We start from the raw sequence: 115,343 nt of genomic DNA on the forward strand, positions 1-115,343 counted from the left end.
AAGCCAGCGATTTCAGGACACGCTATAGCCGCCGTCCACCGTCAGATGATGGCCGGTGATGTAGCTGGCCGCATCGCTGGCGAGGAACAGAATGGCACGGGCCTGCTCGATCGGATCGGAAATCCGGCCCAGGGGGATGCGACCCGGCGCCGTCATGGGACCGCGCATCCGGATTTCGCTTCCCATCCTCTTCGCGCCGCCGCTCGCCGTGCCGCCGGGCTGGATCGAGTTGACGCGGATCTTATGCTCAGCAAACTCGACGGCGGCGGCACGGGTCATAGCGTCGACGCCCGCTTTGGCTGAATCATAATGGATGTTGTTGAAGATCGTCGGATGGTCGGCGCTCACCGACGACACGTTGACGATGGAACCGCCGCTGCCCTGATCGCGCATGATCCTGATCGCCTCCCGCATCATCAGGAAGGTGCCGCGCGTGGTGACGGCGTGCATGATGTCCCATTCCGACGCGGGCATCGTCATGGTATCCGCCTTGCGCCGGTAAGCCGCGACATTGGCCAGCACGTCCAGGCTCCCGAACAGCGCCCCCGCCTTGTCGAAGGTGGCCATGACCGACGCCTCATCCGAAATGTCGCAGACAGCGTAAGGGGACTGGCACATGTCCGCCGCCTCGCGAACGGCGCCTTCGTCCATATCGACGAAAAGAACGCGCGCGCCCACCTGCGTGAACAGCGTGGCGGTCGCCCTGCCTATCCCCGAGCCCGCGCCGGTGACGATGGCGGACTTGTTCTCAAGGCCGAAGACGGAAAGTGGTGGAAGATCGGACATGACGGCTCCCAGATGAAATGCGATGGATGGAAGAGGTGAAGGATCAGTGCTGCCGTGCGGGTTCCCAGACGAGCGGCAGACGCAAAACGGCGTTCACCATGCCTGCGCCAAAGGTCGGCCGGTCGGCGGGATCAAGCGCGAAGTCTGGAATGCGGGCCAGCCATTCCTCCAGGAAAATCCGCATTTCGCTGCGCGCCAGGGTCGCGCCGGGGCAGCGGTGCGGCCCATTGCCGAATGCGGCGTAGCTGCGCTCCAGCGCGGGCCGTTCCCAATCGGCTTCCATCGGATCGGGGAATTTGCGCTCATCCATGCCATGCAACAAAGGACGAATGTAGATGCGGTCACCGGCGCGGAAGGTCACGCCGCCATATTCGATGTCGCGGGTGACGACGCGCGCGGTCGATGAGGGCGCGAACATGCGCAAAAGTTCGTCGACCGCGTTGGCGATCAGTTCGGGCCGGTCGACAAGTTCGCGGCGCTTCGCCGGATTTTCGGCAAGGAACCTGGCGGCAAAGCCGAGCGACGATGCAACCGTGTCGAGACCGCCGAACATGAGGTTGCTGGTGATGCTGAGCAAATCCTCCTTTGGTATGGCGTTGCCGCCCACCTGCGCCACGACGACGGCGCTCAGCAGATCTTCTCCCGGCTTGACCTTGCGCGCCTCGATCACATCTTCAAGGTAAGCATTCATGGCGAGAGCGGCGGCGGTCCGGTCTTCCGGTTTCTTCGGGCGGACCGACATTTCGGTCCATTCAAGGAGCCGATCGAGATGATCCAGCGGCTGGTCGACCATCTTCATGAAAATGGTGATAGGCAGCTTCATCGAGAAATCGCTGATGAACTCGCAGCGTCCGTCAGCCTTGAAGCCGTCGATCAACGCGATGGCCAGCAGCCGCGCCTCCTCCTGCAACGCCTTGATCGCGCGCGGCGTGAAGAATTGGTTCAGGATCGAGCGGTAACGCGCATGTTCCGGCGGGTCCATTTCGATCGGCAGCAGCCGGGGCCGGTCCGGATGTTCGGGCAATACGATCCTCTGCATGGAGAAGGGGTCGTGATGCTTTTGCATATGTTCGATGTCGGCTGCGCGCGTGACGATCCAATGGCCGCCATTATGTGGGGTCCATATGATGTCAGGTCCATCGTGCAATTGTTTCCAGGCAGTATTCACATCCTCTTCGCCGCCTGGCGGGGACGTGAAATCCCAATGGACGACCAGATCATCGGGTACATGATCGGGCTTGGGCGCAAGCTGCATCTCGAACATCTTGATCTCTCCAATCATAAACTTGCGCGATGGCGTATCAAATGGCGTGTCGATCCCGGTCGGTAGGTCGACCCCTCAAACATCCCAGACGAGATGCAGCGAGTCCACTCCGTTGACCGACCCGGAATGAGTGACGGGCGGCCGTTCCGGATCCAGCCGGAAATCGGGAAGGGCCTTCAGCCATTCCTCCAGGAACACCTGGATTTCAGCCCGCGCCAGCGGACTGCCGACACATTTGTGCGGACCGTTGCCGAACGTGTTGTGCACGGGATCGCGATCGAAATCGATCTCCATCGGCCGGTCGTAGAGCCGGTCATCCATGCTGGACATCGAAATCGGCACCATGACCATTTCGTCCTTCTTGAAGACAGCATCCTTATATTCGAAATCCCGCAGGATCAGACGCCCTGTGTTCGAAAGTCCGAAGCGGCGCAGAAACTCTTCCGTGGCTCTGGGGATGATTCCCGGTTCATCGACCAGGCGACGGCGCTGTTGCGGATTTTGTGCCAGATAGCGGGTGATGAAGGACAGCATGTTGGCGACGGTGTCGAGACCGCCGAAGAAGACCAGAACGGCCATGCCGATGACTTCATAGTCGCCCTGGAAACGGGCATTGTTCCGCCATCCCGCGATCTTGCTGAGCAGATCATCGCCAGGATTGCCGGCGCGTTCATCGAGAACTTGTTGGAGATAGGCGACAACCTTTTCCTGAGCGCCCAGCTTCACCTTCGAATCCGTCGCAGTCATGAAGGTGACGCCCCAGTCGACGAACTGCTCCCGCTGGTCGAGCGGCAGATCGACGATGCCGAGGAACATTGTGACCGGCATGATTCGGGCGAAATCATTGACGAACTCGCATCGTCCCTTCGACTTGATCCCTTCGATCAGGCTGCGCGTAAGGGCTACGGCATCCTCGCGCATCCGAGCGACGCGGCTGGGGGTGAAGAAGGGGTTGAGAATGGCGCGATACCGGGCGTGAAGCGGCGGATCGACGGTCAGCGGCGGCATGCGGATGGGCGACGACCCGCGCGGTATCGTGAACACCTCATGGCTGAAAATCTCGAAATGCTCCTGCACGGACCTGATGTCTTCGCCACGCGTGAGAATCCAATGCCCGCCATTGCAGGGCGTCCAGACAATGTCGGGTCCGTCATGCAGCCTCTTCCACGCAGTATAGACGTCGCCTTCCTCAATGCCCGGCGGGTGGAGATAATCGAAATCCACCACCAATTCAGGCGGCACATGGTCCGGCACAGGCACGCGATTATAGAGCGCCTGGTGCTGCGCATAGATGTCGACCATATCGGCGTCGGCCATCCCGATTTTCCCCTTCAATTATGGGGCACGTCGTCATAGATCGACGTCGCGGCCCCGGTCAGATAGACATATTCGCTGTAAACCCCGGTATCCGCCCGGGTGTCGGCATAGATGTAGTTGAGCTGGCCATCCATGACGGCTCCCTTCATCGGGGTCGCCAGGCCAGCCCCCTCGATGCGCCGGTTGATCTCCTCCCACGCGACGGCATCGGCCACGCGGAAGCCGTGATGATGCAGGCGGACCGCCGACGGCGCATCAGGCAAATAGGCTTCATAGATGACGGGCGCGCCGGGACCGATCTGGATGAGTTCCAGCATGGTGGCGCCCACCCAGGCATGGGCCGCGTCCATGAAAGGCGAAGAACGCTTCCGGCGGAAGCTGGCTATGCCAAAACGCTTCCCGAGCGCTGCCATGGCCTGGTCGAGATCGCGGGCGACAAAGCCCATTTGATAGAAGCCGTCGAAGAGGGTGGTCATGCAACCTTCCTCACGCGATCTGGAAGCCGCCATCGACGACGATCGTCTGGCCGTTGATGTAGCGACCGGCGGCCGAGGCCAGGAGCAGCGCGACCGGAGCGACGTCCTCCGGCGCACCATGGCCCATGGGAAAGCGCTCCGGCCGCATGCCGGGCCCCTGGGAAGGCATGGGACAGCCTTCGGGAAAGGGGTCCGAGGGAATGGCGCCGACCAGGATCGCGTTCGACGCTATGCCGTCCGCCGCGCAATCGAGCGCGAACTGCCGGCTAAGGGCGTTCGTGCCCGCGCGCGACGATCCATAGGCATAATTGCCATGCAGCACCGGATGGACCGATCCAATGGTCGACAGGTTGACAAGGCGGCCACCCCGGCCATGCGCCCGCATCGTCCGGACGGCCTGCCGCATGAGCAGAAACGCCCCGCGGACATTGGTCGCGTGCACGCGATCCCATTCCTCCATGGTGAGGTCATCAAGCGGCCAGGGGCCCGTCACGATGGCGCCGTTCACCAATATGTCGAGTTCGGGCACGCCGCCGAACAGCGTCTTGACACCCTCCTCCGTCAGTTCCGGTTCCCGCGCATGGGTAACCGCCGCGCCCGCTGTTTCGAACAGCGACGCAATGGCGTGGGGGACTTTGCCTCCACCGACCACCAGGGCGGTTTTGCCCGACAATCCGAACAGGGAATCCAGCATCAGGGCCTTCCTCTCAACATTATTTTCAGGCTTTTTGCAGCTTCGTCGTGCAATATAAGAAACATGTCTTATTGCAAGCCGCTCAACCTCCAAAGCGGGTGACAAGCCGCTTCCATCGCCTATGTGATGGACGTCATGGGATCGACGCCACAACGAGCGGCTCTCCGCGCCGTTGCAATATGGCGGCGTTGGGCTGATAGCGGTGCGGTCCACGGCAATAGTGAGAGAGCGGTTTCCCATCATGAATGATCTTCCTGCCCAACCGTTCAAGGGCACGGCCCTGGCCTTGGTAGAGGCGGCGGAACGGCTGTTCGGGGAATATGGGATCGAAAATGTGTCGCTGCGCCAGATTCGGCTGGAAGCCAATGCTGCCAATAATTCCGCCGTCAGCTATCATTTCAACGATCGGGAAAAGCTGGTTCGCGCGATCTGGGCGCACCGCCTGCCCGCGCTTGACGCGCGACGGCGGGAGATGGTGGACCTGATCCGCGCCGAAGGGCGGGAGAAGGATGCGGCAGCAGTGCTGGGCGCGCTGGTCCTGCCCAATTACGAACTGCGCGACGCGCAGGGGGTGCATCGCTACGCCGCGTTTTTCCGCCATGCGCTACGTTGGCGGGAGGGGGCCGAGATTCGCAATTCGCAGCTTTATTCGACGCCCGCCAGCGGCGAGGCCATGGCATTATACTTCGCCCTGCGGCCTGACATGTCGCCGGACCTGCTGAGTTACCGCCTGCGGCATGGCGCGTGCACCTTTTTCGACATGATCTTCGAACGCGACAAGAATGTGGCCGAAGGGCTCGCGGTCATGCCCGAAGCGGGATTCCTGGCGGAAGGTCTCAGCATGCTCGAAGCCATTTGCCTTCGTCCCGCACCCTCGGCTTAGGCCGCGTGGACGAATTGGGAATGTCGGGAAATGGCCAGGAGCGGACGTTAGTTCTCCGTCACCCCGGACTTGATCCGGGGTCCCGCTTTCTTCTCCTATCCGCGCCCAGCCCAAGGCAGCGGGACCCCGGGTCAAGCCCGGGGTGACGAATAAGGGAGTGGCGGGAATCCACCCAAATCACTCAGTCCGGCGAGTCTTGAATTTGTCCACGCCGCCTAAAGCATCGTGCAGAAAAGTGGGCACCGCTTTTCTACTCAACAGATGCGACAATAAAAGTTGGAGCGCGCGACCCGCGTCAGATTGAATGCAGCACGCTCCAAGGCAAGCCGATCCTTCCCGCATAGCCGTCCTTGCGCGCCATGGATCGCATAGGCGATCATTTCCGTATGGATTGGCGCTGCCGCCTTCTCCTCTTTAAGAGATGCGTCTCACCTTAAGTCACATGTCTTACAAGTGACGAGTGCGAGATGGGAGAAGATATGCTGAGAGGGAAATTATATCTGGCCGGGATTTCGCTGCCCGGTCTTCTGACGGGTCTTGCCGCCCCGGCGCTGGCGCAGGATGGCGTCGCGGAAATCATCGTCACCGCCCAGAAGCGCGCCGAAAATCTTCAGGACGTGCCTATTGCCGTCAGCGCCTATTCGAGCGAGGCGCTCGAAGCCCGTGGCGCGACCGGCTTGACCGCCCTGTTTCAGTCGCCGCCGCCGGGCGTGGTGATGCAGCCTTTCGCGGGCAGCCAGAGCCTGTTGATCGTCGACATGCGCGGCGTCACCAACAGCGATCCGGGACAGGGCACGGTGGAGCTTGGCACCGCCGTCTATATTGACGACGTGTATCTGGGCCGCGCCCAGGGCATGGGCGCCGAGCTGGTGGACCCCGAACGGATCGAAGTGCTGCGCGGCCCGCAGGGGACGTTGTTCGGCCGCAATGCCGAAGGCGGCGCGATCCGCATCGTCACCAAGAAACCCACCGGCATATTCGGCGGCGACGGCAAGGTGACGATCGGCAATTTCGACCAGCGCCGCTACGAAGCGCATCTCAACCTGCCGGAAATTGCGGGTTTCTCGATCAAGCTGGATTATCTCAATTCCAGCCATGGCGGATGGACCAAAAACGGTCCCCGCGTGGCCCGGATCGCTCGTCAGGACGATTTCGGCGCGTTCGACGGCGAAGGCTATCGCGCCAGCGTCAGGTGGCAGCCGACATCCGCGATCACCGTCGATTACGCCTACGACCATAGCGTGACCAAGGACACGCGCGACTATAAGGTGCTGGTCCGGCCGCCGCTGATCGACCCGAACGGCCGGACGATCCTGCCGCTCGCCACGCTGACTGGCGCGCGTCCCCTGACCGACCGGATCGACCGCCGCACCGACACGGCGTGGACATCGCTCTATAATGCGCCTTTCCGCACCGAAGCGTCGGGCCACACGATTCAGGCCGGCTGGGAACTGAACGATGCGCTGACGCTGCGGTCGATCACGGCCTTCCGCAAGACGGACGAAGAGGGCGCCAATCAGCTTGGCGGAGCGTTCAGCCTGAGCAAATTCCCCGCGGCCCGCTCCGCCAGCATCCTGTTTCCCCGGCTTGGCGGAACCAGCCTGGGGATCGATCCCGCCACGCCCATCTGGGGCATTTCCGGCGTGACTTCCTACAACAAGGTCAAGCAGAAGCAGGAGAGCCAGGAATTCCAGCTCGTCGGCAGCCTGCCCGAAGTCGAATTCGTGCTGGGCGCCTATTATTTTCATGAGAAGGTGCAGGACACCCGCCAGACGCTGCTCAGCATCGTCTATACGAATCCCACCTTCACCCAGGCGCTGGGGGTCAATCCCTTCGCAGTCGGCAGCGCGGCTGCCGGGCTCAATTCCCAGAGCGCGGAATCCACCTCATATGCGGGTTTCGCGCAAGCCACCTGGTCGCCCGGTTTCGCGGACAACCGGCTGCATCTGACGGCGGGCCTGCGCTATACGGATGACAAGAAGACCTTTGACCGCACCATGTTCAACGGCGCTCCCACAGCCATAACCGGCGCGCCGTTCCGCGAGCGGCGCTGGGACCCGGCCTTCACCATCGCCTATGACGTCACGGACGATGTGAATATCTATGGCCGCTATGCCCAGGCCTATCGGGCTGGCGGCGTGTCGGTACGATCGCCCCTGTTCAAGCTCTTTGGCGCCGAGGTGAACAAGTCCTTCGAAATCGGCGTGAAAAGCGACCTGATCGAACGCCGCCGGCGCGTCAACGTGGCGCTGTTCGAAAACCGTATCCACAACCGACAGATCACCAGCCAGCTCGATCCGACGGGCGATCCGGCGATCACCGACACGCTGAACGCTTCGGGCGTCACCCGCATCCGCGGCGGGGAACTGGAAATCGTCGCGGCGCCCACCCGTGGGCTACAGGTGTCCGCGACCTACGCCTATCTGCATGGCAAGCGCCCCGGCAGCTATTTCATCATCGATCCCCATGCCGAACTGCGCATCCAGAGCCTACCCGAACATGCGGTCACGCTGGCGATCGATTACAGCCTGCCGGTCGGCATTGGCGATCTGGCCTTCCACGGCGACTATGCCATGGCCAGCGACACGCCGGGGACGGGTCGCGTAGCGTTCGGCGCCTTCGCCTATGACATCCGCCGCGACGTGGCCAATGCGCGCATCGCATTGCAGAATGTCGAGGTCGGGCCGGCGAAGTGGCGGCTCGCGCTATTCGCCAAGAACATTTTCGACACCGCCTATCCCGTCTTCACGGCACCGGGGGCCAATGCGATCCTTTCGCCCCCCAGAACTTACGGGATCGAACTGGGCGCCAGCTTCTGACGTGATCCATCCGGCGCGCGGCATCTCTTTCCAGGATGCCGCGCGCCCTCTTTCGCGGGATAATGCCATGACCACTGCCACTCAGGAATGGAAAAGACATTGGCCGGCCCTGGCCGCCTCCTCCCTGGGGGTCGCGACCGGCTTTTCCATGCTGCAATTCAATGCCAGCATCTTCATTCAACCCTGGCAGGAAAGTTTCGGATGGTCGCGAGGGGAAATCGCCGCCGCCCATAACGGGATGATCCTGACCGCGCTGCTCTCGCCCTTCGCGGGTGCGCTGCTGGATCGCCATGGCGTGCGCCGCCCGCTGCTGGCGGCGATGGCGCTGACCGGTCTCGCCTATCTGGCGATGACGCAGCTTGGCGGATCGCTGGTCCAATATTATGCGACCTATCTCGCCTTGCAGGTCATCGGCATCTTCACCACTGGCCTTGCCTTCACCCGCGTCGTCGCTGCGCGCTTCGTCCAGTCGCGAGGACTGGCGTTGGCGTGCACGCGGGTCGGCATATCGATCCTGGGCATATTCCTGCCCGCCACGCTGCACGCCCTTGTCGAGCGGGAAGGATGGCAGGCGGGTTTCTTTCTGCTCGCGGGCATCGTGTTACTGGTGGGCCTGCCAGTCTGCTGGATCGGCATCCGCGACACGCCCCCATCGACCGAGACGGACCGGCCGCATCCGCGCTCGGGGGACGGGGGCAGCTATCTGGCGCTGTTGCGGCGCGAACCGCGCGTCCTGCTCCTCTGCCTGTGCGCGGGCTTCGGCTATGCGCCGCTGTCGACCCTGCTCAGCCAGTTCCAGCCACTGCTGACCGCGCTCGACATCGCGCCGGCCGACGCGGCCATGCTGACCGGCGTGCTGGCGGGGTCCGTATTGATCGGCACCCTGATTTCGGGAACGCTGATCGACCGGGTCTGGGCGCCTGCGGTCGCGTGTCTCTTCAGCCTGGGGCCGATATTGGGCTGCATCCTGATGCTGCAAGGGTCCCTGACATTTCCCGTGGCACTGGTCGCGGCGATGCTGATCGGCGCGGCGCAAGGCGCGGAGATCGACATCGTCGCCTATATGACTGCGCGCTATTTCGGCATGCGGCATTATTCGGCCATTTACGGCAGCACCATCACCGTGATGACGCTGATGGCCGTGGCGGGGCAGGTCGGCATTGGCTTCCTCTACGACCATTTCGGCAACTATCGCGTTGCGCTGATCACGGTGATCGGCGGGCTGGTTGCGTCGATAATGCTCTATTTGCTGATGGGTCGTTACCCGCAGCAGGCGGAGGTTGAGCCGGAATGGTCCGCAAGGCCGGTCGCCGGAGAAGCCGCCGCCTGATCGTCCGCCCCATTCGATCCACGAATGGGACGGAAGAGCCATGCCTAGTCCCAGGCGACAGGCAGTTCGCGCTGGCCCCAATAGATCCAGCTATTGATCCGCTCTGGGCTTCCGGTCAGGCGAAGATTGGGCAGGCGTTCCACCAGTTTGCGCAGACCGACCTGCGCTTCCAGCCTGGCGATCGGCGCGCCCAGGCAGAAATGCACGCCATAGCCGAAAGACAAATGCCGCTTCACCTGGTTGAGCGGCCGATCCATGACGAAGCTGTCGGCATCGGGAAAAATGTCCGGATCGCGATTGGCCCCCATCATGGAGAACATGAGCTTGCTGCGTTCGGGCAGCTCCGCGCCGTGCATCCGCACCGGGCACAGGCTGGTGCGGAAGTGGGAATTGATCGGCGGGTCGAAGCGCAGGCTTTCCTCGATCACATTCTCCACCAGATGCGGCTCGGCCTTCAGCCGTTCCCACCGTTCGGGCACTTCCAGCAGTCGCCAGACGATATTGGTCAGCAGGCTGGTGGTCGTCTCCTGCCCGCCGGTCAGCAACGCGGTGCAGATCTGGAACAATTCCATGTCGTTGAAGCGCCGCCCCTCCACGCGGCTGACAAGGCCGAGCGAGATATAGTCGAACGGCAGCACCGTTCCCCAATGTTCATGGGTCGGTTCATCGATACCCGCATCGCGCAACATTTGCTTGCGCGCTTCGATGAGGCCCATGAAATGCGGCTGGATTTCCGCAATCAGCGTCTGTTCGGCGCTTGGGTTCTTGTCGTTGAACAGCAGCGACTGCAATTCGTCCGCCCAACGCTTGTAATCCGCGTAGAGCGCCTGGTCCGCTCCCAGCATGAAGCACATGGTCCGGGCAGGCAGCGGCAGGCAGAAAAGGTCGTGGAAATTGCCCCGCTTGTCCGCCCGATTGTCCAGTCCGGAGACGATTATGAGCGACAACGAGTTTCAGCGCGACATCGACTATAGCGAGTTCGATTTCTTCAAGGTCGAAATCGGGGAAGACGGCGTCGCCGTCGTGACGATGAACGCGCCCGACAAGCTGAACGCGGTGGGGCCACACAATCACTGGCAGTTGGAGGACATCTGGCTGAAGCTGGCACGTGACGAGCGAATCAAGGTCATCGTGCTGACCGGCGCGGGCAAGGCCTTCTCCGCCGGGGGCGACATCAAGCTGATGGCCGAGCGCGCCCAGACCGAATATGGCCTGAAATATGCGTTGCGCGTGCCGATCAACACGCTGCGCATCTGGGATCAGATATTGATGACGCCCCAGCCGATCATCGCGGCGGTCAATGGCGACGCCATCGGCCTTGGCACGTCGCTGTTCGCCTTCTGCGACATGAGCATCGTCGCGGAGGATGCGAAACTGGGCGATACCCATGTGCGCGTCGGCCTGGTGACGGGCGACGGCGGTTCGGTGATGTGGCCGCTGCTGGTCGGGCCGCAAAAGGCCAAGGAATATCTGATGCGCGGCAAGTTGCTGAACGGCAAGAAGGCCGAGGAGATCGGCTTGGTCAACTATGCCTTCCCCAAGGAGCAGGTGCTGGAGGAAGCGCTGAAGATCGCGCGCGAGATCGCCGGACAGCCGATGTGGGCGGTCCGCTGGTCCAAGGCGGCGGTCAACAAGTGCATCCGCGATCAGGTGAACCTGACGGGCGAATTGTCCATCGCCTATGAAGCGATGACGATGCTGACGCAGGATTACAAGGAAGCGACCACCGCCTTCGCCAACAAGGAAAAGCCGGTCTTCAAGGGATATTGATCGCCATGGCCGCCTATCGCGACGCGGACAGCATAAGCACCGTCGCCGCGATCGGCGGCGGCGTGATCGGCAATGGCTGGGTCGCTGCCTTTCTGGGCAGCGGCCGGGCCGTGCGCCTTTACGATCCGATGCCCGGCGCGGGCGAGCGCACCCGCGCCCATGTTGCGGGTGCCTGGGACCAGATGGTCGAACTTGGGTTGGCCCAGGCCGACGACGACTGGTCTTCGCGCTTTTCGGTCCACGACACGGTGGCCGACGCGCTTGCGGGCGCGGATTTCGTGCAGGAAAGCACGCCCGAACGCACCGAGGTCAAGCAGGCGTTGTTCGCTGATCTCGACCGGCTGGCGCCTACGGATGTGCTGATCGCCAGCAGCACGTCGAGCCTGCCCGTCACCGAGTTACAGGCCGGGCTTGCGACCGCTGATCGCTTCGTGCTGGGCCATCCCTTCAATCCCGTGCACCTGATCCCGCTGGTCGAAGTGGGCGGCGGCGAACGGACCGCCGAGCAGGCGGTCGACACCGCCTTCGCGCTCTATGCCGCCATGGGCAAACAGCCGATCCGGCTGAAGCGCGAGATTTTCGGCCATATCGGCAACCGGCTGACCGCCGCCATGTTCCGGGAAGCGGTGCGGCTGGTGGCGGAGGGTTATGCCAGCGTCGGTGACATCGACAAGGCGATGAAACACAGCTTCGCGCTCAAATGGGCGATCCAGGGACAGTTCACCACCTTCCACACATCTGGCGGCGCGGGCGGTCTGGCCGAATTCCTGCCGAAATTCGGGCCTGGCATCGTCAGACGCTGGGAAAGCATGACCGACCCGCCGCTGGCCGATCCGGCCTTGCAGGCGATGCTGGTCGAGCAGATGGAGGAAGCGGCGGCCGGGCGAAGCGTAGCGGAAATAGCCGCCTGGCAGGATGAGAAGCTGATGCAGATGCTGAAGCTTCTGGCGCCGGACAATGAGCAATAATAGCCGAAAGTAGTTCGGCACCAGCCTTTGGCTGACCCCCTTAACTGAAACTGGTCGGGCTGCGCTCCGCGCGATATTATGTCGACGTCGTCAGCACGGAGGTTGCTTTTTGCTATGGTGCTGGAGAGCCCGTAAAGTAGTTTGGACCCGGGGCGCCTCGATCACCCCCATTGGCGCCAGGGAGCAGCCATGTTCCTGGAGCGCGTTCCTTAGAGTTCTTTTCGGTGAGGTCCCCACGCTGGCGGCACTGGTGAGAGGAGAGTCTCGATGGAGATCATGCACGAACGTGTCGCTGGTCTGGATGTACACAAAGCGATGATCGTGGGCTGTGTACGCCTGGCGTCGGAGGGCAAGACAAGCCGGGAATGCCAGTCCTTCGAGACCACGACGGCGGGCCTGTCGTCCTTGCTGGCGTGGCTGACGGACTCAGGCTGTAGCCATGTCGCGATGGAGGCGACCGGGGTCTACTGGAAGCCGGTGTGGAATATCCTGAGCGAGGGCCCCTTCGATCTGATCCTGGCCAATGCCGCGCACATCAAGAATGTTCCGGGCCGCAAGACCGACGTCAATGACGCGACCTGGATTGCCGATCTGGTCGCCTGTGGCCTGATCCGGGCGAGCTTCGTTCCCGACCAGGCGACGCAGGAGCTGCGTTCGCTGATGCGCATGCGCAAGCAGCTGATCCAGGAGCAGACCCGCCACACCCAGCGGATCCAGAAGACGTTGGAAGAGGCCAATATCAAACTGGATTCGGTAATCAGCGACATCATGGGCGTGTCGGGCCGCCGGATGATCGAAGCGATGATCGCCGGGATCCGCAATCCGGCCAGGCTGGCGGCCCTGGCCGATGGACGGGTCAAGGCCACTCCCAAACATCTGTATGATGCGCTGCATGGGCGGCTGACCGATCATCACTGTTTCATGCTCAGGCTCTACCTCGAGCAGTATGACGCGCTGGACAAGGCGATCATCGAGATCGATCGGGCAGTTGATGCCGCAATCGCTGCCATGGACCAGCAGGTGGCGCCCGGGCGAGCCACCTTTCGATCCCTGATCCATCTTCTCAACACGATGCCGGGCATCAGCACCCTGTCGGCCACCAGCATCCTGGCGGAAACCGGCACCGACATGAGCCGCTTTGCCACCGCCGGGCATTTTGTCGCCTGGGCCGGGCTGTGTCCGGGGCAGAATGAGAGCGCCGGCAAGCGCAAATCCTCGCACCTGCGCAAGGGCGGGCGCTGGCTCAAGACCGTGCTGGTCCAATGCGCCTGGTCTGCCGTGAAAAAGAAAGACAGCTATTACAAGGCGCAGTTCAACCGCTTGCGCAGCCGGCGGGGTCCCAAGAAAGCGATCTGTGCGGTCGCCGCCGCCATGCTCACCGCGATCTGGCACATGCTCACAAACGGCGTCGTACATCAGGATCTTGGCATCGACCAATTCGACCGTCGCTCCGCCGAATGCAAAGCCAGGCGTCTGGTCGCCCAGCTCACCAAGCTTGGCTTCCAGGTCGAGCTTCAACCAATCGCAGAGGCCCCATGATCCACAGACAATCGGTTTTGTTTCTCCTTAGACGAAAACCATCCCACCCTCCCGATCCCGGCCATGATAATATGGTCCCGTCCCGGCGCCTCCAAAGGTTGGCCGGTCCGAGTGGAGAGGAAGGAAGAGATGACCGTCGATGTGATCAATCGCCCGGAAGCCGAAGACCTGCATGTGCAGGATGTCGTCGCGGCGGGCGAGCTGGAAAGCTGCAACCATCTGCTGGACGATCCGGAAGCGCTCAACCGCTTCTACGAGGAGAAGGGCTATATTCTGCTGCGCGGCGTGTTCGATGCGGATACGGTGGCGCGGGCACGGGATGAAATGCTCGCGGTCGCCGCCCAGATGGGGCTCGTCGAGCCGGGCGATCCCACTGGCAAGTGGACGGGCAAGCCCTCGGTCGGCGGCATGGAGGAAAGCGATCTCTACGCCGGCATCGCCAGGCGGCTGATCGAGGACCCGGCCAATCAGGCGGTGATGGAAAAGGTGCTGGGTGAACCGGCCTGCTCCGTCCCGATCGTGCAATATCGGACTTATCCGCCGCACAGCAAGCTTGGCACCGTGCATCAGGACGGCTTCTACAGCCCCGGCATTCAGGACTATCGCCCGGTCTGGGTGTCGCTGACCCCCTGCACCCGCGACATGGGCGGGCTGGCGCTGGCGGTGGGCCAGAACAAGCGCGGCTATTTCCACAATGTCGGCAAGCCCAATCCTTTCCCGATCCCGCGCGACGCGATCCCGGCGGAAAGCTGGGCGACGACCGACTATATGCCGGGGGACGTGCTGGTCGTGCATCCGTGCACGCCGCATTGCGGCCTTGCCAACAGCAGCGACCGGCTGCGCGTTTCCTTCGACTCGCGCGTGCAGTCCGCCGCCAATCCCAGCGCCGTCGCGGCCACGGTCAAGTCCTTCACGCCCACGACCGTCACCGTGGACGCGGACCGGGTCGGGGAGATCACGCTGAATGTCGACAAGGACAGCTATTTGCGGCCGATCGATCCGGGCGTGCGCGAGAGCTTCGACGACTTCGTCACCTATATGAAGCCCGGCATGCGACTGGTCGTGGTGCGGGACGGCGACCGCGCCGTCATGCTGCGCAAGGCGGCGGAAGGATAAGGGCAAGGCGATGAACGATGCCGTGAAGCTGTTGACGCGGATGTTCGGCTTCACGGAAGGGGGCCGGCACCATCCCGACGTCTTTCCCGTCGTAGAGGAAGGCCGACCGTCGCCAGCGGACTATTTCCATCCCGATGTCATGCACAGCCTGTTCGGGCCCAGCGGCACGAAGGAGACGCTGGTCGGGCGTGACGCCTTTCTCACCTTCGCGGCTTCCTGCGCGGAAGCGCTGGCGGACAGGCGGGACGAGATCATCGCCATAACCGGCGTCGACCGGGAATGCGCCTTCGTCCACGCCCGCGCCTACCGCAAAAGCGCGGCGAATGGCGAGGACATCCATTATGAATGGGCCATGCTCTACCGGGTAGAGCAGGGCCTGATCACCTATGGCGCCGACATGCTGGATGCCGCGGCGCAGACCTTCTGGGGGCGAGTCCGTTCCGCTCCAGCCGGATGAGGATTTGCGCACCACTTCCGTTTGTCCTGAGCGACCATTGAGCTTGTCGAAATGGCGTATCGAAGGACAGGTTTCGTGCAGAGGCCTAACCCCGGTTCGACGTTCTAGGCGGCGTGGACAAATTCAAGACTCGCTGAGCTGAGTAATTTGGGTGGATTCAGGACATTCCCCGACATTCCCAATTTGTCCACGCGGACTAGGTTCAGGAGACCGATCCTCCAACCCTCTCGCCGCAAGTGCGGCGGGAGGGTTTTCTTTTGAGGATTGGACGCACCTTTACTGGATGGGCCGCAGCCAGGCTCAGGCCGGATCGACCAGCAGGATCAACCTGTCGCGCCCCCGGATCAGATTGTGCATAACCATCTCCTCCTCGACCAGATGGAAACGCTTCACGCGCCGGACCAGCACCTCCAACATGGTCCGGATTTCCAGCTTGGCGAGATGCATGCCGGCGCACAAATGCATGCCATAGCCGAACGCGACATGATCCCGCGCATCGCGGGCGATGTCAAATTTCTCCGGCTCCTCGTACCGCCGTTCATCCCGATTGCCGCTGGCATAGACCATCAGCGCCCAATCGCCCTTACGCAAATGGGCGCCACCCAAGTCATGGTCCCGCGTCAGTTGGCGGCCGAATGCCCGCACCGGAGATTCCAGCCGCAAAGCCTCCTCGATCGCCCGGTTAATCCGTTCCGGATCGCTGCGCAGCCGGTCCCATTGCTCGGGATGCCGGGCAAAAAGCGACAGCGCATTGCCCAGCCCGTTGATCGTCGTGTCGAGCGCCGGACCGGTATAGTCCATCATCATCTTACGCGCTTCGTCATGCGACAGATCGCCCGCATCGGCGGCGCGGAACAATCCCGCAGCCCACCCCTCCGGATCGAGCGCCTCGCGCGGCAGGCCGTGCAGATAGGTGAAGGCCTCCACCGCTATCTCGATGCCCGACAACGTCCGGGGGTGCCCCTCCGGACCGAGCGCGTCGAAAAGGCCCCCCGCCCACCGCAGCATGCTGGTCTTGCCCTCTTCCGTCAGGCCGACAAGGTCCGTGACCACCGTCAGCGGCAGGAACTGCGCAAGGTCGGGGATCGCATCGAACTCCCCCCTGGCGACGAGCTGATCGATCCGCTGCTCCGCGAGCGAGGCCAGACGGTCCTTCAGCGCGTTCAGCGCGCCGGGCAGCAGCGGCCGGTTGAACACGCGGCGCAGTCGGGCATGATCGGGATCGTCGGAGAAGATCATCACGCCTTCGCTGTTCCTCTTGGCTTCGGCGTTCATGCCGATCCCGGCGGTGGACGTGAATGTTGCGGAATCGAGGAGCGCCTCCCGCAATTCCCTGTGCCGGACGACCGCCCAACAGTCATGGCGGGTGAGCCAGACCGCAGGCCCGAGATCGCGCAATTGCTTGTAGTAAGGATAGGGGTTCGAAACGACTTCGTCCGACCAGAAGTCGATGTCCGAAGATGGAGTTTTGTTTTCGGCAAGCTGCGGCGCTTCCATGACGTCATTCTCCTGTTTACAAACGGCAATGTCGATCAGGACTGATCGTCCTGATCGACATCGATGAAGGTTTTACCGCCCTTCCCCGCTCCATTTCAAAGCGGAAGGAAAGACATTCAGAACGTCCGGGTCACGCTCAGGCCGAAGGTGCGGGGCGCGCCATAAGCCACCGTTCTGGAAAAGCCGAGCAACCCCAAATTGGTGTTCGCTCCGGCGAAATAAGTGTCGTCGGTCACATTCTTGACGAAGGCCGTGGCCGACCATCGATCGTCGCGCGAAGTCCAGCCCAAGTAGAAATTCACCATCGTCCGCGACGGCTGGGACATTTCGATCGTATTGAAGTGATTGAAATAGACCGTGTCGAACCAGGTCACGTTGACGCGGGGCGTAATGTCCCCAAAACCGGTCGCGATCCTGTATCCGATTTCGCCACCGACCTGATATTTCGGCGCGTCGGGCAATTGATTGCCTTTGAGGTTCTGCGAACCCAGGTCGGCAAAGGCCGGATCGATGTCCCTGAATTCCTTGAACTTGCCGTCGAGATAGGCTGCATTGAGTTGCAGGGTCAGGGCGTCGGAGGGCTTCGCCGTGATTTCCGTCTCGATACCGCGGACGCGCGCCTTGGTGGCGTTCTTGGTGACGATATTGATCCCGTCGATGATGCTTTCCTGCAAATCCTTATAGTCATAGTTGAACGCCGACAGATTGACGCGCAGCCTGCGGTCGAACAGATCAGCCTTGATCCCGGCTTCGTAATTGGTCAGCTTTTCCGGGCGGAATGCAGGCTGTATACCGCCGACATTATAGCCCCCCGCCTTGAAGCCGCGCGAATAGGTGGCATAGAGATAGATGCCGGGCGTCGCCTTGTAGCTGAGCGTGACCTTGGGATCGAACGAGTCCCAGCTTGCCGACTGCGATCCCGCGCCGTTTCCGAACAGGCCGTTGGCGGGGTCGAATCCGGGACGAAGTGCATTGTCGAGCACGAAGGGGCTGAGCACGTCCACCTGATGCTGCTCGAAAATCGTCTTCTTTTCATCGCTGTAGCGCGCGCCGACGTCCAGTTCAAGCTTTTCGGTCAGGCGGATATTGGCTTGCGCGAACACCGCCTTGGCATTGGTCTTCACCCGGCCGTAGGAACCGTAAAATTCGTAGAGCGCATCGGGATCGACTAGTCCGTCGACGTGGAATGCGGCGCCGAACACGCTGCCCTTGAACGGAACCTGGTTGGTGGCGCTGTTCTTTTCATGAAAATAATAAGCGCCGATGATAAGATCTGCGAAATCGCCAATCTTCTGGGCCAGGCGAAGCTCGGTCGAGAAGACGTTCGATGCTTCGTCGATATACATTTGCGACAGTTCGGCGGCGGACCCGTCGATATTGGTCTTCTGCGAAGCCGTGAAGTGACGATAGGCCGTCAGCAAGGTCACGGTCGTGCTGTCCGACAGCTCCAGGTCCGCCTGACCCGAAAAGCCGTAGGTCTCGATGCGCCGGCGCGGGCCGAAACCGGCAGCATCCTGCGGATCGTCCGGAACCTCCGCGCCCAGCAGTTCGACGGACGTCGGAATGGCCGAATTGCCCCGCCCGGCATAGCGATAGCCGCCGTCATTCTCACGCGAAATGCTGTAATCGCCGGTCAGCCTGACCGTCAGCGCTGAACTGGGGTCGAACTTCAGCTTTGCCCGGACGCTGCGCGAATTCTCGTCATTCACGTCGGCGCCGGTCGTGATGTTCCTGCCATAGCCATTGCGGTCGACGGTCCGGAAGGAAATCCGCGCCTGGATCGTCGGGGACAGCGGGCCGCCCACCGCGCCTTCCGTGCCGATCAGGCCATAATTGCCGACGCTGCCGGTGAAATAGCCGTTCAGGCTGTCGCCCGGATCACGGCTGAGCACATTGATCGTCCCGGCGATGGCGTTGCGTCCGTAAAGCGTTCCTTGCGGTCCGCGCAGCACCTCCACGCGGTCGATGTCATAGAAGCCAAGCAATGCCGCTTGGTTCCGCGCCAGATAGACGCCGTCCTGATAGAGCGCGACGCGCGGTTCGCCGCCGGGGGAAATGGCATTATAGCCGATGCCGCGAATGGAGATCTTCGCATCGCTGCTGACGCGATTGAAGTTCAGGTTCGGAATATTGGAACTGAGGCTTTCGATATTGGTGATGTTCTTCTCGCGCAGCGCTTCCCCGCCCACGGCCGAAATCGCGATCGGCGTCGTCTGCACCGAAGACAATCGCCGCTCCGCCGTGACGACGATGTCGACGATTCCGCCCTGGGCATCCGTGGTCTGCGCTGCGGCGGATCGTTCCTGCGCGATGGCCGTGCCGTGCATGGCCACCGATGCCAGCGCGACGGTCGAAAGCAAAATCCCTTTCATCATCTTCCCTCTCCCCTTTCTAGGGTTCGTTTTCATTATCGTTCGATTATGGATTGGACCTATTGGGCGCGGACCACCCGGTTTCTGAGAATGCCGATATTCTCGACCTCCAGCTCGACGGTGTCGCCAGCGGACAAGGATCGCCCCAGTTCGAACCCGCAGCCGCCCAGCACTGTGCCCGAGCCGATTATCTCGCCCGGCCAGATCGTCTTTTCGCGGCTGAACTGCGCGATGGCGTCCTCGAACCTGTGATACATGGAGCCGGTATTGCCCCGGGTCCATCGCTCGCCGTTGATCGTGGCGGTCATGACCAGATCATAGGGGTCTTCCATCTCGTCGGGCGTGGCGATGCACGGCCCCAGTCCCCAGCTTCCCGGAAAATCCTTGCCCTCGCCCGGCCCGTTCATCGTGTACATCAGCGGCATCTGGACATCGCGCGCCGACCAGTCGTTGAGGATGGTGTAGCCGAAGATATGCTCCTCCGCTCTCTCCCGCGGGATGTCCCTGGCCGGGCGGCCGATGATGCAGGCCCATTCCAGTTCGAAGTCGATATAATCCGAATAGCTTGGCCAGACGATGTCCACGCCCGTCCCGCTCACCGAAGTGTGATCGGCGTTATAATAGACGCATTGCTTCTTGAAAGTCGGATTGAGATGATATTTGCCGGACGCGATCAGCCGGTCATAGGCGGCTTCGGGGTCGCTCTCCTCGGCGGCTGCCCGCCGCGCCATCTGTTCCAGCACGATTTCCATATGTTCGAGCATGAGGCTGCAATCGCGCAGGCGGACGGGCCGTGGCAGCGGCGCCAGGATCGACACGTCCGCCAAGGCGCGCATGGCGCCGGCATCCGCCTTACCGATTGTCGCGCGCGCGGCGTCCCACGCCTCCGGACCTGCGTCGATCAGGGCCTGCATCGACGCGAAGGCCGGAACCGGGTTCGCGGCGGCCAGATCGAGCACCTGGTCCTCCACCAGCGCGCCGAGCCGCTGCCCATCCAGATTGGCGAACGTTACCAGCTTCATGACAACTCCATGGCATAGGGTTTCCGAACCCGCCCCGGCGGGATCGAATGACATCTTGTCCGTCTGTGCGCCGGTGCGGCGCGCTGCGGCTATGGGCGGAACGGGGGCGGCATGACCTTCGCGATGTCGCTGCGCCACTGCCCGATCGACTTGAAGCCGGGGCTGGCCCGGCACATGTCCTCGGTTTCCCGGACGATCTCCTCGTCGCTCTTGTTCAGATCGAGCGGCACGTAAAAGGGCTGGTTGGCATACCAGTCGGTATCGACGAAGAACTCGATATAATTGCCCTCCGGATCATGCGCGTAGACGCTCCACGCATTGCCGTGCGCCGCAGAGGTGATCCCCGTCGCGCCGCCCTCCTCCAGCCGGACTTTCATGTCCCGCAAGTCGGCAAGCGACGGCATCTTGAAGGAGATTTGCTGGATGACCGGCCCGAATTCGGGGTTGATCGTATTTTTGGGCAAATGGGGCGGGCGGCCGTTGGTCAGCACGATCTGATGATGATCCTCCGGATCGCGCGACATGAAAACGACCTTGAGATCCCCGAAATCGCCCCGGTCGGTAATCGCGAAGCCAAGAACGTCGACATAGAAGCGCGCCATCACGTCCACATCCATCGCGACCAGCCCGATGTGAGAGAATTTCAGCATCGGGGGGGATTTTACCGTCGTGCTGGCTTCCTGTGTCATACCTCTCCTCCCGGCTGCTCGTCACATGCCGCTTTTCTCCTCCTTTTCTATGCACAGGGCGTCAGGCCGTCAGATGAGAAGTGCCGAACCCCGATACCCAAAATGGCGGCATTACCCTGCCAATCCGCGATTTTCGGCCCGAAACAGACTCGCGCCAGGTCGCGGACGTATCGCCGCCGCGGCTTGCTAAGGCCCTGCGCCCATATGCCGGGTATCGGACGACCGCTTTTCTGATCGCCCGACCGTCGCCTGCCTGTCCTAATGAACGGCCCGTTGCAGTCCTGCAAAGCAGGATGCCTGGGAAAAGGTTATAGGAACATGGTCATAGAAAATGCCGTCATCACCATCGCGCCCGCCAACGCCGCCGCTTTCGAGCGCGCGGTTGGCGAATGCGTGGAGATTTTCCGCGCGGCCAAGGGCTGTCTCGGCATGGCGCTCGACCGCATTGTCGATCAGCCGGGCCGATACCGGCTGCTGATCAAATGGGAGAGCAAGGCTCATCATGCGCCCCAATTCTGGGAATCGCCCGGCTTTCAGCAATGGCGGGCGCAGGTGGCGCATTTCTTCGTCGAAACCCCGATGCTCGAATATGACGAGCCGGTCGAGACCTACTTCTGATGCCGCCTGTCACGATCGGCAAGCCCATGCAGGGACATGACGAACAGCCGCTCTACCCCGACCTGCCTGTGATCGACAGCGCCCATCATCTGGTCGACCGGGTCAGCGACGCCATCGCGCCGGTTCTGGGGCTGCGACGTTTCCTTATCGACGATTATCTCGATTATCTGAGCAGCGGCCACAATGTCATCGCTTCCGTCGCAACCGAAGGCCTGTCCATGTATCGCGCGACCGGGCCGGAGGAACTGCGCTGCGTAGGCGAGACGGAATTTCTCAACGGTCAGGCGGCCATGGCGGCCAGCGGGCTTTACGGACCGTGCCTGGTCGGGGCCGGGATCATCGCCGCCATCGATTGCCGAAGGGGCGATTGGGTGCCCCGGATAGTGGAGCATCAGATCGCGGCGGCCCCGCAGCGGCTGAAAGGCTTTCGCCAGTCCGCCCTGTGGGACGCCGATCCGTCGATCCTCGGCGGCATCTTCGATTGCGGGGAAAGCCTCTATCGCCAGGAGGAATTTCTTCGCGGCTTTGTCCATATTGCGCGGTCGGGATATGCTTTCGATGCCTTCGTCCTTGCTCCCAAGCTGTCCGACGTCCTTTTCCTCGCCTCGCGCTTTCCCGATACGCCGATCGTCCTCAACCATGTCGGGCAGCCGATCGGCATAGGGGCGCATGACGGGCGCATGGAGGAAGAATTTCCACAATGGCGGCGCGACATGGCAAAGATCGCGGCCTGCGAGAATGTTTCGGTCAAGCTGGGTGGGCTGGGGTCCTATCTGCTGGGATCGAGCCTGTTCAGGGCGCAGCCGCCCGCAACCTCGGAGCAACTGGCCGCGCAATGGCGGCCCTATGTGGAAACCGTCATCGACCTGTTCGGGGCGAGCCGCTGCATGTTCGAAAGCAACCGGCCCACCGACGACGTCGGCAGCTTCGGCACGCTCTGCAACGCCTATAAGCGCATCACGGCGGGCTGCTCCGCAGACGAGCGGCGCCAGATTTTCGCCGGGACCGCACAACGCATCTATCATCTTGAAATCGAGGAGCTTTCCCGGCCATGAAATATAAGCAGATGGGATCGACAGGCCTGTTCGTGTCCGAAATTTGCCTTGGCGCCATGACCTTTGGCGGCGATCCGAATGCGCAGGCATTTCGCGGCATGGGCCATATGACGCAGGAACAGGTCGACGCCGTGGTCGAACGCGCGCTGGACGCCGGGGTGAACTTCATCGACACGGCGGACACCTATTTTCAGGGCCAGTCCGAACGCATGCTGGGCCAGGCGCTCAAGAATCTGGGCGTTGCGCGAAAGGATGTGATCATCTCCACCAAGACGTCCGGGATCGTGGGGAACGGTCCGAACGACCGGGGCGCATCGCGAGGGCACATCATGGACGCGGTCCAGTTCAGCCTGGAGCGGCTCCAGACCGACCATATCGATCTTTATCAGATTCACCAGACCGATACCGTCACTCCGCTGGACGAGACCCTGCGGGCGCTGGACGATCTGCGCAGCCAGGGGCTGATCCGCTATTTCGGAGCGTCGAACTGGCATGGCTGGCGGATCGCCCGGGCGATCGGCATCAGCGAGGCCAGAAATTACGGCCGGCTGGAAACGATACAGGCCTATTATTCGATAGCCGGGCGCGACGTGGAAAGGGAAATCGTGCCGTTGATCAAGGCCGAGGGACTGGGCCTGATGGTCTGGTCGCCGCTGGCGGGCGGGCTGCTGTCGGGCAAGTTCGGGCCGGGCGCCCCGGCGCCGGAGGACTCGCGGCGCGCTACGTTCGACTTCCCGCCGGTCGATACGGAGCGCGCATGGCCCATCGTCGCGGTCATGCGCGAGATCGGGGATGCGCATAGCGTATCGGTGGCGCGGGTGGCGCTGGCCTGGACGCTGGCGAAGCCTCATGTGATGTCGGTCATCATCGGCGCGAAGAATAGCGGGCAGCTTGACGACAATCTCGCCGCGGCCGAGTTGACCCTGTCGCCGGAGGAGATGAAACGGCTGGACGATGTCAGCGCCCTGAAGCCGGAATATCCGGGCTGGATGCTTAGCTTTTTGGGCGATAGCCGGGTTCCCAAGCCGTTCGAGCGCAAGCGGCAATGACTGGAGCCGGCCCTTTCCACAGGGCCGATTCCACCTATCGAATGCAGGGCGTGCACCAGTTTCAGGTATCGCGAGACCGGAATTTTCATCTGACGAGCGCGCTTTTCCTGCCTTAGTCGCTGGGCCGACCGATTGCCGCCCCGCCATGCCCATTCGCCTGCATGAAGGGGGCCATAGCCATAATCCGGCCGGGACGAGGAACGAAGAGGAAGAATGACGAACAAGGTCTACAGGGATTCAGCCTCGGCGCTGACCGGCCTGCTGCGGGACGGCATGACGATCATATCCGGCGGATTCGGCATATGCGGCATTCCGGACTCGCTGCTCGCCGCCATCGAGGATTCCGGCGTCAGGGATCTGACGATCGTCACGAACAATCCGGGGCTGGACGGCATGGGCGTCGGCCGGCTGGTGAATTCCCGCCAGGTCAGGAAGCTCATCGCCTCCTATGCCGGGGAGAATGCGACCTTTGCGAAACAATATCTCGCGGGGGAAGTCGAGCTGGAATATTGCCCGCAGGGTTCGCTGGTCGAGCGCATCCGGGCAGGCGGTTCGGGCATTCCCGCCTTCTACACGCCGACCGGCGTCGGCACGCAGGTGGCCGAAGGCAAGGAAACGCGCATCTTCGAAGGGCGCGAATATCTGCTGGAGCGCGGGATATTCGGTGATCTGGCCGTGATCCATGCCTGGAAGGGCGATAGCGAGGGCAATCTGGTCTACCGGATGACCGCGCGGAACTTCAATCCCGTGATGGCCACGGCGGCGAAGGTGACGGTCGCGGAAGTCGAACATCTCGTGGAGCCGGGAGAGATCGACCCCGATCACATCGTCACCCCCGGAATCTTCGTCAAGCGCATGGTGCAAGTGCCCGATCCCTTCAAGCACATCGAAAAGCGCACCGTCCGCCAACGCGCCTGAGAGGAAGAACATGCCCTGGAATCGCGAACAAATAGCAGCCCGAGCCGCCCAGGAACTGAAAGACGGATTTTACGTCAATCTGGGCATCGGCATTCCCACGCTGGTCGCCAACATGATCCCGGAAGGCGTGTCGATCCAGCTTCATTCGGAAAACGGCATGCTCGGCATGGGGCCCTTTCCCTATGCGGGCGAGGAGGATGCCGACCTTATCAATGCGGGCAAGGAGACGGTCACGAAGATTCCGACCACGTCCTTTTTCGACAGCGCGATGAGCTTTGGCATGATGCGCGGCGGCCATATCGACATCTCGATCCTGGGCGGCCTGCAAGTGTCGGAGAAGGGCGACCTCGCCAACTGGACGATCCCCGGCAAGATGGTGAAGGGCATGGGCGGCGCGATGGACCTGGTTGCCGGCGTGCCGCGCATCGTCGTCGTGATGGAGCATGAGGCGAAGGGCCAGTCCCGGATCGTCAGCGAATGCACATTGCCGCTGACGGGCAGGCAGGTGGTGGACCTGGTCATCACCGATCTCGCCGTGTTCGAGGTCGATCCCGCGCAGACGCCGTCGCTGAAGTTGATCGAACTGGCGCCCGGCGTTTCCGCCGGAGAGGTCAGGCAGAAGACCGGCGCGGCTTATGTCGAGGCCCTGAACTGAACGCCACGCCGGACCGGCGCCGATCCGCCATGTCGCGGAACTGAAAAGACAAGGATGAGGAACGATGGAAGCTGTAATCGTTGGATGGGGACATTCGAAATTCGGCCGCTTCGACGCGCTCGGCCTGGAGGATCTCATCCATTCGGTCGCCAGAGAGGCGATGGAATCGGCGGGAATTGAAGGCAAGCATGTCGACGCCGTATGGCTGGGGCATTTCAACTCCGGTCTTGTGCCCGACACATTCTGCTCGTCCATGGTGCTGAGCGCGGACCCCGGCCTGCGGTTCAAGCCCGCCAATCGCTGCGAAAATGCCTGCGCGACGGGTTCGGCCGCCGTCTATGCCGCCATCGACGCGATCCGCAGCGGCCGCGTGCGGGTGGCGCTGGTCGTCGGCGCGGAGAAGATGACCCATCAGAGCACCGCCGGGGTCACGCGCGCGCTGGCTGGCGCCAGCTATCAGAAGGACGAGGCGCATGTCAGCTTTCCGGAAGTGTTCGCCCGCTATGCGCATGCCTATGCCCAACATCATGGCGACCCTGTCGAGGCGATGGCGCATATCGCGGTGAAGAACCATGAAAACGCGCTGCGCAACCCCCTTGCCCAGATGCACCGTCCGCTGGCGCTGGACTATTGCCTCGCTCCGTCAGAGAAGAATCCGATAATCGCGCCGCCGCTCAAGGTCACGGACTGTTCGCTGATCTCGGACGGCGCGGCGGCGCTGATCATCGTGTCCGACGACATGCTGTCCGATTTTCCGAAGGCCGCCCGCTTCCGCGCCTGGCAACAGGTCAACGACTATCTGCCGATGGCGGCGAAGAACCCCATCGCCTTCGCCGGGCCCAGCCGGGCGATCGCGCAGGCCTATCGGCAGGCGGGGGTCACGGTGGACGACATCAGCCTTGCCGAAGTGCATGACTGCTTCACCATTGCCGAGTTGATGATGGTCGAGGCGCTTGGCCTCACCCAGCCCGGCAAGGCGCGCGAAGCGGTGATCGAAGGGCAGACGCGGCGGGACGGCAAGCTGCCGGTCAATCTTTCCGGCGGGCTGAAGGCGAAGGGGCATCCGGTGGGCGCGACCGGCGTGTCGATGCTCGTCACGGCGGCGCGGCAGGTGCTGGGCGAAGCGGGCGACATGCAACTGCCCGGCGCATCGCTGGCGTTGACCGCCAATATGGGGGGAGACGCGGTCGCCAGCTATGTCTCCATCGTGGAAGCGGTCAAGAACTGACGCCGTCCGGGCATGATGACGAAAGCGATAACCTGCATCGAAGACCTGCGGCTTCTCGCGAAACGGCGCGTGCCGCGCATGTTCTATGACTATGCCGATTCCGGTTCCTGGACCGAAAGCACCTACCGGGCGAACAGCCGCGATTTCGAGGCGGTCAAGCTGCGGCAGCGCGTCGCGGTCGACATGACCGATCGCTCGCTCGCGACCACGCTTGCCGGGCATGACGCCGCCATGCCGGTGGCGGTCGCGCCGGTGGGCATGCTGGGCATGCAACATCCCGACGGCGAGATACTCGCGGCGCGGGCGGCGGCGAAGGCGGGCGTGCCCTTCACCCTCTCCACCATGAGCAACTGTTCGATAGAGGATGTCGCCCGGCGGAGCGAGCGGCCCTTCTGGTTCCAGATCTATGTGATGCGCGACCGGGCGTTCAGCGACCGGTTGATCGACCGGGCGAAGGCGGCAGGCTGCTCGGCGCTGGTGCTGACCCTGGACTTGCAGATTCTGGGGCAGCGCCACAAGGATATTCGCAACGGCCTCAGCACGCCGCCCAGGCCGACATTGGCCAACCTGCTCAATCTTGCGGGCAAGCCGCGCTGGTGCTGGAACATGGCGCGCACGCCGCGCCGATCGTTCGGGAATATTGCAGGCCATGTCGAGGGTGTCGCGAATATGGGTTCCCTGTCCTCCTGGACCGCATCGCAATTTGATCCCCGCCTGAGCTGGGACGATGTGAAGCGGTTCCAGGACAGGTGGCAGGGCAAGCTGATATTGAAGGGCATCCTCGACCCGGAAGATGCGGACAATGCCGCAAGGACCGGAGCGGAGGCGATCGTCGTCTCCAACCATGGCGGCAGGCAATTGGATGGCGCGCCTTCGTCGATTTCCGCCCTGCCCGCCATCGTGGACGCCGTGGGGGACAGGATCGAGGTGCTGATGGACGGCGGCATCCGGTCCGGACAGGACATCATCAAGGCCATTGCCCTTGGCGCCAGGGGTGTCCTGCTCGGCCGCTCCATCGCCTATGGGCTGGGCGCGCTGGGCGAAAAGGGAGTGACGCTCGCGCTCGACATTCTCCGCAAGGAACTGGACACGACCATGGCGCTCTGCGGGCTGCGCGACATCAAGGACGTCGACGCGCGCATCCTTGCCGCTTCCCGGCTTCAGCCCGAGTTTGCAAGGCGGTGACCGGGACTCGTCCGAAAGGCATTTCAAGGGGTTCGATCCATGGCGCCGGACGTCCGGGCGATGCCGCTGCGGCGACGCCCAGCCCTTTCCTGTTCGTCATGGTGGGCGTCAGCATCGCACTGTTCGCATCCAATCTCTATTATGCGCAGCCGCTGCTCACGACGATCGCCAGCGACCTGAAACTCGCGCCCGGATGGGCGGGCAGCGTCGTCAGCGCCAGCCAGATCGGCTATGGATTGGGGCTGTTGATGCTGGCGCCGATGGCCGACGCGGTGGAGAACAAGCGCCTTGTCCTCACATGCTGGCTCTTCACCCTCATCGGCATCGTCGGCATCGCGACCGCCCGCTCGGCGGCTGCCTTCCTGTTCTTCGCGCTGGTCGTCGGGATCTTTTCCAGCGGGGCGCAGATATTGGTGCCCTATCTTTCGCACCTGATCCCCGAAGCCCGCCGGGGGCGCGTCGTCGGCGCGATCATGGCGGGCGTCCTGCTGGCCGTCATGCTCGCCCGGCCGTTCGCCCTCTTCGTGGCTGCCGCGTTCGGCTGGCGCGCGGTATATTGCTTCTCGGCGCTGGCGATGCTGGGTGTCGGCCTGGGCCTGTGGCGGACGATGCCCGTCAGGAGGCCGGAGCGCATCCCTTATCACCAAACCTTCCTCTCCCTGCGCAGCCTTTTCGCCAATGAGAGGAAGGTGCGGCGCAGGACCGCATATCAGGCGTTGCTATTTGCCTCTTTCACGATGTTCTGGGCGGTGGTCCCCATGGTCCTTGCCGATCTTTTCGCTTTCAGCCAAACGCGGATCGGACTGTTCGCCCTTGTCGGCGCGGGGGGCGTATTGGCCGCGCCGCTCGCCGGGCGCGTTTCCGACAATGGATCGACAAGGGCGGGAACCGCGACCGCCAGCCTGCTCATCGTCGCGGCGTTCGCCTTGTCGATCCAGGCGGTGGAGATGCGGATAATGCTGGCGTTGATCGCGGCGGCGGTCGTCATCGACGCGTCGATACAAATGGCGCAGGTGCTGAGCCGCATGGTGGTGCTGGAGGTCAACTCGCATATCAGGGGCCGCGTCAACGCGGTCTATATGACGATCGTCTATCTGTCCGGAGCGGCTGGCTCCATGCTGGGCGTGTCGCTCTATGGCAGCTTCGGCTGGAACGTCGTCGCGGCCCTGGGCGCCATCGCCGGATTATGCGTTCTGACCGGCACGATGAAGGAGAAAGCAGATGCCGACGACCGGCGCAGCCTGTAGCGAAAACCCCCTTTCCCCGCATGTTCCACTTGTCGACACGCACCATCATTTCTGGGGAGAAGGGCATTTCGGCGCGGCCCGCTTCGGTTCGTTCCTTCCCGAAGATTTCATCGCCACCGTCAGCGGCAGCGGCCACAGCCTTGCCGCCACCATCTATGTCGATTGCGGCTGGGCCTTCCGCGACAGCGGGCCGGAGCATCTGCGCTGCGTGGGCGAAACGGATTATGTCGAGGCGGTCGCCAAGGCATTCGCCGCGACGGATGGCCCGGTCGGCCAACTATGCGCGGGCATTGTCGGGCGAGCCGACCTCATGCGGGGCGACGCCGTCGCAGACGTGCTGGAAGCGCATCTGGAGGCGTCGCCAAGCCGGTTCCGGGGCATAAGAGAGCTGGTCGCCTATGATCCCGATGCCTATCAGGCGCTCGGCATTCCGCCCGGAAAACTGCTGGATAGCCGCTTCCGCGCCGGTTTCGGGCGGCTTGCGCCCTTGGGTTTGAGCTGCGACCTGCTGTGCGCCCATGGCATGCTGGACGATGTCGTCGATCTGGCCCGCGCCTTTCCGGACACATCGATCATCCTCGATCATCTCGCCGGGCCGATCGGCATAGGCCGGTTCAGCGGCAAGCGGCAGGAGGTGCTGGCGGACTGGCGGACCAAGATCGAAGCCCTGGCCCGCTTTCCCAACATCTCCATCAAACTCAGCGGATTGGGAGCGGACGTCATGGGCTTCGGCTGGCACCATGGCGGCAGCGCCCCGGATAGCGCGACCATTGCCGACGCCATAGCCCCCTACGTCCATGCCGCGGTGGACGCTTTCTCCCCGGCGCGCTGCATGTTTGGCAGCAATTTCCCGGTCGACCGCCAATCCTTCGGCTATGGCGTGATGTGGAACGCCTTCAAGCGCGCAGCGGCCCGCTATTCCACCGAGGAGCAGGGGCAGCTCTTCCTCGGCGCGGCGGCGCGCATTTATCGCCTGGCGCTTTAAGGGCAAGGAAAGAGCCTGGAGTTGAATACACTCCAGGCTCCTGCTGATCGCGACTTTGTTTGCTACGGCATCCTTTTTGCGCACGATGCTCTAGGGTATGTGGGGATTCAGTCCACGGCGGGCTGCAAATGGCGGCTTTCTGCGCTTCCAGTGCTCACGTACTTTGAGTACGCTGCGCGCCGGTTCTCGAAATCCACCATTTTCGCTCCACCCTGAACTGAATCCCCACACATCCTAATAGCTCAGCTTCGTCTCGCTGTGCTGAAGCCGCGGCGACTCCGCGAAATATTCACCGACATTGCTCCGCCATGCGGCAAATGCGGGTGAATTCCGGAAAATCTCCATATGATGGGCCAGCGTCTCCCATTTTATCAACAGCACGAAGACCAGCGGATCTTCGATCTGATGATGAAGCTCAAGGCTGATGAATCCCGGAGCAGTCTTGAACACCTCTTCCGACGCCTTGACTCCTTTCATGAAATCATCGGCGGTTCCCGGTTTGACCTTGAATTCCACAATCTCTGTAATCATCCGTTCAACCTTTCCCGGCGACTATGCCGCTCCCTTTTCCTGCATCATAATGGAGGAAGCCGGGCCGTCACTCCAGCTCGAAATTCCGCCCGAAATCTTGCGGCGGTTCCCCGCCCCAAAGCGTAAATCTGTCGCCCCGGCCATAATCCTTCGCCTGCCAATCGCAATCCGCGGGGATATAGTCCATGTCGGCGGAATATTCGCTATGGCTGCCCCAAGGATCGGTGGCGTAGTAGAAATAATTCGACCCCACCACATGCCGACCCAGACCCCAGCCCTTGTCATATCCGCTGTCCTGCATCTGCTCCGCGCCCAGGCCGACATCGTTGATCGATCCCACATCCCAGCTACAATGGTGAAAGCCGGAGCCGCCGGACTTCACAAAGGCGAACATATGATGCTCGCTGCCGTGCGGACCATGCAGGAAAGCGCAAAAGTCGCCCGATCGATCGGAAAGCCGCATGCCGAGCACCCTGGTATAGAAATCGATCTTGTTCCCGACATCGGTCGTGTAGATCGCCACATGGCTGAGCCGCCGCGGCTTCACGCGCGCGACATCCCTGCGCGACGGACAGACAGCCACGCCCGCCGGACCCGAAATATCGTCCTTGCCGAATAGCGACTTTCCCGTGGGGGCCGATCTTGGCCGGACGGCGACCTCCACCCTATTGCCATCCTCATCATGAAACCAGACGCCATGGCTTTCGCCGCCGGGCGGCGGCGCGATGAGCGGGATGTTCAACTGCTTGAGCCGGTTTCGGAATCCGTCCAGATCATCCTCATAAATCCCGAAGGACAGATGGTCGAACTTCTTCCGCCTGCCTTCGCGCAGCAAACCCCAGCGATGCGGATTCCCGAAAGTATAAAGGCCCAGCGCATCGCCCTCGGCACGGACATCCAGGCCGAAAGCCTCATAAAATGCCGCCGCCTCGGCAAGATCGGGAACGGTGAGGGCGAAATGGTCCATGGAATGGACACCCAGGACGTTGGACCGGCGCTGCTCCACCGTGATGGATGACTGCTCATTCATATGTCTGCCCTCATCCTGTTCGTCTCAGCGCCGCGCCCATCCCCGGGGTCGCATCGTCTCGCTCCGTCACGCTGATTTTCGCCAACTGGTTTGGGCTGTCTATAATTGGCGGGGCATGAAGGTCAGATGATGATTTGTCGTTGGCGATACCCAAAACTGGCCGTTGCTCTTATGCCATGCGTCCTGGAGTAGCGCTGACGCCAGCGCGACACCCGACGATCGCTGCGCCCCATGACGCGCCGGGGTCGAAATTCGGGGAGGCGATCGGACAGCCTCCCCCACTGACATTCCGGCTCAGGCGACGGCGAAACCGCCGATTATGTGGTTCCCTTCCTTCGGCACGATCGATGACTGGATCGCCGTACCGCAGCCGGGGCACACATGCTGGAGGAACACGACCTCCTCATCCACGAAATGCTTCGGGTCCGACCGGACGATGGGACCAGCCAGACTCGACGGCCCTTCCACGATACCCAGATGGAGGATCTGGTCCGGCCCGCTCAGCGCCTGACCGCAATGCCGGCAGCAGATGTGAACCGCCGCATCGCTGCCCACGAGCGTGAGATTGTCGTCGATGGGCCGCCCTTCTTCTTCGGCGCGTCCGTCTAGCACCGTGCCCAGCTTCATGTCGCGCAGGCGGGCCGTCTTCATCTCGGCGCGCAGAACGGCGCTCGCGGCACGGTCGACGGAACCGCCATCGTCCGTGACGACGCCATAGACCTCCCGCGCCGCCCTCGAACTGATCAGGCCGTCTTGCAAATCCTGCTCCACCAGCCCGACATCGCGCAGGACCGGATCGCCATAGCCTCCACCGCCCTGGCAGTTCATGTAGAGTACGTCGCCCGGCGCCAGCACGCTGGTGGCGAAGCATTGGGTCGCCTCCGCCTCGCCCGGCAATTCGGTGAAATCGCCGGGGATGACACCGCGCGCCAGCATCGCGTCGACGCCTGCCCCCTGCACGATCACGTCATGGCCCAGGCTGCCGGGATAGCCGCCCGCCAGACCGGGATTTTGCGACACCGCCTTCCCCGACGTCGACATGACCACATGCGCCGGCAGGGACGTGCCGTGGGGAGTCATGGCGACGGCGCAACTGGTGCCGCCGCGATGCCGCCCCGCACCGCCGGAATCGCGCTCCTCCCGCCGCCAGAGGACCAACAGCGGATAGAGCAGCTCTGTCACCTCCGCATCGGGCACGCGGCCCATGGGTATGCAGAAGCTGCCGCCGGTATTGATGCCGTCATGGGTCGGGCGCGCGCCATAGCCGCCCGCCACCGTTTCCATCACGACGTTGAGGAACGGCACAGGCTGTTCCGGCCGCTCATCCACCCCCGCGACGCATGCGAAGTCGAACGTGCCGCAACAGCTTGCCTGCACATTGTCGCGAAACTCGATCTGGCGATCCAGCATCTGCGACAGGCATTGCGCCACCAGATTGCCGATCATCCAGCCCGTGCCCAGCGGAGCCCGGTTGATCGCGGCCGGGAATTTGGCGTTGACCAGCGTACCCTCCGGCGCGACGATGTCGAAGCAGCGCATCAGGCCGCTCGCGGACCAGGGAATGTCCCCGCACAATATCGGCAGGAAGGCAAGCATGATCCCGCCGCGGCAGCCGCCCAAGGTGCAACTGATCACGCCTGCCTGCGGATCGGTGCCGGTGAAGTCGAACAGCAGCCCGTCGCCGGTCTTCGTCATGGAAAGCACGACCTTGTGCGTCGCGCGGTCGCCCGCAAAGGCCTGGTCCTGATAGCCGGTCGCGGTCCATGTGCCGTCCGGCAGCGACAGCAGCTTGTGGCGCAGGCGATGCTCGGCGTCGTTCATCATCTTCTTCATGACGGCCTTGACGACATCGGGGCCATATTCCTCGATCACCGCCTTCAGCCGCTGCCGCCCGATCGTGTTGGCGCCGACCTTGGCGCGCAGGTCGAGGCCCACCACCATCGGCACGCGGGAACGGCGCACCCAGGCGTCGACGATGTCATGCTGCAGTTCGCCGCCGCGCATGACCTTGATCGGCGGCGTCGGCAGCGCTTCGGAGAAGACGTCCACGTCCCCGATCGGGGAGGAGCCGATCGCCGCGCCGCCCAGGTCCGGCTCATGGCAGACCGCGCTGGTCCAGCCGAAAAGCTGGCCGTCATGGAAGATCGGCTGGAAGACGACCGTGTCGTTCTGGTGCAGCCCGCCGCCGACCCAGGGATCGTTGGAAAGGAACATGTCGCCTTCCTCTATCCCCGGATTGACCGCCCGGTTCTGGAGCGTCCATGTCAGCGCCAGGTCGATCGCGCCGACCAGCATGGTGTTGTAGAGGCCGACCTGGACGAGCTGCCCGGCCTCGTCATTGATGGTGAAATCGAAATCATTGGCGTCGGTCACGATGGGCGAGCCCGACATGCGTTTCAGCGTCTCTCCCATTTCGTCCGTGACCGACCAGAGCCGGTGGCGCACGACCTCATAGGTCAGGGGATCGAGATTATCGATCACCTCCTGACTGACGGTGTGGACCTTGAGCTTGCTCGGCAGGGAGCGGATCAGGGTTTCCGGGTCGACCGGACGGGTGGCGAAGGCTTCGGAACCGGGAATCATCCTGCGATGCTCCTCTTGGGCTGGAACTGGGTGACGTTGCTGCTGGTCTGGATGTTGAGCACGCCGATCTCGTCAATGTCGCCAACCATGCCGTCGGGCACGACGACGGAGGTGGTCGGCACCTGGATGACGGCCGGGCCGCTGATCCGATGCCCGGCGAGCAGCGCGTGATAATCGTAGATCGGCGTATCGACGAAGCCCTTGCTGCTGCTGAGGCAGACCGGACGCCGCTCCAGGATCGCGGGCGACGGATCGGACGACGCGGCGCGCGGAAGCGGTTCGAAGACCGGATTGGTCTCCAGCACGCCGCGCCCCCTGATGCGGAAGGTGATGGCGTGGATGCCAGCGCCCGCAAAGCCCGATCCTTCCCCGAACAGGCGCGCATAGCGCCGCTCGAAATCCTCGACGCTGGTCTCCAGCGCTTCGGTCGTGACCGATCCGGATGCCAGCGGCGTCGTGACCTCCTCCAGTTGCAGGCCGTAACGGATGTCGATCTCCCGGTGAAGGACGACGCGGCTCAATTCTATGCCCTGCCGCCCCATGGCCTGCATCACCTCCTCCTCCAGCAGCGCGAAATTCGCCTGGACGCGCCGCGGATCGAAAGGCGCGGTCATCGGGTCGGAATGCTCGCGGATCAGCACGATGTCGGACGACGCCAGCCCGAAGGCGGAAAAGGCCGAGGCGACCGGGCCGAGCGGCACGACGACGTTCGAAACGCCGATATGGGCGGAATAGGCGGCGCAATGGGCCGGTCCCGCGCCGCCAAAGGCATAGACGGTGAAGTTGCGGGGATCATAGCCGCTCTCCACGACGATCTTGCGCAGCAGGTCGCCGGTCTGCGCATTCTGCACGGCATGGATGGCGGCCGCCGCTTCCTCCACGCTCATGCCCAGCGGTTCGGCTATCCGGCGGCGTATGGCTTCGGCGGCCAGATCCTTGCGGATGGGCCGCAACCCGCCCAGCAGCCCGGTCTCGGGCAATATGCCGAGGATGAGGTTCGCGTCCGTGTTGGTCGGTTCCGTGCCGCCCGCGCCGTAGCAGGCGGGTCCGGGCACCGCCTGCGCGGACAGCGGGCCGACGCGCAGATTGCCGCCCCTGTCCAGCCAGGCGATGGCGCCGCCGCCCGATCCGATGGCGTCGACGCGCAGGGTCGGGACGTTGATGGGATATTGGTTGACGATGGTCTGCGCCGCCCGCACCGGCTCCCCGTCCGCGATGATGCCCGCCAGGAAGGTGGTGCCGCCGACGTCGGTGGCGATGACATTGCCATGGCCCAGCTTCTTCGCCAGTTGCGCGCAGCCCACGACGCCGCCGGTCAGCACGCCGCCGATGGTGGTGATGGCGGACGCCGCCGCCTCCGACGCGGCGATGGCGCCGCCCGCGCTCTGCATCACCAGCAGCGCGCCGCGCAGCCCCTTGTCGCGCAGCCTGCCTTCCAGATCGTCCAGATAGAGCTTCAGGCCCGGCCCGATCTGCGTGCTCATCACCGTGGTCGAATGGCGCGCGAATTCGCGGATGCGCGGACTGACCTCCGATGAAAGGGCGACGAACACGGACGGGTCCTGCTCATGCACCAGTTCGCGCAGGCGCCGTTCATGCGCGGGATTGCGGAACGACCAGAGCAGGGAGATCGCGATCGCCCCGACGCCCTCCGCCAATATCTCGCTGATGACGGTCCGTGCCTCTTCCTCGTCAAGCGGCACGATGGCGGTGCCCGCCCGGTCGACGCGCTCCGTCACTTCGCGCGCCAGCTTGCGCTCCACCAGCCCACGCGGCTTCGACTGGCCCATAATGTCCTGCAACTCATGCTGCGGCCGGCCGAGATAGCGGCCCTCCACATTCATGATGAAAATGGAGTCGCGATGCCCCTTGGTGGTGATGAAGCCGATGCTGGGCACCTTGCCCATGACCAGTGCATTCAACGAAGAGGTGGTGCCGTGCGCGATGTGATCGGTCTGCGCCAGCAGGTCGGGCACCGGCATGTCCAGCTCCGCCGCAAGCAGATCGATCGCGCTCAGCACCCCCTCGCTATAATCCGGCGGCGTCGAGGGCGTCTTGGCGGACACCATCGTTCCATCGGGTCGCAAGGCGACGGCGTCGGTGAACGTACCGCCGACGTCGATCCCAATAACATATCCCATTTCCTGCTCCTAGGTTGCGAACGGTCCGATCCGGTTGCCCGTTCGCGTTTGATTTCATTCCAGTGGTTCACGTCCGGCGCGCCGTCGGGCCGCCCCATGCCGGATGCGGGGCCTGTCGCCAGCATCCATGTCCCATCCTCCCGCCTCGGGCCTCCCTTCAGAACTGCGCGGCAACATGGCCCAGACCCTGGAAAGAGGCTGAAAAGCGCGATCCGGGCGCGGCGGCATGGGCCTTGGTAAGACCCCCGGACATGATGATCTGGCCCGCCTCAATGGACGATCCGGACGCGGCCAATGCATTGGCGAGCCACGCGACCGCGAGCACCGGATCGCCCAGCGCGTCCCGTCCCGCTCCGGCGTCGATGGCGCGGCCGTCGCATTCAAGCGTGACGACGACATCCCGGAGATCCCCGACCTCCTCCCGCGCCACGGCATCGCCCAACACGAAGCGGGCCGCCGAACTGTTGTCGGCTATGTTGTCGGCCGCCTTGAACCGGTAGCTGAGATAGCGCGTGTCGACGACCTCCAGCGAAGCGATAACCGCCGCCACGGCATCCCAGGCCTGATTGCGATCCACGCCGGGCCCGGCGAGATTCCGTCCCATCAGGAAGCTGATTTCGGGTTCGACAAGCGGATGGATCAGCGCGTCCGCGGCGACGATGGTCTCCCCATAACCGCCGCTGCCTTCGAGCAGGACGCCATGATTGGGTTCTTCGACCCCCATCTGGGCGCGCATGGCTGCGCTGGTATAGCCCAGCTTGTATCCGACGGTCGCCCGCCCCAGCGCCGCCGTCCGCATGGCCGCGATCCGATAGGCTTCCGCCGTGGAAAGATCGGGCATCGCGTCAGTCAGCGGCGCTATGGGGCGGCCGTTCCTTTCGGCGGCGGCGAGGGCGTCGGCCGCCTGCCGCAGCAACGCGTCCCGCTCCGTCGCGAAGCTAGCGGTCCGCCTATCCATCGCGCCTTGCATATCCTGATCCTTCATGTGAATTGGGCGACGCAGGAGCCGAGGGTCCGGCCGTCCGAACTCAAGACCATTTCGAAACGGTCGCCCTGCTGCGCCGGCGCGAGCGGCACCAGCGAGCCGGAGAGGATGACGTCCCCCGCATCCAGCGTCACGCCATAACCGCCCAGCGTGTTCGCCAGCCACGCAACCGCCTGCGCGGGATCGCCCTGGACGGCATGGCCATAGCCTTCGGACAGATATTCGCCATTTTTGGTGACGGTGACGAAAAGACCGGGCAGGTCCAACCCGGCGGGATCGATCCGCTCCTCCCCCAGCAGGTAGACGCCGCAGGAGGCATTGTCGGCCACCGTGTCGATGATCGAAATCCGCCAATCGTCTATCCGGCTGTCGACGATCTCGAAACAGGGGGCCACGCTTCCAGTCGCGGCGACGACATCCGCCGCCGTCACGCCCGGCCCCTTGAGGCCGGTCTTCAGGATGAAGGCGATCTCAGCTTCGGCGCGAGGCGCGATCAGTTTCCTGCCGTCCATGTCGATCGCGCCCTCCACCAGCATCCCGTCGGTCAGAAAGCCGAAATCGGGCTGATGCACGCCCAGCATGTCCTGAACGGCCTTGCTGGTCACGCCGATCTTCTTGCCGACGACCTTTTCGCCGTCGGCCAGCCGCCGCGCCAGGAAATCCAGGCTGATCGCATAGGCGTCGTCGATGGAAAGGGCGGGCGAACGGTCGATCAGCGGGGAAATAGTGCGGCGCCCGCGCAACGCCTCGAACAGCAGCCTGCCATGTTCGGCCAGTTCGGCGCGGTCGGCGCCTGTGGATGCTCTATCGTTCATGATTGCTCTCATGCACTGGAGTTGTCGGAGGACCGATTTTCCTCCGCGGCGATTTTTTCGTCCAACGCGGACAGCAGCACCATCAACTGCCGGAACACCTTGCGCAGATCGGGACCGTCCCCGAATTCCCACGCAAAGAAGGCGCCGTCGATCAGCGAGCGTCCGAATTCGGCATATTCCTCAGCGACCAGTCGGGCGACGGTCGAACCTCTGCTGGCAAACTGGCGCTGGAGCATCGCCTGCCACCACAGCCGCGCCGAATTGCGGACGTCGATGATGACCTTGCGCACCTCTTCGGGCATGTCCTTGCGCTCCAGCCCGAGCAAAAGGATGAAACGCATCATCAGCGGATCGTCCTGCAACGCGTTGCCGACCTGCTCCGCAATCTCGTCGATCGTGCCTTCCGACCAGTCGTTATTCCGCTGCCCCTGGGCGAATTTCCCGAAGAAACGGTCCGCCTTCCAGTGGACCACCTCCGCGAAGAGATTTTCCTTGCTGTCGAAATGCCAGTAGAGCGAGCTGGCCGGGCATCCCGCCGCCTTGCAGATCATGGAGATGGAGGTGCCGGAAAAGCCCTTGGTGGCCATGATCCGCGCCGCCGCTTCCAGGATCGCCTGGCGCGAATCCATATCCCCTGCCGCACCGGCGTCCGATGTTCTTTTCCTGGCCTTGTTCATGCGCCTCACTCCCTTGCGATACTGGGTCTTGAGGGGGACGACCTTCTGCCCGTCATGATCAGCCATGCCGATCATTCCGGAAGAAGGTGCCCCACCCGATGGCGGGATATTGCCGCATGGCGGCGGCGAAACCAATGGCGCGCGCCAGCCCGCGACAATGCCGGTCCGCCTGCGCATGGCGCGCAATCAGCATGAGCCCCGCCATCTTTCCACCGTCATTCCGTTTCCTTTCATTCAATAATCGAAGGCCAGAGTCAGGCCGTAGGTGCGCGGCGGCTTGACGAAGCCGACGACCGGCGAGCCCAGCAGCGTCGTCGCCACCTGCCCCGACGACCGGATCGTCTTGTTGCCGATGTTGCGGATGAAGCCGGTCAGCCGGAACCCGTTTTCGGCGCGGTAGGTCACATAGGCATTTTGCTGGTTATAGGGCGCCTGGGAAACCACATCGCGGTTGAACGGGCTGAAATAGATCCGGTCCGACCAATAGCTTTCCCCCCGCACCGTCAGCGAACCGGACGGCAGGTCGAAACTATATTGGGCCGACAGGTCGATCGTGTAATTGGGCGCCTGCGGCAAGGAATTGCCCGACAGGTCGAAGGCGGGAACGCCATTGTCGTCGACCGTCACGCCATCCCCGGCGGGCCGCGCCTGATCGGCGGTGACATAGCGGGTGAAGCGGGCATGCAGGTAGCTCGCATTCAACTGAAGCTGAAGGTTGCGGACAGGCTCCAACGTGAATTCGCCCTCCACGCCATAGATTTCGGCGGCGGCGGCATTTTCCAGCACGACGAGCTGCCCCTGGACCTTGCCCACCTGCAAGTCCGAATAGTCATAATAAAAGGCCGAGAGATTGGCCCGGAGGCGCCCGTCCAGCAGCGTCGACTTGATGCCGGCCTCATAGGCATCGACCTTTTCGGGATCGAGCGCGGGGCCGCCCGAACCGAGATTGAACGTGCCCGCCTTGAACCCCTTCGAGAAAGACGCGTAGACCAGCGTCTGGGGCGCAAGGTCGAAATCGATCCCGATCTTGGGCGTGAAGGATTTGAAGGTCTTGCTGTCGTGATGCACCGGGACGCGCGGCTGGTTCGCGGGGTCGTAGAGGCGATCGAAGTCGAAATCCGACTGATCGGCAACCCGCTTGCGTTCCCAGCTATAGCGGGCGCCCAGCGTGATGCGCAGCGCGTCCGTCACTGAATAGCTGTCCTGCGCGAAGGCGGCGGCGGCCTTCGTCTTCAGCCGCCCACCGGCGTAGAAGCCCTGCACGAACAGGTCCGGACCGCCCACCGTCAGCAGGCTGAGTGGCGCGGCCAACACGCCGTCGATGGTCTCGTCCATATAGAATGCGCCGACGACCAGCTTGTTGCGATCAGTGTCCCAGTTGAGCTGCAATTCCTGCGAATATTGATCGGACTTCTCCGCCAAGTCGAGCGGGAAGAGGTCGACGCCGAGCGGGTTGATGTCAGTCTTCAGATCGAATTTGCTGCTGCGATAGGCGGTCAGCGAACGCAGCGTCACCTCGTCGCTCAGCTCATAGGAAATGTCGGCGCGGCCGCCCCAGAATTCGGCCTTGGTCGACGGGTCGCGCACGCTCGCCACGTCGCGTTCGCTCTGCGGCGTCACCCCGCCCAGCAGGATGGCGGTCGGCGTCACCGGATCGCCGCTCGCCGTGAGACCGGCGGGTCCGAAATAATGATAAGTGTTCGACCGGTCGTCCGAATGATAATAATCCGCGCCCAGCAAGATGGTCAGCCGCTCATTGGGCTGGAACAGCAATTGCCCGCGCAGCGCCTGCGAATGTTTGGAATCGATGTCCGTGCCGGTCGTGATGTTGGTGCCGTACCCGGAATGATTCTGGATCTGGCCGGAAAGCCGCACGGCGACGGTGTCGGTCAACCCGCCGGACACATAGGCATCGGCGTTGATCGTGTCGTAGTTGCCGACCGTGATGCTGACGCCGCCCTTATGGTCGAAGGTCGGACGCTTCGTGATGATATTGACCGAACCGCCCGTCGCGTTGCGGCCATAGAGCGTGCCCTGCGGCCCGCGCAGCACCTCCACCCGCTCGACATCGTAGAAAGAGGCGAGCGCCGCCGCCGAGCGCGAGAAGAAGACGCCGTCCTGGTTGAAGGCGACGCTGCTTTCCGAACCCGTGGAGATATTGTCGACGCCGATGCCGCGCAGGGTCAGCCGGGCCTGCCCGATCTGTTCCGAAACGTTGAAGCCCGGCACGCTAGACACGATAGCGGTCAGGTCGGTCACGGCGCGCTGGGCAAGGGCGTCGCCGCTCACCGCAGACACGGCGATTGGGGCCTTTTGAAGAGACTCCGCCCGGCGCTGAGCCGTGACGACGATTTCGGCAAGGCCCGTCTGCTGGGCCGCCTGATCGGGCGCATCGGTCGAGGCGTCCTGCGCCACGGCCATCGAAGGCGCCATGGCGATGCTCATGGCCATCGCGGCGGCAGAGCAGATATTGGGAATCCTGGTCTTCATGCTATTCTCTCCCCAGTTTTTCATTATATTCGGCTTGTTCACGCCGGATCGCTTTCCCCGATCGGCTGCGTTGCTTTCGGGCCGGTCGCGGCTTCCTCCCGGCACATTTTCTCCAGCCTGCGCCGCACGCGGATGGCCGCCTTGTCATTGGGCAGGATCGCCGGCCGCATCGACCAGAAGTCCGCCCCGTCCATCCGCTCGTCCACCGCCTCGATCATGGGATTGTCTTCCGTGAGGAAGGCCCTGAACTGCGCGTCGCGGATGAACGCCATCTTCGCTTCCTCATCCTTGGCAAAGCTGCCGGACGACCCGAAGAAATAATGCGTCGTCCGGTCCGTTTCGGGCGTCACGATATGGAAGGCGATGCCATAGGGGTCCTGCACCGGCTCTGTCCCCTGCGGCACGGCGCCGAACTCCAGCATCATGCTCGTGGGCGCCATCCAGACCATGTTCAGCCACTGATCGCAGGGCTGACCCGTCATCGGCCCGAAGCCGCCGGTCGTGCCGGGCATCCAGAGGTCGGCCCTGACCGCCCCGCCCGCTTCCGTCACCTTCACCTCGGCGGAGCGCATGCTGTCATTGCCCAGCGTGCCGTCATGGATGAAGTTCACATGGGACAGGTCCATGAGATTGTCGATTTCGAGCAGGCAATTGGCCTTCACATGCAGATAATTGCCGATATTCGCATAGGCGCCGCCATTCGGCATGATGCCGAAATCGGGGATCAGCCCATCGTCGGCGCGATCCGGATCGCCCATCCATATCCACAATATCCGGTGCCGCTCCACAATCGGGAAGGTCCGCACCTGCGTCCCCGCCGGGATATGGCCGTTTCCCGTCGGATTATGATCGCACCGGCCCGTCCGGTCGAAATGCAGGCCATGATAGCCGCACCGGATGCCCGTGGCGGTCTTCCGCCCTTTGCTGAGAGGCGCGAAGCGGTGTGGGCACATATCCTCGCAGGCGACGACATCGCCATCGTCCAGCCGATAGACGAGCACCGGCCTGCCGAGCAGGCGGCGGGACAGCAGCCCCTCGCCCAACTCGTCGGACCAGGCGGCCATGTACCACGCGTTGAGCGGGAACTGGCCGGGGCGAAGGCCGGTCTCACGCGAGGACACGATGACCCCACATCGAAAAATAGTCATAATGACCGCTTTCCCAGGCGCCCGGCGTCACCTTTATGCAGCGCGACGCCAATTCCAGCCGGAACCCCGAGGGCGTCGAGCAATAGAAGGACACGGCATGGTCGTTGGGATGCTCGCCCAGCGAGATCGTGATCGGGATGTCCGCCTCTATGACCCGCGCCTGCGCCTTGAGAACATCGGTCAGTTCGGCGGCTTCGATCATGATATGGTCGATGTTGCGGGAGGTTTCGAACGGAAACTGCGCATAGGCGATCGAATGATGCCGCGGATTGACGTGGAGGAAGGTGGCCTTGACCTGGGACTGGCCGAAATCGGAAAAGATATGGTCGCTGAGCCCCGCGCCTATGGCCTTCGTCATATAGTCTTCGCAGGCCTGATAATCCTTGCAGTTGATCGCGACATGGCCCAGCCCCTCTTCGCCGGTCACGAAGCCGTTGGTGCTGATCTTCGGATCAAAGGGGGTGTCGGCATCCTTGCAGCCCAGCGCGACTTCATGCTGCAGCCCTTCCGGATCGTGGAAGGTGACGTAGCGGTCCACGCTCCGTAGCGCGGCGCCGGAACTGTCGCCTTCGCTATAGGCAATGCCGAACCGGGCGAAGCGGGCCAGCGTCTCCTCAAATTCGCCGGCATTCTCCGCCTCGAACCCGGCAAAGGCGAAGTCGTCCTTCGCGCCTTCCGTGACGATGAAGCGGCGCGCCTTTTCATCCATGCGCAGGAACAGGGCATCGGCGGCGGGAACGGCCTGCAGGCCGACAAGCTCGCCAAATTCCTGCCACTTGTCGAGCCGTGACGCCTCTACGCCCACATAAGCCAGTTTCAGGGCCATCATGATCTCCCAGGACAATATGTTTAGATTTGGACCGGCGCCGCGCCGCGTATCCGGGCGATGACCGCCGCCGGATCGGCCGGAGCCTCGTTCGCGCGCCAGGCGATGCGGTCGTCGGGGCGCACCAGCACCAGCTTGTGATCGTAGAGCTTCCGCGCCTTGGGCTCGTGGGCGATGTCGATCACCTGGAACGGCAGGCCGACAGCCGCCGCCGCATCCGCCAGGCCGGACGTGTCGATGCCGTCGTCGGAGACCAGCAGCGTGAAACCCTTGCCCAGCAGATCGAGTAGCGGCGTGCCGGTCTCCACGAATGCGAAATGCGGCACGCGGCAGCCCGGCACGGTCGAAGGCGTGTAATCGGCCACGCCGAAAGGCGGCGCGACTCCCTCGTCATAGGCGATGATCGGGGACTGGTCGTAATGCAGCCCGAAATTGAGGCCCTCGGCCGAGAATTGCTGGCTGTCTACGTCGAGCAGGCGGTTGCGCAGGTACCGGCGCGCAGCCGCCCCGGTCTCGCCCGGCTCTTCAACGAGACCGCGATATTCCTGCTTTTGCGTGATTTCGTGCTGATTGGCCGCCATGCCGGCGGCTGCGTTGGAAGTCTGGTTGCCGATGCCCCGACGCTCTGCATCATAGGCATCCAGGATGGATTCCGGCGCCCAGCCCTGCACGACCCCGGCCAGCATCCAGCTCAGCGTGATCCCATCCTCGATGCCGGTGTTCATGCCATGGCCCGCATAGGGCGGCCAGGCATGGGCGGCATCGCCCGCCAGGAACACATTGCCGGACCGGTAGCGTTCGGCCACGACCCGGTTGAATTGCCAGGTTTCGATGCTGATCACCTCATAATCGATGTCGCAGCCCATGGTCTGGCGGATTTGCCGGTCATATTCCTCTTCGGTGACGCCCTCGGCGCCCTCGGGGATCATGCAATGGGTCAGCCACAGATCCTTCCCGTCGATCGGGATGATGTTGCCGAAGCAATCCTTGTTGATGACCCAGTTCATCCAACCCGGCTGCACCGAGAAATTCTTCATCACGTCAGCCGACCGGAAGAAGATCGACTGGGTGCGGCCCAGGCCGGTGGCGCCGCCCTCCATCCGGATGCCCAGTTGGCGGCGCAGCGTCGAGCGCCCGCCATCGCAGGCCATGACATATTTAGCGGCGATGCGGCCAGCCTCGCCCGACCGCGTATCCGTGAAATCCAGCGCCACGCGGCCGTCCGACTGGACCACGTCGGTGACCTGGTGGAAATAGCGCAGGTCAACGCCCATGACGTTCACCGCATGATCGCGCAGCACGCGTTCCAGGAACATCTGGCTGCTGCGGTGCGGACGCTCGGCCGAACGCCAGCCCGCATCATGGGAAAAGCGATCCTCCTCGAAGCGGGAGCCGGAAGATGGAAGCTTGTACCGCGTGATCTCCACGCCGTTGATGCGGGTCATGTAGAGCACGTCGGTCGGATAATCCGCGGGCAGCCCAGTCTTCCTGTATTCTCCGCTACAGCCCAGGCGGCGAAGGAACTCCATCGTCCGCGCGCTGGTGGTGTTGCAACGGGAATGCATCGGCTCTTCATCGGAACGGGCTTCAAGCACCACGGCGGAAACGCCGCGATAAGCGAGATCCATGGCCGCGATCAAACCGACTGGCCCCGCGCCGACAATGACGACTTCGTGATTTTCCATGGCTTCCTCAACTATGCCTTATGACCGGCTTTACATTATCGTGTATCGATCACTACAGTGATGTCAATCCGCATTCCATTGCCGCAGGGGCGGAGATCGCTTGCGGCCCGCTTGTTCAGGAACCGAAGAAGAAATTCTGGATCAGCGCCATGAACTCGCGCGGCCGCTCGATCTGGACCCAATGGCCGCAGCGCCCGAAAACATGAACCTCGGCGCGCGGCACGATCATCGCCGCCCTGATGCTGACATCCACCGGCACCATCCGGTCTTCCCGGCCGTGGATCATCAGCATCTCGCATTCCAGCCGGGATAGCTGGTCGGCCGTGGGCGCCAGCGCGTCGATCCAGCGCTGCCTGGGCGCGGGGAACATGGACCGGAAAGCCGCCTGGTATTCCGGCCGCATCGTCGCTTCGTAGCGCGCCTGAACCAGCTCTTCCGTAATGATGCTCTTGTCGTAGGGAAAGACCTCCAGCAATTCCCGCATCATCTCGAGCGACGGTTCATATCCCCAGCCCAAACGGTCCAGATCCGGCAGAATATCGTGGGAGAGCAGATTGGCGCCCATCATCGCCAGGCGGTGCGCGCGTTCCGGATAGCGGCTGGCGAATTGCGTGGAGAGCGTGCCGCCGAATGAATTGCCGACGAAGGAAACCTTGTCCAGATTCAACGCGTCGAGAAAGGCGACGAGATGATCCAGCCAATAATCGATCGTGTAATGGGCGGATGGATCGAGTTCCGTGAAGCCGAATCCGGGAACATCATAGGCAATCACGCGTGCGCGCTTCGCAAGCTGGGGTATGGTCAGACGCCAATTGGCCCATGCGCTGACACCGGCTCCGGAACCGTGGATGAGAACGATCGGCTCCCCTTCGCCATGATCATGATAATTGGTCTTGAGCCCCATCGCTTCGATCGACGATCCGATTTCAGCGATTTCTATCCCCTCCTGCTCCATTTCCGCTCCTCTGGCTATTGAGAGACATCGCCGCCCGCCACCGGCGCCGCGAGCGCCATGGTCTTCGAACGGCATCATGTCTCAAATTATCTGTAACGATCCATACATTCATCGTGAAGCCATGTCAACGATGCCGCTGGCCGCATGCCAACCATCGGGAAATGCCGCCGCAGCACCGCCATCGATCAACGGCAGTATATATTTAACTTACTGATATATATGTATTTAATATTGGTGTTTTAAGGGTATTTCCTGTAGGGTGGGACGAACCATATATCCAACCGCGATTGGCTTGCATGCCGAATCGCCAGGAAATTTCTGGATCGAACATTTCAGTAGTTCCAGTAGCGCTGGCAGCCCCAGGAAATCGGGGCGGCCAATCCATCGTGCAGCCGCGCCTGCCGCTAAGGTCTTCGCCTCATCCATTGTCGGAAGAAGCGGCCCATGCATGCATGAAATCGGCAACACCGCGATGAAGGCGCTGCTTTTAAGAGGATGAGGTTGGCCGCCAAAGTTGCGGGTTCCCAGACCGTCGCAGGGCCTTCATGGCCCAGCCGCTAGGCGTCAAGAAAGAGAGAGCGCTCGCTCTGAGGGGCGCTTCCCGCGCCGAGGGGCTTCGTCATGACGTTCTTGGATGCGGTCCGCATCCTGCCTTTTTCGAATGGCAGGATGCGGGCCGTCGCCCCATTCAATGATCGTGCCCGCTTTCCTCAATGCCGGTGATATAGCGGAAATTCCACGACGGCTCCCGCATCAGGAAGGGCGGCAGGTCGTGAACGAAATGGGCATAGGCGAATAACGGATTGGTCCATTCGCGCGGTACCCAATTGTCGTCGACATAATCGGAGTCCGCACCGAATTCCGCTTCGCCGCCGGCAGGACAGGGGAAATAATAGAAGAGGGCGGAATCGACGCGGTGCCGGCCAAGGCCCTGATCCGACGGTTCCCAACCCTTGCGGGCCATGTTGTTGACCGCGATCATGATCTCATCCAGATCCTCCAGCGCGAAATTGGCGTGATGGAAGCGGAGATTGCCGTCGACCCCCGGAAAGGGCGCATTGGCGTTCAACAACAGGATATTATGGTGATTGTTCGTGCCATCGGCGCGCAGATAATTGCCGAAACCCACCTGGCGGTCCGTCAGCCGGAAATTCAATATGTCGACCATGAACTGATATACGGAATCATAGTCAGGCACAGCAAAGACGACATGGGTGATGAGCCGGGGAACAGCCTGGAACCGCCAGCGGCGCGGCCGGTTGAGCCGTTCCACGCGGCCGGGAGCGTTGGCCAGGTCGGGCGCGCAGACCACGGCACGCGGCGTCCAGGCCCGAAGCGCCATCGGAACGCCGAACGGCGTCACGAAACGTGCAAACTCGCCATCGCGCCGGACAGGGACGACCTGCTCCACCCGCGCACAGAGGCGGTCGAGCGCCGCCGGACTGTCGACGCCCCACACGACCTCCTGCACGCCCTGGTCCACCACTCGTCCCCCTTGCGGAAGGGCGGGATGGCCGAGCGGGAGGAGGACGACGCGCGCGCCGTTCGCCAGCTCGAAATGGACGGCATCGCCCTCCACCCCCAACTCGCGAAGCCCGAAATCCCGGAAGAAACGCGCCGACTTCTCAATGTCGTCCACGCCATAGACCAGGCGTTCAATGCCGATGATCGCCATATTATACCTCTCCAGCCTTGTCGTTTCGGTGCCCTTGTCGGGATAGACTTGGGGATGGCGCCGGAGAAATTATTTGGATTGATACCGCCAATAGCCGGGGAGGATATTCCCCGTCATGCGGTCGCCACGTCTCCCGGCCCGCCATAAGCGAGCCATCCGCCGTCGACCGGCAGGTTCACGCCCGTGATATAGCCGCTCAGATCCGACAGCAGATAAGCGGCCGCGAACGCCACATCCTGCACGCTGCCGATGCGGCCCATGGGCGTCCGCCTCTCCAGCCTATCGATGTCGATCTTTCCTTCCCGCGACAGGCGCTCGATCATCGGGGTGTTGATGTAGGTCGGCGCGATGGCGTTAACGCGCACATCATGGATCGCCCATTCGCAGGTCAGCGTGCGGGCAAGCTGCGCGATGGCGGCCTTTGCGGGACCATAGGCATGGCGGCGCGGTATGCCGTTCACGCCATTGACCGACGACACGAGCACGATCGATCCGGAACCCTGCGCGACCATGACCCGGCCCGCCGCCCGCGCCACCAGAAAACTGCCGCGCACATGCACATCGACGGTGCGCTGCCATGCATCGACATCCACCTCCAGCGCGGGCTGGACCGGATCGGCAATGCCCGCGCTGTTGAATGCGCCGTCCAGGCCGCCAAGGACATCCACGGTCTGGTCGACGCAGGCGGTGCACTGCGCCTCCTCCATCACGTCCAGGGCGATGCGCCGTTCGGCGGGCAGGTCGGGCCACGCTTCGGCCAGCGCGGCGGCGTTGAGGTCGGAAACGACCACCTGCGCCCCGAAGGCTTCGAAGGTCTTCGCCGCGCCAAAGCCGATGCCGCTGCCCGCCCCGGTGACGAGGATGCGCTTACCGGCCAGCAGCGGCAGGGTCGCCACGCCCGCGCTCACCAATGCACCATGGGCAGGCCGGCGACCGGGCTGGCAAAGGCGGGGATGTTGGTGCTGCGCAGGCCGCCCAGATAGACCGTCATCAAATCCTCCCCGCCAAAGGTGATGCTGGCAAGCCAGGGGCAGATGGCGCCGCCCGATTGCATCAAAATATCGAACGGCACGGGATCGCCGGTGGCGAAGGCCGCCTCCAGCGCCTGCGTGCCCTGCGGATCGCCGTCGTCCAGCAGTTCCAGCGCCTCCCCCTCCGGCGTGATCGCGACCAGTCGATCGGCAAAGATCATCGTCGCCCAGAGATTGCCGTAAGCATCGAAGGCGATGCCGTCGATCAGCCCGTTGCCAAGCGAAGACGGCCCATAGACCTCCCGCCCCGTCAGCGATCCGTCGGGCTGCACGCGGAAACGCGTCACGCGCTTGGCCGTCGTCTCCGCGACATAGAGCCACTCCTCCTTCGCATCGAAGCGGATTTCATTGGTGAAATGCAGGCCGTCCGCCACGATCCGCGCGCCCCTGTCGTCGAGCAGGATGATGCATCCGTCGTCCAGCCCCGTGCGGATGGCGGCGCTCCACGGATTGATCATCGTGGAGATGGTGATCCAGATGCGTCCTTTGCTGTCGCGCAGCACGAAATTGACCTTGCCGAGCGGCCTGCCGTCAATCTCTTCCAGCAGGATGCGGGTCTCCCCGCTCCGCGTCATGCGCTCCAGCCGGTCGGTGCCGAAATTGGAGATGAGGATGTCGCCATTGGCCGCAAAGGCGAGGCCGTTGGGCAGGGTTCCCGTCAACAGGCTGTCGGCAGCCGAAGCCGACAGGTCGAAATGCGGATCGGCGGTCTGGGCGATCAGCCTTTGCGAACCGTCGGGCGCGATGCGCATGACGCCGCCCCGCGCATCGGCGCTCCAGAGCGTGCCGTCGCGCTCCGCCAATATGCATTCGGGCCGCTGCAAATCCTGGCCGATGAAGCGGATCGACGCGGGATCGACGCGAAAGCCCTTCAGCGGATTGGGGCCGGGGGCCTGCCTGATGAGGGTCATGCCGCCTCCATTTTCGCGAAACGGTCGGCAAGCCAGTCACCGATATAATTTTGCACCGGCTCCATATTGTCGGCGCCGCAATGTTCGATGCCGCCTTCCCGCTCGGTGAAGATCTTCAACTCGCGGTCGGGGCTGTTGATGGCCTGATCATAACTCATATGGGCATATTTGACGGGTATCTGCCGGTCGTTGCCGCCATGCGTCACCAGGAAGGGGACGCGGATATTCTGAAGATGACCGTTCAGGTTCACCTTCTCCATCAGCGTCATGAAGCTGTCCATGTCGGGCTGACCCCAGACCCACATGACATGGTCCCAATAATGCGGCACCGGCATGTCGCCCTCGCGGGCCAGCCGCGCTTTCTGATGCCCGCCCCAGTCATGATTGCCGCCCCATACCGCCCCGATCGCGAAGCGCGGTTCATAGGCCAGAGCGCGCGGTGCATAATAGCCGCCCATCGACCAGCCCATCATACCGATCCGCTTGGGATCGACATCGGCGCGGGTCTCCAGATAGTCCACCGCCGCCCGCGCCCAGCGTTCGGTGTCGTGAACGGCGGGCAGGCCGTTCAGCCGCAGCGCCTCGCCCACGCCAGGCTGGTCGATCACCAGGGTCGAAATGCCCCGCTTCGCGAACCGGTCGCGCAGGGTGAGCATCACCATCTCCTTGGTGCTGTCGAGACCGTTGCAAAAGATCATGCATGGGCGCGGTCCTTCGCCGCGGCCCGGCACGAAAATGGCGGAAAGGCTGGACCCCTCATAGGGAAATTCGACGCGGCCCGCGCCCAGGTCGCTGGTCGCGTAGAAACGCTCCATCGTCTCCAGCAGCCGCGCATACATCGCCTTGCGGGGCGCGAAATCCCGGCTCTGCATGCGCTCCGCCGTTATGTAATAGGCGGCGGCGCGGGCATATTTCTCCGCCGCGCTGAACGGATGGCCCGCAGCCTCGCTCTCCGCCGCCAGCGTGCGGACGCGGTCGGCAAGCTCCCCCCAGGCTTCGAAAAAGGCTTCCGTCCCCTGGTCCGCATCCGTGCTTGCGACCGCCCGGACCCGGTCGTTCGCCGGGTCGATCTCTCCCATCACGCCGCCCATGTTCAGGCAGATGTTGACGGACAGATTCCAGACATAATTGCCGGGAAACGCTTCATACATCCCTTGATGCTCCTTCTTGCGGCGATCAGAATTCGACGCGGTCGCCGCCCTTCAGGCCCAGCATCTCGCGCGCTGCCGCAGGCGTGGCGGGGTCATGCCCCATTTCCTTCAGGATGCGGACGATCTTCCCCACCTGCTGCGCGTTCGACGCCGCCAGCACGCCGCGCTCGATGAACAAACTGTCCTCCAGGCCGACCCGCACATGGCCGCCCATCAGCGCCGCTTGCGTCAGAAACGGCATCTGGTGCCTGCCCGCCGCCAGCACCGACCATTGATAGGTGCCGCGCCCGAACAGCCGGTCCGCCGTTTCCTTCATGACGAAGAGATTTTCGAGATCGGCGCCGACCCCGCCCAATATGCCGAAGATCATCTGGATGAAGAACGGCGCCTTCACCAGTCCCCGGTCGACGAAATGCGCCAGATTGTAGAGATGGCCAAGATCGTAGCATTCATGCTCGAACTTCGTGCCCGCCTCCGACATGGTGCAAAGTATCTTCTCGATGTCGCGGAAGGTGTTTCGGAAGATATAGTCGTCCGAATGGACGACATAATCCTTCTCCCAACCATGTTTCCAGCTTTCGATCCGCTTGGCGGCGGGGAAGAAGGCGAAATTCATCGACCCCATGTTGAGCGAACACAGCTCCGGCTTGAACCGGATGGCGGCGGCGAGCCGCTCCTCCACCGGCATCGTCGCCGCGCCGCCGGTGGTGATGTTGATGATGGCGTCGGTGCGCTGGCGAATGACCGGCAGGAAGCGGCCATAGACATCGGGATCGCCGGTAGGGCGGCCATCCTCCGGAATGCGGGCGTGGAGATGCAGGATCGCCGCTCCTGCCTCGGCCGCCTCGATCGACTGGGCCGCGATCTCCTCCGGCGTGACCGGCAGCGCATCCGACATGGTGGGCGTATGGGCCGACCCCGTTACCGCGCAACTGATGATGATCTTGCTCATTGTCATTTGTCCTTTTCGATGCGCGGAAGGATCTGGCTCAGCATCTGCTGCACCAGCGCGGCCGCGGGCAGCGCCACGTCGACCTGATGCCCCAGCGCGAGCGCCGCCTTGAGATCCTTGTGGAAAATCGGGGTAGCGCGGGGATGAAGATCGAGTTCGGGCCACATTTCGGCCGCCCTGCTCTGGGCGAAACCGCCGTGAAAGACCTCCAGCAGCACATCGCGGGAAACACCCGCGGCCTGACCGAGACGAAGGCCCTCCGCGACCGCCATCATGTTGACGCAGCATATGAGCTGATGCGCGATCTTGGCCGATGTCGCCGTGCCGACGCCGCCGGTCAGGGTGATGGTGGAGCCGGAAACCCGGAAGACCGGCAGGCATTGCTCCACTGCCTCGGCCGGGCCGCCCACCATGAAGGACATGGTTTTTTCCTCCGCGCCCTTGGCGCTGCCGCTGACGGGCGCATCGACCAGGGCGATGCCGCGTTCCTTTGCGAGCGCGGCGGCTTTCTCCATCGTCTCGGGCAATATGGTGCTGTGAACGGCGACGATCTGTCCCTTGACGGCGGCACCGAAGACCCCGTCCGGGCCATCCAGCACCTCCATGACCTGTGCGTCATCGACCACGCAGACGATGACGAGATCACTCTGCGCCGCCACTTCGGCAGGCGAGCGAGCCGCCACGGCGCCCTCCGCCGCCAGTTCGCGCACCGGCGCATCCCACAGGTCATGGACCGCCAGCGGATAGCCCGCCGCCAGAATGTTGCGCGCCAGGGGCTTGCCCTGAAAACCGAGACCGATGAATCCGACCCGCATGATCCCTCTTCCAAACTCCATTCGAGGATTGCGATCAAAAGAAGTTGCGGATCGTCCGGCGCCGGATACGCGGCGCGATTTGGCGACAGCCGCGATGGCGGCCCCCCCTTTGACGATCACCTCTCCCTTTCACATCCTGTCAGAGCCGGGCGCACCTTCGCAAAGCGGTGATGGCCGGCCCATAGTCAGTCGCAAAGGCTAATGGCAGCATCCGGAGCTTTGAAATTTTTTTGCGCTATACCCATAATCGCCGCCAATTATGATGCGGCCGGGCGTGCGCCTCCGAATAGCCAGGGCGGATACCGCCAATAGCCAGAAACGATTACTGGCCGCCGATGGATGCCGATAATCAGGCGGAAATAGTTGATCGTCAGGCCGCCCGTGAAATCGTCATGGCCTGCCTGCACAATATAGGATCGACCGGAGCGGAGGCCGAAATCTTGTCCCCAGATTCCTCCAGCCGGCCGCCATCGGCCGGCGCAGAGAGCGCGCGAACGAAGTCATGGGTGCTGTTCCTAATGACGCTCGCCTACACGTCGAGCTTCATGGATCGCACGATCCTGTCGATCATCCAGAATCCGATCAAGGAAGAGCTGCACCTTAGCGACACGCAGCTTGGCCTGCTGGGCGGGTTCGCCTTCGCAATCTTCTATTCGACGCTCGGCATCCCGGTCGCCCGGCTGGCGGAACGCGTGGACCGCCGATGGCTCATCGCCGCCTCCCTGACCGTCTGGTCGCTGGCGACGGCGGCGAGCGGACTGGCGCGGGGATTTGCCAGCCTTTTCGCCCTGCGCGTCGCCGTCGGCGTGGGCGAGGCCGGCGCGAGCCCGCCCGCCCATTCGCTGATCACGGACTTTTTCCCGCCAGAGAAGCGCGGAACCGCCTTCTCGATCTATTCGCTCGGCGTGTCGGCGGGCGTGCTGATCGGTTCGATCGGCGGCGGCCATGCCGCGGAGGCCTTTGGCTGGCGCGCGACCTTCGTGATCTTCGGCCTTCCCGGCATCTTGCTCGCGATCCTGATCCCGCTCACCATCCGCGAGCCGGAACGCGGCCGCCTGGACGCCGGGCACGCCGCCGAAACCAGCCCGCCCAGCTTCAAGGCCGTCCTGCAACAATTCGCCCGCAAGCGCGCCCTGTTCCACATCGTCGCGGGGGCGAGCATCGCTGCGTTCGGCGCCTATTCCATCCTGACCTTCGCCGCGCCTTTCTTCATCCGCACCTATGGCGCGACCCTGACCGAAGCGGGCCTGTTCCTGGGCCTCACCAGCGGGGTTTCGGCCGGCATCGGCATTTTCGCGTCCGGCGTCATCACTGACCGGCTGTCGCTGCACGACCGGCGCTGGGCGGTGTGGATTCCCGCGCTCGGGCTGATCCTGGCCGTGCCGGGCTATATGGCGGGTTTCCTGGCGCCGACGCAGGAACTGGCCATGGCCATCCTGCTGGTGCCCCCGGCGCTGCAATATCTGAACCTTGGCCCCACCATGGGCCTGATGCACAATATGGTCACGCCCCGCATGCGGGCGACCGCCCTGCTCTATCTGGCGGTCAACCTGTTCGGCATGGGCGTCGGGCCGACATTCACCGGCTTCCTGAGCGACAAGCTGGCGGCGGCGCATTTTGCCGGAGCGGATTATTCCGAACAGTGCACGGGCGGCGTCCCCGCGACATCGCTGGTGGAATCCCTGTGCCGCGATGCGGCCGCGCAGGGCCTGCGCTGGGCGCTGGTCGCATGCTCGCTAGCCTTTCTATGGGGCGCGATCCATTATCTGATCGCCGCCCGCACTCTGCGCAAGGATCTGCTCGACGGTGGGGAGGTCGCCGCGGCCACCGCCAGGCTGGCCGAAGCCTGAAGGATTCCCCGATTGCGAACGGCTTCAGGAGGGCTTATCCTGATGGAAGCGCGGTCATCTTCCCTTCCGCGTGGAACTGAATCAGTGACGGCGCCGGCGGAAAACCGGCGGCCGCTCTGGTGTCGGGCAGGAACCGCGCAAGCGCTTATGGATCTCCACCGTATCGACCTCAATCTGCTCGTCATCTTCGATACGATCCTGGAGGTCGAGAACCTCACCCACGCCGCCCAGAAGCTTGGCGTCAGCCAGCCGACGATCAGCGCGTCGCTCAACAAGCTGCGCCATCTGTTCGGGGACGACCTCTTCGTCCGCAGCCAGGGGGCCATGCGCCCGACCGAACTGGCGCTGCAATTTCGCGAGCCGCTTCGCGAGATTCTGGACGCCATCCGGTTCGACCTGTTCGCCAAGGCCCCTTTCAACCCCGGCGACGGGGAGGGTGTCTTCACGATCAGCACGACCGATTTCGGGGAACTCGAATCCCTGCCGGAAATCGTCAATTTCCTCGCCCGCGAAGCGCCGGACATCACGCTGAGAACCATATTGTGCGAGACCAACGATCTTCCCAAGGCAATGGATGCGGGCGAGATCGATCTGGCTTACGGCTATTTTCCGGACCTGAATTCCGCTGTTTTCCACCAGCAGGTCATTCTGGATCATGACGCTGTCTGCATCGTCCGGCGCGACCATCCGGACATCGCCGGCCAGCTCTCCCGCGAGCAATATGAGCGGGCGAGCCATGCCGTCGTGCATCCCGGCAACCGGGTCGGAGACCTGATCCTGGAGAAGCTGAAGGAGCAGGGTATCGAGCGCCGGATCGCCCTCGCCATGTCCCATTCGGTCTATCTGCCCTATATCGTGTCGAAGACCGACCTTATCGCGACATTGCCGCGTCCCACGGCGGAAGAGGCGGTCAACATGTATCCCCTCGCGATCCTGGAGACGCCGTTCGTCTCGCCCCGCATGAAGCTGAAGCAGGTGTGGCATCGCCGGTTCGACAAAAGCCCCAGGCTGAAATGGCTCCGGCGCCTCATGGCGCAATTGGTTCGGGAGGCTTCGCGCTATTGAGGGATGCTTGTCTGAGCGAGCCGGGCGATGGAGGGTTGGTTGGCGGCGGAAATGGGCACGGAGCGGGCATGGATGTTGGCCCTAAGGTGAGCCGTGCTCCTGCGAAGGCAGGAGCCCAGTCCCGCCCCTAGTGGATCATCGCGCCGTCTGAACTGGGTTCCTGCCTTCGCAGGAACACGGCGCACTTAACGCAGCTAATGGCCATTCCCCAACACTCCGGATTTATCCATGCACCTAGAACGCATCCACCGCCAAGTTCCGGAGATCGTCCGTAGCAGCCCTCACCCTGGCCAGACAGGCGGCCACGTCAACCAGGTGCCGGGACATGAAGAACCGCGCTTTCGTCAGGCGCGCCCTCATGTCGCGCACATCTTCCGGCGCGTCTGCCGTCACGGCCGCTCTCGCGATCATCAGCCACATATGCCCCAGCGCAAGCAGGCCGAGCGCCGTCATGAAATCATAGGCGCCATAACCGGCATCCTCCACATCGGCGGCGATGAGGGTTTCCACCGCCGCCGCGACGTCCGCCATGGCGGCTTCCATCGCCGTGCCCAGATCGCTGATTGCAGCGGGCAGGGCGGCGATTTCCTGCTGCACATCGGCCATATAGCGCCGAAAGACATGCCCCTCGTCCCGCACCAGCTTACGCCCGACCAGATCCATCGCCTGCACGCCATTGGCGCCCTCCGCCAAGGAGAGCATCCGCAGGTCGCGCGAATATTGCTCGATGCCGGTCTCGACAATATATCCATGCCCGCCGAACATCTGCTGCGCCATGATCGCCACATCATGGCCCATGTCGGAAAGCACGGCCTTCGCGATGGGGGTGAGGAGCGAGATCCGGTCGGCGGCGCGCTGACGGACTTCCCCGGCCGGCGACCGTTCCTGCAGATCGAGCTGGAGCGATAGCCACAGCACCAGCGCGCGCCCAGCATCGACGAACGAGCGGATGGTCATAAGGACGCGGCGCACGTCCGGCTGCTCGATCAGCGGGTCGGCGGCGGCGTTCGATCGCCCATGCGATCCCGGCGCCTTTCCCTGCACCCTTTCCTTCACATAGCTTGCAGCGCGCTGACAGGCGGCTTCGCTGCCCGCGATGGCGATGACGCCCGTGAGGCGGCGCGCATGGTTCATCAGGCGGAACATCTGCGCCAACCCCCGATGCGGCTCGCTGATGAGCCAGCCTTGCGCATGGTCGAAATGCATGACGCAGGTGGCGCTGCCCCGAAGCCCCATCTTATGTTCGACCGAGCCGCAGGATACGCCATTGGCTTCGCCCGGCGCGCCATCCGGCCCGGCCAGATATTTGGGGACAAGGAACAGCGACAGCCCTTGGCTGCCAGCGGGCGCGCCCTCGATCCGCGCCAGCACGAAATGCACGATATTGGGCGTCAGGTCGTGATCGCCGCCGGAGATGAACATCTTCGTGCCGGTCAGGCGATAGGAGCCGTCCATCTCCGGCACGGCCTTCGTGCGCATGAGGCCGAGGTCGGTTCCCGCATGCGGCTCCGTCATCGCCATCGTGCCGATCCATTCGCCTGACACCAGCCGCGCCAGATAGTCGCGGCGCAGATGCGGCTGCGACACGCCCCGCATCAGCATCGAGCCGAAAAAGCCCCAATTGCTGTACATGCAGAAGGACTGATTGCCGCTGTTCAGATATTCCTCGACCGTCGCGGTGACGACATAGGGCAAGCCAGGGCCGCCATCCTCGGCCGAAACGGCGAGGTTGTTCCATCCGCCTTCGCGCAGCCGCTCGAAGGCGGCCTTGAAGCCACGCGGCGTGGTCACGCTGCCGTCGAGATGACGGGTGCAGCCTTCCGCATCGCCCGCCGCATTGATCGGCGCAAGCACGGCGGCGGAGAACTGCCCCGCCCCTTCCAATATGGCCAGCAGCAGATCGTCCGAAAGTTCGGAAAAGGCATCGATGTCCCGGTAATCATCGATCCGCAGGACATGCTTCAACAGGAAGAGGGTTTCGGCCACCGGGGCGCGATAGGATGTCATGAGGGCGGCCCTTCAGAACTCGATGGCGCGCTTTTGCAGGAAGGCTTCCATGCCCGATCTGGCGTCACGCGACGTCAGCGTCATCGCCTGCGCCAGACTTTCAGTGAAATAGCCTGCCGCCGCCGGCATCTCGTCGATATGCTGCAAGGCCTGGAGGATCATATAGTTGGAGATGATGGCGTTGCCGGAAACATTGCGCGCAATCTCCATCGCCCGTTCGAGCGCCCTTCCCTCCTCCACGACATAATGCGCCAGACCCAGCCTTTCGCCGTCCCGCGCGTCATAGCGGCGGCCGGTCAGCATCATCTCGATCAGCCGGTCGGCGCCCATGATGCGCGCCACGCTGACGCTGGCCCCGCCGCCCACGAAAATGCCGCGCCGTCCTTCGGGCAGTTCAAAGAACGCGCTTTCGTCAGCGACGCGGATATGCGCCTGACAGGCGATTTCCATGCCTCCGCCGATCACCGCGCCCTGCATCGCCGCGATCACCGGACGGCCGCAATTGCGCATCCGGAGCAGCAGGTCATGGCTGGACCGCGAGAATTTCACCGCCTCGAACGGCTCGATCTCCTTATGCTCCTTCAGGTCCAGCCCGGCGCAGAAATGCGGCCCGGCGCCGGTCAGGATCACCGCTCGAACATCCTCCGGCAAGGTGGAGAAAGCGGCGTTCAGCCCTTCGGCAACCGTCCGGGAAAAGGCGTTGCGCCGGTCCGGCCGGTTGATGGTGACGGTGGCGATCCGGTCCTCCACCTGCAGCAGCACGGCATCGCTCATGGCCTCGCTCATCATGCCTTCACTCCACAACGATCAGCGCGTCGAGCGCGATGACGCCTTCGCCCACCGGCAAGGCGACCAGGGGGTTGATGTCGATTTCCTTTATGGCGGGCTCGGTCGTCATCAGCCGGGCCACGGCCTGCACCGCATCGGCCACGGCCTCCACATCGACCGGCGGCGCGCCACGGAAACCGTGCAGCAGTCTGGCCGCCTTCAGCCGTCCCAATTCCTCCACGATCCTGTTCCGCGACATGGCGGGGGAGATGAGGCGCACATCCTGCAACGCCTCCACCCAGATACCGCCCAGCCCGACCATCATGATCGGCCCCCAGGCAGCATCGCGGGTCGCGCCGACCACCAGTTCCAGCCCCTGCCGGCCCATCGCCTCCACCAATATGACGTCCAGCCGCAGGTCCGGCCTGCCCTTCGCCACATTTGCGTGCAGCCGGTCCCAGGCCGAACGAACCGCATCGGCATCGCGCAGGGAGAGCATGACCCCGCCGACTTCGCTCTTATGCGCCAGCGAAGCCGCCTGCGCCTTCATGACCACCGGATAACCCACGCGCTCCGCGATGGAGACGGCTTCGTCGGGCGTGACGGCAAGGGCACCGGGCGGAACGGGGATGCCGATGGCGGAAACGACGGCCTTGCTGGACCATTCGGCCTGCGTGCCGGAACCCAAAGGCGGCAGGAACGCGAACTTCTCAGGCTGCACCGCTTGCGCCGGACGCCGACGGTCCCCGGCATGGCGGTGATAGGTCGCCAGCGCGCGGATCGCGCGCTCGTTCGAACGCATGAGGACTATGCCGTCCCTTGCGGCGCTTTGCAGCAAGGCGTCGGGCAGGGGGCAATCCTCGCCGGCCAGAACGAAGATCGTCGGCTTGGGCGCGGCCCGATAGGCCTCGGAAAAGGAGGTCAGCCAGGCCGTCATCCGGTCCGCTTCGGTCAGGGGAAGCGAGACGATAATGCTGCCGATGTTCGGATCGGCCAGCAATTGCGCCGCGCCCGCACCGATCATCTCCGGTTTCCACGCGGGCAACGTGCCCAGGTCCAGCGGGTTCTTTGGAGAGAGATAATCGGGCAGCATCGCCCGCAAGGCGTCCAGCGTCCCATCGGACAGCGCGGGCATGTCAAGCTCGCGGCTGTCGAGATAATCGGCGCTCAGGGCGCAGAGCGCTCCCGACGTGGTCAGCAGGCCAAGGCCGCCCTCCGGCGCTTGCGGGAAATAGAGCAGCAACTGCGCGACGTCGATCAGCTCCTCCATCGTTTCCACCAGGAGGATGCCCGCCTGCTCGACGGCAAGGGCCATGGCGGCATAATTGCCCGCGAGCGAACCCGTATGCGTGCTCGCCGCCGCCTGACCCTTCGCGGTGCGCCCCGGATGCAGCAGAAGCACCGACTTGCCCCTGGCCTTCGCCTTCGCGCCCAGGGCGAGGAAATCCTGCGGAGCGCCGATCTGCTCGGCATAGGCGGCGATCACCTGCGTGCGGTCGTCGTCGAGGAAATGGTCGACCAACTGGCTGACGTCGATCACGGCCTCATTGCCAGTCGTCATGATGTAGGACAGGGGGACCGACCGCGCGCGGAGCGACCCGGCAAGATGATTGGCGATGCCGCCGCTCTGCGCGACGATCGCCATGGCGGGGCCGCTGTCCTTCGGGAGCGGCGGGGGCGATGCCTGATCGATCATCATCACCGTCAGGCCATCGACGAAATTATAATAGCCGACCGTGTTCGGGCCAAGCAGCGCGAGATTGCCGCGGGCCGCTACGGCGGCGATCTCCTCCTGCCTGCGACGGCCCTCCTCGCCCAGTTCCGCGAAGCCGGAGGCGAAGCTGACCGCGCTCCCGATCTTGCGGGCGACGCAGGCCTGGATGGCGTCGTGCAGACCCTCTGCGGGCACCGTCAGGATCGCAAGGTCGATCCCTTCCGGCAGCTCTTCCGGGACGGTCAGGATCGGGATTCCCTCAACCTCGCCCCCCGACCTGCCGACAAGATGGATGTCTCCAGAAAAACCGCCGCCGAGTATCTGCTTCAGGATGATCCGACCGGTGGTTCCGGGGCGCGACGACATGCCGAAGATCGCGATCGAGCGGGGACGAAGCAGCGCCTCCATGCCCGGGCGCCGGTCAGTGGCTGGATCGACAGTAACATCATATAGGTTGGTCATGGTGCGTCCGGATTGGATTGTTGCAAGGGAGCGTCGGGTTCGAACAGCAGCAGGTGACGGCCATCGTCCAGCGGCTTCCAGAACGGCCTGATCCGCTGGCCGATGCACAACTGATCCTCCCGGAAGTTGACGAGATTGGAGACGATGTCGACCCCGATGTCGAGCCTGGCGAGGATCACCACATAGGGTTCATGCCCCCTGAATGGCTTCAGCCCGACATGAGTGACCGTGTAGCTGTAGATTTCGCCCAGCCCGTCCACTTCCTTCCATTCCAGGTCGGATCGGCCGGTGGCGATGCTGACCGGGCGCGGGAAGAATTGGGGAACGCCGGTGCGCGGACAATGCTGCACCAGCAGGCGTTTCTCCCGCGTGGCAGCCCAGAAGGGTTCCGAAAAAGGCAGCGGCCTGATGGCGTCGCGCTGAATGGAGAGGGTGTCGTTATAGTCCGTCATGGTGCCTCACGCATCGGGAGCCAGGATGAGAGCGACGCTGGTTCCCCAGTTGCGGCCATAGGGTATCCAGCCAATGCCGGTGACGAGCGCATTGTCGGTGTTGCGGACCTGACGGGCGCCGCCCTGCCCCAGCAATTGCCGCACCGCCTCCACCAGATTGGTGCCGCCGCCCGCCAGCCCCGCCTGCCCGGCGGAAATCTGCCCTCCACCTGTGTTGAGCGGCAGGTCGCCGTCGAAAGCGAGGTTGCGTTCGCGGATGAAGGCGCCCCCCTGCCCCGGCGCGCCGAAGCCTAGCATCTCGAATTGCAGCATGATCGCGATCAGGAAATCGTCATAGGGGTGAAAGGACGCGATCCGGTCAGGCGTCAGCCCGGCCTGGGCGAAAGCGCGCTGCCCCGCCTTGGCATGGCCTGTCGCGGTGATGTCCACCTGGCTGGCCGCGCCGCCGAAATTGGTCACTTCGCCATAGCCGATGGGCACAACGAAGCGGTCCAGCCCCTTCGCCTTCGCTATGGCGCGCCGCGTGACGAGCAGGCCGTTCGCACCGTCCGCGAACATGACGCAGTCGAGCAGGCGGATCGGGTCCGCGATCATCCGCGAGCACATATAGTCGTCGACCGTGATCGGGCTGCGCAGCTTGCTGCACGCATTGTCGTTCAATATGGCATGGTTGCGCTGCGTGATGGCGAGCTTCGCCAACACTTCCAGGTCGAGGCCATATTGATGGTCATATCGCTTGGAGAGCAGGCCGAAGGAGCCGGGCGGGCCCATCAGGCCATAGGGGTCGGTCCATTCCTCATGGAAGGAATAGTTGACATAGTCGAAGCGGCTGGACGGCGCATCCGCGCACAGCACCAGCACGGTCGAACAAAGCCCCGCATCGATGGCGGCGGCGGCACGGACGACCGATCCGGCGGCGCCGCATCCGCCCAGATCGCAGGTATCGGTGAAATCGAGTTCGAGGCCGAGAAAGTCGACCATGCTCTGCGCCCAGAAGGCGGTCGAGGCCGCCGACACTGAGGGCGTCACGATCATGCCGTCAATGTCCGACTTTTCGAAGCCCGTATCGGTGAGCAGGCTGTCCATGATTTCGCCCGCGAGCGAAAAAGGTTCCTTTCCGCTGCGGAACTGGATTTCGGTTTCCGCGAAGGCGGCGATTACGCTGTCTCTCAGGGCCATTTTCTTTTCGTCTTTGCTGGTCTTGCCTTTGCCTGACGAAGACTTTCGATCCTGAACCCGCATCGGACAACCCAAATATCACGATAGTTACTATCATCATCTTTGGGTTGGCGCTGGCCCCGAATCCCGAACGAAAAACGGCCGGCCGCGGCAAAAAGCCGCGACCGACCGCTCAGGGAGGATAGCGCCGAAAATCTATGCCGAAAGCAGTTCCACCACCGCATCGGCCGGAACCACATCCGCGAAGATCGCCGTCAGCGAATTCAGCGCGGCATTATGTTCGACATCGGACAGGGCCGCCGTTGCATCCGACACGAAAATCACGCGATAGTTAAGCTGCATGGCTTCGCGCGCCGTCGTCTCGCAGCACACATTGGTCGCCGTGCCCGTCACGATCAGCGTGTCGATCCCCTTTTCCTGAAGAAGATCGTGGAGCGAGCTGGTGCCCGGCGAGAAGGCGCCGAAACGAGCCTTGTCCACCGCGAAATCCTCCGGCGCGACATCCAGTTCGGAATAGAGCGCATGACCATGACTGCCGGGCCGGAAGCTTTCCAGCATCCCTTCCGAAAAACCGGGAAGGAAAACGGTACCGTAGAAAGTCGACCAATCCCTGAGCGCCCGCCCGTCGGTGACGAATTGCACGAAGATATTGATGCCTCCCGCTTCCCGGACGGCGCGGGAAATCCGGTTGATGGCGGGCACGATCTCCCGCGCAGTGGCGATTTCGACCGTGGCGCCCGGTTCCACGAAGCCGTTCTGCATATCGATGACGACATGGGCGGTCCGGGCGGGGTCGACGGCATCGAACAGTCTCTGGCGCCCGCCGCGGGCCGCCATCGCGCGCGCGGCGATTTCAGGCGCTATTTCGATAGCGTGCATCACATTCCTCCTCGCCGGATGGGAGAAACGGAGGCTGGCCCATTATGGACCAGCCCCCGGCCAAAAGGGTCAGAAGGAGTAACCGACCGTCACGCCATAGGTGCGCGGCGCGATGAGCGTCCCCAGCACCGGCGTCCCAAACAGCGTCGATGACACATAGGTCTGCGCGATCGCCTGCGTATTGCCGATGTTGCGGATATAGCCTTCGACCGACCAACCCCCCGCATTTTCCACGCGCGCGCTGACCGAACCCACGCCGTAGCTCTTCTGGGAGACCAGCGGATTTTCGAACGGCGAGAAATATTGCTTGTCGACGAAATTATAGTCGCCGCGCACGGTCACGGAATAATCACCGATTTCCCACTTGTTCGATGCGAACAGCATGAAGGACGTCTTGGGCGCCTGGGACAAGGTATAGCCGGACAGATCCTGATTGCCCACGCTGGGATTGCTGGGATCGACAGTGAAGAAGCGATCATATTTCGCATCCACATAGGCCAGGTTTCCGCCCAGGCTCAGGCCATGCGCCGGACTGACCGCCAGTTCCAGTTCGAAACCGTCGACCTTCGCGGACGCCGCATTTTCCGTCACGCTGACATTGCCCCGGACCTGCGTCACCTGCAGGTCGCTATAGTCATAGTGGAACCCGATCAGGTTCGCCTTGACCGCGCCGCCCAGGAAGGTCGTCTTGATGCCGCCTTCATAATTGGTGATCTTTTCGGGCTGATAGGCCGATTGATTGACGCCGATCGCATAGCCGCCGCTTTTGAAGCCCTGGCTATAGGTGAAATAGGAGAAGATTTCCGGCGTGACCTGATATTCCAGCGTCGCCGTGGGCGTGAATCGGGAGAAGCGGTCCGAAAGCTGGCGCGGGAAGCCGGGAACGGAAACCAGCGGCCCGCCCGGCTGGTACGGCCGGGTGAAATCGAGCTGGAAATTGTCGTTCAGCTTCTTCTTCTCAGTGCTATACCGGCCGCCGACGCTCAGCTTCAGGCCGTCGGCAATCTCATAGGTCAACTGGGCATAGGCTGCCAGGCCGTAGGTCTTCTGATAACCGACGGCATAGAAAGCGTCGCGCAGACTGAGCGCACCGCCCTGCACAGCCGAGCTGATCGGAATTTCCGAACCGGACGGGCCGATATTCTCGTAGAAATATTGCCCACCGACCAGCCAGGAAAAGCGGCCGGCGCGGCCGTCCAGCGTCAGTTCCTGGCTGAACTGTTCGGACTTGTTGAACAGCGTATCCACGCCAAGCTGGACGTCGGTGCCGTCAATGTCGACAAGGTTGGAGGATTTCACGCTGCGATAGGCCGTGATCGACTTCAACGTCGCCCAATCGGTCTGATAGTCGATTTTCTGGACGATGCCCCAGGTCCTGATATGGACCTTGGGATCGATGTCGCTGGCGATGTCGCGGCTGTTGTACAGGGCGCGGCCGCCGAGCCGGATGCCGAGCGGGATCACATTGGGCTGGGCGGGACCGAAATAATGCAGGCCGTTCGCCCGATCCGATTCATCGGAATAATCGAAGATCGTCAGGAATTCGAGGCCGTCGACCGGCGTCCACAGCGCCGACACGCGCAGGCCGAGTTCATCCTTGTCGTCGATGTCGGTGCCCGTGACGATATTCTTGCCATAGCCGTCATGACTTTCATGATGGGCGGCGAAACGGAGCGCCAGATTGGACGTGACCGGGCCGGAGATCGCCCCTTCCACCTTGGTGGCGTTGTAATTGCCATAGCCTGCGCGGATATAGCCCTGCATCTCCTGCGTGGGCCGGGCGCTGGTCACGACCACCGCGCCGCCGGTGGCGTTGCGGCCGTAGAGCGTGCCCTGCGGCCCCTTCAGAACCTGCACGGAATCGACGTCGAACATGCCGCTGAGCTGCGCGTCGGGACGCGCAATATAGACGCCGTCCTGGTAGAAGGCGACACGCGGGTCCTGGCCCGCAACCACGCCGTCGGAACCGATGCCGCGCACCGCGATATGCGCCTGGCCGATATTCTTGCCGAAGCTGACCGCCGGAACGACGGCAGCCAGATCCTCGACATTCGAAATGCCGCGTGAGGCGAGCTCCTTGCCCGAAATGGCGGTGACGGCGGCCGGCGTCTTCTGAAGCGTCGTATCGCGGCGCAGCGCGGTCACGATGATGTCGCTGCCGTCGGTCGGTTGGTCATTGGCATCCGCCGGGACAGCCGGGCCATTGGCGCGTGCTTCCCCGCCGGTCTGGGCCATCGCCGGAATGGACAGGGCGGCGGCGCCACAGAAAAGAGCAAGCCTTATCGCTGTCGTTGACATTTTCATCTAAACCCCTCCCACATTAACTATATGATGTTTTTAGGAAAATTGAAGTTCTAAAGGAAAAAGGACAGATTCTTGACATGGAGAGTCGCCTGATCGATGGTGATTTTCCGCCAGAAGACTTTCAGACCATCTTCTTCCCGGCGGATTCTGTCCTCCCGCTTGGCGAGCAGCATCTCGCCCGCTTCCTCCATGCGCGAACGGTGGCAAAGCAGCTTGCTTCTGACGACGATCACCTGATCGCCGTCCTGCTCCTCCACCTTGTCGACATAGACGTTGGAAACCAGATGGGAGACGCGCGACAACGGCTCCTCCGCCCAATGAATCTTGGTCATGATCTGGTAGACGCGGGCTTCCAGCGTCGCACGCGTGTCGTCGATCCATGCCGATTCATAATCGTTGGTCATATCATCGAACCGCCGGTTGAACGGCAAGTTCTTGCGGATCGGTACCCAGTAACGCAGGTCATCCGCAAAGAAGGAAAGCCATTCTTCGAACCTTCGCGCATCGATGGTATCGGCTTCCCTGTAGAGGAAATCCTCGATTTCACGCGTCAGCAGCAGGCGTTCGATGGATGCCGTCTTACCGGCGGCTTCTTGGACGATGGTCATCATTACCCCCTTATGCTTCCATCGCTTCCGACCAGGCCCGGTAGAAGGCCATGTTGTTGCGCTCCGTCATCCACCATTTGCTGACTTTGCCGGGGATATAGGGGTCGGTGAAGCTGCCGGAATCGGCCACATAGCTAAAGGGCGCGTGCTGCGCGGCGCGGACGGACGCCCCCTCCGACGCATAGTTCCAATTCTCCATGTCGTCCTGTTCGGTCATGCCGCCGGGGCCGCTGTAGGAGATATAGTAGCGGCGGAGGAAATCCTTCGCCTCCTGCGGCGCGTCCTTGTCGACGAAGAACATGCGCCAGGCCATGCAGGATTGCGGGCCGTTGGGATGCGCCATCAGCAACACCCGCGGCTGCTGCGTATGGAAGCCCGCATTGGGGAAGATATTGGCCAGCACCAGCGGCGATCCCGCCTTTTCGCCCAGGCGGGCGACGCGGCGGCGCCAGCAATCCTCGAAATATTCCGACGTGATCTTCGACATCGAATAATGACCACGCGGCTGGTCCGTCGCCACCCGCTCATAGATCAGGCCGTGACCATTGCCGGTCGCGGTGAGGAACAGCTCCCCGAAGGGATCGCGGCGTCCGACGCCCTCGCGCGGGCCGATGCGGCTCATGTCGGTCGACTGATGGCTGATATTGTGCAGCGGGTCGCCGCCGGAATTTTCGGACACGAACTTCCAGTTGCACGGAATGATCCATTTCTGGACCCCGCCATAGACTTCGACCTCTCCATCGCCGCCGTCCCAGGCGCCAAGGCCGTACCACAGGCCTTCCTTCGCATCGCCCAGATAATCCTCGAAATCCGGCGCATCCTGGTTCCAGGTCGCCCATACGGTGCCGCGGAAGGTCGCGACCTTCGCCACTTTGATGAGGCCCCAATCCTTCTTGTCGAAGGAGTCCGGGAAATTCTCAAACTCGGGCACGCCCTTCAGGTCGCCGTTCAGGTCGTAGGACCAGGCATGATAGGGGCAGTAGAACAGCTTGGTGTTGCCTTCGTCATAGCGGCAAATGCGCATGCCCTTGTGACGGCAGGTATTCAGGAAGACGTTGATCTTCATGTCGCGGCTGCGCGATACGATGACCTGGTCCTCGCCCATGCGCGACAGGAAATAGTCGCCCGGCGCGGGAAGCTGGCTCTCATGCGCGACGAGCAGCCACCTCTTGCGGAAGATCTGCTCCAGTTCCCGCTCGTAAATATCCTGATCGTGAAAGATCTTGCGGCTGACCACATCCCTCGTCGTATCGACGAGATTTGAAGAATGCATTCCCATGTTCCGTTCTTCCAAATTAAGGGACGATATTTTCGATTTCCTGCTTCATCAGCTTCGCGCCGGGCAAGGAAATGCCCAGCTTTCCGGCCAGTTGAAGACTGTTCTCAAGATCCTTGGTGTAGATCGGGATGGCGTGGGGCGCCATTTTGATCTCTCCCCAGGTTTCGGCAATGAAGCTGCGCGCCAGGCCACCGGTGATGACCTGCTTTACGACTTCCGGGGCCAGCCCCGCCGCCACGCCCAGGCGCATGCCCTCTGCCATGGCGAGGATATTGCCGATGATCGTGACCTGATGCGCCAGCTTGGCGATCGTCGCCGTGCCCGCAGCGCCGGTCCGTAGAATGGTGGAACCCGAAAGCCTGAAAAGCGGCTCGCAGATGTCCAGCACCTCCTCATCGCCCGCCGCCATGAACGACATGGTCTTTTCCTGCGCACCCTTGGCCCCGCCGCTGACCGGCGCGTCGACCAGGCGCAGGCCATGCGCCCGCGCGCCTTCGACCAAGGCCGCCATCGTCTCCGCGCTCACCGTGCAATGGCTGACGACGATCAGGCCGGGTGCGGCGGTGGAGGCAAGCCCATCGTCGCCCAGCACGACGTCGATCACTTGCGCGTCGGTGGCGACGCAGATGAAGACGACCTCGCATTTCTGCGCGATCTCGGCCGGAGACTGCGCCACATGAGCGCCCGCCTCCCGCAGCGCGGCCTGGGGCTCCGCCCTGACGTCGAAGCCGTGCAGTTCATGGCCCGCCGCCGCCAGATTGAGCGCCAGCGGCAATCCCTGCACGCCAAGTCCGATGAATCCGATCCTCATATCCATTCCCACTTCTTGCCGCAGCCCGCCGATCGTCGCAGTCATGCGCGGCGCGCGACCCGGAACCGCGCATGACTGCCCGTCAGCCATTGGTGGCTGCACTCAACCGCCCGCCAGGACGATCATCCCAATGCGATCTGCACCGATTTCACTTCCAGATAGGGTTCCAGGGCATCCGGACCGAACTCCCTGCCCCACCCCGATTGCTTATATCCGCCGAAAGGCTGCGTCGGATCGACATGGGCGTAGCAGTTGACCCAGACCGTGCCCGCCCTGATCCGCTGGGCGACCACATGCGCCTTCGTCAGATCATTGGTGAAGATGCCGGCCGCCAGCCCATATTGCGTGTCGTTCGCCGCAGCCACAGCATCGTCGACGCTGACGAACGGCGCGACGCAGACGACCGGCCCGAAAATCTCCTCCTTCATCGCCGCCGATTCCGGGGGGCAATCCCCGATGACGGTCGGCTGATAATGGAAGCCGCGCCCCTCACCGAACCGTCCGCCCGCCACGATCCTGCCACCGTTGGACCGTTCGAGGTCGACCCAACCCGCCACCTTCTCCCGATGCTCGCGGGAGATAAGCGGGCCCAGATCGGTCTCCCGATCCTCCGGCGCGCCGATCTTCATCGCGGCGGCGAAGTCCTTCAGCCGCTCCATGAACGCAGGATAGATACCCTCCTGCACATAGACGCGGGAACAGGCGTAGCAGGCCTGGCCGCTATTGCCGAAAACGCCCCATGCGGCCGTGGGGACGGCGGCGTCGATATGGGCGTCGTCCATCACGATCAGAGGCGACTTGCCCCCCAGTTCCAGCGTCAGCCGCGTCAGATTGTCGGCGGCGAGACGGATGAGATGCTGGCCGACGCGGGTCGATCCGGTGAAGGAGACCTTCCGCACGTCCGCATGGGTGACGAGCGCCTCCCCGGCTTCCGGACCGGTGCCGACGACCATGTTCACCACGCCCCGCGGCACGCCCGCCTCGGCCAGCAGGGACATCAGGAAAGCGGAACTCATCGGCGCCAGTTCGGCGGGCTTGATGACGCAGGTGCAGCCAGCGGCCAGGGCGGGCGCCAGCTTCGCGCAGAGCAGCACGAACGGCCCGTTCCAAGGCGTGATGATGCCGACAACGCCAACCGCCTCGCGACGCACATAGGCGTGGAAGCCGTCACCCATGCCGTCGAACGTGCGGTTCGCCATCGTCCGCGCCAGGGCGGCGCAATGGCGGATCATGCCGATGCCGATCGCGATGGTGATGTCAGCGACCTTCGCGGGCATGCCGACATCGCGGCTTTCTATGGCGGCGATGCGAAGGGCGTTGCGCTCCACCACATCGGCCAGGCGATGGAGGATGTCCGAACGCTCCACGCAGGACATCGGCGCCCAGGGACCGGTTTCGAAGGCAAGCCTGGCGCATTGGACCGCCCGGTCCACGTCGCCGGCGTCGGCCGCCGGGATGCGGGTCAGAATTTCGCCGCTATGGGGTTCGAGGACATCGATGGACGAAGCGCCCTTCGCGCCCTGCCACCGCCCGTCGACGAACAGACCGGGGACCGCGTCACAGTCGATTTCAGCCAAAGACGCCAAACTGCCTCTCCATCCCATGTTCTGGCATGCAGCATCGGCGGAGGGACGGCGGAAAAAAAATAGTTAGTCCGGATACCAACCATCCGCGACAGATATTTCCGGTGTCGCGGCGCCCGTGCTTTATGCCGCCCTGGCGATGGCAAAGGGATAGCGGAAGGCCCGAAGTCCGGCGCGCTCCGCGGAAATTCCGAAGGCAGGGAGGTGGGGGAAATGGCAGGCGGCACGCAGGGCGCTTCCATGGAAGCGGACGGCGAATTCGACTATATCGTCGTCGGCGGCGGCAGTTCGGGATGCGTGACCGCCGGAAAGCTCGTTGGCGAACAGGGCGCGCGCGTGTTGCTGCTGGAAGCAGGCGGCAATGACGACGACAAGCTGATCAAGATGCCCGCCGGTACCTTCAAGATGATGCTGGGGGGCAGCGCGCACATCAAACATTATGTGTCGGAGCAGCAGAAGCAATTGAACGGCAGGACCGTCGGCGTGCCGCAGGGCAATGTCATCGGCGGGGGCAGTTCGGTCAACGTCATGGCCTATATGCGCGGTTGCCGGGAAGATTATGACCGATGGGACGCGGCCATCGGCGGCGGCTGGTCCTGGGACGACCTCCTCCCCCATTTTCGGCGGCAGGAAGGCAATGTCCGGCTTTCCAACCGGAGTCATGGCGGCGACGGGCCGCTGAAGGTTTCCGATCCAAATTACAAGGTTCCCGCCTCCAGCTATTTCCTCAAGGCCGCGCAAAATGGCGGCATCGCCTTTCGCGACGATTTCAATGCGGGGGAATTGGGAGGAGTCGGCTATTTCCAGACGACGATTTCAGGGGCGCGCCGATGCAGTTCGGCCGATGCCTTCCTGACCCCCGTCCGCCACGATCCGCGCCTGACGCTTCGCACCCAATGCCGCGTCACGCGCATCAGGATAGAGAATGGCAAGGCCGTGGGCGTCGAATATATGCGCGACGGCAGGCCGTATTTCGCAAAAGCGGGCCGGTCGGTGATCCTGACGGCCGGAGCTTTCGCCACGCCCAAGCTGCTGATGCTTTCCGGCATCGGACCGGCGGAGCATCTGCGTTCCATGGGCATCCATCCCCTGGTCGACCTCCCCGGCGTCGGCCAAAATCTCCAGGATCATGTGGTCGTCCGCCTGTCCGCGGCGACGGACCGCAATTATGGCTATTTCGGTGAGGACCGTGGCCTCCGGATGATCCGCAACGGTCTGCGCTATTATCTGTTCGGGGACGGGCCAGTGGCGTCCAACGGCGCGGAATGCGTCGGTTTCACCAATGTCGATGCGGCGGAGGGTGTCGCGGACATTCAGATCTACAGCGTCGGCATCCTATGGCCGTCGGCCTATACCGGGGCCATCACTCACGGCATCACGATGATGGCCAGCCAGACCCAGCCCCAATCGCGGGGCAGCGTCCGCCTGCGCTCCGCCGATCCGGCGGACGATCCCGTCGTCGACCTCGGCTGGCTCAACCATGCCGAGGACGTCGCGGTGATGATCAAGGGGCTGCGGCTGCTGCGCCGGATCGCGCAGACCGAACCACTGGCCTCCATCATTGCCGAGGAACGCGCGCCAGGCCCCGCCCTGCAAAGCGATGCCGAGCTGGAGCAGTATCTGCGCGACACGGTCGAGAGCGCCTATCATCCGGTCGGCACCTGCAAGGCCGGGCGCGACGGCGATCCCATGGCGGTGCTGACGCCCGACCTTCGGGTGCGCGGCGTGGACAATCTCCGCGTGCTCGACGCATCGATGATGCCGAACATCCTATCGGCCAACACCAACGCGCCAGTCATGGCCGTGGCGGATCGCGGCGTCGACCTGATGACGGGCCGCCAATCCCTGCGGATGCGGAGCGCAGACGCGCTCGCATAACGCCGGCCCCGCTTAGCCCGCGATTCCCCGGCGCGCACCAGAGCGAGTTGCCTGGCCCGCTTTTTGGCTTAAAAGCCTATCCAGGAAGAGGATAAGCGGAAGTTCTCCGCAAGGGAGACGATTGGCCATGCATCTTCAGGGACTGGACCTGAATCTCTTGATCGCGCTGGATGCACTTTTGTCCGAGAAGAACGTCACCAGGGCGGCCGAACGCATTCACATCTCTCAACCGGGGATGAGCGCCGCGCTCCAGAAGCTGCGATATTATTTCAACGATCCGCTGCTGGAACGCGTGGGCCGAAGCATGGAGCTGACCAGCCGGTCCCGGACGCTGGCGGAGCCGGTGAAGACCATCTTGTCGCAAATCCGCGACCTGAACGAGAGTTCGCGAAAATTCGACCCGCTGCACGTCAGCCGGGTGTTCCGGATCACCTCGACGACATTTTGCAGCGAAATCCTGGCGACCCCGCTCATGCGCAAGTTGCGGACCATCGCGCCCAATGTCAGCGTCCAGTTCGAGGATCTGTCGACCGACACCGTGACCCGCATCGCGGAAGGGCAGGTGGATTTCGCCATCACGATTTCCGCCCGCATATTGGACAATTTCGAAAGTCTAAGCGAATTTCTCAAGTCCAAGAAATTGTTCACCGACCATTTCGTCGTCGCGATTTCGAAGGACAACCCCTATTCGAAGGATGAAATCTCCTTCGATGACCTATGCGCCATGCCTTATGTCGAAACGCGCTTCGCGGGCGTGATCGCGGGCATCAGCGAACAGATATGGCGGCAACAGCCCCGACAGCCGCGCATCTGCGGCTGGCTCCCCAATTTCCAGTTGACGCTCGATACGGTGAGCGAAACCGACATGGCGACGATCCTGCCGTCCCTGCTGGTGGAGCAGAAAGGGGAGCGCTACAATGTCAGGACGCTCCCGGTTCCGTTCGAAATGCCGATCATGGAGGAAAGGCTGTTCTGGCACAGGCGGAACGACAATGATCCCGGACATGAATGGATGGTCCAGCTCTTGCAGGAGGTCGTGGGCGAGCTGATGATCTGATCGGTCCCGCGTCACGCCCGGCTGAAGGCGACCTGCTCGATCTCATGCGCCGTTGCCCGCAGAAGGTCGATCACATCCTCCTGGGAAAGCTTCCTCGCCGTCATGGATTGCGATACGGAAATGGCGGCGTGCACCACGCCGTCGGGCCTTTTGATCGGCACGGCGGCGCAAATCAGATCCTCGACAACCTCGCCGTCGTCAATCGCATATCCCTGCTGCGCGACCAGATCGAGTTCGCGCGCCAGTGCATCGGCGTCGACGATGGTGCGCGGCGTCAGCGCGACGAAAGGGCCGTTTGCGAGATAGGCATCCCGCTCCTCGCGAGGAAGATTGGCGAGCAGCACCTTGCCCATTCCGGAGCAATAAGCCTCCAATTGCATCCCCACCCGGGTGAACAGCCCCGCCGCGCCCTGACCGATTTTCAGGCGGTAGGTGACCATCTCATTTTCCAGCGTCCCCAGTTGGACGATGGTCCGCACCCGGACCGCCAGACGATGCAGGGCCGGCGCGGCGACATTGACGATCAGTTGCTTTTCATCGAGCCGCTGCAAAAGCCGCAAAAGCCGGGCGCCCGCGACGTGCCGCCCCCGCCCGACCGGCGTCAGATAGCCTTCCTCGACCAGCGTCGTCACCTGGCGGTGCGCCGTCGCCACGGGAATGTCCGCCGACCGCGCCAGCGCGGACACGCTGTTCTGCCCGCCATCCGCGACGACTTCCTCCAGCATCGCCAAGGTCCGCTTGAGGGAACTGATCTGCGGCGTCTTATTTCTCATGACGTGAGAAGATAGCGACTTCCCCCGGTGGCGCCAAGCCCAAAGCGCGCTTATTCTCCCTGCCCAGAGGGGATCGCCGCCCGCCGCATTGGCAAAGGGTGTTCCGTTACGAAAAGGCTTGAGGAATATGGCCAAGACCAAAGTTGCGATCATCGGGTCGGGCAATATCGGCACCGACCTGATGATAAAGATCATGCGTCTGTCGGAGACGCTGGAAATGGGCGCCTTCGTCGGCATCGATCCGGAATCGGACGGGCTGAAGCGCGCCGCGCGCATGGGCGTGCCCATCACGGCGGAGGGCATTGACGGCCTGATCGCGCTGGACGGGTTCAAGGACATCGCCATCATATTCGACGCGACGTCCGCCGGAGCGCACAAGCGTCACAACGAACTGCTCCAGGCCCATGGCAAGCGGGTGATCGACCTGACGCCTGCCGCCATCGGCCCCTACACCATTCCGCCCGTCAACGGCGAGACCAATCTCGACGCGTCGAACGTCAATATGGTGACCTGCGGCGGACAGGCGACCATCCCCATCGTCCACGCCGTCAACCGCGTGGCGAAGGTGCATTATGGCGAGATCGTCGCCTCCATCGCCTCGAAAAGCGCCGGTCCCGGCACCCGCGCCAATATCGACGAGTTCACCGAAACCACCAGCCAGGCGATCGTGGACGTCGGCGGCGCGACGCGGGGCAAGGCGATCATCATCCTCAACCCGGCCGAGCCGCCGCTGATCATGCGCGACACCGTCTATTGCCTGTGCGAAGAGGCCAGTCAGGACGAAATCCGCGCCAGCATCGACCGCATGGTGGCCGAAGTGCAGACCTATGTGCCGGGATACCGGCTGAAGCAGGCGGTGCAGTTCGAACATATCGGGTCGAACCGCCCGCTGCGCATTCCCGAGATGGACGGGGAATATACCGGCCTCAAAGTCAGCGTCTTCCTGGAGGTCGAAGGGGCCGCCCATTATTTGCCCGCCTATGCCGGCAACCTCGACATCATGACCTCGGCCGCGCTGCGCACCGCCGAGAAGATCGCCGTCCGCATGCATGAAGGAGCCGCGGCATGACTTTCGATCCGACCCAGACCAAGCTCTATATCCAGGACGTGACGCTGCGCGACGGCATGCACGCGGTGCGGCACCAATATGGCATCGACCATGTGAAGAAGATCGCCAAGGCGCTGGACGACGCCAAGGTGGACGCGATCGAGGTCGCCCATGGCGACGGGCTCAGCGGATCGTCCTTCAACTATGGCTTCGGCGCACATACGGATTATGAATGGATCGCCGCCGTGGCGGAAGTGCTGGAGCATAGCGTGCTGACGACGCTGCTGCTGCCCGGCATCGGCACGGTCCACGATCTGAAACATGCCTATGATCTGGGCGTGCGTTCGGTGCGCATCGCGACCCATTGCACCGAGGCGGACGTTTCGAAACAGCATATCGAAGCGGCGCGCAATCTGGGCATGGACGTCTCCGGCTTCCTGATGATGAGCCATATGTCCGATCCCGAAGCGCTGGCGGGGCAAGCTAAGCTGATGGAAGATTATGGCGCGCATTGCGTCTATGTCACTGACAGCGGCGGCGCGCTCAACATGGAAGAATATGCGGCGCGGTTCCAGGCCTATGACCGGGTGCTGAAGCCCGAAACGCAGCGCGGCGTCCATGCGCACCATAATCTCTCGCTGGGCGTGGCGAACTCCATCATCGCCGTTCAGAACGGCGCGATCCGCGTCGACGCCAGCCTGGCCGGCATGGGCGCGGGCGCGGGCAATGCGCCGCTGGAGGTATTCATCGCCGCCGCCGACCGCTACGGCTGGAACCATGGCTGCGATCTCTACGCGCTGATGGATGCGGCCGAGGAACTGGTCCGTCCATTGCAGGACCGGCCGGTCCGGGTCGACCGCGAGACGCTGACGCTGGGTTATGCGGGCGTCTATTCCAGCTTCCTGCGTCATGCGGAAAAGGCGGCGGAGGATTATGGCCTCGATACCCGCGCCATCCTGGCCGAAGTCGGGCGTCGCAAGATGGTCGGCGGGCAGGAGGATATGATCGTCGACGTCGCGCTCGATCTCAGCGGCAAATGATGGCGGGGCGGCCGCAGGGTTTCCCCGGTGCGGCCGCCCTCTTGCCCAGCCTGCCGGAACGTCAGCCGGCGGACTTAGTCAACCGTTCCGCATGCCAGCGCAGATGATCGTCCAGGAAAGTGGAAATGAAATAATAGCTGTGGTCATAGCCGGGCTGCAGGCGCAGCGTCAGCTTCTGGCCCGCCGCGCGGCAGGCGGCATCCAGCAATTCGGGGCGAAGCTGCTCCGCCAGAAACTGATCGGCATCCCCCTGATCGACCAGCAGATCCGGCAAGCGGGCGCCATCCTCGATCAACGCGACGGCGTCATGTCCGCGCCAGACGGCCTTGTCCTCGCCCAGATAGCCCGTCAGCGCCTTCTGCCCCCAGGGAACCTGAGAGGGCGCGACGATGGGCGAAAAGGCGGACACCGCCCTGAATCGGTCGGCATGGGTGAGGCCAATGGTCAGCGCGCCATGGCCGCCCATGCTGTGACCCATGATCGACTGGCGGTCCATGTCGGCGGGGAAATGCGCCGCTATCAGGGCGGGCAGTTCCTCCGTCACATAGCTCCACATGCGGTAATGGGGCGTATAGGGCGCCTGCGTCGCATCGACATAGAAACCCGCGCCAAGGCCGAAATCATAGGCCCCCTCCGCATCGTCCGCCACGGCGTTTCCGTCGCGATCAACGCCGCGCGGGCTTGTGTCGGGCGCGACGAAGATCAGGCCCAGCTCCGCGCAGGCGGCGCGAAATTCGCCCTTTTCAGTGACATTGGCATGGGTGCAGGTCAGGCCGGAAAGATACCAGACGACGGGCAGCCGTGCACCCTCCGCATGAGGCGGCACGAAGACGGAGAAGGTCATCTCCGTCCCCGTCGCCGCGGAGGCATGTTTGTAGACGCCCTGGACTCCGCCGTGGCTCTTGTTGGTTGAGACGGTTTCCAGGGTCATCTTTTACTCGCTGAAGGAATAGGCGCAGATCTTGTTTCCGGCCGGATCGCGCAGATAGCCGGCATAAGCGCCGGGCAGGTGACTGCGCGGGCCGGCCGCGCCCTCGTCCGTGCCGCCATTGGCAAGGCCGGCCGCATGGAAGGCATCCACTTCGGCAGAGGTCTTCGCCGCGAAGCCGATGGTCGCGCCGTTGCTCGACGGCGCTTCGCCATTGCCCGGAGGCGCGATGATGAAGGCCGGCTTGTCGCGGCCGTACAAGATCCAGGTGCCCGCCGGCCCCAGATTGTTGATGCCGAGCGCGCCGAGCACCGCGTCGTAGAATTTGGACGACGTTGCGGTGTCCTTGGCCCCGATGAAGACGTGCGAAAACACTCCGTCGCCGGAAATGACTGCCATTGCGTTTCTCCTACTAGGTTGATTTGTCAGAAAACGACGACGCTGCGGATGGATTCGCCCGCATGCATCAGGTCGAAGCCCTTGTTGATCTCCTCAAGGCTCAGCACATGGGTGATCATCGGATCAATCTCGATCTTGCCGTTCATGTACCAGTCGACGATCCGGGGCACGTCGGTGCGACCCTTGGCGCCGCCGAAGGCCGAACCTTGCCACACGCGGCCGGTGACGAGCTGGAACGGACGGGTGGAGATTTCCTTGCCCGCCTCGGCCACGCCGATCACGGTGGAGACGCCCCAGCCGCGATGGCATGCCTCCAGGGCCTGACGCATCACTTCGGTATTGCCGGTGCAATCGAAGGTGTAATCGGCGCCGCCGTCGGTCAGGGCGACAAGATCGGCCACGACCTCCGCCGTGCTCTTGCCCCTGGGATTGTAGAAATGAGTCATGCCGAAGCGGGTGCCCCATTCCGCCTTGCCGTCATTGACGTCCACGCCGATGATCCGGTCCGCGCCGACCAGCCGGGCGGCCTGCAGCACATTCAGGCCGATGCCGCCCAGGCCGAAGACGATGACGTTGGAGCCGGGCGTGACCTTGGCGCTGTTGATGACCGCGCCGACGCCGGTGGTGACGCCGCAGCCGATATAGCAGCTCTTGTCGAAGGGCGCGTCCTCGCGGATCTTCGCCACCGCGATTTCCGGCAGGACGGTGAAGTTGGAGAAGGTCGAGCAGCCCATATAATGGAAGATCGGCTGCCCCTTATAGCTGAAACGGGTCGTGCCGTCCGGCATCAGCCCCTGGCCCTGGGTGGCGCGGATCGCGGTGCACAGGTTGGTCTTGCCGCTGAGGCAGCTTTTGCACTGGCGGCATTCCGGCGTGTAGAGCGGGATCACATGGTCGCCGGGCTTGACCGAAGTCACACCCGGGCCGACTTCGCGCACGATGCCGGCGCCTTCATGGCCAAGGATCGAAGGGAAGATGCCCTCGCTGTCAAAACCGTCCAGCGTATAGGCGTCGGTGTGGCAGATGCCCGTCGCCATGATCTCCACCAGAACCTCGCCCGCCTTCGGACCTTCCAGATCGACCTCGACGATCTCCAGGGGCTTTTTCGCTTCAAAAGCGACGGCGGCGCGCGTTTTCATTCCTCACTCCCTGCATCAAGTCCGAAAAGGGGGTGCAGCCCCATTTTTCTCATCCCTGCCCATAGCGATATTTCCGTGACGTGATAATAGGTCGATTAGGCAATTCATTATTACCATATGGGGATAGTCCTATGTCCGCCTGGGCGGGAATCGACGAATTCATCGCTGTCGCCACCACCGGATCGTTCACGCGGGGCGCCAAGGCGCTGGGCGTTTCGCCCACCCATGTCAGCCGGGCTGTCATGGCGCTGGAGCAGCGGGTTCAGGCGCCATTGTTCCACCGGACGACCCGCACCGTCCGGCTGACCGATACGGGGCGCGTCTTCTTCGAACGCTGCGAGCGGATCGCGCAGGAACGGGATGAGGCCATCGCCCTCATTTCCGAACAGAGCGAGCCACAGGGCGAGTTGCGCGTCACCTGCTCCACCGCCATGGGCGAGCGCTTCGTGGCGCCGATCATCCGGCGGTTCGCCATGCGGCATCCCCGATTGACCGTATCGATCGAGCTGTCCAATCGAGTGATCGACCTGGTGGGCGAGGGTTTCGACCTGGCGGTGCGGACGGGCGCGGTCACGGACCCGCGCCTGATCGCGACGCGGGTTGCCTCCCGCACGCTCTACACCTGCGCGGCGCCAAGCTATCTGTCCCGCGCGGGCCGGCCGCAAAAGGTGGAAGAGCTGAAGAAGCATGAATGCATAGCGGGAACCGCCACGACATGGCATTTCAAGGCAGAGGGGCAGGACATCGTGCACAGGCCGCAGGGGCGATTCCGCTGCAATAGCGGGCATGCGGTGATGGAAGCCTGCATCGCCGGGCTGGGCGTCTGCCAGCTACCCGATTTCTATATTTTGCCGCACCTGAAACATGGGATGGTCGAATTGCTGCTGGAGGATGTCCAACCGGAGGACGAGCCGATCTGGGCAGTCTATCCGCAGCGCCGCCATCTCCTCCCCAAAGTGCGGCAGGTGGTGGACTGCCTGCAGCATGAATTGGGACCGGCGATGAACCGGCCCAGGCTGGACGCGGCCGCCCCCTCGCTTGCCGGCTGAAGGCAGCGGGGCCTGGCGGCGAACCGCCCTGCCCCGCCGGTCGTTATCTTACACCCGTTCCCAGATGGCGGCGATGCCCTGGCCGCCGCCGATGCACATGGTGGTGAGGCCATAGCGCCCGCCGGTGCGCTGCAATTCGTAGATCAGCTTGGCAGTGATGATCGCGCCGGTCGCGCCAACCGGATGGCCCAGCGAAATGCCGCTGCCATTGGGGTTGACCTTGGCCGGATCGAAATCCAGTTCCCGCGCCACCGCGCAGGCCTGCGCCGCGAAAGCCTCGTTGGATTCGATGACGTCGAGGTCAGCGACGGTCAGACCGGCCCGCTCCAGCGCCTTGCGCGTCGCGGGAACCGGGCCGATGCCCATATAGGCGGGATCGACGCCGGCATGCCCATAGGCCACCAGCCGCGCCAGGGGCTTGAGGCCCTGCGCCTTCACCGCCGCCTCGCTCGCCAGCACGGCTGCCGCCGCGCCGTCGTTGATGCCCGACGCATTGCCCGCCGTTACCGTGCCGTCCTTCTGGAAGACCGGCTTGAGCTTGCCGAAATCATCCGCCGCCGCGTCGGCGCGGACGAATTCGTCGGTGTCGAACGGCACCGGCTTGCGCCGCACCAACACCTCGACCGGCACGATCTGGTCCTTGAAATAGCCAAGCGCGATGGCGTTGGCCGCCCGCTTCTGGCTTTCGAAGGCCAGCGCGTCCTGATCTTCCCGCAAAATGCCGTAGCGCGCCGCGACATTCTCCGCCGTGACGCCCATATGGATCGCCTGGAACGGATCGGTGAGCGCTCCGGTCAGGCCGTCCTGCACGACGGCATCGCCCATCTTCTGGCCCCAGCGGGCGGCAGGCAGGAAGTAGGGAGCGCGGCTCATGATCTCCGCCCCCGCGCCCAGCGCGATCTCGCAATCGCCCAGCATGATCGACTGCGCGGCGGTGAGGATCGCCTGCAGGCCCGACCCGCAGAGCCGGTTCACCGCATGCGCCGGGCTTTCCTGCGGCACGCCCGCGCCGATGGCGGCAATGCGCGCGGCATAGGCGTCGCGGGGTTCGCAATGGATGACATTGCCCAGCACCACATTGCCGACTTGCGCGGCATCGATGCCCGCCCGCCCGATCGCGGCCTTCGCAACATGCGCACCCAGTTCGCCCGGCTTCTGATCCTTGAGCGATCCGCCGAAGCTGCCAATGGCGGTCCGCGCCGCCGATACCAGAAATACGTCCGTCATGCCCTGCTCCTGTCCTTAGATGTTCAAATCTTCGAAGCGCCCGCCCTTGGCGGCAAGCTGTTCGATCAGCGGCGCGGGCGCCCAGGCCCAGCCGTTGCGGCCCGCGGCCAGAGTGCGAAGCCGGTCGAGCACGGCAGGCACGCCCATCAGGTCGGCCTGGAACATCGGCCCGCCCCGCTCGCGGCCAAAGCCATAACCGTGCAGATAGATCATATCGACATCGACCGGCCGATAGGCGATCCCCTCGCCCACGATCCGCGCCCCTTCGTTGATCAGCGCCAGCAGGCAGCGGCTGACGATTTCCTCGTCGCTGACGGCGCGGCGTTCAAGGCCGATCTCCGCCGAATAGGCCTCGATCAGCGCCGTGATCTCCGGGTCCACCTCAGCCGTGCGACCGTCGGGATAGGCGTAGATGCCCTTGCCCGTCTTCTGCCCGAAACGGCCCAGTTCGCAGATGCGGTCGACGACGCCCGAATAGGGGCGGTCGGGCTGCTCCACGGCGCGGCGCTTGCGGATCGCCCAGCCAATGTCCTGCCCGGCCAGATCCATCGTCCGGCATGGGCCCATCGCCATCCCCCAGCGCTCCATCGCGGCGTCGATCTGCTGCGGCTGGGCGCCTTCCTCCAGCAGGAAATAGACCTGGCGCAGATATTCCTCGAACATGCGATTGCCGATGAAGCCGTCGCACACGCCCGACACCACGCCGACCTTGCCGACCCGCTTGCCGAAGGCCATGGCCGTCGCCAGCACGTCCGGCGCGGTGTCCTTGCCCCGCACCACTTCCAGCAGCCGCATGATATTGGCGGGCGAGAAGAAATGCAGGCCCACCACCCGCGAGGGATCGGTCACCAGCGCGGCGATGGCGTCCAGATCGAGCGTCGAGGTGTTGCTGGCCAAGATCGCATCGGGGCGGGTGATCGCATCGAGCGCGGAGAAGACCTGCTTCTTGACGGCCATATCCTCGAACACCGCCTCGATCACCAGATCGGCGTCGCTGAGCGCCTCCAGTTCCGTCGCGGCGGTGAAGGCGGCGATGCGCGCATCGGCCACGGCCTGGGCGATCCGGCCTTTCTCGACATCCCGCTGGATGGTCTTGCGGATGCCCGCTTCCGCCTTGGCCAGCGCCTCGGCGCGCAGTTCCACCATCGTCACCGGCAGCCCTGCGTTCAACAGCGCCAGCGCAATGCCAGTGCCCATCAGCCCGCCGCCGATCACGCCGACATGCCGCACCTCACGCGGACGCACATCCCGCGCCAGCCCCGGAATGCGCGCCACCGTCCGCTCCCCGAAAAAGGCGTGGCGCAGCCCGCGCGAGGCTTCGGAACGCAGCAATTGCCCGAACAATTCCGCTTCCACCGCCACGCCTGCCGCCAGATCGTCGGATAGCGCAGCGACGCAATCGATGATCCGGGCCGGCGCTAGGTTCAATCCGCCGCGCAACTTGGCGCGACGGCCTTCGACCGCTTCTTCAAGGTCGGCGGGAACCGGCAGGGAGCCCGTCCGGCGCGGCGGCGGCGCATTGCGCGCCACTTCCAGCGCCGCTTCCACCACATCGCCGTCCACCAGTTGGTCGACCAGGCCGAGCGACAAGGCCTGCTCCGCCGTTACCGGCTTGCCCGACAGCATCATGTCGAGCGCCGCCCCGGCGCCGATCAGCCGGGGAAGCCTCTGCGTGCCTCCCGCACCCGGCAGCAGGCCCAGCGTCACTTCCGGCAGGCCGAGGCGGCTTCCCGCCTGCGCGATGCGATAATGGCCGCCCATCGCCAGCTCCAGCCCCCCGCCCAGGGCCATGCCGTGGATCGCCATGATGACGGGCTTATCGCAATTTTCGACCGCGGCGATCAAATCGCGCAAAAGGCCGATCTGTGCCGGATCGCCGTCGAAGTCGCTGATGTCCGCGCCGCCGCAGAACATCCTGCCGGCGCCCGTGACGACAATCGCCTGGCAGGCGGGATCGGCCGCCGCCTGGCTGACCGCCGCGAGGATCTCCCCGACAAAGCCGTTGCCGACCGACAGGGCGTTGACCGGGCCGTTGGACAGGCGCAGCAACCGGGCCGCGCCTTCGTGGGTAATCTCGACAGCCATGCTATCCCTTTCGCTCAGAAGGCGTCGGCGCCCAGCGCCATGATCGTCGCTTCGCCCGCCGCGATGCTGCCCGCCAACCCCTGGGCCTGCGGCAGCATGCGCTGGGCGAAATAGTCGGCAACGGCGCGCTTGGCGTCATGCAGGGGCGTATCCCCTTCGGCAGCGGCCATGCGCGTCCACATCCAGCCCATGGAAACCAGCGCGAAGAGGCGCAGATAATCGACCGCCGCCGCGCCCGCCGCCTCCACGCCCGCGCCGCGCAGCGAAGCCGTCACGCCGCGCAGCAAGGCCAGCGCTTCACGCGTCTTTTCCGCGACCGCGATGGTCCCGGCCGCTTCCACATCTTCAGCGACAAGCGCGAAAAAGCCGTCGACCACCGCGCCGCCCGCCATGGAAAGCTTGCGCCCGACCAGGTCCATGGCCTGCACGCCATTGGTGCCCTCATAGATCTGGGCGATGCGCGCATCGCGGACATATTGCTCCATGCCCCATTCGCGGATGTAGCCGTGACCGCCGAACACTTGCTGCGCCTGCACCGCGCTTTCGAAGCCGTAATCCGTGAAGGCCGCCTTCACCACCGGCGTCAACAGCGCGACCAGGGCATCGGCCTTGGCCCGTTCGGCCGCGTCGGCATGATGATGCGCCCGGTCGAGCTGCAACGCCGTCCACCCGGCAAGAGCGCGCCCGGCCTCCACGAAAGCGCGGATATTGAGCAGCATGCGCCGCACATCGGCATGTTCGATGATCGCCACTGGCCCCCGCGCGCCATCGGCGCTGCGCCCCTGGAGCCGCTCCTTCGCATAGCCGGCGGCCTGCTGGTAGGAGGCGCCGGCAATGCCCAGACCCTGAATGCCCACCATCAGCCGCTCCGCATTCATCATCGTGAACATGGCGGCCAGGCCCTTGTTCGGCTCACCCACCAGCCAGCCGGTCGCACCGTCATAATTCATCACGCAGGTCGGCTGGGCATGAATGCCCATCTTCTTTTCCAGCGCACCGACCGACATGGCGTTGCGGATCGTGAAGCCGCCGTCCGCGTCGGGCAGGAACTTGGGCACCAGGAACAGGCTGATCCCCTTCACGCCAGCCGGCGCGTCGGGCAGGCGCGCCAGCACCAGATGGACGATATTGCCGCCGAAATCATGGTCGCCCGAGGAAATGAAGATCTTCTGCCCGGTGACGGCATAGCCGCCGTCGGCATCGGGAACCGCCTTGGTCTTGAGCAGGGCAAGGTCCGTGCCCGCGCCGCTTTCGGTCAGCGCCATCGCGCCGGTCCATTCGCCGCTCACCATGCGCGGCAGATAGGTGGTTTTCAGGGAATCGCTGGCATGGGCCATGATCGCCTCGCACGCACCGCGGGTCAGGCCGGGGAACAGGCCGAAGGACAGGTTCGCGGCCGACAGCATCTCGTCCAGCCAGAGCTGGAGGATGAAGGGCAGGCCCTGCCCGCCATATTCCGGCTCCGCCGACAGCGAAGCCCAACCCGCCGCCGCGAAATCGCGCCAGGCGTCGGCAAAGCCCTGGGGCGTCCGCACCTCGCCATCGACCAGGCGGCTGCCTTCCTCATCGCCATGGCGGTTCAGGGGGTGCAGCCGGTCCGCGCACATCCGCCCCGCTTCCTCCAGCACCGCCGTCGCCAGCTCCGCATCGACATCCTTCCCCGTCTCCGCCATCGCCCGGTCGAAGCCGAGAACTTGGGTCAGCAGGAAGCGGTAATCATCGATCGGCGGAACATAGCTGAACATCGGAGCCTCTCCTCAAAGCGCCTTGCTGGCCTATACCAAACATCTGTTACAGTCAATCGCACATGCGAAAAGCTGCGCGCCGCAAGCATAAGCGCCTGCCGGTAAAGGGCTTCCTTGCCGGATGCGTTTCGGTTGCCTCTTCGTTAACATTCCGGAAACCCGCCCATGCCAATAGTATGAAAATGCCCATTCATGCGATCGTAGAACAGCCACCCAAGTCCGACAGCCGGCGCGGAGCCGCGCGCTGGCGCATTCGGCTCGAACTTCCCGACACGCTTGACGATGCGAATGCGAATGTCGTGGTTCACGACATATCGACCGCCGGCATGCTGATCGAGACCAAGTCGGAGCTGAAGATCGGGCAGAGCGTCACCGTGTCCTTGCCCGATGCCGACAAGGTCGTCGCGCATGTCGTCTGGCAGAATGAGTCGCTCTTCGGCTGCCGCTTCGCGGAACCGCTGCCGCAGGGGGTGGTCAGCGCGATCAGGCTGCGCAATCCGAACCGCAATGACGCGAAACCGGCGGGTGATCCTTCAGAGACGCCCGCTCCGGAAGGGTTGCCCGAACGTCTGCGCCGGCTGCGGCAGGAACGCGGCCTGAGCCGCGCCGCCCTGTCGGAGCAAACGGGTTTCAGCAAGCCCACCATCTGGGGATGGGAAACGGGCCGGACCATGCCGCGCAAGGATAATTTGCTGATCCTGTCCGGCATCTATGGCCTGACCGAGCAGCAATTGCTGTTCGGCAAGGAAAATTCCCCGCTGCATCAGGCGAAGAAAGCGACTTCGGAAGCCTATACCCAATCGCTCAAGGACGTCATCGAATTGTCGAAAACGCGGATTGCGGAAGCGGCGGGCGTGAACAAGCTGAAGGTTCATATCTATATCGAGTTCTGACCCACCCCCGGCGTCGCCAGCCCGATCCGGTCATTCGTGCCGAAAGACAGCGACCATCTGCGCGGCGATCTGAGCCGGGGTGAGCCGGCCGGGCCGATACCAGTCCGCCATGCTGTTCAGTTGGACCAGGAGCAGGTTGCGATAGACCGACCGGTCGATATGCGCCGGCAGCGGCAGCTCCTCCACCAGCGCGCGGAACAGCCCTTCGAACCGGTCGCGGCGGGCGATCAATTGCTCGCGGACCGGGTCGGGCACCTCCCGAAAATCGTTCATCATCGGCGTCGTGGGCGAATCGGGGGCGAGCTGAATCTCCAGCAATGTGGCGCAAGCCGCCGTCAGCCTCGCCCATGGTTCGGATTGCGCCGCGACGGCTTGCGCTATCCTTTCCTCCGCCCCGTCGAGGGCGGCATTGTGCAATTCGACGAACAGCGCATCCTTGGACTTGATATGATGGTAGAGCGACCCGCCCAGCACGCCCGCCTGCTCGCCAATGTCCCGCATGGACGTTCCGCGATAGCCCTTTTTGGCGAAGAGCTGGGCCGCGATCTCCAGAATCTGGCGCCGGCGCGCCGACCCTTCGTCGGTCGATCCGGATGGAATAGGCTTTGTCATCGGCATCGGCGCTAGCACATCCTTGAAAGACCGCGAAGCCTCTGTTCCGCATGAGTGGAACAGGCGCTTCATCTTTGCTAGCTCTGTCGGAATGTCGGGGCCTGGCCGGAAAGATCGGAATGAAGGGTGGCCGCCGGCCGCCATGGACCGCTGGACGCGGCTCTGACGGATGGACGACCTGTCCCATGTTCCGGACAGCCTGTTGGTCGCCGCGGCGGTCGATGGCGATCGCAAGGCCTTCGAGGCCCTGCTGCGACGCCATTATGGCCGAATCCATGGGCTTGCCTGGCAGTTGACCGGCACGCGCAGCGACGCGGACGACATCGCGCAGGACGTGTGTTGCACATTGGTCGAGAAGATCGGCGGCTTTCGCGGGGAAGCGAAGTTCACCACCTGGCTGTGCGGCATCGTCTACAATGCCTGCCGCGACCTGCGCCGCCGCAAGCGATCCTTCAGCGGCTTTGCCGAGCGGCTGGCGGTGATCGCCGGGCTGACGCCAGCGCCGGATGGCCGCGACCTGCATGACGCGATCTGGCTCAAAAGCGCGATCGCCGGACTGAAGCCCGCCTATCGGGACACGGCGGTCCTGGTCGCGGGCCAGCAACTCACCCATGCGGAGGCCGCGCCGTTGCTGGGCGTCAGCGAGGCCACCGTCGCGTGGCGCATGCACGAAATCCGGCGATTGCTGTCATCCGACAAGGGGGAAGCGCGCTGACGGCCCCACCTTCGGAAAAAAATTTTCACGCCCTCCCAAGCTTTCTCCCCTGAGCCGCGTCCCAGTGAATGACGGATGATTTGCGCCGTCTCCATCACGGGAGAATCTCATGTCTCGCTTCCTTCCTTTCATCGGCTTGATGAGCCTGGGCCTGGTTTCCTGCGCTGCGCAGGATGCGCGCCAAATGGCGGCGCCGAACGTCCCTGCCACCGCGGAGGACATCGTCGTCACCTCCCAGCGGGCCGACAGCGCCGACGCCTATCAGGTCCGCAAGGCCAATGGCGTGGTGCGGGCCGAACCCGCTTATGCCCCTCCGCCCCCGGCAGCGCCGATGCTCGCCATGCCGGAGCGCAGGCCATGGCCGCCAGCCTATCATGACGTCGGCCGCGACACATTCGCAAACAAGGAGGAGAACCGCTTCCAGATCGTCCGGGAACAGCCGGTTTCGACCTTCTCCATCGATGTGGATACCGCCTCCTATTCCTTCGTGCGCGCGTCGCTCAACCAGAATGTCCTGCCGCAGCCCGCCGCCGTGCGGCCGGAGGAGATGATCAACTATTTTCCCTATGATTATGCCGCGCCGCGCAGCATCGCCCAGCCCTTTACGACCAATGTCGCCGTCTTCCCCAGCCCCTGGACGGCCGGGCGCAAGCTGGTCCGCATCGGCATTCGCGGCTATGCGGTACAGCGCGCCGTGCGGCCACGCGCCAATCTGGTGTTCCTGATCGACACTTCCGGTTCCATGAACGAGCCCAACAAGCTGCCGCTGGTGAAGCAATCGCTGTCCATGCTGGTCGGCCAGCTCGACCCCAATGACCATGTCGCCATCGTCACCTATGCGGGCAGCGCCGGGACAGCGCTGGAACCCACGCCGGTCAGCCAGAAGCACAGAATATTGGAGGTCATCAACCGCCTTGGCGCGGGCGGGGGCACGGCAGGGGCGGAGGGCGTTCGCCAGGCCTATGCGTTGGCCGCCGCCAATCTGGACCCGACGGGCGTCAACCGGGTGATGCTGGCCACGGACGGGGACTTCAACATCGGCATCACCAATGTCGATGAGCTGAAAGGCTTTGTCGAGCGCGAACGGAACAAGGGGATTTTCCTGTCCGTCCTCGGCTTTGGCATGGGCAATTATAATGACGCGCTGATGCAGGCGCTGGCGCAGAACGGCAATGGCGCGGCAGCCTATATCGATACGCTGAGCGAAGCCCGCAAGACGCTGGTGGAGGAGGCCGGCTCCACCCTCTTCCCCATCGCCAAGGATGTGAAGATACAGGTCGAGTTCAACCCCGCCACCGTCGCGGAATATCGGCTGATCGGCTATGAAACGCGGATGCTGAACCGGGAGGATTTCGACAATGACCGGGTCGATGCGGGCGATGTCGGATCGGGCCAGACCGTGACGGCGCTCTATGAAATCGTGCCGGTGGGCGGGCCCCGCGCCGTTCCCGATCTGCGCTATGCCCCCTCGGCCAAGGCGCCGGTCGCTGGCGCAAGCGAATATGGCTTCGTCAAAATCCGCTACAAGGCGCCCAAGTCGGACCGGAGCCAGTTGATCGCCACCCCGATCGACCGGGCCTTGGAAGTTGCCCGCTTCGAAAATGCGCCGCTCGACGCCCGCTTCGCGACCGGCGTGGCGGCCTTTGCCGAATTGCTGCGCGGCGGGCGATATGGCGGGTCGCTGAGCTATGACGATGTGCTGCGCATCGCCACGGCGGCGCGGGGGGCCGATCCGTTCGGCTATCGCGGCGAATTCATCCAGTTGGTCCGCGCCGCCAAAACATCCGCCGCCATGCAGCCGCTTTGACCGGGATCAGCCACAGGGGGCCGGTCAGGAAGCACCGGCCCCCTTTCGCGCCGCACCGCTTTGCCGCATAAGATCAGCCAATGCGCCCTCCCGCCCCTTTCGAACCGACGCAAAGCCCGTTCCTGGATGACAGGGAGCCGTGAATGGCCGGCGAGCAGAATAATCCCCTCTCGCTGCCCGATCCGCCGCCCCCTGCCCCCGCGCGGCGCGAGGCGGCGATCGAGGCGGCGTTGCGGCGGTTCGATGGAACCGAGCCAGCCTCATCGCCTGTCGGGTCCGGCAAGCGTGCGCGCTGGCGGCTTCTGGTGGATCGGCCCTACCTGGGAAGCGCGCTGGCCTTGTCGCTGCTGGCGCTTGTCGTCCTGCCGATCGCATGGGTGAACATGCCGCGACGGGACACCCCTGCCCCCCGGGTCGCTGAGCGACCTCAGGAACCGCAACCGGCTGCCGACATCGCGGCCGCGCCATCGCCGCCGCCGCTGCGCGCAGAACCGCCCGCTGACGTGCCGAAAGAGCCGGCCACGGTGCAGGCCGCGCCCGCCCCTGCACCGGTTCAGGAAAAAGCGGCTCAACCGCAAGAGCAAGCGTCCGCCGTGCAGGCTTATGGAGCCATGCCGCCTGCACCGCCCGCCGCACCCGCCGCTGCTGCTCCTCCCCCTCCCCCGCCCGCCGCAGCCATGGCCAATGCGGAGGTTTCGGCAAAGCGCGCTCGCATGGCAGCCGACCGCGAGGATGCCAGGGACATCGTCGTCACCAGCGTCCGCGCCGATCCGAGTTTGCTGCGCGGACGGGGCGACTGGAACGCCTGCACCGTGCTGGACCCGCAGCAAGACCTCAACCCCTGCAAGCGGCAGGTCGACCCCGGCGCCAAAGGAGAAAAGGGTCTTGTCGGCGCGCATATGGCCGAGGGCCTGACGCGGGCGTGGCAAGGCGATTGGCGCCATGCCATCGCCGCCTTCGACAAGATGATCGCCGTCGCGCCGAAATCCTCCCCGGCCTATCTCAACCGCGGACTTGCCTATCAGGCTCAGGGCGACAGCGACCGGGCGCTGGAGGATTTCGACAAGGCCGTCCGCTATGCGCCTTATGCGGCGCGGGGCTATTATCATCGCAGCCTGCTGCTGCGGCAGCGCGGGGAAACCCGGAAGGCGGAAGCGGACCGCAACCGCGCCGCCGACCTTGACAGCCGCTATGATCCCGACCGATCTGACTGATGATAGGGATGCTGCTCCCAATCCGCGTCATGCAGAACTTGTTTCAGCATGACGGAGGGTCGCGAAATAATCACTTCAATAGCGCCCCCGGCACAGACCCTCACCCGCTCAGCAGGATCGCGTCCCCGCGCGCCAGCACCGCCAGAGGCAGCCCCGCCTTCGCCGCCCGCTCGGCCGCCAGCCGCGTCGGCGCGGAAATCGTCACCAGCAGGGGGCAATCCGCCAGCACCGCCTTTTCCACCAGTTCGTAGGAACAGCGCGAGGAGAGCAGCGCGAAGCCGCCGTCCCATTGCCATCCACGCCGCCGCATCGCGCCGATCAGCTTGTCGAACGCATTATGCCGTCCGACATCCTCCCGCGCCAGGCGGATCGTCCCGTCCGCCGCCACCAGCGCCGCCACATGGGCCGCGCCGGTCCGCGCATTGAGCGGCTGATGCCGTCCCAAATCGGCCAGCGCCCGAAAGATCGCGCCCTTGTCGGCCAGCGAGGGAGCAGTGACGGTCGGCAAAGGCCGGATCGCCTGTTCCAGATTTTCGATGCCGCAAATGCCGCAGGAGGATTCCGAAGCGCGATGCCGCACACGGCTGAGCAAAGCCTCCGTCCGCTCCTCCGGCAAGGTCGCTCTGGCGACGATCCCCTGCTCCGTCGCATGAGCATCGACTTCGAACGGCGCATCCTCCCGCCCGATCAGGCGCTCCGCCAGGGCGAAGCCCAACACCAGGTCCGCCACGTCCGCCGGAGTCGCCATCAACACGGCATAACCGATGCCGTTAAATTCGATCGCGACGGGCACTTCCTCGGCCAGTTCCCGCGTCACCGCCGTTGCGCGGCCTTCCGGGGTCACCTGCGTGAAGGCGGCAGCCCGATCCTCCAATATGTCGTTCAAGGCGCCACGATCCGCCCCACGGCGGCGGCCGCAATGGGGGAGAGCGCCTCGGGCCGCGCTGCCGCCAGCGCGCCAATGCGCTGCTTCATCGCCGGGTCCCAAAAGGCGCGGATATGGTCCGCCACTGTCGCCACGGCCTCCTCCTCGCCCAGCGCCGCGACATTGCGGGCAATCTGGTTCGCCATGTAGATCAGGCGGTCCTCGGTCGACATGACCTCATTTTCATCGCTCATGCGCCCGATCCTATTCGGCCGCTTCGAGCGGCGCAATGCGCCTGCTGTGCTGCGCTTGGCTGGCATAGTCGCGCTGCCAGTCGCTCGGCCCGTTGGAGCGCATGACCTGGACTGCCGTCACCTTATATTCCGGGCAGTTGGTGGCCCAGTCGGAATAGTCGGTGGTGATGACATTGGCCTGCGTGTCGGGATGGTGGAAGGTGGTGTAGACCACGCCCGGCGCCACCCGCTCGGTGATCAGGGCGCGCAGGCTGGTTTCCCCGGCGCGGCTCTTGAGCGACACCCAGTCGCCGTCGCTGATCCCGCGATTCTCTGCATCGGCGGGGTGGATTTCCAGCCGGTCTTCAGGATGCCACGCCTCGTTCGCCGTGCGCCGCGTCTGCGCGCCGACATTATATTGGCTAAGGATGCGCCCGGTGGTCAGCAGCAGCGGGAAGCGCGGTCCGGTCTTCTCATCGGTCGGCACATAGTCGGTGACGACGAACTTGCCCTTCCCCCGCACGAAGCCGCCGATATGCATGGTCGGCGTGCCGTCAGGCGCCGCCTCATTGGCGGGCCATTGCAGCGATCCTTCCGCTTCCAGCCGATCATAATGCACGCCCGCGAAAGTCGGGGTCAGCGCGGCGATCTCGTCCATGATCTCGGACGGATGGGCATAGGACCAGCCCAGCCCCATGGCCTGCGCGACCAACTGGACGATTTCCCAATCGGCATAGCCGTTCAGCGGCGCCATCACCTTGCGCACGCGCTGGATGCGGCGTTCGGCGTTGGTGAAGGTGCCGTCCTTCTCCAGGAAGGTCGATCCCGGCAGGAAGACATGGGCGTAATTGGCCGTCTCGTTGAGGAACAGATCCTGCACGACGACGCATTCCATCGCCGCAAGGCCCGCCGCGACATGATGGGTGTTGGGATCGGATTGAAGAATATCTTCGCCCTGGATGAAGATGCCCTTGAACGTCCCGTCCGTCGCCGCGTCGAGCATATTGGGGATGCGCAGGCCCGGCTCGGCATCCAGCGTCACGCCCCAGGCCTGCTCGAACTCGCCGCGCACCGCATCGTCGGAGACATGGCGATAGCCTGAAAATTCATGCGGGAAGCTGCCCATGTCGCAGGCGCCCTGCACATTATTCTGCCCGCGCAGCGGATTCACGCCCACGCCCTCGCGCCCGACATTGCCGGTCGCCATGGCGAGATTGGCGATGGCCATGACGGTGGACGACCCCTGGCTATGCTCGGTCACGCCCAGTCCGTAATAGATCGCGCCATTGCCGCCGGTCGCAAAGAGCCGCGCCGCTGCGCGCACCTCTTCCGCCTTGACGCCGGTGAGCGGCTCGACAGCTTCGGGCGACCGCTGCGGTTCGGAGACGAAATCGGCCCATTCGGCAAATTCATCCCAATCGCAACGATCACGGATGAAGGCTTCATCATAGAGCTTCTCGGTCACAATCACATGCGCCAGCGCCGTCAGCATGGCGACATTGGTGCCGGGCCGGAGCGGCAGATGATGGGAAGCCTCCACATGGGGCGACTTCACCAGATCGATCCGCCGGGGATCGATGACGATCAGCTTTGCGCCCTGGCGCAAACGCTTCTTCATCCGGCTAGCGAAGACCGGATGGCCGTCGGTCGGATTGGCGCCGATGACCAGGATGACGTCGGCCTGCATCACGCTGTCGAAATCCTGCGTGCCCGCCGAGGTTCCGAAGGTCGTCTTCAGCCCATAACCGGTGGGGGAATGGCAGACCCGCGCGCAGGTATCGACATTATTGTTGCCGAAACCCTGGCGGATCAGCTTCTGGACAAGGAAGGTCTCCTCATTGGTGCAGCGGCTGGAGGTGATGCCGCCGATGCTGCGCGTGCCATATTTCGCCTGGATGCGCCGGAACTCGCTGGCGGTATGGGCGATGGCCTCCTCCCACGACACTTCGCGCCAGGGTTCGTCCACCGAAGCGCGGATCATCGGCTTCAGGATGCGGTCGCGATGCTGGGCGTAGCCCCAGGCGAAGCGCCCCTTGACGCAGCTATGCCCGCGATTGGCCTTACCGTCCTTCCACGGCACCATGCGCACCAGCTCCTCGCCCCGCATCTCGGCGCGGAAGGTGCAGCCGACGCCGCAATAGGCACAGGTGGTGACGACCGCCCGGTCGGGCGTGCCGACCTCCACTACCTTCTTCTCGGTCAGGGTCGCGGTCGGGCAAGCCTGCACGCAAGCGCCGCAGGACACGCATTCAGACGAGAGGAAATCCTGCCCCTGCGATGGCGACACCTTGGAATCGAAGCCCCGCCCTTCGATGGTCAGGGCGAACGTGCCCTGCACCTCGTCGCAGGCGCGCACGCAGCGGGAGCAGACGATGCATTTGCTGGGATCGAAGTCGAAATAGGGGTTCGACTGGTCCTTCGCCTGCCCCATATTGGTCGCGCCGTCATAGCCGTAGCGGACGTCCCGCAGGCCCACGGCGCCCGCCTGTTCCTGCAATTCGCAATCGCCATTGGCCGGGCAGGTCAGGCAGTCGAGCGGATGGTCCGAGATGTACAGCTCCATCACCCCGCGCCGCAACTGCTTCAGCCGCTCGCTCTGGGTCCGCACCACCATGCCCTCGGCAATCGGCGTGGTGCAGGAGGCGGGATAGCCATTGCGTCCTTCCACTTCGACCAGGCAGAGGCGGCAGGAGCCGAAGCTTTCGACATTGTCGGTCGCGCACAGCTTGGGGATCGAACAGCCGGTCAGCGACGCCGCCCGCATGATCGACGTGCCTTCCGGCATCGTCACGGTATCGCCGTCGATGGTGAGGGTCACGCTCTTGCCCGTCGCGATGGCGGGCGGCGTTCCATGGTCGGTTTCGCGTGTGTAGCTCATTCCGCTGCTTCCTTCACCGGCGACTTGGCACCGAAATCCTCGGGAAAATGATCGAGCGCGCTCAGCACCGGATAGGGCGTGAAACCGCCCAGCGCGCAGAGCGAGCCATATTTCATCGTATCGCAAAGGTCGCGCAGCAACGCCGTCTGCGCTTCCAGCCCGGTATCGATCCGGTCGGGCGTGCGGGAATTGAGCGCCTTCTGGAGATACCCCTCCCAATTGCGCCCGGCCTGAACGACGGTCGCGCTATCCCGCGCCGCGATGATCCGGTCCATCACCTCGACGCCCCTCGTCGACCCGATCCGGCAGGGCGTGCATTTGCCGCAGCTTTCGACCGCGCAGAATTCCATCGCGAAGCGGGCCATATGCGCCATGTCGACGCTGTCGTCGAACACGGTGATCCCGGCATGGCCGATCAGCCCCCCCGCCTGCGCGAAAGCCTCATAATCGAAGGGCAGATCGAACATGCTGGGTGGAAAATAAGCGCCCAAGGGCCCGCCAACCTGCACTGCCCGCACTGGCCGCCCGCTCGCGGTACCGCCGCCGATGTCGTTCACCAGTTCGCCCAGCGTGATGCCGAAGCCGATCTCATAGAGGCCACCATGCTTCACATTGCCCGCAAGCTGCACCGGCATGGTTCCGCGAGACCTGCCGAAGCCGACCGCCGCATAAGCCTCCGCCCCTTCCGCCAATATGAAGGGCACCGCCGCCAGGCTCAGCACATTGTTGATGACCGTCGGCTGTCCGAACAGCCCAGCCAGCGCCGGGAGCGGCGGCTTCGCCCTGACCTGTCCCCGCTTGCCTTCGATACTGTCGAGCAGCGCGGTTTCCTCGCCGCAGACATAGGCGCCCGCGCCGACGCGCACTTCCAGCGTGAAGGGCGCGATCCGCCCGGCGGACAATGTGATCGCCTCCTGCATGGCGGCGATGGCGAAGGGATATTCGCTTCGGATATAGACATAGCCGTGGTTCGCTCCCACGGCATGCCCGGCAATCGCCATGCCTTCGATCAAGCAGAAGGGATCGCCTTCCATCAACATCCGGTCGGCAAAGGTGCCGCTGTCGCCCTCATCGGCATTGCAGACGATGAACTTCGCGTCGGAGGCCGCGTCCAGCACGGTCTGCCATTTGACCCCAGTCGGGAAGCCCGCCCCGCCCCGCCCACGCAGGCCGGACGCCTTGACCGCATCCACAACCGCCTGGGGCGTCATCGCCCGCGCCGCGTCCAGCCCGCGCCAGCCGCCCTGTCCGGCATAGTCCTCCAGGCTGAGCGGGTCGATGATCCCACAGCGCGCGAAGGTGAATCGCTGCTGTCCTGCGAAGAAGGGCAAGGCCGCCACGTCACCCAGCCGCGCTTCATGGCTGCCGTCCAGCACGGCCGCGACGTCCGCCGGTCCGACCGGCCCGAAGCCAATCCGCTTCCCCTCGCTTTCGACCTCGACCAAAGGCTCGATGGAAAAGAGCCCCCGGCTACCGGTGCGCACCACCTCGCATCCTGCGGCTTCGAAAGCGCGGGCAAGCTCGTCCGCGCCCAGGGCGACCGACGCCATGTCCCGGCTGACATAGACTCGTGTCATGCCGCTATCTCCTGCGCGATCCGATCCAAGGCCGCCGCGTCGATCCGGGCGACCGGCCTTCCGTCGACCAAGGCGTTGGGACCGACGGCACAAAGGCCCAAGCAATAGACGGGCTCCAGCGTCACCTGGCCGTCCGGGCGGGTTTCGCCCATCGGGACGCCCAGTCGCTCGGTTGCAACCTTCTCGATTGCCGCGGCGCCGCGGGCCTGGCAGCTTTCGGCCCGGCAGAGTTTTACGACATGCCGTCCGGCGGGAATACGGCGGAAATCATGGTAGAAGGTCACGACTCCATAAACGTCTGCGCGACTTAGATTGAGGGCGGTGGCGATGGCGGGGATGGCTGCATCATCGATAAAGCCTATCTCTTCCTGCAGCATGTGCAGCAGCGGCAGCAGCCGGTCGCGGGTGCGGCCATGGGCCTCGGTCCAATCCTCTATCAGCCGTGTCGCGTCTTCCTGCTGCATCTTTTCCGCCCTTTCCTACGCGCTATGCTGCGCCTTGGCGGGGGTGTCGTCAAATCGAAGACGATCATGTTTGATAGAGATTGTCTATCAAACTGCCGTTACGATCATTCCGTCTTCGATCGTCACCGGCCAAGGGGTCAGCGCTGCCCCGGCGCAAGGGCCGCCCAGACAGGCGCCGTCGGACGGCGCGAACAGGGCGCCGTGCCAGCTACAGGCGATCAGGGTGCCGTCGGGCGTCAGATAATCGTCCAGCTTCTGCGCCAGGGGCAGGCCCATATGGGGGCAGCGGTCGACATAGCCGCGGACTTCATCCCCGATGCGCAGGACGAAACCGTGGAAGCGGCCCTTGCGCATCTGGATTACGAAATTGCGCGCCTTGCCCTCCGCTATGCTGCCCAGCGGAGCCAAGGCGACGCCCGGCGGGGTCGCGGTCAGCCGTTCATCCTCGCTCATGGGTCGGCGTCGGGCTGGACGGACGGATGGGCCATTGCGAAGGTGTCCAGCGCCCGCGCTTTTTCTCCCGCCGCCACGAGGGCGGGGAAGGGCGAAAGGTCGACATAGAAGCGCTCCGCCGAATAGAGTTGCGGCACGAGATAGCAGTCTGCCAGCCCCGGCCGGTCGCCAAAGGCGAAGCCCTGGCCATGGCGCGTCACCAATGTCTCCAGCGCGGCGAAGCCGTCCGTGATCCAACGGGCGATCCATGTGTCGAGCGCGGGCTGATCTGCGCCGAAATCGGATTTCAGCGCCTGCAACACGCGCAGATTGTTCAGCGGATGGATGTCGCAGCCGATCAGCGCCGCCATGGAGCGCACCATCGCCCGCCCCTCCGCATCGGGCGGCAGCAAGGGCGGTTGCGGCCAGCGTTCCTCGATCCACTCCAATATTGCGGGGCTTTGCGTGAACGCAAAATCCCCCGTCTCCACGGCGGGAACCAGCCCCTGCGGCGCCAGGGCGCGGTAGTTTGGCTCCCGCTGGGCGCCGGTGCGCAGGTCGTGCGTCACCTGATCATAGGCCACGCCCTTCAGGTTCAGCGCGATCCGCACGCGATAGGAGCTGGTCGAGCGCCAATAGCCGTGGAGCGTCAGCGCGCTCATCGCGCCGGCTCGATCAGGGCGCGGCATTCCCCGAAGCCGATGGGCACATAGCCGTCCGCCCGCGCCACCGCCTTCAGCGCCAATTCGTCGCCATCCTCCAGAAAGGCGCGTTCCTCGCCGGTCGGCAGGGCGATCTTCGTCTTGCCGCCCTCGGTCAGTTCCATGAGGCTACCGAAACTGTCGGGCGTCGGACCGGACAGCGTGCCCGTCCCCAGCAGGTCGCCGGGATTGAGGTTGCAGCCATTGGACGCATGATGAGCGACGATCTGCTGCGCGGTCCAGTACATGAAGGAAGCGGGGCCGTTTGAGAGGCGCATCGGCGCGAGGCCCTGCGCCCGCATGCTTGCGCTCGACAGATGGACCTCCAGATCGATGGACAGGGCGCCATGGCCTTGATCCTGTTCGTCCCACAAATAGGGCAAGGGTTGCGGGTCGCCCTGCGGCCTTGGAGGCTGGGCGATGCGGAAGGGGGCCATGGCCTCCGCCGTCACCACCCAGGGGGAGATGGTGGACTGGAAATTCTTGGCGAGGAACGGGCCCAGGGGCACATATTCCCAGGCTTGCAAGTCCCGCGCCGACCAGTCGTTGAGCAGGCAGAAGCCCGCTATATGGTTCGCCGCTTCGGCAATCGGCACGCGCTCGCCCAGCGCATTGCCCGCGCCGATCCAGATGCCCAGTTCCAGCTCATAATCCAGTCGTTGGCTCGGCCCCACTATCGGGGCGTCGGCGTCCGGGGCCTTACGCTGGCCCTGGGGGCGGATCACGGGCACGCCTGACGGCCGGATGGAGGATGCCCGTCCATGATAGCCGATGGGGACATATTTATAATTGGGCAGTAATGGATTGTCGGGGCGGAACAGCTTGCCGATATTGGTGGCGTGGTGAATGCCGACATAGAAGTCGGTATAATCGCCTATCGCGGCGGGCAAATGCAGCGCGCAATCCGCCGCCGGGTGCAGCAGAGGTTCGACCGCCTGCCGTTGCCCTTCATCGCTGAAGAGAGCGCTTAGCCAGCGGCGCAGCGCCAGCCGGTCCGCCGCTGGGAGCGCCATCAGGGCATTAAGGGTCGTTCCGTCCAGGACAGCGGCGGCCGCGGAGGGCAGCAGGCCTGCCTCGGCTGCGGCGCGCAGGTCGAATATCCGGTTCCCTATCGCCACGCCCGCCCGCTCCGCCCCGCCGGGGGACGAGAAAATGCCGTAGGGCAGATTCTGGATCGGGAAGTCGGGATGGCCATCGGCTCCCTCGACCCAGCTCGACCGGGCGGGATCATGGGTTTCGTCGATCTGCGGGAAGCTCATGCCTTATCCCCTTGCGGCAGTTGCGCCTTGGTGAAGCCCGACCAGCAATCGTCATAATCCAACTGGCCAAGCGGCGTTTCCATCGCGAAGCGGGTCGGACGGAAGGCGAAGCGGCTTTCGAACATGAAGGCCATGGTGTCGGCAATCCGGTGCGGTTTCAACTCGGCGGCCAGCGCGCCTTCATAGCTGGCCTTGTCCGGGCCGTGGCCCGCCATGCAATTGTGCAGTGAGGCGCCGCCCGGCGCGAAGCCGCCTGCCTTGGCATCATAGACGCCGTGGATCAGTCCCATGAACTCGCTCATCACATTGCGGTGAAACCATGGCGGGCGGAATGTATCCTCCGCCACCATCCAGCGCGGCGGGAAGATCACGAAGTCGCAATTGGCGGTCCCCGCCTGGTCGCTGGGGGAGGTCAGCACAGTGAAGATCGACGGATCGGGATGGTCGTAGCTGACCGTGTTCATCGTGTTGAACCGGCGCAGATCGTAGCGGCAGGGGGCGAGATTGCCGTGCCAGGCCGCCACGTCGAAGGGGGAATGATCCTGCGTCGTTATCCATAGCCGGCCGGCGAATTTCTGGACGATTTCGTGGGGGGTGTCGTCATCCTCGAACCAGGCGGCAGGGGTTTCGAAATCGCGGGCGTTGGCGAGGCCGTTGGCGCCGATGGGGCCGAGGTCGGGAAGGCGGAAGAGAGCCCCGTAATTTTCGCAGACATAACCCCGCGCCGTTCCGTCGGGCAGGTCCACCTTGAAACGCACGCCGCGGGGGATCAGGACGATCTGTTCCGGCGCGACGTCCATCATGCCCATTTCGGTGGTGAGGCGCAGCCTGCCTTGTTGCGGCACGATCAGCATCTCGCCATCGGCATTATAAAAGGCGCGCTTTTCCATCGGGCGATTGGCGGCGTAGAGATGGACGGCCAGGCCGTCGCCCGCCGCCGGGTCGCCTGCGCCGCAATAGCTGATCAGCCCGTCGAGAAAATCCACCGGCCGTTCGGGGATCGACATCGGATCCCAGCGCAGGCGGTTGGGCGTCGGGGGGACTTCGTCGAACGGGCCGCTGCGCAACAGGGTGTCATAGGCATAAGGCCGGTAGGGTGGGTGATTGGCCGCGGGGCGCAAGCGGTAGAGCCAGCTTCGCCGGTTTTCCGCACGGGGCGCGGTGAAGGCGGTGCCGGACAATTGTTCGGCGTAAAGGCCATAGGGGGCGTGTTGCGGGGAGTTGCGGCCCACGGGCAGGGCGCCGGGCGCCGCCTCCGTCGCGAAATGATTGCCGAAGCCTGCCAGCATGGTGGCTTCGGGTGGCTTGCTCTCTCCCATTTCGGCGCGACTCCTGTGGTATCAATTGTTACCATCATAGCGCTTTGCCGATGAAGTATCAAATGTTACCAGTTGGGGATGACCGCCAAGACGCTGCACCTCGATCAGTTCATTCCCTATCGCCTGTCCTTCACGGCGGCGTTGCTGAGCGACACCATCGCGCAGAGTTATGAGAGGCTTTTCGGGATCAGCATTACGGAATGGCGGGTCATTGCGTGGGTGGCGGAACGGGGGAGCATCACGCAGCAGCAGATCTGTGCGCAGAGCCGCATGGACAAGGTGACGGTCAGCCGGGCTGCCATTGCGCTGACCGGGCGAGGGATAGTTCAACGCTTGCCCAATGCGGAGGACCGGCGGTCGCATCTGCTGGCGCTGACGGAGGAAGGATGGCGGTTGCATGGGGCTATCGCGCCCAAGGCGTTGGAGCTGGAACGCGGGGTCTTTTCGCATTTCAGTGCGGAGGAGGTGGAAGCCTTTGTGGCTATGTTGCGGCGGATCGATGCGATTGTGTTGGGGGATGGGGGATAGTTTTTCCCCGGCTGCTCTAATGGATTAGTCGATCCTGCTTAGTCGAAGCGCCACGTATTCCTGCGAAGGCACTCGAACGAGACGAGTGGCTCGTGAGAGCCCAGATCAGGCGGCGGGACTGGGCTCCTGCCTTCGCAGGAGCACGGTTAGGCTTAGACGGGGTGGAGTGAACCGGCTTAGCGCTTCTCAGACCATCCCCATTCGGCCTGAAATGTCCCGCGCTACGGTCAGCACCGCTTGCGCCAGCGGGCCTAGCGGGGCGCGGTCGGAGACGATCACGCCGATGCGGCTCCCCTCCTCCGCGTCGGGCAGCGCGAAGGTGCGCACCCAGTCCAGGCCGTCGAGCAGCATCGCATGGCTGTCGGGCACGATCGAGCAGAGCCGCCCCTGCCGCACCAGCGCGAACAGGGCGACATAGCTGTCCGCCGTCACCACCGGGCGCAGCGCGAGGCCCCGCTCTCCCAGCCGGGCGTCCAATATGCGCCGGTTCTGCATTCCTTGGTGCAGCAGGCACAGCGGCAAGGCGGCCACATCCTCCCAGTCCGGCGGGCGCTTTTCATCCAGCACGCCCCGCGCCGCCACCAGCATGTAGCGCTCGACATAAAGGGGCGCGGCCAGCATGTGAGAGGGCGGCTCGAAATCCAGATAGGTGAGGCCCGCGTCCAGTTCGAAGGCGGCGAGTTCGCGCTCGATCTGGCGCGAGGTCAGCGCCCGGACCGAGATGTTGAGACCCGGATGCCGCTCCAGCAGCGCCTCCACTAGTGGGCCGACCGCCGGCATCGCGGCCGGGATCGCGCCCAGGCGCAATTCGCCCTGCAAGGGGCCCTTGGCGACCGCCGCCGCCTGCATCAAATTGTCCGCCGCCGCGACAAGCTGCTGCGCCCAGGGGAGGATCGCCCGCCCCTCCTCCGTCAGCCCGGCATAGCGGCGGTTGCGCTGGATCAGGCGCTTGCCGAGTTGCGCCTCCAGCGCGGAAATGCCGGCGGAAAGCGTGGGTTGCGAGACATGGCAGGCGGCGGCGGCGCGGGCGAAATGCCCTTCCCTCTCCAGGGCCAGGAAATATTGAAGGAGGCGGGTCTGCATGCGCTTTGCTCTCTTTTTTCCGGCTGATAGGGCAAAGTGGCGCTCCGTAGAAGCCGGGTCTGGACGATCGGCGCAAGTCTCACTATATACCGCTCGGTATGGAAACACAGACTCAGACAGCGAGGGGACGCCCGAGGGAGTTCGATCCCGAAGAAGCGCTCAGTGCAGCGCTGACCGTCTTCTGGCGGCGCGGCTATGAAGGCGCGTCCATGGCGGAGCTGACCGAGGCGATGGGCATCACCAAGCCCAGCCTCTACGCCTGTTTCGGCAACAAGGAATCGCTGTTCCGCAAGGCGCTCGACCTCTATGAGCGCGACAAGCTGTGCTACATGAAGTCCGCGCTGGACGCGCCGACGGCGAAGGGCGTGGCCGAACGGCTGCTCCGCGGGTCGCTGGCGATCCAGACCGGGACGACCGATCCGCATGGCTGCCTGGGCGTCATCAGCGCGGTCGCCTGCACCACCCATGCGGATTCCATCCGCGACGATGTCATCGCCCGCCGCGCCTCCTCCGACGCGGCGTTGGTGGCCCGGCTGGAACGGGCGCGGGAGCAAGGCGACTTTCCCGACACGATCGAGCCGAAGGCGCTGGCCACCTATCTGACCGCCGTGATGCAGGGCATGGCCGTGCATGCGAGCGCGGGGATGTCGCGGGAACTGCTGGAGCAACTGGTGGAGACCACTTTGGCGGTCTGGCCGGGGAAGTAACGGAAATCGAACGGTTTTCGGATTCAATACCGAAAAATTACCAATCGGTACAAAATAACATTGACGCCACTGCTGCACTGCATTATATACCATCCAGTATTGAATAGACCTGCTATCCAAAAGGGGTCATATGATGCGGACCATTCTCAAAGCTTGTCGTCGCTGACGACCTGACGCGGCCAGCCCAATAGGGGGCCGCGACCTGATCAACATCATTCGCTTGGCGCACGGCCTGCCGGTCGCGCGGTGGAGAGGTTTTTTTCTACGTTCGGCCGGGATGGCTCGCAGCGGACGACGACGCGTCGGCCCGATCCCCCGGTTTCGCGTCATTCACAGGGGAATTGCCATGGCATTTCTGCAACTTGCCACGCTGGCCGAAGATGGCGGAGCGATTGGCGCCAAAAGGGCGGCGAACGCCGGTTTCGCGCCCGTCGAATGGCAGATCATCCAGCTTGCGCGGCGGGACGGACTGGCGTCGCTGCGCGCGCCGGATCGTTGGGACCGGGTGAAAAGCTGGATTTTTGGGGAGCGGGCAAATCCGCGCCTCGCCAACACGCGGCTAGAGAGCTTGCGCCGTCTGGCGGTCGACGCCTGGCATCGCGGCTATGCGGTCCGCCCTTCTTTCCTGAAGGCCTTTTTGAAGGCCGGATTCAACGAGGGCCAGCTCGAAACGCTGCTGGCCAGCATCAGCGCGCAACGGCGCTTTCAAGGTTCCCGGAGCTGACACCCATGAACATGCACACCCCCATCGACGTCGACACAAGGTCGGCCACCCCCCTCGCCCCTTGGCGAAAGCGCCATGTTTCGCTGGGCGTGATCGCGCTCGCCATCGTCGGCGGCGTGACATGGAAATTAATCGACAGGCCGGAAGCGCAGGCCGCCGCCACCCCGCTGGTCACCGTGGGCGTCTCCGCCCCGCTGACCCGCGCGGTGACGCAGTGGGACGATTATGTCGGCCGCTTCGCTCCTAGTCAGACGGTCGAGATTCGGCCGCGTGTTTCGGGGTCGGTGACGGCCATTCATTTCAAGGACGGTGATTATGTGAAGGCGGGGCAACTGCTTTTCACCATCGATCAGCGGCCTTTCTTAGCGGCTCTGGCGGAGGCGAAGGCCAGCACGGCCAGCGCCCGCAGCGCCTTGCTGCTGGCGCAGAACGACTATAGCCGCGTCCAGCGTCTGACCGGGGATGAGGCGGTTTCCGCGAGTGAGGTGGACTCGCTCCGGTCGCGGTTGCAGGCGGCGCAGGCCGCGCTGGCGGGGGCGCAGGCGCGGGAGCGCCAGCGGGCGCTCGACATGGAGTTCACGCAGGTCCGCGCGCCGATTTCGGGGCGCGTTTCGGACCGGCGGGTCGATGTCGGCAATCTCGTCTCCGCGGGCGAAGGGGCCGGCGCGACATTGCTGACTACGGTCAACAAGCTCGATCCCATCTATTTCAACTTCGATGCGTCCGAGGCGCTGTATCTGAAGTCGCAACGCGACAAGGGCGCTGGCGGCGCGGTCGAGGTGCGGTTGCAGGATGAAGCGGATTATCTGCACAAGGGCCGTCTGGACTTCACCGATAACGGGCTAGACCCGCGTTCGGGCACGATCCGGGTGCGCGCTGTGTTCGACAATCCGGAGATGTTCCTGACGCCGGGGCTGTTCGGCAATATGCGGCTGGCCAATGGCGGCAAGGTCAATGCCTTGCTGGTTCCGGATGAGGCCATCCAGTCCGATCAGGCGCGCAAGACGGTGCTGGTGGTCGGGCGGGACGACAGCGTCGCGGCGAAGCCGGTGGAGCTGGGTCCGGTGGTGGACGGGCTGCGCATCATCCGCGCGGGGTTGGCGCCTGGTGATCGGGTGATCGTGTCGAACATTCAGGCGGTTATGCCTGGTGCTAAGGTCGCGACGAAGCCGACGGCGATCAAGGCGAGTCCGGCGCCGGTTGCGGCGGTGGATAGCGCCGCTCCCATTGCTGCGCAGGCTACCTTCGCTCGCTGACCAAACCCCATAGGACGGCGTGCTCCTGCGACCCGAAGGGCGACGTAAGCCAACGCAGGAGTCCAGTTCTGCCGTCTGATCTGGGCTCCTGCCTTCGCAGGAGCACGGAGCGATTTAGGCGATCCGTCCCCCCGGGATCGCGAACCCCTTTTCACGCCATCGAGGAATTCGTCCGATGCGCCTCTCCCGTTTCTTCATTGACCGGCCGATCTTTGCCGCCGTGATCGCGGTGATCATCACCGTGGTCGGCGCGATCGCCTTTGTCGGTCTGCCCGTCTCGCAATATCCGGACATCGTGCCGCCCACGGTCACGGTCTCCGCCCAATATCCCGGCGCCTCCGCCGAAACCGTCGCGTCCACCGTCGCCGCGCCGATCGAGCAGGAGATCAACGGCGTCGACGACATGCTCTACCAGAGCAGCCAGTCGACCAGCGACGGCAAGGTCACGATCACCGTCACCTTCAAGGTCGGCACCGATCTGGACGCCGCGCAGGTGCTGGTCCAAAACCGCGTCGCCGTGGCGATTCCGCGCCTGCCCGAAGAGGTGCAGCGGCTGGGCGTCGTCACGCGCAAGACGACCCCGGAATTTCTGATGGTCGTCAACCTCCAGTCGCCGGACGGCACGTTCGACCGCGATTATCTGTCCAACTATGCGCTGACGCAGATTCGCGACCGGCTGGCGCGGCTGGACGGCGTGGGCGATGTGCAATTGTTCGGTTCGCGCGACTATGCGATGCGCATCTGGATCGACCCCGACCGCGCCGCCGCACTCAACCTGACGGCGGGCGAGATCGTGCAGGCCCTGCGCGCCCAGAATGTGCAGGTGTCCGCCGGTTCCATCGGCCAGCCCCCTTATGATCGCGGTGAAGCCTTCCAGCTCGGCGTCGAGATGCAGGGCCGCCTGACCGAGCCGCAGCAGTTCGCGGACATCGTGATCCGCACCGATGCGGATGGCCGTCAGGTCCGGGTGGGCGATGTCGCCCGCGTCGAGCTGGGCGCGCAGGATTATGGCATCAACACCTATTTGTCGAACAAGCCCACCGTCGTCATCGCGACGATGCAGCGCCCCGGCTCCAACGCGCTCGACGCGGCGGAGAAGGTGAAGGCGGAGATGGAGCAACTGTCCAAGCGCTTCCCCAAGGGGCTGGAATATAGCGTCATCTACAATCCGACCGAATTCATCAGCCAGTCGATCGATGCCGTCTATCACACGCTGTTCGAAGCGGTGATCCTCGTCGTCCTCGTCATTCTGGTCTTCCTCCAGAACTGGCGGGCGGCGGTCATCCCGATCATCGCCATCCCGGTCTCCCTGATCGGCACGGCGGCGATCCTTGCGGGGCTGGGCTATTCGCTCAACAATCTGTCGCTGTTCGGCCTGGTGCTCGCCATCGGCATCGTCGTCGACGACGCCATCGTCGTGGTCGAGAATGTCGAGCGCAATATCGAGCATGGCATGTCGCCGCTGGAAGCCGCCCGCGTTTCCATGGATGAGGTTTCGACCGCGCTGATCGCCATCGTCCTCGTCCTGTGCGCGGTGTTCGTGCCGACTTTGTTCATCACCGGCATTTCGGGCGCTTTCTACCAGCAGTTCGCCGTCACCATCTCGACCGCGACGATCATTTCGCTGATCCTCTCGCTCACTCTGTCTCCGGCTGCGGCGGCGCTGTTGCTGAAGTCCAAACATGGCGGGCATGGTCTCGACAATGCGCCCCGCTGGCGCCAGTTGGCTGGGCAGGCGGCCGACCGCTTCAATCGCGGCTTCGACCGGCTGAGCGCTGGCTATGCCCGCCTCACCCGCTTCCTCGTCGCCCGGCCGAAGAAGATGCTGCTAACCTATTCGGGCCTGATCGCCGCCACCATCGCCCTGTTCTGGGTGACGCCGGGCGGCTTCATCCCCGCGCAGGACCAGGGCTATTTCCTGGCCGTAGTGCAGTTGCCCTCCGGCGCTTCGCTGGAACGCACCGACAAGGTGACGCGGGAGGTCGCGGCGAGAATCCTGCCGATCAAGGGGCTGCGCGGCGCGGTGATGTTCGCTGGTTTCCATGGCCCCTCCCAGACGCAGGCGCCCAACAGCGCCGCCATATACTTCCCGTTCAAGACCTTCGCTGAGCGGAAGGAAGAAGGCGTCACCTATGCCGGGATCATGGAGCAGGCGAACAAGGCCGTCGCCGGTTATGACAAGGCCCGCATCCTGCTCGTGCCGCCGCCGCTCATTCAGGGGATCGGATCGGCGGGCGGATACCGCCTGATGGTGCAGGATCGTGAGGATCATGGCTATGCCGGGCTGAACAAGGTCGCGCAGGACTTCATCGCCAAGGCGAACCAGACGCCGGGTATCAACATGATCTACACCCTGTTCGATGTCGGCACGCCCCGCATTTACGCCGACGTGGACCGGCGCAAGGCCGATCTGCTCGGCGTACCGCCGGAACGCGTGTTCGAAGCGATGCAGGTCTATCTGGGTTCGGCCTTCGTCAACGATTTCAACCTGCTGGGGCGCACCTATCGCGTCACCGCTCAGGCTGACGCGAACCATCGCGGCACGGTGGCGGACATCGCCAACTTGAAGACCCGGTCGAACAGCGGGCAGATGGTGCCCATCGGTTCCGTCTCGACCTTCAAGGACAAGACCGGTCCCTATCGCGTGGTGCGCTACAATCTGCTCCCGGCGGTGGAGATCGACGGCGATACCGCGCCGGGCTACAGTTCGGGCCAGTCGCTGACGACGATGGAGAAACTGGCCGATTCCACCCTTCCCGCCGGTTATGGCAAGGAATGGACGGGCGTCGCCTATCAGCAGGTGATCGCCGGCAACACGGCGGGCGTCGTCTTCGCCATGGCGGTGTTCTTCGTCTTCCTGGTGCTGGCGGCGCAATATGAAAGCCTGACGCTGCCGCTGTCGATCATCCTGATCGTGCCGATGTGCCTGTTCGCGGCCATGCTGGGCGTGAATTTGCGGGGCATGGACAATAATATCCTGACGCAGATCGGGCTGGTCGTGCTGATCGCTTTGGCGGCGAAGAACGCCATCCTGGTGGTCGAGTTCGCCAAGCAGGCGGAGGAGGAACAGGGACTCTCGCCGGTGGATGCCGCCGTTCAGGCTGCCCAAACCCGGTTGCGTCCGATCCTGATGACCAGCTTCGCCTTCATCCTGGGCGCGGTGCCTCTGGTGATCGCGAGCGGAGCGGGCGCGGAGCTGCGACAGGCTTTGGGTACGGCCGTCTTCTTCGGGATGACCGGTGTGACCGCCTTCGGCCTGCTTTTCACCCCCACTTTCTATGTCGTGTGCCGCGCATTGGGCGACCGCTTCTCCCGCAAGGGCAAGGGTCAGGCTCCCGCCGCGCTGCAACCCGCCGAATAAGGAACGGCATGATGATCAAGACACTCCTCCCCCTTCTGCTTGGCGCGTCGGCCTTGACCGCTTGCGCCGCAGGGCCGGATTATAAGGCTCCGGCTACTCCGACCACTGCTGCCGGGGCCTTTATCGGCGCGGCCAGTCCGGCGGTCAGCACCGCGCAGGCCGACGAGCATTGGTGGCGGCTCTACAGCGATCCGGTGCTGGACGGGCTGGTGCAGGATGCGTTGAAGGCCAATAGCGACATCCGCGTGGCCGTCGCCCGGCTGGAAAAGGCCCGCGCCCAGTTGCGCGGCGCCCGTTCGGACAAGCTGCCGCAGACGACATTGAGCGGTTCGCCCAGCTATGGCCGGGCGTCGGCGGCCCAGAGCTTGCCGGGCGCGGATCGGGAAAATTGGACCGTCGATGCGGGGCTGAACGTCGCCTATGAAGTCGACCTGTTCGGCCGCGTGAAGCGCAGCATCGAAGCGGCGAAGGGCGACGTCAACACCGCGTCGGCCGATGCCGACGCCGTGCGCGTGGCGGTGGTCGCGGACACGGTGCGCGCCTATGTCGACGCCACCAGCTCGGCGGAGCGCATCACCGTGGCGCGGCAGACGGTGGCGCTGCTCGACAACAGCATCCGCATCACCAACGCCCGGTTCGAGGTGGGCCGTTCCGACCGGCTGGACGTGATCCGCGTGACGGCGCTGCGCGACCAGCAGGCGGCGCAGATTCCCAGCCTGATCGCTGACCGGGACAGCGCTCTGTTCCGGCTGGCGACCCTGACGGGGCGCGCGCCGCAGGAAATCCCCTCGGTGGTACGCGAGCAGGGGACGACGCCAGACCTCACGCAGCCCATTCCGGTGGGGGATGGGCGCGCCTTGCTGGCCCGGCGTCCAGACGTACGCGCCGCCGAACAGCGGCTTGCCGCCGACACGGCGCGGATCGGCGTGGCGACGGCGGACCTTTATCCGCGCATCACCCTGGGCGGATCGATCGGCACGACGGCGATCGGCGGCGGCGATATATTCAGCGGCGGGCCATTCCGCTGGCTGCTGGGGCCGCTGATCAACTGGGCCTTCCCCAATCAGGAGGCCAATCGCGCCCGCATCGCCGCGGCCAGGGCCGATGCCGACGGGTCGCTCGCGGCGTTCGACGGCACGGTGCTGCAGGCGCTGGAGGAAACCGAGACGGCGCTGTCCGTCTATGCCCATGCGCTGGAGCGTCGCGACACGCTGAAGGCGGCGCGGGAAGCGGCCGACCGGGCGGCGCGCATCAGCCTGGCCCGCCAGCGCGAAGGCCAGATCGACTTTCTGACGGTGCTGGATGCGCAGCGGACGCTGGCGGCGGCGGAGAGCGACCTGGCGACGGCGAACCGGGCGGTGGCCTTCGCGCAGGTCGATCTGTTCCGGGCGCTTGGGGGCGGGTGGGCGACGGCCTGACGAACGGGCGCAACATGCTCCTACGCAGGAGCACGTTGCGCTTAATTTGCGCTTATTTCGTTACCTCGACCGCATAGACCTGGTTGCTGCCTTCCATGTTGGAGCGGAACACGATCCATTTGCCGTCTGGCGTGAAGGTCATATTCGGTTCCAACCGATAGTCGTGCTTGCGCATGTCGACGATCTTTTCCGCGTCGAAAGTCCCCGGCGAGATCAGGTCGTCGGCATTGTCCGCATGAATGCCCACCACGTCGGGAATGTCCCTGGGCGAGAATAGATAGAGATATTTCCCGTCCGGCGCATGCGCGACCATTTCGCTGTCGCCGCCGTCGCCCGAGAACAGCTTCAATCCCGGCGCTTGATTATAATGGACCGACCACATGTTGCGGTCGACCTTGAACCATTTCCGCTTGCCTGTCGCCAGTTCATAGCCGGCCAGCCAGAAGACTTCGCCGCGCGGCGTCTGCAGATCGTACCAGATCCACTTGCCGTCAGGCGAGAAGAACTCATGGCCGGCGATCTCCATGTTCATGGCGCGCCTGTGGACCAGGGTCTTGCCCGATCCGTCCGTTCTTATGGTCCAGATGCGGTCGACCTTATGCCAGGGCCCCTCATGGCAATAGATGATCAGCCCCGGATCGGTCGGAGAGAATTGCACATGGTTGAGCCAGTCGGTCGAGGCGACGACCACCTTCCGCTCTCCGGTGCGGATGTCGATGGTGAAGATCTCCATCGGTATCTTCGCCTCCAGCCGCTCGTTCAGCCGCACTTCCTTGGCCTCGGCAAAGCTCAGCGGCTTGCCGTCCGGACCATTGGCGGCATAGCTGGCCTGTCCGAATTGCTGCTTGATCTCCGGTCCAGCCTTCTGCGTGCCGTCGGGTTGCAGGGGCTTGTCGCTGGCCGCCCATTGCCCCAGCAGCAGCGTTTCGTCGGCATTGATCGAGCCGATTGATCCCCTGGCCACCGTGGCGACCTTCCGCACCTTGCCGCTGTCGATGTCGGCGGCGAAGATCGTCGTCGATCCGGCCGCGTCATTGCGGCCATGGCTGGCATAATAAGCGGTGCGCGTCCGGCGGCCGGTGAAGAGGAGCTGGATGTCCTTGCCCTTCACCAGCGGCCTGACGCTCCAGTCCGTCAGCGTGACGACGGAAATCCCCTCCGCCGTGGAGATCACCATCCTGTCGCCCTGCGGCGTATAGCTGTTCTGGTGGAAATAAAGGCTGGCACCGCCCGTTTCGGTGATCCGCACCACATGATGGCCGGTCAGCGGGTCGGTCCATTGCTTCACAGGCTTTGCCCAGGCGCTTCCCGAAAACAGGGCGGTTCCCGAAACCAGCGCCAGCGCCAACAGAAATTTCCGCATGCCTTTCATCCCTTCACCGCTGCCGCGTCACCGATCAGCGCCAGATTTTCGATCGCCGCAAGCCCCCATTGCGCCGCCGCGTTGGTGGACAGGTTCGGCCATTCCACGACGGGACGGACGACCGAGGCGCCCCTGACCTCATGCCGGGGATCGCCGTCGGACAGGCCCAGCCCCGCCTCGCCGGACAGAAATTCCTTCCACGCCCGCTCAGCCATCGCGGCATCGCCGGTTTCCCGCGCCAGATAGGCGGTCAGGCGCGAATGCCCCTCCGCCAGATTGCGCACCTTATAGGGCAGGTGGAACCGCGCTTCCCACTCAGCCGGGGGCGCATTGAACCACCGGCAATAATCCAGCCACGCGGCCCGGTAATGCGGCACGTCCAGCAATTGCAGCAATTCGGCATTCACCTCCAATGCCCCGAACACGGCGTTCAGGTGGGAGACCGAAATCGTCTCCCCCGCCCCCATGAACCGCCCGGATTTGAGATCATAGGGCGCGCCTCCGGCCAGCCAGCCCTGTTTCAGCCGTCCGATGCTGTCCATCCCGTTCACCAGCCTGTCGCGCCAGCGCCTGTCGCCGGTCCGCTCCCACTCGGTCAACCAGGCCGACGCCACCGAACACCACGCCGTCCCGAAGCTGAGGTCGATCGTTCCCGCGGGCAAGGGCTTGCGCTCCGCCCCCGGCACCTTCCTGCCGATCTCGACATGCTCCAGCGCCAGATCGGACGTCAGCAGCGCGCGCATCAGGTCGCCCGTCCGCTCGTCGCCGGTCAGATAATAATAGATCCGCCGGTAGATCGCATTGCTGATCCGGGGCTGTTTCGAACTGTCGCTCCAATGCTGGACCCCGTGGCGCGTTCCAAGGCCCGCAAAACGCCCGATATGATAGACGTCGACTTCACCCGTATGCCGCGTCAACGCTTCGGCAAAGCGGAAAGCCCTGCCGTCCCCGGTTCGCAACACATGGGTCCAGAACCAGAGATCGGGGGACAACTCGCTATTGTCCCAGGCATAGCCGCCAATATCATAGCGCCACTGGTGCCGGTCGAAATCATATGTGTGCATGATGTCGCCATGGTTCCAGAAACCATACCAGCCGCGCCGGTCGACCTCCCCCACATAGAAATCGACCAGATGGGCGTTCTGCGCCTCGATCCGCGCCTTCATCGGCGTGGAGCGGTCCGGCAAGGCCCAGACGCCCAGCACATGGGCGGCGTGAATCCGCTCCGGCGTCGCCATCAATTGCGGCGGCGCGGCATTGGCCTGCGCCATCGCCGCCAGCGCGTCGGCCTCCGGCGTCGCTTCCAGCGCCCAGAGCGTCAGTTCGCTGGTCCGGGCGACCCCGGTCGAACTGTCCCAGCCCGGCTCATAATCCTCATAGGTGATGGCGAGCCCTTCATTCTGCGCGTCATAGCCCTCCATGCCCATGACGCCGCGATAGGGACGCATGTCCATCGGCTGCGCGTCGGGCGACCAGAGCCAGGCGGTCAGCGAAGCCTGGTCCCTGTCCGCGTCGCCTATGTCGATCTGCCCCGGATGCCGCTGCCAGAAATAGCGCGCCGCCAGCGCTACGCCGCCCCGAGGCGACCCGACATAGCCAAGGCCCAGCGCCCGCCCGCCCGACGCCGCGTCGATCCAGGCCTGCCCCGCCGTGGTCCGCTTGACGATCGCGAAGCCGTCGGCATTGAGCTGCCGCAGCGAAAAATCACCCCAGGTCGGAATCCGATCCAGCAACCCGCGCACGGGGGGCGCGATGCTCTCCAGCGCCACGGCCTTGCCCGCGATCTGCGCGGCCCTCGCCTCTGCGCCGGGATCGCGGCGCAGGCCGGTCAGCGGCCGCACCGCCTCGGCAAATAGTCCGCCATCGGCGGCCGCCAGACGCACATGCCGGTCGTGCGGCGCGCCCGCCATCGGCACGGCGGCCCGCAAGCCGATGCCGCTCACGAAATCCTTCGCCGGATCGCCGTCGAAGATAAAGCTGTGCACGATCCGCACATGCTGCCCGCCCGCATAGGCGTAGAGCCGCACGACGAAGGGCAACCATTGGCGCCCCTGCCCTTCATGCATGCCCTCGATCTTGACGACGGCGCGCACCGGGCCTTTCTGCTCGACAGTCACCTTGTCGATCCGCCCGGCAAAAGTGCTGCGCCTGCCGCCCTGCGGCGCGTCGTCGACGCTGGCGACAAGGGTCAGGGCCTGCATCACCCCGCGCCCGCCGACCGTCGCGCCGCGAATGACCGCGCTGCCCGATTTGCCGACCGTCCATTCAACCTTGCCGACGGTGATCGCCACCTGGTCCGCGCTCTCCCGCACCAGTACCGGCGCTTCGGGCGCGCTGGGCTTGCCGGGCACCACCTCTATCCCCTCGGCCGACACGCCGGCGGGCAGGGCATGGGCCGACCATTTCAGCGATCCGTCCGGCCAGGTGGCCAGCGTCCAGTGCTGCGACGGCAGTTCGCCCGCCTCCGACCGCAGACGGAGCGCGCTCCCCGCCTTCACCGCGCCGCGCGGCCATGGCACGCCGAACGTCTGCCCCAGGCTGAGCCGGGGCGCCTCCCCGTCGATCCACCGCACTGGCGTTCGCGGCGCTTTTTTCTCCGCCGCCATCGCCGGCAGGGGCAGGATCGCCGCCGCCCCGCCCAGCAGGCCAAGGCGCAGCATGTCCCGCCGCCCTATCCCCGAAACATCATGCATGCGGCGCTCTCCCGGATTATCTTCTGCTGATGGAAAAATTGCGGACCTGGATATGGCTCTGCGTCGAACGCAGGCCGAAATGGCCTTTGCTATAGGGGGCGGGATCGATCATCTCGAACAGGGGCCTGCCGTCGCGTTCCACGGCGATGCGATGGCCGTCCGTGATCAGACGGATGTGGAACCAGCGATTGGGAACCAGCATGTCCTGCTTGCCGGCCCGGTCATGTTCGGGCAGCAGCGGACGGTCGCCCACCTTGCCGACATAGCGGCGCATCCGGGTGGTGGTGTTGCGATTGCCGCCAATGCCGACATAATAGGTCTGAAGCTCGTCATAGTCCGCGAACGCACCGCTTCGCCGCCTGGCCAGCACCGACCGGCCCGCGTCGCTCGCCATCCAGAAGGCGTTGACGTCGCTTACCGCGTCATATGGCCCGCCCGCCGACACGGCGCGCACATCATAGTCGATCGCAACTGGTCCTTCGAGTTCGGGCAGGAACCAGAGGGTGATCCCACTGGGCGTCTCAATATTCAATATGCCGTTGCGCGCCGACACCTTGGCGTCGCCCGCCGCCTCGACCCGCCATTGCTTCAGCCCATGGCGGAAATCGTCGCGCAGGGGCCGCGACGGCCCGGCCCATGCCGCCACGGGGATGGCGGCGAAGGCGGTCAGAAGCAGGCGGTGGCTGAACATGGCGTCACCCCATGTGGCAGAGGAAGCGCTGCGGGACGGGCGATCCCGTCCCGCAGCCAGTGTCCTTCGGCCCGGCTTTCACCGGGCCTTGGGGGAGGGACCGGTCAGAGCTTGAAGCGGATGCCGCCATAGACGCGGCGCCCGAAGGTTTCGATGATCGTGCGGCGGTAGATGCTGTTCGCATTTTCCTTGCGCGTGGCGTCGAGCAGGTTGACGCCTTCCAGGAACATCGACACGCCCGGCATCAGCGTCACGTTGAGCGACGCGTCGAGCTGGCCATAGGCTTCACCGAATTCAGGATTGTTGCCGCGTCCCTGCGCCGTGATCAGATATTTGGATCGCCAGTTATAGGCGCCGCGAAGACTGATGACATCATCCTCATAATAGGCCGAAATATTATAGGCATGGCGCGAGAGACCCTGGAACGGCAGCGATTCCCTGGTGAAGAAATCCTTGCCCTCATAGCCGCTATCCTTCGAATAGGTGTAGTTGACGATCACGCCCATCTGCTTGAGCACCGGCACGTCGAGGAAGTCGAAGGCGAGTTGCGCCCCCGCCTCGACGCCGTTGATCGTCACCTTCTGCGTGCCGTTGGTCGGCACGGTGATGGTGTAGGTCACGCCGCTCGCGTCCGTGTAGGGCTCCGTCGTGTTCTGGATAAAGCTGCTAATTTCCTTGCGGAAATAAGTGATCGAGGCGAAGCTGGTCTTGTTGATATAATATTCCAGGCCCGCATCATATTGGCGCGCGCGGAACGGCGCCAGGCCAGGATTGCCGCGCGAGCCCGACAGGCCCACGACGTCCAGCGTGAAGCGCGGCGCCAATTGCTGCGGCAGCGGGCGGGCCATCACTTCGGTCGCCGTGATACGGGCTTGCAGCTTGTTGGGGATCAGGTCCGCCTTCAGGTTGATCGACGGCAGGAATTCGGTGTTGTCGCTGTCGTAGGAGACCGGGCTGATGACCCCGCCCGCGCTCAGATAGCCGGAGGTGTTCACCTTGGTATTGACGACGCGCGCGCCGAGGACGCCGCTAACCGGAATCGCGCCGACATCGAAGGCGAAGGCAGCCTGTGCATAGCCGGCGATGTTGCGTTCGCCCACGCGCCAGGTGTCGGTGAACACCTGCGCATCGAACGGATCGGGGATGCCGACCGCATCGGCCACGCCCTGCGTCATGTTGAGCCAGCCGGTATAACCGCCGGTAAAGCCCAGATCGCCCGTGTTGAAGAAGGGCGCGGTGCCCAGCGCCGCATTGCCGCCGACGATGGAATTGATCCGCGCCTGCACCGCCGGATCGCTGAAGCCGTTGAGTATGGTCGATTTATTGTAGAAGCGGCTCTTCACCACCAGATCGCGATATTGGCCGCCGACCTTGAACGAGGTGAACGGGCCGCCATCGGGCTTATATTCCGCGTCCAGCTTGCCCATCTTCTCGGTCTGGTCGTCATAGCGCGGGCGGCGCAGCACGGTAAGCTGGTTGATCCCGGCCGTGGTCGTGGGATCGTTGGGCAGGATGATCTGCGGCGCGTTCTGGCCATTGGCATAATCGACGATCAGGCTGGACATGCCGGTGACGGCGGCGGTCGCGTTGATCTCATTATTATAGGCCTTGGCCTTCGAATAGGAGATTTTCGGGGTCAGCGTCAGCTTGCCCGTGGTCCAGTCCGCACCCAGCGCGATATTATAAGTGGTGCGGTTGATGTCGCCCAATATGTTGCGATAGGACACGCCAAGCTGGCTGGTCTGGGCCTTGGCCGGATTGTTGGTCATCACCAGATATTGGACAGTATTGTCCGGGCCGATGATCGTATTGGCCGTATCGACAAGGCCGCCGCTGGTCCCGGTTTGCAGATATTGCGACGTCACCGACTGTCGCGATTTGGTCCAGTTGCTTTCGACATAGGCCTTGAAATCGTCGCTCGGCCGCCATTCGAGAATGCCGTTCAGCGCATAGCGGCGGGTTTCGAGGCGGTTGATCACATAGCGCGGAATATCGGGGAAGAAATCGCCCACGCCGTCATTGTTGAGATCATAGACCTGGCCGTTGGCCTGCTTGAGCTGGACCCAGCCGGTGGTGCGGGCCTGATGGCTTTCGACATTGCGGTTCTCGAACGTGCCCGACACCAATATGCCCAGCGTGCCGTTGGCGAAGGTGTCGCTGCCGATCAGGGCCAGGCGCGGGTCCATATGGTCGGCAATGTCGGCATAGATGGCCTGGGCGGACCCCGCCAGATAGGGCTTGCCGCCATTGTCGAACGGGCGGCGCGTAATGACGCGCACGGTGCCGCCGACGCCACCTTCGGTCATGTCGGCGGTGGCGGACTTCACCACTTCCAGACGGTTGACGAATTCGGAAGGCAGGTCGCGGAAATCGACGTCGCGGCCGCCGCCGACCGTGGTGGACAGCGCGGTCACGCCGTTGATCTCGACGCGGTTGAGCGACGGGTCGGCGCCGCGAATGGTGACGCCCGATCCTTCGCCATCGGAACGGGTGAGCTGCACGCCGGTCACGCGCTGCAACGCTTCACCGACATTCTTGTCCGGGAACTTGCCGATGTCCTCGGCGGAAATCGCGTCCAGCACCTGTGGCGCGCTGCGCTTGGCGTTGAGCGCGCCCTGAAGGCTGCTGCGGATGCCGGTGACGACGATGTCGGCGGTGTCGTCCTTGGGCTGCGATGCCGCCTCCTGCGCCGCCGCGGCGGGCGCCAGCAGGAGCAGCGCCATGACCGACGTCGAAGCAAAGGCGAAATTTCTGGAAAGCGGCGACACCTTATATCCTCCCTCAAAGCTTCCGCCGTGGGACGAAATCGCTCCGCGACGGTCAATATCCCATATATTGGATATATGATGCGATATATGGATAAATGGAGGAGATGGAGCGA

96 protein-coding genes are annotated in these 115,343 nt (G+C 63.9%); 34 read left to right on the forward strand and 62 right to left on the reverse strand.

Annotation, left to right across the window (positions count from 1 at the left end; all coding sequences use genetic code 11):
- Positions 1-12: 12 nt before the first annotated feature.
- From HUK72_RS17845 to HUK72_RS17865, 5 genes are read right to left on the reverse strand one after another with little or no spacing between them, the layout of a single operon-like run.
- Positions 13-786, reverse strand: a complete 774-nt coding sequence (locus HUK72_RS17845; protein WP_176598143.1) for an SDR family NAD(P)-dependent oxidoreductase — start codon at positions 784-786, stop codon at positions 13-15.
- Between the two features lie 43 nt (positions 787-829).
- On the reverse strand, positions 830-2,068 hold the full coding sequence (locus HUK72_RS17850) for a cytochrome P450 (protein ID WP_218036167.1): 1,239 nt from the start codon (positions 2,066-2,068) through the stop codon (positions 830-832).
- A 57-nt stretch (positions 2,069-2,125) separates the two neighbouring features.
- Entirely contained in the window at positions 2,126-3,367 is a 1,242-nt protein-coding gene (locus HUK72_RS17855) for a cytochrome P450 (RefSeq protein ID WP_255325854.1), read from the reverse strand.
- 14 nt (positions 3,368-3,381) lie between these two features.
- On the reverse strand, positions 3,382-3,843 hold the full coding sequence (locus HUK72_RS17860; protein ID WP_176598144.1) for a VOC family protein: 462 nt from the start codon (positions 3,841-3,843) through the stop codon (positions 3,382-3,384).
- A gap of 10 nt (positions 3,844-3,853) precedes the next feature.
- Positions 3,854-4,537: an SDR family NAD(P)-dependent oxidoreductase gene (locus HUK72_RS17865; protein ID WP_176598145.1), complete on the reverse strand. Its 684-nt coding sequence runs from the start codon at positions 4,535-4,537 to the stop codon at positions 3,854-3,856.
- A 241-nt stretch (positions 4,538-4,778) separates the two neighbouring features.
- Between HUK72_RS17865 and HUK72_RS17870 the strand changes: the two genes are divergently transcribed.
- From HUK72_RS17870 to HUK72_RS17880, 3 genes are all read left to right on the forward strand, one after another.
- On the forward strand, positions 4,779-5,420 hold the full coding sequence (locus tag HUK72_RS17870) for a TetR/AcrR family transcriptional regulator (RefSeq protein ID WP_176598146.1): 642 nt from the start codon (positions 4,779-4,781) through the stop codon (positions 5,418-5,420).
- 479 nt (positions 5,421-5,899) lie between these two features.
- Positions 5,900-8,239 (forward strand): TonB-dependent receptor, encoded by a 2,340-nt coding sequence (locus tag HUK72_RS17875; RefSeq protein ID WP_176598147.1) that lies wholly within the window; start codon positions 5,900-5,902, stop codon positions 8,237-8,239.
- Positions 8,240-8,306: 67 nt separating this feature from the next.
- Positions 8,307-9,569: an MFS transporter gene (locus HUK72_RS17880; protein ID WP_176598148.1), complete on the forward strand. Its 1,263-nt coding sequence runs from the start codon at positions 8,307-8,309 to the stop codon at positions 9,567-9,569.
- Positions 9,570-9,613: 44 nt separating this feature from the next.
- Here the strand turns inward: HUK72_RS17880 and HUK72_RS17885 are convergent, their stop codons facing one another.
- The gene (locus HUK72_RS17885) at positions 9,614-10,516 is read right to left on the reverse strand and encodes a cytochrome P450 (RefSeq protein ID WP_255325855.1); all 903 of its coding nucleotides are present in this window, start codon (positions 10,514-10,516) and stop codon (positions 9,614-9,616) included.
- Here HUK72_RS17885 and HUK72_RS17890 point away from each other — a divergent pair.
- The 5 genes from HUK72_RS17890 to HUK72_RS17910 all read left to right on the forward strand — a co-directional run bounded on the left by HUK72_RS17890 (position 10,506) and on the right by HUK72_RS17910 (position 15,419).
- A complete protein-coding gene (locus HUK72_RS17890; protein WP_176598149.1) occupies positions 10,506-11,339 on the forward strand; it encodes an enoyl-CoA hydratase/isomerase family protein in 834 nt (277 codons plus the stop codon). The two genes, HUK72_RS17885 and HUK72_RS17890, sit on opposite strands and share 11 nt — an antisense overlap.
- 5 nt (positions 11,340-11,344) lie before the next feature.
- Positions 11,345-12,307: a 3-hydroxyacyl-CoA dehydrogenase NAD-binding domain-containing protein gene (locus HUK72_RS17895; RefSeq protein ID WP_176598150.1), complete on the forward strand. Its 963-nt coding sequence runs from the start codon at positions 11,345-11,347 to the stop codon at positions 12,305-12,307.
- Between the two features lie 267 nt (positions 12,308-12,574).
- Positions 12,575-13,846 (forward strand): IS110 family transposase, encoded by a 1,272-nt coding sequence (locus HUK72_RS17900; protein ID WP_176598151.1) that lies wholly within the window; start codon positions 12,575-12,577, stop codon positions 13,844-13,846.
- Between the two features lie 129 nt (positions 13,847-13,975).
- Positions 13,976-14,962 carry a phytanoyl-CoA dioxygenase family protein gene (locus tag HUK72_RS17905; protein ID WP_176598152.1) on the forward strand — a complete coding sequence of 329 codons (987 nt, stop codon included), beginning with the start codon at positions 13,976-13,978 and terminating at the stop codon, positions 14,960-14,962.
- 10 nt (positions 14,963-14,972) lie between these two features.
- Positions 14,973-15,419 (forward strand): nuclear transport factor 2 family protein, encoded by a 447-nt coding sequence (locus HUK72_RS17910; RefSeq protein ID WP_176598153.1) that lies wholly within the window; start codon positions 14,973-14,975, stop codon positions 15,417-15,419.
- Positions 15,420-15,719: 300 nt separating this feature from the next.
- Here HUK72_RS17910 and HUK72_RS17915 read toward each other — a convergent pair whose 3' ends face one another.
- From HUK72_RS17915 to HUK72_RS17930, 4 genes are all read right to left on the reverse strand, one after another.
- Positions 15,720-16,916, reverse strand: a complete 1,197-nt coding sequence (locus HUK72_RS17915; protein WP_176598154.1) for a cytochrome P450 — start codon at positions 16,914-16,916, stop codon at positions 15,720-15,722.
- Positions 16,917-17,032: 116 nt separating this feature from the next.
- Complete coding sequence (locus tag HUK72_RS17920) at positions 17,033-19,291, reverse strand: TonB-dependent receptor (protein ID WP_176598155.1); 2,259 nt, start codon at positions 19,289-19,291, stop codon at positions 17,033-17,035.
- A 56-nt stretch (positions 19,292-19,347) separates the two neighbouring features.
- Positions 19,348-20,310: a fumarylacetoacetate hydrolase family protein gene (locus HUK72_RS17925; RefSeq protein WP_176598156.1), complete on the reverse strand. Its 963-nt coding sequence runs from the start codon at positions 20,308-20,310 to the stop codon at positions 19,348-19,350.
- A gap of 89 nt (positions 20,311-20,399) precedes the next feature.
- The gene (locus HUK72_RS17930; protein ID WP_176598157.1) at positions 20,400-20,999 is read right to left on the reverse strand and encodes a VOC family protein; all 600 of its coding nucleotides are present in this window, start codon (positions 20,997-20,999) and stop codon (positions 20,400-20,402) included.
- A gap of 318 nt (positions 21,000-21,317) precedes the next feature.
- On the opposite strand from HUK72_RS17930, the gene HUK72_RS17935 reads away from it, so the two are divergent.
- The 9 genes from HUK72_RS17935 (at position 21,318) to HUK72_RS17975 (ending at position 29,939) form a co-directional block, all read left to right on the forward strand.
- Positions 21,318-21,617 (forward strand): putative quinol monooxygenase, encoded by a 300-nt coding sequence (locus tag HUK72_RS17935; RefSeq protein ID WP_176598158.1) that lies wholly within the window; start codon positions 21,318-21,320, stop codon positions 21,615-21,617.
- Positions 21,617-22,672: an amidohydrolase gene (locus tag HUK72_RS17940; RefSeq protein WP_218036168.1), complete on the forward strand. Its 1,056-nt coding sequence runs from the start codon at positions 21,617-21,619 to the stop codon at positions 22,670-22,672. The genes HUK72_RS17935 and HUK72_RS17940 overlap by 1 nt, the downstream gene beginning before the upstream one ends.
- Positions 22,669-23,721: an aldo/keto reductase gene (locus HUK72_RS17945; RefSeq protein ID WP_176598159.1), complete on the forward strand. Its 1,053-nt coding sequence runs from the start codon at positions 22,669-22,671 to the stop codon at positions 23,719-23,721. Before HUK72_RS17940 ends, HUK72_RS17945 begins: the two co-directional genes overlap by 4 nt.
- 213 nt (positions 23,722-23,934) lie before the next feature.
- Positions 23,935-24,639 carry a CoA transferase subunit A gene (locus HUK72_RS17950; RefSeq protein ID WP_176598160.1) on the forward strand — a complete coding sequence of 235 codons (705 nt, stop codon included), beginning with the start codon at positions 23,935-23,937 and terminating at the stop codon, positions 24,637-24,639.
- 10 nt (positions 24,640-24,649) lie between these two features.
- On the forward strand, positions 24,650-25,294 hold the full coding sequence (locus HUK72_RS17955) for a 3-oxoacid CoA-transferase subunit B (RefSeq protein WP_176598161.1): 645 nt from the start codon (positions 24,650-24,652) through the stop codon (positions 25,292-25,294).
- A gap of 64 nt (positions 25,295-25,358) precedes the next feature.
- A complete protein-coding gene (locus HUK72_RS17960) occupies positions 25,359-26,522 on the forward strand; it encodes a thiolase domain-containing protein (RefSeq protein WP_176598162.1) in 1,164 nt (387 codons plus the stop codon).
- A gap of 12 nt (positions 26,523-26,534) precedes the next feature.
- Positions 26,535-27,707 (forward strand): alpha-hydroxy acid oxidase, encoded by a 1,173-nt coding sequence (locus HUK72_RS17965; protein ID WP_304413931.1) that lies wholly within the window; start codon positions 26,535-26,537, stop codon positions 27,705-27,707.
- The gene (locus HUK72_RS17970; RefSeq protein ID WP_176598163.1) at positions 27,704-28,954 is read left to right on the forward strand and encodes an MFS transporter; all 1,251 of its coding nucleotides are present in this window, start codon (positions 27,704-27,706) and stop codon (positions 28,952-28,954) included. The genes HUK72_RS17965 and HUK72_RS17970 overlap by 4 nt, the downstream gene beginning before the upstream one ends.
- Entirely contained in the window at positions 28,929-29,939 is a 1,011-nt protein-coding gene (locus HUK72_RS17975; RefSeq protein WP_176598164.1) for an amidohydrolase, read from the forward strand. The genes HUK72_RS17970 and HUK72_RS17975 overlap by 26 nt, the downstream gene beginning before the upstream one ends.
- A gap of 234 nt (positions 29,940-30,173) precedes the next feature.
- On the opposite strand, the gene HUK72_RS17980 is transcribed toward HUK72_RS17975, so the two are convergent.
- From HUK72_RS17980 to HUK72_RS18070, 19 genes are all read right to left on the reverse strand, one after another.
- On the reverse strand, positions 30,174-30,470 hold the full coding sequence (locus tag HUK72_RS17980) for an antibiotic biosynthesis monooxygenase (RefSeq protein WP_255325856.1): 297 nt from the start codon (positions 30,468-30,470) through the stop codon (positions 30,174-30,176).
- 67 nt (positions 30,471-30,537) lie between these two features.
- Positions 30,538-31,500, reverse strand: a complete 963-nt coding sequence (locus HUK72_RS17985) for a VOC family protein (RefSeq protein ID WP_176598166.1) — start codon at positions 31,498-31,500, stop codon at positions 30,538-30,540.
- A 294-nt stretch (positions 31,501-31,794) separates the two neighbouring features.
- The gene (locus HUK72_RS17990; RefSeq protein WP_176598167.1) at positions 31,795-34,083 is read right to left on the reverse strand and encodes a hydantoinase B/oxoprolinase family protein; all 2,289 of its coding nucleotides are present in this window, start codon (positions 34,081-34,083) and stop codon (positions 31,795-31,797) included.
- Positions 34,080-36,224 carry a hydantoinase/oxoprolinase family protein gene (locus HUK72_RS17995; RefSeq protein ID WP_176598168.1) on the reverse strand — a complete coding sequence of 715 codons (2,145 nt, stop codon included), beginning with the start codon at positions 36,222-36,224 and terminating at the stop codon, positions 34,080-34,082. The genes HUK72_RS17990 and HUK72_RS17995 overlap by 4 nt, the downstream gene beginning before the upstream one ends.
- Positions 36,225-36,381: 157 nt before the next feature.
- Positions 36,382-37,182, reverse strand: coding sequence for a 2-keto-4-pentenoate hydratase (locus tag HUK72_RS18000; RefSeq protein WP_176598169.1), 801 nt, complete (start codon positions 37,180-37,182; stop codon positions 36,382-36,384).
- Between the two features lie 23 nt (positions 37,183-37,205).
- Positions 37,206-38,024 carry a fumarylacetoacetate hydrolase family protein gene (locus HUK72_RS18005; protein WP_176598170.1) on the reverse strand — a complete coding sequence of 273 codons (819 nt, stop codon included), beginning with the start codon at positions 38,022-38,024 and terminating at the stop codon, positions 37,206-37,208.
- A gap of 8 nt (positions 38,025-38,032) precedes the next feature.
- Complete coding sequence (locus tag HUK72_RS18010; RefSeq protein WP_176598171.1) at positions 38,033-38,767, reverse strand: TetR/AcrR family transcriptional regulator; 735 nt, start codon at positions 38,765-38,767, stop codon at positions 38,033-38,035.
- Positions 38,760-38,906: a hypothetical protein gene (locus HUK72_RS18015; RefSeq protein ID WP_176598172.1), complete on the reverse strand. Its 147-nt coding sequence runs from the start codon at positions 38,904-38,906 to the stop codon at positions 38,760-38,762. Before HUK72_RS18015 ends, HUK72_RS18010 begins: the two co-directional genes overlap by 8 nt.
- A gap of 29 nt (positions 38,907-38,935) precedes the next feature.
- Positions 38,936-41,191 carry a TonB-dependent receptor gene (locus HUK72_RS18020; protein ID WP_176598173.1) on the reverse strand — a complete coding sequence of 752 codons (2,256 nt, stop codon included), beginning with the start codon at positions 41,189-41,191 and terminating at the stop codon, positions 38,936-38,938.
- A 38-nt stretch (positions 41,192-41,229) separates the two neighbouring features.
- Complete coding sequence (locus HUK72_RS18025) at positions 41,230-42,339, reverse strand: aromatic ring-hydroxylating dioxygenase subunit alpha (RefSeq protein ID WP_255325857.1); 1,110 nt, start codon at positions 42,337-42,339, stop codon at positions 41,230-41,232.
- Positions 42,299-43,168, reverse strand: coding sequence for a VOC family protein (locus tag HUK72_RS18030; RefSeq protein ID WP_176598174.1), 870 nt, complete (start codon positions 43,166-43,168; stop codon positions 42,299-42,301). The genes HUK72_RS18025 and HUK72_RS18030 overlap by 41 nt, the downstream gene beginning before the upstream one ends.
- Before the next feature lie 20 nt (positions 43,169-43,188).
- Positions 43,189-44,850, reverse strand: a complete 1,662-nt coding sequence (locus HUK72_RS18035; protein ID WP_176598175.1) for an FAD-dependent monooxygenase — start codon at positions 44,848-44,850, stop codon at positions 43,189-43,191.
- A 115-nt stretch (positions 44,851-44,965) separates the two neighbouring features.
- On the reverse strand, positions 44,966-45,805 hold the full coding sequence (locus tag HUK72_RS18040) for an alpha/beta fold hydrolase (RefSeq protein WP_176598176.1): 840 nt from the start codon (positions 45,803-45,805) through the stop codon (positions 44,966-44,968).
- 688 nt (positions 45,806-46,493) lie between these two features.
- Positions 46,494-47,480, reverse strand: coding sequence for a VOC family protein (locus HUK72_RS18045; RefSeq protein WP_176598177.1), 987 nt, complete (start codon positions 47,478-47,480; stop codon positions 46,494-46,496).
- A gap of 113 nt (positions 47,481-47,593) precedes the next feature.
- A complete protein-coding gene (locus HUK72_RS18050; RefSeq protein ID WP_336950300.1) occupies positions 47,594-48,388 on the reverse strand; it encodes an SDR family NAD(P)-dependent oxidoreductase in 795 nt (264 codons plus the stop codon).
- Positions 48,385-49,422, reverse strand: a complete 1,038-nt coding sequence (locus tag HUK72_RS18055; RefSeq protein WP_176598178.1) for an SMP-30/gluconolactonase/LRE family protein — start codon at positions 49,420-49,422, stop codon at positions 48,385-48,387. Before HUK72_RS18055 ends, HUK72_RS18050 begins: the two co-directional genes overlap by 4 nt.
- A complete protein-coding gene (locus HUK72_RS18060; protein WP_176598179.1) occupies positions 49,419-50,573 on the reverse strand; it encodes a S9 family peptidase in 1,155 nt (384 codons plus the stop codon). Before HUK72_RS18060 ends, HUK72_RS18055 begins: the two co-directional genes overlap by 4 nt.
- Positions 50,574-50,598: 25 nt before the next feature.
- Entirely contained in the window at positions 50,599-51,525 is a 927-nt protein-coding gene (locus HUK72_RS18065; protein ID WP_176598180.1) for a 3-keto-5-aminohexanoate cleavage protein, read from the reverse strand.
- 2 nt (positions 51,526-51,527) lie between these two features.
- Positions 51,528-52,340 carry an NAD(P)-dependent oxidoreductase gene (locus tag HUK72_RS18070; RefSeq protein ID WP_176598181.1) on the reverse strand — a complete coding sequence of 271 codons (813 nt, stop codon included), beginning with the start codon at positions 52,338-52,340 and terminating at the stop codon, positions 51,528-51,530.
- 335 nt (positions 52,341-52,675) lie between these two features.
- Between HUK72_RS18070 and HUK72_RS18075 the strand changes: the two genes are divergently transcribed.
- Positions 52,676-54,190, forward strand: coding sequence for an MFS transporter (locus HUK72_RS18075; RefSeq protein ID WP_218036169.1), 1,515 nt, complete (start codon positions 52,676-52,678; stop codon positions 54,188-54,190).
- Between the two features lie 147 nt (positions 54,191-54,337).
- Positions 54,338-55,255, forward strand: a complete 918-nt coding sequence (locus HUK72_RS18080; RefSeq protein WP_176598183.1) for a LysR family transcriptional regulator — start codon at positions 54,338-54,340, stop codon at positions 55,253-55,255.
- A gap of 234 nt (positions 55,256-55,489) precedes the next feature.
- Here HUK72_RS18080 and HUK72_RS18085 read toward each other — a convergent pair whose 3' ends face one another.
- The 11 genes from HUK72_RS18085 to HUK72_RS18135 form a co-directional block, all read right to left on the reverse strand.
- Positions 55,490-57,262 carry an acyl-CoA dehydrogenase gene (locus tag HUK72_RS18085; protein ID WP_176598184.1) on the reverse strand — a complete coding sequence of 591 codons (1,773 nt, stop codon included), beginning with the start codon at positions 57,260-57,262 and terminating at the stop codon, positions 55,490-55,492.
- Between the two features lie 12 nt (positions 57,263-57,274).
- Complete coding sequence (locus HUK72_RS18090; protein ID WP_218036170.1) at positions 57,275-58,051, reverse strand: crotonase/enoyl-CoA hydratase family protein; 777 nt, start codon at positions 58,049-58,051, stop codon at positions 57,275-57,277.
- Between the two features lie 4 nt (positions 58,052-58,055).
- Positions 58,056-60,206 (reverse strand): acetate--CoA ligase family protein, encoded by a 2,151-nt coding sequence (locus HUK72_RS18095; RefSeq protein ID WP_176598185.1) that lies wholly within the window; start codon positions 60,204-60,206, stop codon positions 58,056-58,058.
- Positions 60,203-60,658 carry a Zn-ribbon domain-containing OB-fold protein gene (locus tag HUK72_RS18100; protein WP_176598186.1) on the reverse strand — a complete coding sequence of 152 codons (456 nt, stop codon included), beginning with the start codon at positions 60,656-60,658 and terminating at the stop codon, positions 60,203-60,205. Before HUK72_RS18100 ends, HUK72_RS18095 begins: the two co-directional genes overlap by 4 nt.
- 6 nt (positions 60,659-60,664) lie before the next feature.
- Positions 60,665-61,837 carry a thiolase family protein gene (locus HUK72_RS18105; RefSeq protein ID WP_176598187.1) on the reverse strand — a complete coding sequence of 391 codons (1,173 nt, stop codon included), beginning with the start codon at positions 61,835-61,837 and terminating at the stop codon, positions 60,665-60,667.
- Positions 61,838-62,032: 195 nt separating this feature from the next.
- On the reverse strand, positions 62,033-62,716 hold the full coding sequence (locus HUK72_RS18110; RefSeq protein WP_176598188.1) for a cysteine hydrolase family protein: 684 nt from the start codon (positions 62,714-62,716) through the stop codon (positions 62,033-62,035).
- 69 nt (positions 62,717-62,785) lie between these two features.
- Positions 62,786-65,020 carry a TonB-dependent receptor gene (locus tag HUK72_RS18115; RefSeq protein WP_255325858.1) on the reverse strand — a complete coding sequence of 745 codons (2,235 nt, stop codon included), beginning with the start codon at positions 65,018-65,020 and terminating at the stop codon, positions 62,786-62,788.
- 50 nt (positions 65,021-65,070) lie between these two features.
- On the reverse strand, positions 65,071-65,628 hold the full coding sequence (locus HUK72_RS18120) for a 3-phenylpropionate/cinnamic acid dioxygenase subunit beta (RefSeq protein WP_255325859.1): 558 nt from the start codon (positions 65,626-65,628) through the stop codon (positions 65,071-65,073).
- 10 nt (positions 65,629-65,638) lie between these two features.
- Positions 65,639-66,901: a Rieske 2Fe-2S domain-containing protein gene (locus HUK72_RS18125; RefSeq protein WP_176598190.1), complete on the reverse strand. Its 1,263-nt coding sequence runs from the start codon at positions 66,899-66,901 to the stop codon at positions 65,639-65,641.
- A 22-nt stretch (positions 66,902-66,923) separates the two neighbouring features.
- A complete protein-coding gene (locus HUK72_RS18130) occupies positions 66,924-67,718 on the reverse strand; it encodes an NAD(P)-dependent oxidoreductase (RefSeq protein WP_176598191.1) in 795 nt (264 codons plus the stop codon).
- Positions 67,719-67,840: 122 nt separating this feature from the next.
- On the reverse strand, positions 67,841-69,304 hold the full coding sequence (locus HUK72_RS18135; RefSeq protein ID WP_176598192.1) for an aldehyde dehydrogenase: 1,464 nt from the start codon (positions 69,302-69,304) through the stop codon (positions 67,841-67,843).
- 210 nt (positions 69,305-69,514) lie between these two features.
- On the opposite strand from HUK72_RS18135, the gene HUK72_RS18140 reads away from it, so the two are divergent.
- Positions 69,515-71,179: a GMC family oxidoreductase gene (locus tag HUK72_RS18140; RefSeq protein WP_255325860.1), complete on the forward strand. Its 1,665-nt coding sequence runs from the start codon at positions 69,515-69,517 to the stop codon at positions 71,177-71,179.
- 127 nt (positions 71,180-71,306) lie between these two features.
- Entirely contained in the window at positions 71,307-72,236 is a 930-nt protein-coding gene (locus HUK72_RS18145) for a LysR family transcriptional regulator (protein WP_176598193.1), read from the forward strand.
- An 11-nt stretch (positions 72,237-72,247) separates the two neighbouring features.
- On the opposite strand, the gene HUK72_RS18150 is transcribed toward HUK72_RS18145, so the two are convergent.
- The gene (locus HUK72_RS18150) at positions 72,248-73,009 is read right to left on the reverse strand and encodes an IclR family transcriptional regulator (protein WP_176598194.1); all 762 of its coding nucleotides are present in this window, start codon (positions 73,007-73,009) and stop codon (positions 72,248-72,250) included.
- Between the two features lie 127 nt (positions 73,010-73,136).
- Here HUK72_RS18150 and HUK72_RS18155 point away from each other — a divergent pair, with 127 nt between their 5' ends.
- Positions 73,137-74,078 (forward strand): acetaldehyde dehydrogenase (acetylating), encoded by a 942-nt coding sequence (locus HUK72_RS18155; RefSeq protein WP_176598195.1) that lies wholly within the window; start codon positions 73,137-73,139, stop codon positions 74,076-74,078.
- Positions 74,075-75,097: a 4-hydroxy-2-oxovalerate aldolase gene (dmpG, locus tag HUK72_RS18160; protein ID WP_176598196.1), complete on the forward strand. Its 1,023-nt coding sequence runs from the start codon at positions 74,075-74,077 to the stop codon at positions 75,095-75,097. The genes HUK72_RS18155 and dmpG overlap by 4 nt, the downstream gene beginning before the upstream one ends.
- A 61-nt stretch (positions 75,098-75,158) precedes the next feature.
- Here dmpG and fghA read toward each other — a convergent pair whose 3' ends face one another.
- Genes fghA through HUK72_RS18175 form a run of 3 tightly spaced genes read right to left on the reverse strand, consistent with a single transcriptional unit; the run spans position 75,159 to position 77,563 of the window.
- Entirely contained in the window at positions 75,159-76,028 is an 870-nt protein-coding gene (fghA, locus tag HUK72_RS18165) for an S-formylglutathione hydrolase (protein ID WP_176598197.1), read from the reverse strand.
- Between the two features lie 3 nt (positions 76,029-76,031).
- Positions 76,032-76,424: a VOC family protein gene (locus tag HUK72_RS18170; protein ID WP_176598198.1), complete on the reverse strand. Its 393-nt coding sequence runs from the start codon at positions 76,422-76,424 to the stop codon at positions 76,032-76,034.
- 26 nt (positions 76,425-76,450) lie between these two features.
- On the reverse strand, positions 76,451-77,563 hold the full coding sequence (locus HUK72_RS18175; RefSeq protein ID WP_176598199.1) for an S-(hydroxymethyl)glutathione dehydrogenase/class III alcohol dehydrogenase: 1,113 nt from the start codon (positions 77,561-77,563) through the stop codon (positions 76,451-76,453).
- 131 nt (positions 77,564-77,694) lie between these two features.
- Between HUK72_RS18175 and HUK72_RS18180 the strand changes: the two genes are divergently transcribed.
- Positions 77,695-78,612 carry a LysR family transcriptional regulator gene (locus HUK72_RS18180; RefSeq protein WP_176598200.1) on the forward strand — a complete coding sequence of 306 codons (918 nt, stop codon included), beginning with the start codon at positions 77,695-77,697 and terminating at the stop codon, positions 78,610-78,612.
- Positions 78,613-78,660: 48 nt separating this feature from the next.
- Here the strand turns inward: HUK72_RS18180 and bktB are convergent, their stop codons facing one another.
- The 3 genes from bktB to HUK72_RS18195 are packed head-to-tail and all read right to left on the reverse strand — an operon-like array spanning position 78,661 to position 83,669.
- Entirely contained in the window at positions 78,661-79,839 is a 1,179-nt protein-coding gene (gene bktB / locus HUK72_RS18185; RefSeq protein ID WP_176598201.1) for a beta-ketothiolase BktB, read from the reverse strand.
- Positions 79,840-79,854: 15 nt separating this feature from the next.
- Positions 79,855-81,924, reverse strand: coding sequence for a 3-hydroxyacyl-CoA dehydrogenase NAD-binding domain-containing protein (locus tag HUK72_RS18190; protein WP_176598202.1), 2,070 nt, complete (start codon positions 81,922-81,924; stop codon positions 79,855-79,857).
- Between the two features lie 14 nt (positions 81,925-81,938).
- Positions 81,939-83,669, reverse strand: coding sequence for an acyl-CoA dehydrogenase family protein (locus tag HUK72_RS18195; RefSeq protein WP_176598203.1), 1,731 nt, complete (start codon positions 83,667-83,669; stop codon positions 81,939-81,941).
- 176 nt (positions 83,670-83,845) lie between these two features.
- On the opposite strand from HUK72_RS18195, the gene HUK72_RS18200 reads away from it, so the two are divergent.
- The gene (locus HUK72_RS18200) at positions 83,846-84,562 is read left to right on the forward strand and encodes a helix-turn-helix domain-containing protein (RefSeq protein WP_255325861.1); all 717 of its coding nucleotides are present in this window, start codon (positions 83,846-83,848) and stop codon (positions 84,560-84,562) included.
- Between the two features lie 30 nt (positions 84,563-84,592).
- Here the strand turns inward: HUK72_RS18200 and HUK72_RS18205 are convergent, their stop codons facing one another.
- Complete coding sequence (locus HUK72_RS18205) at positions 84,593-85,174, reverse strand: TetR/AcrR family transcriptional regulator (protein WP_176598879.1); 582 nt, start codon at positions 85,172-85,174, stop codon at positions 84,593-84,595.
- Between the two features lie 169 nt (positions 85,175-85,343).
- Between HUK72_RS18205 and HUK72_RS18210 the strand changes: the two genes are divergently transcribed.
- The 3 genes from HUK72_RS18210 (at position 85,344) to HUK72_RS18220 (ending at position 88,910) form a co-directional block, all read left to right on the forward strand.
- Positions 85,344-85,889: an RNA polymerase sigma factor gene (locus tag HUK72_RS18210; RefSeq protein ID WP_176598204.1), complete on the forward strand. Its 546-nt coding sequence runs from the start codon at positions 85,344-85,346 to the stop codon at positions 85,887-85,889.
- Between the two features lie 109 nt (positions 85,890-85,998).
- Positions 85,999-87,696, forward strand: coding sequence for a VWA domain-containing protein (locus tag HUK72_RS18215; protein ID WP_176598205.1), 1,698 nt, complete (start codon positions 85,999-86,001; stop codon positions 87,694-87,696).
- Between the two features lie 143 nt (positions 87,697-87,839).
- Entirely contained in the window at positions 87,840-88,910 is a 1,071-nt protein-coding gene (locus HUK72_RS18220) for a tetratricopeptide repeat protein (RefSeq protein ID WP_176598206.1), read from the forward strand.
- A 100-nt stretch (positions 88,911-89,010) separates the two neighbouring features.
- Here HUK72_RS18220 and fdhD read toward each other — a convergent pair whose 3' ends face one another.
- From fdhD to hmgA, 9 genes are all read right to left on the reverse strand, one after another.
- Positions 89,011-89,796 carry a formate dehydrogenase accessory sulfurtransferase FdhD gene (fdhD, locus tag HUK72_RS18225; RefSeq protein ID WP_176598207.1) on the reverse strand — a complete coding sequence of 262 codons (786 nt, stop codon included), beginning with the start codon at positions 89,794-89,796 and terminating at the stop codon, positions 89,011-89,013.
- Complete coding sequence (locus HUK72_RS18230) at positions 89,793-90,029, reverse strand: formate dehydrogenase subunit delta (RefSeq protein WP_176598208.1); 237 nt, start codon at positions 90,027-90,029, stop codon at positions 89,793-89,795. Before HUK72_RS18230 ends, fdhD begins: the two co-directional genes overlap by 4 nt.
- A 10-nt stretch (positions 90,030-90,039) precedes the next feature.
- Positions 90,040-92,886 carry a formate dehydrogenase subunit alpha gene (gene fdhF, locus HUK72_RS18235; protein ID WP_176598209.1) on the reverse strand — a complete coding sequence of 949 codons (2,847 nt, stop codon included), beginning with the start codon at positions 92,884-92,886 and terminating at the stop codon, positions 90,040-90,042.
- Complete coding sequence (locus HUK72_RS18240) at positions 92,883-94,463, reverse strand: NADH-quinone oxidoreductase subunit NuoF (protein ID WP_176598210.1); 1,581 nt, start codon at positions 94,461-94,463, stop codon at positions 92,883-92,885. Before HUK72_RS18240 ends, fdhF begins: the two co-directional genes overlap by 4 nt.
- Positions 94,460-94,927 carry a formate dehydrogenase subunit gamma gene (locus HUK72_RS18245; RefSeq protein WP_176598211.1) on the reverse strand — a complete coding sequence of 156 codons (468 nt, stop codon included), beginning with the start codon at positions 94,925-94,927 and terminating at the stop codon, positions 94,460-94,462. The genes HUK72_RS18240 and HUK72_RS18245 overlap by 4 nt, the downstream gene beginning before the upstream one ends.
- 87 nt (positions 94,928-95,014) lie before the next feature.
- Positions 95,015-95,380 carry a Rieske (2Fe-2S) protein gene (locus HUK72_RS18250; RefSeq protein WP_176598212.1) on the reverse strand — a complete coding sequence of 122 codons (366 nt, stop codon included), beginning with the start codon at positions 95,378-95,380 and terminating at the stop codon, positions 95,015-95,017.
- Entirely contained in the window at positions 95,377-96,021 is a 645-nt protein-coding gene (maiA, locus tag HUK72_RS18255; protein WP_176598213.1) for a maleylacetoacetate isomerase, read from the reverse strand. Before maiA ends, HUK72_RS18250 begins: the two co-directional genes overlap by 4 nt.
- Entirely contained in the window at positions 96,018-97,319 is a 1,302-nt protein-coding gene (fahA, locus tag HUK72_RS18260) for a fumarylacetoacetase (protein ID WP_176598214.1), read from the reverse strand. Before fahA ends, maiA begins: the two co-directional genes overlap by 4 nt.
- Positions 97,316-98,638: a homogentisate 1,2-dioxygenase gene (gene hmgA, locus HUK72_RS18265; protein WP_218036171.1), complete on the reverse strand. Its 1,323-nt coding sequence runs from the start codon at positions 98,636-98,638 to the stop codon at positions 97,316-97,318. Before hmgA ends, fahA begins: the two co-directional genes overlap by 4 nt.
- Before the next feature lie 78 nt (positions 98,639-98,716).
- Here hmgA and HUK72_RS18270 point away from each other — a divergent pair, with 78 nt between their 5' ends.
- A complete protein-coding gene (locus tag HUK72_RS18270; RefSeq protein WP_176598215.1) occupies positions 98,717-99,166 on the forward strand; it encodes a MarR family winged helix-turn-helix transcriptional regulator in 450 nt (149 codons plus the stop codon).
- Between the two features lie 186 nt (positions 99,167-99,352).
- Here the strand turns inward: HUK72_RS18270 and HUK72_RS18275 are convergent, their stop codons facing one another.
- Positions 99,353-100,249, reverse strand: coding sequence for a LysR family transcriptional regulator (locus HUK72_RS18275; RefSeq protein WP_176598216.1), 897 nt, complete (start codon positions 100,247-100,249; stop codon positions 99,353-99,355).
- A gap of 98 nt (positions 100,250-100,347) precedes the next feature.
- Here HUK72_RS18275 and HUK72_RS18280 point away from each other — a divergent pair, with 98 nt between their 5' ends.
- The 5 genes from HUK72_RS18280 to HUK72_RS18300 all read left to right on the forward strand — a co-directional run bounded on the left by HUK72_RS18280 (position 100,348) and on the right by HUK72_RS18300 (position 107,715).
- Positions 100,348-100,956, forward strand: coding sequence for a TetR/AcrR family transcriptional regulator (locus HUK72_RS18280; protein WP_176598217.1), 609 nt, complete (start codon positions 100,348-100,350; stop codon positions 100,954-100,956).
- Between the two features lie 220 nt (positions 100,957-101,176).
- Complete coding sequence (locus HUK72_RS18285) at positions 101,177-101,680, forward strand: hypothetical protein (RefSeq protein WP_255325862.1); 504 nt, start codon at positions 101,177-101,179, stop codon at positions 101,678-101,680.
- A 5-nt stretch (positions 101,681-101,685) separates the two neighbouring features.
- On the forward strand, positions 101,686-102,936 hold the full coding sequence (locus tag HUK72_RS18290) for an efflux RND transporter periplasmic adaptor subunit (protein WP_176598219.1): 1,251 nt from the start codon (positions 101,686-101,688) through the stop codon (positions 102,934-102,936).
- A gap of 175 nt (positions 102,937-103,111) precedes the next feature.
- Entirely contained in the window at positions 103,112-106,297 is a 3,186-nt protein-coding gene (locus tag HUK72_RS18295; RefSeq protein WP_176598220.1) for an efflux RND transporter permease subunit, read from the forward strand.
- Between the two features lie 8 nt (positions 106,298-106,305).
- Positions 106,306-107,715: an efflux transporter outer membrane subunit gene (locus HUK72_RS18300; RefSeq protein WP_369806008.1), complete on the forward strand. Its 1,410-nt coding sequence runs from the start codon at positions 106,306-106,308 to the stop codon at positions 107,713-107,715.
- Positions 107,716-107,767: 52 nt separating this feature from the next.
- Here the strand turns inward: HUK72_RS18300 and HUK72_RS18305 are convergent, their stop codons facing one another.
- The 4 genes from HUK72_RS18305 to HUK72_RS18320 all read right to left on the reverse strand — a co-directional run bounded on the left by HUK72_RS18305 (position 107,768) and on the right by HUK72_RS18320 (position 115,230).
- Positions 107,768-109,087, reverse strand: coding sequence for an oligogalacturonate lyase family protein (locus tag HUK72_RS18305; protein ID WP_369806009.1), 1,320 nt, complete (start codon positions 109,085-109,087; stop codon positions 107,768-107,770).
- Entirely contained in the window at positions 109,084-111,771 is a 2,688-nt protein-coding gene (locus tag HUK72_RS18310) for a Tat pathway signal sequence domain protein (RefSeq protein WP_176598223.1), read from the reverse strand. The genes HUK72_RS18305 and HUK72_RS18310 overlap by 4 nt, the downstream gene beginning before the upstream one ends.
- A gap of 16 nt (positions 111,772-111,787) precedes the next feature.
- A complete protein-coding gene (locus tag HUK72_RS18315) occupies positions 111,788-112,462 on the reverse strand; it encodes a DUF6250 domain-containing protein (RefSeq protein ID WP_176598224.1) in 675 nt (224 codons plus the stop codon).
- A gap of 104 nt (positions 112,463-112,566) precedes the next feature.
- A complete protein-coding gene (locus HUK72_RS18320; RefSeq protein ID WP_369806011.1) occupies positions 112,567-115,230 on the reverse strand; it encodes a TonB-dependent receptor in 2,664 nt (887 codons plus the stop codon).
- Positions 115,231-115,343: the final 113 nt, after the last annotated feature.

Origin of the sequence: Sphingobium sp. 15-1 (assembly GCF_013375535.1) — a bacterium.
Classification (GTDB): Bacteria; Pseudomonadota; Alphaproteobacteria; order Sphingomonadales; family Sphingomonadaceae; genus Sphingobium; species Sphingobium aromaticivastans.

Coding starts and splice junctions, on each gene's coding strand:
- HUK72_RS17845 (WP_176598143.1), bottom strand. CDS start 786: ATGTCCGATCTTCCACCACTTTCCGTCTTCGGCCTTGAGAACAAGTCC.
- HUK72_RS17850 (WP_218036167.1), bottom strand. CDS start 2,068: ATGATTGGAGAGATCAAGATGTTCGAGATGCAGCTTGCGCCCAAGCCC.
- HUK72_RS17855 (WP_255325854.1), bottom strand. CDS start 3,367: ATGGCCGACGCCGATATGGTCGACATCTATGCGCAGCACCAGGCGCTC.
- HUK72_RS17860 (WP_176598144.1), bottom strand. CDS start 3,843: ATGACCACCCTCTTCGACGGCTTCTATCAAATGGGCTTTGTCGCCCGC.
- HUK72_RS17865 (WP_176598145.1), bottom strand. CDS start 4,537: ATGCTGGATTCCCTGTTCGGATTGTCGGGCAAAACCGCCCTGGTGGTC.
- HUK72_RS17870 (WP_176598146.1), top strand. CDS start 4,779: ATGAATGATCTTCCTGCCCAACCGTTCAAGGGCACGGCCCTGGCCTTG.
- HUK72_RS17875 (WP_176598147.1), top strand. CDS start 5,900: ATGCTGAGAGGGAAATTATATCTGGCCGGGATTTCGCTGCCCGGTCTT.
- HUK72_RS17880 (WP_176598148.1), top strand. CDS start 8,307: ATGACCACTGCCACTCAGGAATGGAAAAGACATTGGCCGGCCCTGGCC.
- HUK72_RS17890 (WP_176598149.1), top strand. CDS start 10,506: ATGAGCGACAACGAGTTTCAGCGCGACATCGACTATAGCGAGTTCGAT.
- HUK72_RS17895 (WP_176598150.1), top strand. CDS start 11,345: ATGGCCGCCTATCGCGACGCGGACAGCATAAGCACCGTCGCCGCGATC.
- HUK72_RS17900 (WP_176598151.1), top strand. CDS start 12,575: ATGGAGATCATGCACGAACGTGTCGCTGGTCTGGATGTACACAAAGCG.
- HUK72_RS17905 (WP_176598152.1), top strand. CDS start 13,976: ATGACCGTCGATGTGATCAATCGCCCGGAAGCCGAAGACCTGCATGTG.
- HUK72_RS17910 (WP_176598153.1), top strand. CDS start 14,973: ATGAACGATGCCGTGAAGCTGTTGACGCGGATGTTCGGCTTCACGGAA.
- HUK72_RS17915 (WP_176598154.1), bottom strand. CDS start 16,916: ATGGAAGCGCCGCAGCTTGCCGAAAACAAAACTCCATCTTCGGACATC.
- HUK72_RS17920 (WP_176598155.1), bottom strand. CDS start 19,291: ATGATGAAAGGGATTTTGCTTTCGACCGTCGCGCTGGCATCGGTGGCC.
- HUK72_RS17925 (WP_176598156.1), bottom strand. CDS start 20,310: ATGAAGCTGGTAACGTTCGCCAATCTGGATGGGCAGCGGCTCGGCGCG.
- HUK72_RS17930 (WP_176598157.1), bottom strand. CDS start 20,999: ATGACACAGGAAGCCAGCACGACGGTAAAATCCCCCCCGATGCTGAAA.
- HUK72_RS17935 (WP_176598158.1), top strand. CDS start 21,318: ATGGTCATAGAAAATGCCGTCATCACCATCGCGCCCGCCAACGCCGCC.
- HUK72_RS17940 (WP_218036168.1), top strand. CDS start 21,617: ATGCCGCCTGTCACGATCGGCAAGCCCATGCAGGGACATGACGAACAG.
- HUK72_RS17945 (WP_176598159.1), top strand. CDS start 22,669: ATGAAATATAAGCAGATGGGATCGACAGGCCTGTTCGTGTCCGAAATT.
- HUK72_RS17950 (WP_176598160.1), top strand. CDS start 23,935: ATGACGAACAAGGTCTACAGGGATTCAGCCTCGGCGCTGACCGGCCTG.
- HUK72_RS17955 (WP_176598161.1), top strand. CDS start 24,650: ATGCCCTGGAATCGCGAACAAATAGCAGCCCGAGCCGCCCAGGAACTG.
- HUK72_RS17960 (WP_176598162.1), top strand. CDS start 25,359: ATGGAAGCTGTAATCGTTGGATGGGGACATTCGAAATTCGGCCGCTTC.
- HUK72_RS17965 (WP_304413931.1), top strand. CDS start 26,535: ATGATGACGAAAGCGATAACCTGCATCGAAGACCTGCGGCTTCTCGCG.
- HUK72_RS17975 (WP_176598164.1), top strand. CDS start 28,929: ATGCCGACGACCGGCGCAGCCTGTAGCGAAAACCCCCTTTCCCCGCAT.
- HUK72_RS17980 (WP_255325856.1), bottom strand. CDS start 30,470: ATGATTACAGAGATTGTGGAATTCAAGGTCAAACCGGGAACCGCCGAT.
- HUK72_RS17985 (WP_176598166.1), bottom strand. CDS start 31,500: ATGAATGAGCAGTCATCCATCACGGTGGAGCAGCGCCGGTCCAACGTC.
- HUK72_RS17990 (WP_176598167.1), bottom strand. CDS start 34,083: ATGATTCCCGGTTCCGAAGCCTTCGCCACCCGTCCGGTCGACCCGGAA.
- HUK72_RS17995 (WP_176598168.1), bottom strand. CDS start 36,224: ATGGGATATGTTATTGGGATCGACGTCGGCGGTACGTTCACCGACGCC.
- HUK72_RS18000 (WP_176598169.1), bottom strand. CDS start 37,182: ATGGATAGGCGGACCGCTAGCTTCGCGACGGAGCGGGACGCGTTGCTG.
- HUK72_RS18005 (WP_176598170.1), bottom strand. CDS start 38,024: ATGAACGATAGAGCATCCACAGGCGCCGACCGCGCCGAACTGGCCGAA.
- HUK72_RS18010 (WP_176598171.1), bottom strand. CDS start 38,767: ATGGCTGATCATGACGGGCAGAAGGTCGTCCCCCTCAAGACCCAGTAT.
- HUK72_RS18015 (WP_176598172.1), bottom strand. CDS start 38,906: ATGGCGGGGCTCATGCTGATTGCGCGCCATGCGCAGGCGGACCGGCAT.
- HUK72_RS18020 (WP_176598173.1), bottom strand. CDS start 41,191: ATGAAGACCAGGATTCCCAATATCTGCTCTGCCGCCGCGATGGCCATG.
- HUK72_RS18025 (WP_255325857.1), bottom strand. CDS start 42,339: ATGACTATTTTTCGATGTGGGGTCATCGTGTCCTCGCGTGAGACCGGC.
- HUK72_RS18030 (WP_176598174.1), bottom strand. CDS start 43,168: ATGATGGCCCTGAAACTGGCTTATGTGGGCGTAGAGGCGTCACGGCTC.
- HUK72_RS18035 (WP_176598175.1), bottom strand. CDS start 44,850: ATGGAAAATCACGAAGTCGTCATTGTCGGCGCGGGGCCAGTCGGTTTG.
- HUK72_RS18040 (WP_176598176.1), bottom strand. CDS start 45,805: ATGGAGCAGGAGGGGATAGAAATCGCTGAAATCGGATCGTCGATCGAA.
- HUK72_RS18045 (WP_176598177.1), bottom strand. CDS start 47,480: ATGGCGATCATCGGCATTGAACGCCTGGTCTATGGCGTGGACGACATT.
- HUK72_RS18055 (WP_176598178.1), bottom strand. CDS start 49,422: ATGACCCTCATCAGGCAGGCCCCCGGCCCCAATCCGCTGAAGGGCTTT.
- HUK72_RS18060 (WP_176598179.1), bottom strand. CDS start 50,573: ATGTATGAAGCGTTTCCCGGCAATTATGTCTGGAATCTGTCCGTCAAC.
- HUK72_RS18065 (WP_176598180.1), bottom strand. CDS start 51,525: ATGAGCAAGATCATCATCAGTTGCGCGGTAACGGGGTCGGCCCATACG.
- HUK72_RS18070 (WP_176598181.1), bottom strand. CDS start 52,340: ATGCGGGTCGGATTCATCGGTCTCGGTTTTCAGGGCAAGCCCCTGGCG.
- HUK72_RS18075 (WP_218036169.1), top strand. CDS start 52,676: ATGGATGCCGATAATCAGGCGGAAATAGTTGATCGTCAGGCCGCCCGT.
- HUK72_RS18080 (WP_176598183.1), top strand. CDS start 54,338: ATGGATCTCCACCGTATCGACCTCAATCTGCTCGTCATCTTCGATACG.
- HUK72_RS18085 (WP_176598184.1), bottom strand. CDS start 57,262: ATGACATCCTATCGCGCCCCGGTGGCCGAAACCCTCTTCCTGTTGAAG.
- HUK72_RS18090 (WP_218036170.1), bottom strand. CDS start 58,051: ATGATGAGCGAGGCCATGAGCGATGCCGTGCTGCTGCAGGTGGAGGAC.
- HUK72_RS18095 (WP_176598185.1), bottom strand. CDS start 60,206: ATGACCAACCTATATGATGTTACTGTCGATCCAGCCACTGACCGGCGC.
- HUK72_RS18100 (WP_176598186.1), bottom strand. CDS start 60,658: ATGACGGACTATAACGACACCCTCTCCATTCAGCGCGACGCCATCAGG.
- HUK72_RS18105 (WP_176598187.1), bottom strand. CDS start 61,837: ATGGCCCTGAGAGACAGCGTAATCGCCGCCTTCGCGGAAACCGAAATC.
- HUK72_RS18110 (WP_176598188.1), bottom strand. CDS start 62,716: ATGCACGCTATCGAAATAGCGCCTGAAATCGCCGCGCGCGCGATGGCG.
- HUK72_RS18115 (WP_255325858.1), bottom strand. CDS start 65,020: ATGAAAATGTCAACGACAGCGATAAGGCTTGCTCTTTTCTGTGGCGCC.
- HUK72_RS18120 (WP_255325859.1), bottom strand. CDS start 65,628: ATGACCATCGTCCAAGAAGCCGCCGGTAAGACGGCATCCATCGAACGC.
- HUK72_RS18125 (WP_176598190.1), bottom strand. CDS start 66,901: ATGCATTCTTCAAATCTCGTCGATACGACGAGGGATGTGGTCAGCCGC.
- HUK72_RS18130 (WP_176598191.1), bottom strand. CDS start 67,718: ATGAGGATCGGATTCATCGGACTTGGCGTGCAGGGATTGCCGCTGGCG.
- HUK72_RS18140 (WP_255325860.1), top strand. CDS start 69,515: ATGGCAGGCGGCACGCAGGGCGCTTCCATGGAAGCGGACGGCGAATTC.
- HUK72_RS18145 (WP_176598193.1), top strand. CDS start 71,307: ATGCATCTTCAGGGACTGGACCTGAATCTCTTGATCGCGCTGGATGCA.
- HUK72_RS18150 (WP_176598194.1), bottom strand. CDS start 73,009: ATGAGAAATAAGACGCCGCAGATCAGTTCCCTCAAGCGGACCTTGGCG.
- HUK72_RS18155 (WP_176598195.1), top strand. CDS start 73,137: ATGGCCAAGACCAAAGTTGCGATCATCGGGTCGGGCAATATCGGCACC.
- dmpG (WP_176598196.1), top strand. CDS start 74,075: ATGACTTTCGATCCGACCCAGACCAAGCTCTATATCCAGGACGTGACG.
- fghA (WP_176598197.1), bottom strand. CDS start 76,028: ATGACCCTGGAAACCGTCTCAACCAACAAGAGCCACGGCGGAGTCCAG.
- HUK72_RS18170 (WP_176598198.1), bottom strand. CDS start 76,424: ATGGCAGTCATTTCCGGCGACGGAGTGTTTTCGCACGTCTTCATCGGG.
- HUK72_RS18175 (WP_176598199.1), bottom strand. CDS start 77,563: ATGAAAACGCGCGCCGCCGTCGCTTTTGAAGCGAAAAAGCCCCTGGAG.
- HUK72_RS18180 (WP_176598200.1), top strand. CDS start 77,695: ATGTCCGCCTGGGCGGGAATCGACGAATTCATCGCTGTCGCCACCACC.
- bktB (WP_176598201.1), bottom strand. CDS start 79,839: ATGACGGACGTATTTCTGGTATCGGCGGCGCGGACCGCCATTGGCAGC.
- HUK72_RS18190 (WP_176598202.1), bottom strand. CDS start 81,924: ATGGCTGTCGAGATTACCCACGAAGGCGCGGCCCGGTTGCTGCGCCTG.
- HUK72_RS18195 (WP_176598203.1), bottom strand. CDS start 83,669: ATGTTCAGCTATGTTCCGCCGATCGATGATTACCGCTTCCTGCTGACC.
- HUK72_RS18200 (WP_255325861.1), top strand. CDS start 83,846: ATGAAAATGCCCATTCATGCGATCGTAGAACAGCCACCCAAGTCCGAC.
- HUK72_RS18205 (WP_176598879.1), bottom strand. CDS start 85,174: ATGACAAAGCCTATTCCATCCGGATCGACCGACGAAGGGTCGGCGCGC.
- HUK72_RS18210 (WP_176598204.1), top strand. CDS start 85,344: ATGGACGACCTGTCCCATGTTCCGGACAGCCTGTTGGTCGCCGCGGCG.
- HUK72_RS18215 (WP_176598205.1), top strand. CDS start 85,999: ATGTCTCGCTTCCTTCCTTTCATCGGCTTGATGAGCCTGGGCCTGGTT.
- HUK72_RS18220 (WP_176598206.1), top strand. CDS start 87,840: ATGGCCGGCGAGCAGAATAATCCCCTCTCGCTGCCCGATCCGCCGCCC.
- HUK72_RS18230 (WP_176598208.1), bottom strand. CDS start 90,029: ATGAGCGATGAAAATGAGGTCATGTCGACCGAGGACCGCCTGATCTAC.
- fdhF (WP_176598209.1), bottom strand. CDS start 92,886: ATGAGCTACACACGCGAAACCGACCATGGAACGCCGCCCGCCATCGCG.
- HUK72_RS18240 (WP_176598210.1), bottom strand. CDS start 94,463: ATGACACGAGTCTATGTCAGCCGGGACATGGCGTCGGTCGCCCTGGGC.
- HUK72_RS18245 (WP_176598211.1), bottom strand. CDS start 94,927: ATGCAGCAGGAAGACGCGACACGGCTGATAGAGGATTGGACCGAGGCC.
- HUK72_RS18250 (WP_176598212.1), bottom strand. CDS start 95,380: ATGAGCGAGGATGAACGGCTGACCGCGACCCCGCCGGGCGTCGCCTTG.
- maiA (WP_176598213.1), bottom strand. CDS start 96,021: ATGAGCGCGCTGACGCTCCACGGCTATTGGCGCTCGACCAGCTCCTAT.
- fahA (WP_176598214.1), bottom strand. CDS start 97,319: ATGAGCTTCCCGCAGATCGACGAAACCCATGATCCCGCCCGGTCGAGC.
- hmgA (WP_218036171.1), bottom strand. CDS start 98,638: ATGGGAGAGAGCAAGCCACCCGAAGCCACCATGCTGGCAGGCTTCGGC.
- HUK72_RS18270 (WP_176598215.1), top strand. CDS start 98,717: ATGACCGCCAAGACGCTGCACCTCGATCAGTTCATTCCCTATCGCCTG.
- HUK72_RS18275 (WP_176598216.1), bottom strand. CDS start 100,249: ATGCAGACCCGCCTCCTTCAATATTTCCTGGCCCTGGAGAGGGAAGGG.
- HUK72_RS18280 (WP_176598217.1), top strand. CDS start 100,348: ATGGAAACACAGACTCAGACAGCGAGGGGACGCCCGAGGGAGTTCGAT.
- HUK72_RS18290 (WP_176598219.1), top strand. CDS start 101,686: ATGAACATGCACACCCCCATCGACGTCGACACAAGGTCGGCCACCCCC.
- HUK72_RS18295 (WP_176598220.1), top strand. CDS start 103,112: ATGCGCCTCTCCCGTTTCTTCATTGACCGGCCGATCTTTGCCGCCGTG.
- HUK72_RS18300 (WP_369806008.1), top strand. CDS start 106,306: ATGATGATCAAGACACTCCTCCCCCTTCTGCTTGGCGCGTCGGCCTTG.
- HUK72_RS18305 (WP_369806009.1), bottom strand. CDS start 109,087: ATGAAAGGCATGCGGAAATTTCTGTTGGCGCTGGCGCTGGTTTCGGGA.
- HUK72_RS18310 (WP_176598223.1), bottom strand. CDS start 111,771: ATGCATGATGTTTCGGGGATAGGGCGGCGGGACATGCTGCGCCTTGGC.
- HUK72_RS18315 (WP_176598224.1), bottom strand. CDS start 112,462: ATGTTCAGCCACCGCCTGCTTCTGACCGCCTTCGCCGCCATCCCCGTG.